At 59.7% G+C, this 115343-nt stretch carries 97 protein-coding genes and 2 pseudogenes (1 of these 99 cut by a window edge); 53 read left to right on the top strand and 46 right to left on the bottom strand.

Annotation, left to right across the window (positions count from 1 at the left end; all coding sequences use genetic code 11):
- Window positions 1–738: 738 nt before the first annotated feature.
- The 4 genes from SBC1_RS27870 to SBC1_RS27855 form a co-directional block, all read right to left on the bottom strand.
- Window positions 739–1476: a metallophosphoesterase gene (locus tag SBC1_RS27870; protein ID WP_165102307.1), complete on the bottom strand. Its 738-nt coding sequence runs from the start codon at window positions 1474–1476 to the stop codon at window positions 739–741.
- 155 nt (window positions 1477–1631) lie between these two features.
- Complete coding sequence (locus SBC1_RS27865; protein WP_165102304.1) at window positions 1632–2999, bottom strand: cytochrome c; 1368 nt, start codon at window positions 2997–2999, stop codon at window positions 1632–1634.
- Between the two features lie 23 nt (window positions 3000–3022).
- Window positions 3023–4624, bottom strand: coding sequence for a GMC family oxidoreductase (locus tag SBC1_RS27860; protein WP_165102301.1), 1602 nt, complete (start codon window positions 4622–4624; stop codon window positions 3023–3025).
- 154 nt (window positions 4625–4778) lie between these two features.
- Window positions 4779–5333 (bottom strand): sugar dehydrogenase complex small subunit, encoded by a 555-nt coding sequence (locus tag SBC1_RS27855; protein ID WP_165102298.1) that lies wholly within the window; start codon window positions 5331–5333, stop codon window positions 4779–4781.
- Window positions 5334–5646: 313 nt separating this feature from the next.
- Here SBC1_RS27855 and SBC1_RS27850 point away from each other — a divergent pair, with 313 nt between their 5' ends.
- The 9 genes from SBC1_RS27850 (at window position 5647) to treY (ending at window position 28556) form a co-directional block, all read left to right on the top strand.
- On the top strand, window positions 5647–6297 hold the full coding sequence (locus SBC1_RS27850) for a DUF1345 domain-containing protein (protein WP_165102295.1): 651 nt from the start codon (window positions 5647–5649) through the stop codon (window positions 6295–6297).
- A 415-nt stretch (window positions 6298–6712) separates the two neighbouring features.
- On the top strand, window positions 6713–8335 hold the full coding sequence (gene glgA, locus SBC1_RS27845) for a glycogen synthase GlgA (protein ID WP_165102292.1): 1623 nt from the start codon (window positions 6713–6715) through the stop codon (window positions 8333–8335).
- Window positions 8336–8752: 417 nt separating this feature from the next.
- Window positions 8753–12133 carry a maltotransferase domain-containing protein gene (locus SBC1_RS27840; protein WP_370469689.1) on the top strand — a complete coding sequence of 1127 codons (3381 nt, stop codon included), beginning with the start codon at window positions 8753–8755 and terminating at the stop codon, window positions 12131–12133.
- A gap of 124 nt (window positions 12134–12257) precedes the next feature.
- Complete coding sequence (treS, locus tag SBC1_RS27835; protein ID WP_206366138.1) at window positions 12258–15647, top strand: maltose alpha-D-glucosyltransferase; 3390 nt, start codon at window positions 12258–12260, stop codon at window positions 15645–15647.
- A complete protein-coding gene (gene glgB / locus SBC1_RS27830; protein ID WP_165102286.1) occupies window positions 15640–17856 on the top strand; it encodes a 1,4-alpha-glucan branching protein GlgB in 2217 nt (738 codons plus the stop codon). The genes treS and glgB overlap by 8 nt, the downstream gene beginning before the upstream one ends.
- Window positions 17857–19171: 1315 nt before the next feature.
- Window positions 19172–21433: a glycogen debranching protein GlgX gene (gene glgX / locus SBC1_RS27825; protein ID WP_165102283.1), complete on the top strand. Its 2262-nt coding sequence runs from the start codon at window positions 19172–19174 to the stop codon at window positions 21431–21433.
- A gap of 94 nt (window positions 21434–21527) precedes the next feature.
- Window positions 21528–23411 carry a malto-oligosyltrehalose trehalohydrolase gene (gene treZ, locus SBC1_RS27820; RefSeq protein ID WP_165102280.1) on the top strand — a complete coding sequence of 628 codons (1884 nt, stop codon included), beginning with the start codon at window positions 21528–21530 and terminating at the stop codon, window positions 23409–23411.
- A 23-nt stretch (window positions 23412–23434) separates the two neighbouring features.
- Window positions 23435–25633: a 4-alpha-glucanotransferase gene (gene malQ / locus SBC1_RS27815; protein WP_165104854.1), complete on the top strand. Its 2199-nt coding sequence runs from the start codon at window positions 23435–23437 to the stop codon at window positions 25631–25633.
- A 4-nt stretch (window positions 25634–25637) separates the two neighbouring features.
- Window positions 25638–28556 carry a malto-oligosyltrehalose synthase gene (gene treY, locus SBC1_RS27810; protein ID WP_165102277.1) on the top strand — a complete coding sequence of 973 codons (2919 nt, stop codon included), beginning with the start codon at window positions 25638–25640 and terminating at the stop codon, window positions 28554–28556.
- 31 nt (window positions 28557–28587) lie between these two features.
- Here the strand turns inward: treY and SBC1_RS27805 are convergent, their stop codons facing one another.
- Both SBC1_RS27805 and SBC1_RS27800 read right to left on the bottom strand, forming a co-directional pair.
- Window positions 28588–30006, bottom strand: a complete 1419-nt coding sequence (locus SBC1_RS27805; RefSeq protein WP_165102273.1) for a hemolysin family protein — start codon at window positions 30004–30006, stop codon at window positions 28588–28590.
- Between the two features lie 61 nt (window positions 30007–30067).
- Window positions 30068–31234, bottom strand: a complete 1167-nt coding sequence (locus tag SBC1_RS27800; RefSeq protein WP_370469688.1) for a sensor histidine kinase — start codon at window positions 31232–31234, stop codon at window positions 30068–30070.
- A gap of 253 nt (window positions 31235–31487) precedes the next feature.
- Here SBC1_RS27800 and SBC1_RS27795 point away from each other — a divergent pair, with 253 nt between their 5' ends.
- On the top strand, window positions 31488–31829 hold the full coding sequence (locus SBC1_RS27795; protein ID WP_165102270.1) for an FKBP-type peptidyl-prolyl cis-trans isomerase: 342 nt from the start codon (window positions 31488–31490) through the stop codon (window positions 31827–31829).
- Window positions 31830–32055: 226 nt separating this feature from the next.
- Here the strand turns inward: SBC1_RS27795 and SBC1_RS27790 are convergent, their stop codons facing one another.
- The 20 genes from SBC1_RS27790 to SBC1_RS27695 form a co-directional block, all read right to left on the bottom strand.
- Window positions 32056–33246, bottom strand: coding sequence for an O-succinylhomoserine sulfhydrylase (locus SBC1_RS27790; protein WP_165102267.1), 1191 nt, complete (start codon window positions 33244–33246; stop codon window positions 32056–32058).
- Between the two features lie 296 nt (window positions 33247–33542).
- Window positions 33543–35090: an amidophosphoribosyltransferase gene (gene purF, locus SBC1_RS27785; protein WP_165102264.1), complete on the bottom strand. Its 1548-nt coding sequence runs from the start codon at window positions 35088–35090 to the stop codon at window positions 33543–33545.
- A gap of 150 nt (window positions 35091–35240) precedes the next feature.
- Window positions 35241–35777, bottom strand: a complete 537-nt coding sequence (locus tag SBC1_RS27780; protein WP_165102261.1) for a CvpA family protein — start codon at window positions 35775–35777, stop codon at window positions 35241–35243.
- 6 nt (window positions 35778–35783) lie between these two features.
- Window positions 35784–36677, bottom strand: a complete 894-nt coding sequence (locus SBC1_RS27775) for an SPOR domain-containing protein (protein ID WP_165102258.1) — start codon at window positions 36675–36677, stop codon at window positions 35784–35786.
- A gap of 35 nt (window positions 36678–36712) precedes the next feature.
- Complete coding sequence (gene folC, locus SBC1_RS27770; RefSeq protein ID WP_165102255.1) at window positions 36713–38047, bottom strand: bifunctional tetrahydrofolate synthase/dihydrofolate synthase; 1335 nt, start codon at window positions 38045–38047, stop codon at window positions 36713–36715.
- Window positions 38048–38234: 187 nt separating this feature from the next.
- Complete coding sequence (gene accD / locus SBC1_RS27765; protein ID WP_062086303.1) at window positions 38235–39107, bottom strand: acetyl-CoA carboxylase, carboxyltransferase subunit beta; 873 nt, start codon at window positions 39105–39107, stop codon at window positions 38235–38237.
- Between the two features lie 79 nt (window positions 39108–39186).
- Complete coding sequence (gene trpA, locus SBC1_RS27760) at window positions 39187–39990, bottom strand: tryptophan synthase subunit alpha (protein ID WP_165102252.1); 804 nt, start codon at window positions 39988–39990, stop codon at window positions 39187–39189.
- Window positions 39991–40054: 64 nt separating this feature from the next.
- The gene (locus tag SBC1_RS27755; protein ID WP_165102249.1) at window positions 40055–40939 is read right to left on the bottom strand and encodes a site-specific DNA-methyltransferase; all 885 of its coding nucleotides are present in this window, start codon (window positions 40937–40939) and stop codon (window positions 40055–40057) included.
- A gap of 11 nt (window positions 40940–40950) precedes the next feature.
- Window positions 40951–42144 (bottom strand): tryptophan synthase subunit beta, encoded by a 1194-nt coding sequence (trpB, locus tag SBC1_RS27750; protein WP_165102246.1) that lies wholly within the window; start codon window positions 42142–42144, stop codon window positions 40951–40953.
- 57 nt (window positions 42145–42201) lie between these two features.
- The gene (locus SBC1_RS27745) at window positions 42202–42903 is read right to left on the bottom strand and encodes a phosphoribosylanthranilate isomerase (protein WP_206366137.1); all 702 of its coding nucleotides are present in this window, start codon (window positions 42901–42903) and stop codon (window positions 42202–42204) included.
- Window positions 42896–43720: a tRNA pseudouridine(38-40) synthase TruA gene (truA, locus tag SBC1_RS27740; protein WP_206366136.1), complete on the bottom strand. Its 825-nt coding sequence runs from the start codon at window positions 43718–43720 to the stop codon at window positions 42896–42898. The genes SBC1_RS27745 and truA overlap by 8 nt, the downstream gene beginning before the upstream one ends.
- Window positions 43721–43727: 7 nt before the next feature.
- Window positions 43728–46262, bottom strand: coding sequence for a FimV/HubP family polar landmark protein (locus SBC1_RS27735; RefSeq protein WP_165989085.1), 2535 nt, complete (start codon window positions 46260–46262; stop codon window positions 43728–43730).
- Window positions 46263–46443: 181 nt separating this feature from the next.
- A complete protein-coding gene (gene asd / locus SBC1_RS27730; RefSeq protein ID WP_165102236.1) occupies window positions 46444–47565 on the bottom strand; it encodes an aspartate-semialdehyde dehydrogenase in 1122 nt (373 codons plus the stop codon).
- A gap of 468 nt (window positions 47566–48033) precedes the next feature.
- A complete protein-coding gene (leuB, locus tag SBC1_RS27725; RefSeq protein ID WP_165102230.1) occupies window positions 48034–49101 on the bottom strand; it encodes a 3-isopropylmalate dehydrogenase in 1068 nt (355 codons plus the stop codon).
- Window positions 49102–49153: 52 nt separating this feature from the next.
- Window positions 49154–49804, bottom strand: coding sequence for a 3-isopropylmalate dehydratase small subunit (gene leuD / locus SBC1_RS27720; RefSeq protein WP_165102227.1), 651 nt, complete (start codon window positions 49802–49804; stop codon window positions 49154–49156).
- Window positions 49805–49848: 44 nt separating this feature from the next.
- Window positions 49849–49980: an entericidin A/B family lipoprotein gene (locus SBC1_RS27715; protein WP_165102224.1), complete on the bottom strand. Its 132-nt coding sequence runs from the start codon at window positions 49978–49980 to the stop codon at window positions 49849–49851.
- Window positions 49977–51386, bottom strand: coding sequence for a 3-isopropylmalate dehydratase large subunit (gene leuC / locus SBC1_RS27710; RefSeq protein WP_047847468.1), 1410 nt, complete (start codon window positions 51384–51386; stop codon window positions 49977–49979). Before leuC ends, SBC1_RS27715 begins: the two co-directional genes overlap by 4 nt.
- Before the next feature lie 222 nt (window positions 51387–51608).
- Complete coding sequence (locus SBC1_RS27705; RefSeq protein ID WP_165102180.1) at window positions 51609–51839, bottom strand: type II toxin-antitoxin system Phd/YefM family antitoxin; 231 nt, start codon at window positions 51837–51839, stop codon at window positions 51609–51611.
- Between the two features lie 130 nt (window positions 51840–51969).
- On the bottom strand, window positions 51970–53070 hold the full coding sequence (gene ppk2, locus SBC1_RS27700; RefSeq protein ID WP_370469687.1) for a polyphosphate kinase 2: 1101 nt from the start codon (window positions 53068–53070) through the stop codon (window positions 51970–51972).
- A gap of 58 nt (window positions 53071–53128) precedes the next feature.
- Window positions 53129–53350: a YdcH family protein gene (locus SBC1_RS27695; protein WP_031362537.1), complete on the bottom strand. Its 222-nt coding sequence runs from the start codon at window positions 53348–53350 to the stop codon at window positions 53129–53131.
- 216 nt (window positions 53351–53566) lie between these two features.
- On the opposite strand from SBC1_RS27695, the gene SBC1_RS27690 reads away from it, so the two are divergent.
- Both SBC1_RS27690 and SBC1_RS27685 read left to right on the top strand, forming a co-directional pair.
- Window positions 53567–53875, top strand: a complete 309-nt coding sequence (locus SBC1_RS27690) for a helix-turn-helix domain-containing protein (protein WP_165102174.1) — start codon at window positions 53567–53569, stop codon at window positions 53873–53875.
- Between the two features lie 105 nt (window positions 53876–53980).
- Window positions 53981–54202 (top strand): SymE family type I addiction module toxin, encoded by a 222-nt coding sequence (locus SBC1_RS27685; protein WP_165102171.1) that lies wholly within the window; start codon window positions 53981–53983, stop codon window positions 54200–54202.
- 353 nt (window positions 54203–54555) lie between these two features.
- On the opposite strand, the gene SBC1_RS27680 is transcribed toward SBC1_RS27685, so the two are convergent.
- From SBC1_RS27680 to SBC1_RS40690, 3 genes and pseudogenes are all read right to left on the bottom strand, one after another.
- Window positions 54556–55008 carry an RHS repeat-associated core domain-containing protein gene (locus SBC1_RS27680; protein ID WP_165102168.1) on the bottom strand — a complete coding sequence of 151 codons (453 nt, stop codon included), beginning with the start codon at window positions 55006–55008 and terminating at the stop codon, window positions 54556–54558.
- Window positions 55009–55297: 289 nt separating this feature from the next.
- Entirely contained in the window at window positions 55298–55819 is a 522-nt protein-coding gene (locus SBC1_RS27675; protein WP_165102165.1) for a hypothetical protein, read from the bottom strand.
- Window positions 55820–56239: 420 nt separating this feature from the next.
- Window positions 56240–56386 (bottom strand): annotated as a pseudogene (locus tag SBC1_RS40690) (RHS repeat-associated core domain-containing protein); the annotation flags it as partial.
- Window positions 56387–57340: 954 nt separating this feature from the next.
- Between SBC1_RS40690 and SBC1_RS27665 the strand changes: the two are divergent.
- Together SBC1_RS27665 and SBC1_RS27660 are read left to right on the top strand one after the other, a co-directional pair.
- On the top strand, window positions 57341–57595 hold the full coding sequence (locus tag SBC1_RS27665) for a type II toxin-antitoxin system HicA family toxin (protein WP_165102153.1): 255 nt from the start codon (window positions 57341–57343) through the stop codon (window positions 57593–57595).
- On the top strand, window positions 57592–57924 hold the full coding sequence (locus SBC1_RS27660; RefSeq protein WP_165102150.1) for a type II toxin-antitoxin system HicB family antitoxin: 333 nt from the start codon (window positions 57592–57594) through the stop codon (window positions 57922–57924). Before SBC1_RS27665 ends, SBC1_RS27660 begins: the two co-directional genes overlap by 4 nt.
- Before the next feature lie 114 nt (window positions 57925–58038).
- Here SBC1_RS27660 and xerC (SBC1_RS27655) read toward each other — a convergent pair whose 3' ends face one another.
- Window positions 58039–59070, bottom strand: coding sequence for a site-specific tyrosine recombinase XerC (gene xerC / locus SBC1_RS27655; protein ID WP_165102147.1), 1032 nt, complete (start codon window positions 59068–59070; stop codon window positions 58039–58041).
- 430 nt (window positions 59071–59500) lie between these two features.
- Between xerC (SBC1_RS27655) and SBC1_RS27650 the strand changes: the two genes are divergently transcribed.
- From SBC1_RS27650 to istB (SBC1_RS27635), 4 genes are read left to right on the top strand one after another with little or no spacing between them, the layout of a single operon-like run.
- The gene (locus SBC1_RS27650) at window positions 59501–60001 is read left to right on the top strand and encodes a hypothetical protein (RefSeq protein WP_165097078.1); all 501 of its coding nucleotides are present in this window, start codon (window positions 59501–59503) and stop codon (window positions 59999–60001) included.
- On the top strand, window positions 59973–60371 hold the full coding sequence (locus SBC1_RS27645) for a hypothetical protein (protein ID WP_147408238.1): 399 nt from the start codon (window positions 59973–59975) through the stop codon (window positions 60369–60371). The genes SBC1_RS27650 and SBC1_RS27645 overlap by 29 nt, the downstream gene beginning before the upstream one ends.
- Window positions 60364–61851 (top strand): IS21 family transposase, encoded by a 1488-nt coding sequence (gene istA / locus SBC1_RS27640; RefSeq protein WP_165097075.1) that lies wholly within the window; start codon window positions 60364–60366, stop codon window positions 61849–61851. The genes SBC1_RS27645 and istA (SBC1_RS27640) overlap by 8 nt, the downstream gene beginning before the upstream one ends.
- A complete protein-coding gene (gene istB, locus SBC1_RS27635) occupies window positions 61829–62629 on the top strand; it encodes an IS21-like element helper ATPase IstB (protein ID WP_165097072.1) in 801 nt (266 codons plus the stop codon). The genes istA (SBC1_RS27640) and istB (SBC1_RS27635) overlap by 23 nt, the downstream gene beginning before the upstream one ends.
- Window positions 62630–62663: 34 nt before the next feature.
- Here the strand turns inward: istB (SBC1_RS27635) and SBC1_RS27630 are convergent, their stop codons facing one another.
- Window positions 62664–65555, bottom strand: a complete 2892-nt coding sequence (locus SBC1_RS27630; RefSeq protein WP_165102138.1) for a CHC2 zinc finger domain-containing protein — start codon at window positions 65553–65555, stop codon at window positions 62664–62666.
- A gap of 103 nt (window positions 65556–65658) precedes the next feature.
- On the opposite strand from SBC1_RS27630, the gene SBC1_RS27625 reads away from it, so the two are divergent.
- The 3 genes from SBC1_RS27625 (at window position 65659) to SBC1_RS40435 (ending at window position 66543) form a co-directional block, all read left to right on the top strand.
- Window positions 65659–66051, top strand: coding sequence for a helix-turn-helix domain-containing protein (locus SBC1_RS27625; protein ID WP_165102134.1), 393 nt, complete (start codon window positions 65659–65661; stop codon window positions 66049–66051).
- A gap of 104 nt (window positions 66052–66155) precedes the next feature.
- The gene (locus tag SBC1_RS27620) at window positions 66156–66377 is read left to right on the top strand and encodes a SymE family type I addiction module toxin (RefSeq protein ID WP_165102130.1); all 222 of its coding nucleotides are present in this window, start codon (window positions 66156–66158) and stop codon (window positions 66375–66377) included.
- A gap of 43 nt (window positions 66378–66420) precedes the next feature.
- A complete protein-coding gene (locus SBC1_RS40435; RefSeq protein ID WP_255541724.1) occupies window positions 66421–66543 on the top strand; it encodes a hypothetical protein in 123 nt (40 codons plus the stop codon).
- Window positions 66544–66817: 274 nt separating this feature from the next.
- Here SBC1_RS40435 and SBC1_RS40125 read toward each other — a convergent pair whose 3' ends face one another.
- The gene (locus SBC1_RS40125; RefSeq protein ID WP_241202348.1) at window positions 66818–67573 is read right to left on the bottom strand and encodes a toxin C-terminal domain-containing protein; all 756 of its coding nucleotides are present in this window, start codon (window positions 67571–67573) and stop codon (window positions 66818–66820) included.
- A gap of 762 nt (window positions 67574–68335) precedes the next feature.
- Between SBC1_RS40125 and SBC1_RS27605 the strand changes: the two genes are divergently transcribed.
- Entirely contained in the window at window positions 68336–68590 is a 255-nt protein-coding gene (locus SBC1_RS27605) for a type II toxin-antitoxin system HicA family toxin (protein ID WP_165102153.1), read from the top strand.
- On the top strand, window positions 68587–68919 hold the full coding sequence (locus tag SBC1_RS27600; RefSeq protein ID WP_165102150.1) for a type II toxin-antitoxin system HicB family antitoxin: 333 nt from the start codon (window positions 68587–68589) through the stop codon (window positions 68917–68919). The genes SBC1_RS27605 and SBC1_RS27600 overlap by 4 nt, the downstream gene beginning before the upstream one ends.
- 114 nt (window positions 68920–69033) lie before the next feature.
- On the opposite strand, the gene xerC (SBC1_RS27595) is transcribed toward SBC1_RS27600, so the two are convergent.
- Complete coding sequence (gene xerC / locus SBC1_RS27595; protein ID WP_165102147.1) at window positions 69034–70065, bottom strand: site-specific tyrosine recombinase XerC; 1032 nt, start codon at window positions 70063–70065, stop codon at window positions 69034–69036.
- A gap of 430 nt (window positions 70066–70495) precedes the next feature.
- Here xerC (SBC1_RS27595) and SBC1_RS27590 point away from each other — a divergent pair, with 430 nt between their 5' ends.
- The 4 genes from SBC1_RS27590 to istB (SBC1_RS27575) are packed head-to-tail and all read left to right on the top strand — an operon-like array spanning window position 70496 to window position 73624.
- Window positions 70496–70996, top strand: coding sequence for a hypothetical protein (locus SBC1_RS27590; RefSeq protein WP_165097078.1), 501 nt, complete (start codon window positions 70496–70498; stop codon window positions 70994–70996).
- A complete protein-coding gene (locus SBC1_RS27585) occupies window positions 70968–71366 on the top strand; it encodes a hypothetical protein (protein WP_147408238.1) in 399 nt (132 codons plus the stop codon). The genes SBC1_RS27590 and SBC1_RS27585 overlap by 29 nt, the downstream gene beginning before the upstream one ends.
- Entirely contained in the window at window positions 71359–72846 is a 1488-nt protein-coding gene (gene istA / locus SBC1_RS27580) for an IS21 family transposase (protein WP_165097075.1), read from the top strand. The genes SBC1_RS27585 and istA (SBC1_RS27580) overlap by 8 nt, the downstream gene beginning before the upstream one ends.
- Window positions 72824–73624: an IS21-like element helper ATPase IstB gene (gene istB, locus SBC1_RS27575; RefSeq protein ID WP_165097072.1), complete on the top strand. Its 801-nt coding sequence runs from the start codon at window positions 72824–72826 to the stop codon at window positions 73622–73624. The genes istA (SBC1_RS27580) and istB (SBC1_RS27575) overlap by 23 nt, the downstream gene beginning before the upstream one ends.
- Window positions 73625–73658: 34 nt before the next feature.
- Here the strand turns inward: istB (SBC1_RS27575) and SBC1_RS27570 are convergent, their stop codons facing one another.
- On the bottom strand, window positions 73659–76550 hold the full coding sequence (locus tag SBC1_RS27570; RefSeq protein WP_165102138.1) for a CHC2 zinc finger domain-containing protein: 2892 nt from the start codon (window positions 76548–76550) through the stop codon (window positions 73659–73661).
- Window positions 76551–76653: 103 nt separating this feature from the next.
- Between SBC1_RS27570 and SBC1_RS27565 the strand changes: the two genes are divergently transcribed.
- The 3 genes from SBC1_RS27565 to SBC1_RS40430 all read left to right on the top strand — a co-directional run bounded on the left by SBC1_RS27565 (window position 76654) and on the right by SBC1_RS40430 (window position 77538).
- Window positions 76654–77046, top strand: coding sequence for a helix-turn-helix domain-containing protein (locus SBC1_RS27565; RefSeq protein WP_165102134.1), 393 nt, complete (start codon window positions 76654–76656; stop codon window positions 77044–77046).
- A 104-nt stretch (window positions 77047–77150) separates the two neighbouring features.
- Window positions 77151–77372 (top strand): SymE family type I addiction module toxin, encoded by a 222-nt coding sequence (locus SBC1_RS27560; RefSeq protein WP_165102130.1) that lies wholly within the window; start codon window positions 77151–77153, stop codon window positions 77370–77372.
- A 43-nt stretch (window positions 77373–77415) separates the two neighbouring features.
- Window positions 77416–77538, top strand: a complete 123-nt coding sequence (locus SBC1_RS40430; protein WP_255541724.1) for a hypothetical protein — start codon at window positions 77416–77418, stop codon at window positions 77536–77538.
- Between the two features lie 274 nt (window positions 77539–77812).
- On the opposite strand, the gene SBC1_RS27555 is transcribed toward SBC1_RS40430, so the two are convergent.
- On the bottom strand, window positions 77813–78121 hold the full coding sequence (locus SBC1_RS27555; protein ID WP_241202346.1) for a toxin C-terminal domain-containing protein: 309 nt from the start codon (window positions 78119–78121) through the stop codon (window positions 77813–77815).
- Window positions 78122–78212: 91 nt separating this feature from the next.
- Here SBC1_RS27555 and SBC1_RS27550 point away from each other — a divergent pair.
- Window positions 78213–79312: pseudogene (locus SBC1_RS27550) on the top strand (IS5 family transposase).
- A gap of 111 nt (window positions 79313–79423) precedes the next feature.
- Here SBC1_RS27550 and SBC1_RS27545 read toward each other — a convergent pair.
- The gene (locus tag SBC1_RS27545; protein ID WP_165989082.1) at window positions 79424–85180 is read right to left on the bottom strand and encodes an RHS repeat-associated core domain-containing protein; all 5757 of its coding nucleotides are present in this window, start codon (window positions 85178–85180) and stop codon (window positions 79424–79426) included.
- 338 nt (window positions 85181–85518) lie between these two features.
- Complete coding sequence (locus tag SBC1_RS27540) at window positions 85519–85740, bottom strand: RHS repeat domain-containing protein (RefSeq protein ID WP_165102119.1); 222 nt, start codon at window positions 85738–85740, stop codon at window positions 85519–85521.
- 605 nt (window positions 85741–86345) lie between these two features.
- On the opposite strand from SBC1_RS27540, the gene gspG reads away from it, so the two are divergent.
- From gspG to SBC1_RS27470, 14 genes are all read left to right on the top strand, one after another.
- Window positions 86346–86771 (top strand): type II secretion system major pseudopilin GspG, encoded by a 426-nt coding sequence (gspG, locus tag SBC1_RS27535; protein ID WP_165102115.1) that lies wholly within the window; start codon window positions 86346–86348, stop codon window positions 86769–86771.
- Between the two features lie 45 nt (window positions 86772–86816).
- Entirely contained in the window at window positions 86817–88073 is a 1257-nt protein-coding gene (locus SBC1_RS27530; RefSeq protein WP_165102111.1) for a type II secretion system F family protein, read from the top strand.
- Window positions 88070–89794, top strand: coding sequence for a GspE/PulE family protein (locus SBC1_RS27525; protein WP_243830322.1), 1725 nt, complete (start codon window positions 88070–88072; stop codon window positions 89792–89794). Before SBC1_RS27530 ends, SBC1_RS27525 begins: the two co-directional genes overlap by 4 nt.
- A gap of 148 nt (window positions 89795–89942) precedes the next feature.
- Window positions 89943–90605 carry a hypothetical protein gene (locus tag SBC1_RS27520; RefSeq protein ID WP_165989080.1) on the top strand — a complete coding sequence of 221 codons (663 nt, stop codon included), beginning with the start codon at window positions 89943–89945 and terminating at the stop codon, window positions 90603–90605.
- Window positions 90606–90805: 200 nt separating this feature from the next.
- On the top strand, window positions 90806–91270 hold the full coding sequence (locus SBC1_RS27515) for a transposase (protein ID WP_165102103.1): 465 nt from the start codon (window positions 90806–90808) through the stop codon (window positions 91268–91270).
- The gene (tnpB, locus tag SBC1_RS27510; RefSeq protein WP_062093253.1) at window positions 91270–91623 is read left to right on the top strand and encodes an IS66 family insertion sequence element accessory protein TnpB; all 354 of its coding nucleotides are present in this window, start codon (window positions 91270–91272) and stop codon (window positions 91621–91623) included. Before SBC1_RS27515 ends, tnpB begins: the two co-directional genes overlap by 1 nt.
- A gap of 86 nt (window positions 91624–91709) precedes the next feature.
- A complete protein-coding gene (locus tag SBC1_RS27505; protein WP_165102099.1) occupies window positions 91710–93287 on the top strand; it encodes an IS66 family transposase in 1578 nt (525 codons plus the stop codon).
- A gap of 162 nt (window positions 93288–93449) precedes the next feature.
- Complete coding sequence (locus SBC1_RS27500) at window positions 93450–93824, top strand: PilN domain-containing protein (protein ID WP_165102094.1); 375 nt, start codon at window positions 93450–93452, stop codon at window positions 93822–93824.
- A complete protein-coding gene (locus tag SBC1_RS27495) occupies window positions 93821–94402 on the top strand; it encodes a hypothetical protein (RefSeq protein ID WP_165102091.1) in 582 nt (193 codons plus the stop codon). The genes SBC1_RS27500 and SBC1_RS27495 overlap by 4 nt, the downstream gene beginning before the upstream one ends.
- Entirely contained in the window at window positions 94399–95013 is a 615-nt protein-coding gene (locus SBC1_RS27490) for a hypothetical protein (RefSeq protein WP_165102088.1), read from the top strand. Before SBC1_RS27495 ends, SBC1_RS27490 begins: the two co-directional genes overlap by 4 nt.
- 11 nt (window positions 95014–95024) lie before the next feature.
- On the top strand, window positions 95025–97385 hold the full coding sequence (locus SBC1_RS27485; RefSeq protein ID WP_165102085.1) for a secretin and TonB N-terminal domain-containing protein: 2361 nt from the start codon (window positions 95025–95027) through the stop codon (window positions 97383–97385).
- Between the two features lie 43 nt (window positions 97386–97428).
- Window positions 97429–97869: a type II secretion system protein gene (locus SBC1_RS27480; RefSeq protein ID WP_241202394.1), complete on the top strand. Its 441-nt coding sequence runs from the start codon at window positions 97429–97431 to the stop codon at window positions 97867–97869.
- 7 nt (window positions 97870–97876) lie between these two features.
- Window positions 97877–98260: a type II secretion system protein gene (locus SBC1_RS27475; protein WP_165102079.1), complete on the top strand. Its 384-nt coding sequence runs from the start codon at window positions 97877–97879 to the stop codon at window positions 98258–98260.
- Window positions 98254–98724: a type II secretion system protein gene (locus SBC1_RS27470; RefSeq protein ID WP_243830321.1), complete on the top strand. Its 471-nt coding sequence runs from the start codon at window positions 98254–98256 to the stop codon at window positions 98722–98724. The genes SBC1_RS27475 and SBC1_RS27470 overlap by 7 nt, the downstream gene beginning before the upstream one ends.
- Window positions 98725–98738: 14 nt before the next feature.
- Here the strand turns inward: SBC1_RS27470 and SBC1_RS27465 are convergent, their stop codons facing one another.
- From SBC1_RS27465 to SBC1_RS27430, 8 genes are all read right to left on the bottom strand, one after another.
- Window positions 98739–98954, bottom strand: coding sequence for a DUF3079 domain-containing protein (locus tag SBC1_RS27465; protein WP_165102073.1), 216 nt, complete (start codon window positions 98952–98954; stop codon window positions 98739–98741).
- Window positions 98955–99222: 268 nt separating this feature from the next.
- Complete coding sequence (gene gltA / locus SBC1_RS27460) at window positions 99223–100524, bottom strand: citrate synthase (RefSeq protein WP_165102070.1); 1302 nt, start codon at window positions 100522–100524, stop codon at window positions 99223–99225.
- Between the two features lie 76 nt (window positions 100525–100600).
- Entirely contained in the window at window positions 100601–100873 is a 273-nt protein-coding gene (locus SBC1_RS27455) for a succinate dehydrogenase assembly factor 2 (protein WP_062086335.1), read from the bottom strand.
- Window positions 100874–100887: 14 nt separating this feature from the next.
- Entirely contained in the window at window positions 100888–101592 is a 705-nt protein-coding gene (locus tag SBC1_RS27450) for a succinate dehydrogenase iron-sulfur subunit (RefSeq protein WP_031362534.1), read from the bottom strand.
- A 15-nt stretch (window positions 101593–101607) separates the two neighbouring features.
- Entirely contained in the window at window positions 101608–103386 is a 1779-nt protein-coding gene (gene sdhA / locus SBC1_RS27445) for a succinate dehydrogenase flavoprotein subunit (RefSeq protein ID WP_165989078.1), read from the bottom strand.
- Window positions 103387–103389: 3 nt separating this feature from the next.
- Entirely contained in the window at window positions 103390–103764 is a 375-nt protein-coding gene (sdhD, locus tag SBC1_RS27440) for a succinate dehydrogenase, hydrophobic membrane anchor protein (protein WP_165102064.1), read from the bottom strand.
- A 2-nt stretch (window positions 103765–103766) separates the two neighbouring features.
- Window positions 103767–104177, bottom strand: a complete 411-nt coding sequence (gene sdhC / locus SBC1_RS27435; RefSeq protein WP_165102060.1) for a succinate dehydrogenase, cytochrome b556 subunit — start codon at window positions 104175–104177, stop codon at window positions 103767–103769.
- A gap of 168 nt (window positions 104178–104345) precedes the next feature.
- Window positions 104346–105134, bottom strand: coding sequence for a GntR family transcriptional regulator (locus tag SBC1_RS27430; protein WP_165102057.1), 789 nt, complete (start codon window positions 105132–105134; stop codon window positions 104346–104348).
- Between the two features lie 599 nt (window positions 105135–105733).
- Between SBC1_RS27430 and SBC1_RS27425 the strand changes: the two genes are divergently transcribed.
- From SBC1_RS27425 to SBC1_RS27390, 8 genes are all read left to right on the top strand, one after another.
- The gene (locus SBC1_RS27425; RefSeq protein ID WP_165102054.1) at window positions 105734–106720 is read left to right on the top strand and encodes a malate dehydrogenase; all 987 of its coding nucleotides are present in this window, start codon (window positions 105734–105736) and stop codon (window positions 106718–106720) included.
- A gap of 167 nt (window positions 106721–106887) precedes the next feature.
- On the top strand, window positions 106888–107883 hold the full coding sequence (locus SBC1_RS27420; RefSeq protein WP_165102051.1) for a CoA ester lyase: 996 nt from the start codon (window positions 106888–106890) through the stop codon (window positions 107881–107883).
- 30 nt (window positions 107884–107913) lie between these two features.
- Window positions 107914–109086 carry a 2-methylcitrate synthase gene (gene prpC / locus SBC1_RS27415; RefSeq protein ID WP_165102047.1) on the top strand — a complete coding sequence of 391 codons (1173 nt, stop codon included), beginning with the start codon at window positions 107914–107916 and terminating at the stop codon, window positions 109084–109086.
- 141 nt (window positions 109087–109227) lie between these two features.
- Window positions 109228–109764, top strand: a complete 537-nt coding sequence (locus SBC1_RS27410; protein ID WP_165102044.1) for a hypothetical protein — start codon at window positions 109228–109230, stop codon at window positions 109762–109764.
- Window positions 109765–109789: 25 nt separating this feature from the next.
- Window positions 109790–111241, top strand: coding sequence for a bifunctional 2-methylcitrate dehydratase/aconitate hydratase (locus SBC1_RS27405; RefSeq protein ID WP_165102041.1), 1452 nt, complete (start codon window positions 109790–109792; stop codon window positions 111239–111241).
- 72 nt (window positions 111242–111313) lie between these two features.
- A complete protein-coding gene (gene acnA / locus SBC1_RS27400) occupies window positions 111314–114031 on the top strand; it encodes an aconitate hydratase AcnA (protein ID WP_165102039.1) in 2718 nt (905 codons plus the stop codon).
- A 188-nt stretch (window positions 114032–114219) separates the two neighbouring features.
- On the top strand, window positions 114220–114456 hold the full coding sequence (locus SBC1_RS27395) for a DNA-binding protein (protein ID WP_165102037.1): 237 nt from the start codon (window positions 114220–114222) through the stop codon (window positions 114454–114456).
- Window positions 114443–114859, top strand: a complete 417-nt coding sequence (locus SBC1_RS27390) for a type II toxin-antitoxin system VapC family toxin (protein ID WP_165102035.1) — start codon at window positions 114443–114445, stop codon at window positions 114857–114859. Before SBC1_RS27395 ends, SBC1_RS27390 begins: the two co-directional genes overlap by 14 nt.
- 46 nt (window positions 114860–114905) lie before the next feature.
- Here SBC1_RS27390 and SBC1_RS27385 read toward each other — a convergent pair whose 3' ends face one another.
- Window positions 114906–115343: the end of an NAD-dependent succinate-semialdehyde dehydrogenase gene (locus tag SBC1_RS27385; RefSeq protein WP_165102033.1), read on the bottom strand. Its footprint extends 1011 nt past the window's final position; only the last 438 of its 1449 coding nucleotides appear in the window; the start codon falls outside the window, past its right edge; the stop codon is at window positions 114906–114908.

Genomic DNA, 115343 nt, shown 5'->3' with positions numbered 1-115343 from the left:
CTAAGTGTCCACAGCGTGCAGTTCCCATTCATGGGTGCCCCAAAAGCACGGTGCTCGCCAGAGCCACGGATGTTTGAACCCCTCCTTCTCGCGAATCCTGACACGAACACGCTTCGCCCCCAACGCTCTCGGGCAAGCACCCTTGCCAAGGAACCCGCACGGCATCACGCGTATTTGCTGCTCCATGTCTTGGCGGGTTAGCGGCATGGCGAGCACGGTTGTTTTTTTGGGGTACGGCCTGACACACCTTACGGCCCTATTTCGAGGCGGGTTGGCGATGTGGTTCGTCATGCGTAAAAATTCGAAAGGAGGTTGTCCGCGGATAGCGCGGGGTGCTCCTTGGGCAGGTTCAGTCACTGGTGGCGAAGCGTGTGGGTATCCGTGTTCGGAGAAAGAGGGGTTCACACATCCGTGGCTCTGGCGAGCACCGTGCTTTTGGGGCACCTATGAATAGAAACTGCACGCTGTGGACACTTAGGGTAGCGCGTTTTGAAAGCGTTTTCTTTGCTTCGTTTCTTTGTCGCTTTGGACAAAGAAATGACGTGCCGCCACGCACAGTGGCTAATAGTGATAAAGAAAATAGCCAACATATAACCCGCGAAGGCCCTGAAAGCAGCAACCCGGCACTGACCCCGACCGCTAACCCAGGAACCCGGCAACCCGGCACTGACCCCGACCGCTAACGCAGAAACCTTGCAACCCACACCCAAACCCCACCCCCGAGTGCCAACGAAAGCCCTACGGTAAGGCCAACTCCCGCGCCCCTTCCGCACTCGCCCAACCCTGCTTGACCGACCAGCGCTGATCGGTGCCGGCCTCGACAATAGTGAGCCGCCCGTCGTCGGTATAAGCGCCTGTGTCGATAAAAATCTGCGACCCGATCTGCTTGATCGCCTTCATGGGCGTGTGCCCGCAATACGTTGGCGATAACCCCCGCTGCCACGCAGCCTTCCCCGTCCCGAGCGCAAGCGACCTGCCCCACAACATCTGCTGGCGGACTTCGTCGGGGAAATACGCGACTTCCAGATCAGCGTCGCTGCCAAAAAACTCCGCATGCAGCACGTTGAAGCGCGTCGGACCATCGCCGACAATTCGCACCAACGGAACACTCGCCAGCTTCGCAGCAATCGCCTTCAGTTGCTCATCCGTCAGGTTTGACGCCCACGACCCGCCAATCGAATACCACATGTGGCGTGGCATCTTGCCCGCCGCAACGGCGCACAACGCGTCTTCGTGATTGCCAAGCACAGGGTAAAACCAGGGTTTATCGAGCAGGTCGATAGCCGCCAGCGAATCGCTCCCGCGATCGACCAGATCGCCCACGGAAAACAGGCGATCACGCGAACCATCGAAAGCAATTTCGCTAAGCAAATAACGCAGTGCGTCGACGCAGCCGTGCAAATCGCCAACCACAAGGTCACGGCCAACTTTGTTCGCTGGATGCCAGCAAACGACAGGGTAGGTAGAAGCAGTCATGGCAACAATCTTAATCTTACAAAACGCACAGTTATGCGCGCCAACTCGCTTTCCAACAAACTAACCACCCACATTCTGGAACGGCCACCATCAATGCGCAATACGACCGGTTTAGCACGGCAATAATTGCCGCGCTAAATCGAAGAACACCGTATTTATTGCGGTGTTGAACGAAGTTTGGCGACCTGGTCGGCGGATGTCGTCGATTGCGGATTGCCAAACGTCTTCGTCACATAATTGCTGATGGCGGCGATCTGTTCATTGCTGAGTTCATTCGCGAATGCGGGCATGAACGCCGTGGCGTCTTTCGTCTGACGGTTCACGCCGTGCAGCATGACCATGGTCAGATTATTAGCTGCCGACGCCCCGACCACACTGTTATGTATCAGCGAAGGATACGCCCCCGCCGCGTTGCCGCCCCGCCCCTCGCCCGTCCAGCTATGGCACGTCGCACAGTTCGCAATAAACAACTGTGCACCGTTCACTCCGCTGATCGCCGTGCCGCGCATCGCGGTGACGTCGGCGTTGGTCGGCTTGCCGAAGGAATCACGCGGATGGATGTCGCCACCGCTCTGCGCCGGCACCGAGCGCAAATACGCCACTATGGAACGGAGATCCTCAGGCGTCATGTACTGCGTGCTGTCCTGCACCACATCCGCCATCGGGCCGGCCGCATTCGCCTGGCCATGCGCCACGCCGGTCGCGAGATATTGCGCCAACTGGTCGTCGGTCCATCCGCCAATGCCAGCGTTCTTGTCAGGCGTGATGTTGAACGCGTGCCAGCCGGACAGCTCGGCGCCGCTGAAGCGCTCACTCGTCTTCAGGCCCTGCGTCACGTTACGAGGCGTATGGCATTCCTCGCAATGCGCGAGACCGCCAACCAGATAAGCGCCGCGATTCCATTCCGCGCTCTGCTGCGGGTCGGGCACGAATCGGCCTTCCTTGAAATTGAACATGTTCCAGAACACCATCAGCCAGCGCTGGTTGAACGGAAACGACAGCTCATTGCGCGGCGGCGTGTAGTGGATCGGCGTAAGCGTATTCAAATACGCGCGGATCGCGAGCACGTCCGAGTCCGTGACCTTCGTGTATTCGGCGTAAGGGAAAGCCGGATACAAACGCTCACCGCTCTTGCCAATCCCTTCATGCATCGCGCGCAGGAAGTCAGCGTCGCTCCAGCGGCCAATGCCGGTATCTGGATCGCTCGTGATATTCGGCGTATAGATGGTCCCGAACGGCGTGGTGATCGGCAGACCGCCAGCGAACGGGCGGCCTTTGTCGGCGGTATGGCATGCCACGCAGTCACCGGCGCGTGCAAGGTACTCACCGCGCTTGATCAGATCCGCGCCGGCCAGCGTGTCACGCTGCACGACCATGGGCGCAGTCGCGGCAGTCTGCGCATGCGCCGACCGAATCAGCGTGTGGAAACTCGTGCCGGTGATGGCGAGCGCAAGAACGGCGAGCGCACCGCCCAGGCGCTTCTTATGGGAGGTCTTCGCGTCGCGAGGTTTGGGGTTCTTCATCGTGGATCTCCGTCGGCGCGCAATCAAAGTTCTTTCTTCAGCTTGTCGGCGAGACGCAGCGACAACGCGGACAACGTCAGCGTGCAATTCACCGATGCCGCCGTCGGCATCACCGCACTGCCGGCAATGAAAAGGTTCGCGTGGTCATGCGTGCGGCATTCGGAATCGACGACGGAATCCTTCGGGTCCGCGCCCATGATGGTCGTTCCCATGATGTGGTTGTTCGGAGCGAATTTATCGTCGAAGGCGATCTCCGTGCCGCCGAACAATTCCGCGATCCGCGCATACTGCGCGCGCGTGTCGACCGCGCTTTTCTTCACGTAGTCGTTGATCGAGTAATAGATCTCGGGCTGCGGGATGCCGAGTGAATCCTTGTGATCCGACGATGGAATCACACGGTTCTGCGGCTCGGCCAGATGCTCGTGGAAACTGTTGATGCTCATCGTGCGCGCAGCACGGTCGCGGATCTGCCGGTCGAGTTCCGCACCGGTCACGCCCTTGGCGATCAGGGCCGCCGTGACCGACATGGTAGGCACGCCATTCGATAAATGCAGCTTCTTCGCCGCGTATTCCGAGCGGAACGCGCCGTCGCGGAAGTTCACGACCGAGGTCATCTCCATCGGCCCGCGTCCCGGCCACACAGGTTCATTCGCGAGGAAGGTCACCCCGGTTCCGGGATGGTCCATCAGGTTGCGGCCGACCTGGTCCGAACTGTTGCCAATGCCGCTCTTGAATCTGTCGGACACCGATTGCAACATCAGCTTCGGCGTTTCGATACCGTTAGCGGCAAGCACGAAGAGCTTGCCCGTGACACGCGTGCTGTTGCCGTTCGGGTCCTTGTAATGGACGGCGGTGATCAGGCCTTTATCATCGCTTTCGATCTTGTAGACGACCGCTTGCGCGATCAGCTTCGCGCCCGCACGCTCGGCTTTCTCCGCATGCGTGATGCCGTTGTACATGGCGGCGATCGGACAGATCGGCATGCAGTTGTTATTGCCGCAGCAGGTTGGACGGGCATCGTAAGGGCGGCTATTGCGCGCGACCGGTTCCGGTACCACGTGAAAAGACTGCGCGTTGAGGACATCGGAGAAACGCTGGTCCATGTAGGACAGCGGCAGCATATCCATTGGATACGGCTTGGAGCGCGGCGAACCCAGATCGACATTATTGCCCGGACCCGACACGCCAAGCTGCACTTCCGCGGCGAAGTACCAGGGCTCGAGGATCTCATACGGGATCGGCCAGTCGCGACCTACGCCATAGAGTGTCTTCAGCTTGAAATCGGCTGGCAGCAAGCGCCACGCAGCAGCGGCCCAGTGCCAGGTGGTCCCCCCAACAAGCCGCAAGTATTGCGACGCGTACGGGTACTCGCCCTTCTGGATCAGATAGTTGTTCTCGGGCGAATACTCGGGATGCGGTGCGTAAGGCGTCGACGGATACGGTGTAGCGAAGTCGTCTTTCGCCGGCGAGTTTCGAAAGTTCTCGACGATCTGCCAGCGCGGAATACGCGGCCCGGCTTCGAGCAGGATCACGGATGCACCCGCGGTCGCGAGCTGATGCGCGACGAGTCCGCCCGCGACCCCCGATCCGACGACCACCACATCGGCCGAATTCGAATTTGCCATTTGTTGTTGTCCTGTGAGGGTAGGTTTTTATTTGCTTCGGTCGCGCTGTCGAGCGTGCTAACAATTGTGCTGTCAGATGCTCTCAGGTGCTATCAGGCAGCGCGCCGGCTTGATGCAGTTCGTGATGCGTTCTTAGTGCGTTCGATGCGTTGATTCAAGCCGCGCCAGGCGGCTTCTGCGTCCAGTAGAACGGCACGTCGCGGCAATACGACGGAATGGTCAGCACGTCGTTGACGGGATCGAACATGAGCGCGCGCTCGTAGGCGACTACGCTCACGCGCGGCGCATCGCCGACAAGACCGAGATACCACGCCCGCATGATCGCGGTGACCGTGCCGGCGAGCTTGGGCGTGTCCGCCTTGAGCGCCTGCGTCACCGTATCTGACGGCACGCCGCCATGCGCCGCGAGCCACACGTTCAGCGCGCTCACGTTGCCGGCAAACTCGCTGTCCGACTTCGACAGCGCTTCATACACACGCTGCGCAAGCGCAGGATCAAAGGCCGTGCGGCCGGTCAGTTTGCGCGAGAGCAGCAGGAAACCATCGAGACCCGCGGGCGGGGTATCGGCGAAAGCCTGGGTGAAGAATGTTGGGAAACCGAAACCCGCAGAGGTGAACGCGAGCGCGACTGCCGACGCACACGCGCCAAGAACAAAACGCCGGCGAGTGGCCGACTGTGCGCGCGCCATGGGGTGGTCGAGTGGTGTCATATGGTGATGTCCCAATTCGCGTTGTTCGGAGAGGCGATGATCGCTTGCACCTGTCGATATCCCTCGAATAGTTTTTAAAGCGCGCCTTGCGTTTGGCCGAAGCATGCACGATGAAGCCGTTAATAACTAGCCCCACTAGCCTCCACTAGCCTCGAAACCAAACCCAATGGATTCGACTTTCGACCGCTGGCAATTGAAAGGCACACGGGCAATAATCGCGGCACTTGAGGTACCTGCAGCACCGGCATCTTCCGATGGCTTGCACGATACCGTGCCGTGCCAGCTTAACGCCATAACCAGACCACTATAAAAAATGAATCTCGTTCCCCAAGTACTTCGCTATCGCCCGCGGGCGGTGATTGCCCTCGTCGTTGGTGTGATCGTGGCGCTTTTGGTTCCACATGGCTTCACGCCGATCGTGCGCGGTCTCATTGGATGGGACAGTACCGTATGGCTGTATCTCGTGCTTATCTGGATTCAGATGGCGCGTGCGCATCAGGACAAAGTGCAGAAGCTCGCCGAGCGCGAGGACGAAAACGCGGGCATGGTGCTGCTGATCATCAGCCTGGCCGCCATTGCGAGTCTTATCGCCATTGTGTTCGAGCTGGCCGCAGCCAAGAACCTCGGCTTGCGCGGCGAGCTGTTCCACTATCTGCTGACCGCCTTCACCATGCTGGGCGCGTGGTTCCTCATCCCGACCATCTTCACGCTGCATTACGCACGCCACTACTATCAGTCAGAGGGCAACGAGACATCGCTAAGATTCCCGGATGCCCATCTCAAACCGGACTATTGGGACTTCCTCTATTTCTCATTCACGATCGCGGTGGCGTCGCAGACTTCGGATGTCGTACTCTGCTCCAACGAAGTCCGGCGAGCAGCGCTCGCGCAATCCGTTCTGTCGTTCTTCTTTAATGCCGCGGTGATCGGATTATGTGTCAACACGGCAGCCAGCTTGCTTTGACCTTGAACAGTCTTGAGAAGCAAATATTGCCGTTACGCCTGGCTTTTTTCGGGCGTAATTTCCGGCTTAAATAATTAGTCTGGATAGCTGACAATTCTTGCAGTTCGGCGGATCAGCGCACTGACAACCCCGACTTTCGTATAACCATTCCCGAACAACCCGTGTAAAAACGCCGCCTGCAACGCGTGCTTTTTTACACGGCTCCTCATATCTGCCTGACGTCGACCTCGGCGCTGATCAAAGCCTATCGCTTTCCCCCGGTTTCAGCAGATTCCTAAGAACATGGCACACGCCTTGCTCTAGCTATCCCGCATCCCCTCTTCCCTCCGATAAAAGCACCGGACGCATGCGCCGCAGATTCTTCTGCCCGAGCGCATTCCATCGCTTTTCATCCATCAAATGCCAGGAGTCAGCTTTGTCCTTGAACGTCTTGCTTGTCGCTTCCGAGGCTGTCCCGCTAGCCAAAACCGGCGGACTGGGTGACATGGTCAGCGCGTACGCCGTTGCGTTGCGTGAGACCGGGGTCGATGCCGTGATCCTCATGCCGGCCTATCCGAAAGCGCTGCAGATGGTTGAAGGATTACAGAAGGTGGCTTCAGTGACGGGGCTTCCCGGCGGAGATGGCGCGCTGTATCGAGGTCGCATGCCGGACACCGGCGTGCCCGTGATCCTGCTGCGCATGGATCATTTGTACGCACGCGAAGGCCTCTATCAGGACGCGAAAGGACGCGACTACGAAGACAATGCGATTCGTTTCGCGTCGCTATCGGCGGCGGCAGTGAAGATTGCCCAAGGGGTTCGAGGATTCAAGAAGCCGGACATCGTGCACGCGCACGACTGGCATTCGGGACTCACGCCGCTTTTGATGAAGCAAGCCGGCGTGCACGCAAAAAGCGTTTTCACGATCCACAATCTGGCGTTCCAGGGCAACTATTCGCTCTCGCTTGGTGCAGCGCTCGGTGTGCCCGCCAAGTGGCTGGTGCCCGCGTTGACCGAACCTGCGAGCATCGAATTTTATGGTGCGTTGAGTCTGATGAAAGCCGGCATTGTCCATGCCGATCACGTTGCCACCGTCAGCGAAACGTATGCTCGCGAAATACTCACGCCGCGCTTCGGCCACCTGATGGAGGGCGTGCTGCAAAGTTGCGCCGGCAAGCTGTCGGGCATCATCAACGGTATCGATCTGGATACCTGGAACCCAAAGACCGATCCGCAGATTGCCCGGCATTATTGTTTCGACGATATGCGCGGCAAGCACGCCTGCAAGCGCGAACTCCAGCAAATATTCGGCCTTCCGGTGGATCCTTTCGCGCCGGTGATGGCGCTCGGCAGCCGGATGACATCGCAGAAAATGGCCGATGTTGCCGTGGACGCCATTCCCGCGCTGCTGGAACGCTATCCGCGTTTGCAGATTGCCGTGCTCGGCAAGGGCGAAGCACATATAGAAGCCGCGTTCCAGCGGCTGGCGCAGACCTGGCCGGATCGGGTGGGTGTCTTTATAGGTTACGACGAGCGCCGCGCGCACGTGCTGCATGCCGGTGCCGACATCCTGCTGCACGGCAGCCGCTTCGAGCCGTGCGGCCTCACGCAAATCTACGCCATGCGTTATGGCACGTTGCCCGTGGCGTCGCGCGTGGGCGGGCTGGCTGACACGATCGTGGATGCAGCCGAAGCGGCCGGGCATCAAACCGGTTTCCAGGCATCGCCCCTCGGCGGCTTCGAGGGCGCAACGTCCTCGCGCCCGGCGACCGGCTTCCTCTTCGACGGCGACGGTGTAGAGGACGTGATTGCCGCCGCCGCGCGCGCCATCGACGCTTTCATGCGTCCGCAACAATGGCGAACGCTTCAACGCAACGCGATGGCACGTGATTACGGATGGAACCATGCGGTAGCGAAATATGTCGAGCTATACGCGGGTCTCACCGACGCACGTCCTGCGAAAGCACCGTTGCGCGCACGCCGCGTGCCGGTCATGGCGGTTGCCGAGGCCGAGCGTCGCCAAGCAGAGCAGGCACAATTCGTCGCACGCAGCGCCTGACGCTCCACGCCACCCTTTTCGATGGTACGGTTACACGGTTGGCCGCTCGCGGCGCACTGGATTGCAGTGCGCCGCGAGCCGATGTCGTCTGACCTGAACCCGCATGCTGGTCGCGAAGCATTGGCTACGCTCAGGCTCCGACATACGCCGGGAAACTTGGAGAGGCGCGGCACGCTATGTGCTGTGTCCTCTGAGCGACCCCTGGCGCCGCACAGAACGGCGTATCGCCTGATGGCTGATGTTGATACGCACCGCACTCGTCACCCCGGAACTGGTGCTTTGAAGAGACTGTCTGAGGCTCGTCTGCCGTAGCCGTTCTTGCGGTTGGTTTTTTGCCTGGTTGAGCGCGATCGCGTTTTCCCGCATCCACGCCATAGCAGGACGAACTGGAAAAGACGACCGATGGAACACCATCACATGCTTCAAGCGTACGCACCAAGAATCTATTTCATCGACCCGCTTCTCGTCGGACCATTGTCTGAGTGGTCCGCACAATTCGAACATGCCGCCGCGCTGGGCTTTGATCACGTCCTGATCGGCGCACCGTTCCAGCCGGGCAGCAACGGTCACCGACAGGCCGTGGCCGATCATCACAAACTGCATGCCATATTCGAATCCGACGCTCCCGCGAGCGAAGGTCTGCGCGCGCTGGCGACCCAGGCGAAGCAGCACGGCTTAAGCGTGCTGGTGGACATCACCCTCGACCAGGTCAGCGCCGAAGGTGGTTTGTTCCGTGACAACCGGCACTGGTTCCATCCGTTCGAAGCGGCTGAAGCCCGGCTCGATCCGCGTCACGCGCCGCACGAAGAAAGCGCGGCGCATGCGAATTTCGGCGACGGCGAAGCGGCCCAGGCGCTCACCGAGTGGTGGGCGCGCGAGCTGATGTTGCTCGCCGATGCCGGCATTGGCGGCTTTCGCTTCGAGGCGCCGCACAAGGTGCCGGCGCATGTATGGCGCAGGCTCGGTGCGGCCGTTCGCGAACGTCATCCGCAAACGAAATGGCTGGCATGGACTGTCGGCATCAGCCGTCACGACCTCGCCGCTCTCGCCGATGCCGGTTTCGACTCGGTGTTTTCATCGTCGCGATGGTGGGACTATCAGGGCAACTGGCTCTTCGACGAGCACGCCGCGCTGTTTCGCATCGCGCCACCCATTGCGTTTCCGGAAGAGCCCTACGGCTCGCGCCTGCTGCACGATCTGCCTGACACCAGCGACTCGTCGCTGGTGGAGCGCGCCTACCGGCGCGCGTTGTACACGGCGGCGGGCATAGGCACGGGCCTGCTTGTTCCCATGGGGTTTGAATACGGCGTCACGCAGCCGCTCACCTACAACCATGGCAGCGCGGAAGAGTTCCGGCGCGCCAAGGAAGGGGCGCGCTTTAACGTATCGGCGGAAGTGGCGCACGCCAACGCGTTGCAACGCAACTCGGCAGCGCTGGCCAGCACGGGCGAACTGCGCGCGCTGACCGGCGCGGGCACGCCTTACGCAGCTATTCTGCGCGGTAGCGGCCCGGACCTGCGGGTCGCGGCCGAGGCGGCGCTGATCGTGTTCAACCCGGATCTCACCACGCCGGTTTATGTCGATACACGCCATTTGCTGGACGGCGCACCAGGCAACTTCACGCGGTTTCGGGCGATAGACGAGGACACGACGGAAACGCCGCTGCCGCTCGAGCCCTTCGTGCTGCAGCCCGGTGAAGTGCGTCTGCTGCGCGGCGCGGCCGAGCCAGCCATTCTGCTGGCGCAACCGCAGGTCAAGCGCGGCTCCAAAGCCGCCGACAAAAAGGCGGTGAACGAGGCGCTGCTTGCGCCGCGGGTGGCGATCGAAAGCGTGATGCCCTCGGTCGATCACGGGCGCTTTCCGGCGAAACGGATTGTTGGCGAAGCGGTCGAAGTCACGGCGGCGATTTTCGCGGAAGGCCACGACAAAATCGCGGCCGCCGTGCAATGGCGCGCCGCCGATGAAACCGACTGGCACGAAGCGCGGATGGTGCCGGTCCTGCCGCTCGGCAACGATCTGTGGACGACGCACATCCCCCTCGATCGCCTTGGGCGTCATGAATTTACGGTGGTCGCGTGGCGCGATGACTTCGCTTCGCTGATTGATCACATGCAGAAGAAGCTGAAGGCCGACCAGACGGTTGAACTCGAACTCGAGGAAGCGCGGCATTTGTTCGCGCTGATCCTGGCCGAAGTAAAAACCACCGAAGGCGCGGAGACGGAACCGCTGGAAGGCATCGTCAAGCGCTTCGCCAAAGCCGATGCACAAACACGGCTCGCGTTGGCGCTCGCGCCGGAAACGGCGCTGGCGATCGAGGCGGCACGGCACCGGCCGTTCCTGTCGCGCGATCCAGTGACGTATCGTATCGACGCTGAGCGCGCCGCCGCGCGCTTTGCGAGCTGGTACGAGATCTTCCCGCGTTCCATGAGCGACGACGAAAATCGCCACGGCACGTTCGTCGATGTGATCGGCAAGATGCCGCGCATCCGCGAGATGGGTTTCGACGTGCTGTATTTCCCGCCGATCAATCCCATTGGCGTGGCGAACCGCAAGGGCAAGAACAACACGCTGACGGCTCAACCCGGCGACGTAGGCAGCCCATACGCCATCGGCGGCAAGGAAGGCGGCCACGACGCCTTGCATCCGGAACTCGGCAATCTGGACGACTTCAAGCGGATGCTGGAAGCGGCGCGTGCCCACGGTCTGGAAATCGCGCTCGATTTCGCCGTGCAGTGTGCGCCGGATCATCCGTGGCTGAACGAGCATCCAACGTGGTTCGCATGGCGCCCGGACGGCACGCTGCGTTATGCGGAAAACCCGCCGAAGAAGTATCAGGACATCGTTAATCCTGACTTCTACGCGCAGGACGCGAAGCCGGAACTGTGGCTCGCCTTGCGCGACGTATTCCTGTTCTGGATCGCGGCGGGCGTGAAGATTTTCCGCGTCGACAATCCGCACACGAAGCCCATGCCGTTTTGGGAATGGGTGATTGGTGACGTGCGCTCGCGTCATCCCGATGTCATGTTCCTCGCCGAAGCGTTCACGCGTCCACGCGTGATGAACCGTCTCGCCAAGCTCGGTTTTTCGCAGTCGTACACGTACTTCACGTGGCGCGAGTCGAAGCGCGATTTCGTGGAATACATGCACGACCTGACGCAGACCGACGCGAAGGATTATTTCCGGCCGAACTTTTTCGTCAATACGCCCGATATCAACCCGCGTTTCCTGCAACGCTCGGGCCGCGCCGGTTTTGTGATCCGCGCCGCGCTCGCCGCGACGTTGTCGGGGCTATGGGGCGTGTATAGCGGCTTCGAACTCTGCGAAGCCGCTGCGCTGCCGAACAGCGAGGAATATCTCGATTCGGAGAAGTATCAGATACGTGCCTGGGACTGGAACCGGCCGGGCAATATCGTGGGAGAAATCACCGCGCTGAACCGGATCAGGAAGGCGAATCCGGCGCTGCATTCGCATCTCGGCGTCAACTTCCTTCCCGCTCAAAACGACAACATCCTGTTCTTCGAGAAAGCGAATGCCGCGCGCGATAACGTCGTGCTGGTCGCGATCAATCTCGATCCGTTCAACGAACAGGGCGCGGACGTGGAACTGCCGTGGCAGACATTGAATAAGTGGGGCGTGCAGGAATGGGACGCGCTGGCCGTGGAGGACCAGATGACAGGCGAACGTTTCGAGTGGCGCGGCAAACGGCAGCATATCCGCCTCGACCCGAACACGCGGCCGTTCGCAATATGGCGAATCGCACCGACGTGGGGTTTGCCGCGGGCGCCGACTGCCCTCTGACGGCGCTTTGACCGTCCAGCAAGCGTCACCTGAAAGTCACCATCACGACGGCACTCGCCGACGTGGCACAGAACAACTCATACAGCCGGGACGAGACACCGTCGCGGCTCAAGGAGCGACACACGTGAAGCGTAACAAGAACTCGACTCTCAGCAACGATCCGCTCTGGTACAAAGACGCGATCATTTATCAGATCCATATCAAGTCCTTTTTCGATGCGAACAACGACGGCATCGGCGATTTCCCCGGCCTGCTCGCGAAGCTCGATTACATCTCCGAACTCGGCGTGGATACGATCTGGCTGCTGCCGTTCTATCCGTCGCCACGGCGCGACGATGGTTATGACATCGCCGATTACCGCAACGTGCATCCCGATTACGGCACGCTCGCCGACGTGAAGCGTTTCATTCAGGAAGCGCACGCGCGCGGCATTCGCGTGATTACCGAACTGGTCATCAACCACACGTCCGACCAGCATCCGTGGTTCCAGCGCGCGCGTCTCGCGAAGCCTGGCTCGAATCATCGCAACTACTACGTCTGGTCAGACACCGACAAGAAGTACGAAGACACGCGGATTATCTTCATCGACTCGGAGCCGTCCAACTGGACCCACGATCCGGTCGCCGGCCAGTATTACTGGCACCGCTTCTTCAACCACCAGCCGGACTTGAACTTCGATAACCCCGCCGTGCTGAAGGAAGTGCTGCAAGTGATGCGCTTCTGGCTCGACATGGGGATCGACGGCCTGCGGCTGGATGCCGTGCCGTATCTGGTCGAACGCGAAGGCACGAACAACGAGAACCTGCCGGAAACGCACGCGATCTTGAAGAAGATCCGCGCGACTATCGACGCGGAATATCCGAACCGCATGCTGCTGGCCGAAGCGAACCAATGGCCGGAAGACGTGAAGGAGTATTTCGGCGACGAAGACGAATGCCACATGGCCTTCCACTTCCCGCTGATGCCACGCATCTATATGTCGATTGCGAGCGAGGACCGCTTCCCGATCACGGACATCATGCGGCAGACGCCGGATCTCGCGCCGACTAACCAGTGGGCCATTTTCCTGCGCAATCACGATGAACTCACGCTGGAAATGGTCACGGATTCCGAGCGCGATTATTTGTGGAACACGTACGCGAGCGATCGGCGCGCGCGTCTGAATCTCGGCATTCGCCGGCGTCTCGCGCCGCTGATGGAACGCGATCGACGCCGGATTGAACTGATCAATTCGCTGCTGCTTTCCATGCCCGGCACGCCCGTGATCTATTACGGCGATGAACTCGGCATGGGCGACAACATCCACCTGGGCGATCGCGACGGCGTGCGCACGCCGATGCAGTGGTCATCGGATAGAAACGGCGGGTTTTCACGCGCCGATCCCGAGCAACTCGTGTTGCCGCCGGTCATGGGCGCGCTCTACGGATATGACGCCGTGAACGTGGAATCGCAAAGCCGCGATCCACACTCGCTGCTCAACTGGACCCGCAAGATGCTCACGGTGCGTCGCGGGAAACAGGCGTTCGGTCGGGGCACCATTCGTTTTCTGCGTCCGAACAACCGCAAGATCCTTGCGTATCTGCGTGAGGTCGAGGGCGAACCGGCGATCCTGTGCGTGGCGAATCTATCGCGGGCGCCGCAGGCAGTCGAACTCGACCTGTCCGAGTACGCCGGTTCGGTGCCGCTGGAAATGACCGCGGATTCCGCGTTCCCGCCGATCGGGCAGCTCACGTACTTGCTGACTTTCCCGCCGTACGGTTTCCTGTGGTTCCAGTTGTGCCCGGGCAATCAGCGTCCGGCGTGGAGCCAGGCACCGTCCGAGCAATTGCCCGAGTTCGTGACAATGGTGATCCGCGCCGGCCAGACCGGCCCGACGCCCGAAAACGTGCGTTTGCTCGAATCGGAAGTGCTGCCTTCTTATTTGAGCAAGCGGCGCTGGTTTGCATCGAAGGACAAGAAGCTGGTCGGCGTGCGCCTCGCGGCCTTGACGACCATTCCGGAAGCAGGGTTTGCGTTCACCGAGATCGAAGCCGATCTCGGCGATCACGTCGAACGCTATGTGCTGCCGCTCACCATTGCATGGGGCACTGAAACGACCTCGCCGCTCTATATGCAGCTCGCGCTCGCACGTGTGCGCCAGGTTCGTAATATCGGTCATATCACCGACGCCTTCGCCGTCCCGAACTTCACCTACGGCGTGTTGAAGAAACTCTTGCAGCGGGCGGTCATTCCCACGGTGCAGAAGAGCGAGATCCGCTTTATTCCGACCGAACGGCTCGCCCAGCTCGCCTCCCAGTTCAAGCCTGGGGAACCACCGCCGGAAATTCGCTGGTTGGCGGCGGAGCAGAGCAACAGCTCTCTCGTGATCGGCGATCAAATCGTGTTGAAACTGGTGCGCCGGCTGGTTGGCGGGATTCATCCGGAAGCCGAAATGAGCCGGCACCTGACGAAGCTCGGGTACCAGAATACGGGGCCGTTGTTCGGTGAAGTGGTGCGCGTGGACCCGGAAGGCGTGCCGCATACGCTGTGCATCTTGCAAGGGTTCATCGACAACCAGGGCGATGCGTGGAACTACGCGCTCGACTACCTGCGCCGCACCGTGGATGAACTCGCGCTGGCGGTGGATACCGACGACCACTCGATGGACCGCGAGAAGGAGATGCTCGGGATCGAGGGGTATCGGAAGGTCACGGGAATCATTGGCCGGCGGCTGGGCGAACTGCACGTCGCGCTCGCCCAACCTTCGGACGATCCTGCTTTTGCGCCGGAGAAAGCATCGAAGAAGGACGTGCGGGGCTGGAACGACGGCACGCACACGCTGCTGGTTGCGGCGCTCGATATCCTGGCGGCGAAGCTGCTGGAGCTCAACGAGCATGATCGCGATATGGCGCAGAGCTTGCTCGATCGCCGTGACCTGCTGCTCGCGGCTGTGCAGAAACTCGTGCCTGAAAACGCCGATGCGTTGCGCATCCGCATTCATGGCGACTTCCATCTGGGCCAGGTGCTGATGGCGCAGGGCGACGCGTTCCTGATCGACTTCGAGGGCGAACCCGCGCGAGCGCTGGAGGAACGCCGCCAGAAATCGAGTCCGCTGCGGGACGTGGCCGGCTTATTGCGTTCCTTGTCGTATGCGAGCGCCGCTGCGCAACCGACGACCGGCAACGCGCCACAGGCGACTGCCGATCGCAAGCGCGCGCTGTTCGAGCGCCTGCGTGGTCATGGCGAGGAAGGTTTCTTGCTCGGATATCACGCGGCGGTGGCGGCTTCTCCGCAACCAGTTGCCGGTGACGAAGCCACCTTCGCCGCCCTGCTCGATCTCTTCCTGATCGAGAAGGCTGCTTACGAAATCCGCTATGAAGCGGCGAACCGTCCGACCTGGATTGGCTTGCCGTTGCGTGGCCTCGCGTCGCTTGCGAGCCGCCTGCTTGGCGATACGGGCGCGCCGGCCGCCCCCGGCTCGCGACCTGTGGACGCCGCACTCAAGGACACATCTGATGGAAACGAACATGAATAAGCGCACCGACGACAGACTGCTGACCGAGGGTCTGCATCCGCTCGATATTGACGCGCTCGTCGAAGCTCGCCATCCCGATCCGTTTTCCAAGCTTGGGCTTCATCAGACCGACGCTGGCCCCGTGATCCGTGTGCTGTTGCCCGGAGCAACCGGCGTGCAGGTGCTCGAGCGCGACAGCAGCAAGCCGCTTGGCACGCTTACGCAGGTTCATCCGGCGGGGTTGTTTATTGGGTTTATCGACGAGATGCAGGCGTATCGGCTGAACATTGATTGGCACGGCACGCCGCAAGAAGTCGCCGATACCTATTCGTTCGGCCCCGTATTAACCGATGAAGCGTTGAACCGCGTTTCCGGCGGCGATCCTTATGCGGTGATGGAGTGCCTGGGCTCGCGGCCGATCGTGCATGGCGGCGTGGCCGGTGTGCGCTTTGCGGTATGGGCACCGAATGCGCGGCGTGTCTCTGTAGTGGGCGATTTCAACTCGTGGGACGGCCGCCGTCATCCCATGCGCCTGCGCCACAACGCCGGCGTCTGGGAACTGTTCGTGCCGGGACTTGGCGCGGGCACGCGCTACAAGTACGAGATCATCTCGCGCGAAGGCCACGCTTTGCCGCTGAAGGCCGATCCATGCGCGATGCAGAGCGAGCTGCCGCCCGCCACGGCTTCGGTGGTGGCGGATGCTGAGGCTATCGATGGATACGCGTGGACCGACAGCGAGTGGATGAACACGCGCGGACCGAGACAGACCGTGAACGCTCCGATTTCCGTGTACGAAGTTCATGCTGAATCGTGGCTGCGAGTGCCGGAGGAAGGCAACCGTGGCATGAACTGGCATGAGCTTGCTGAGCGCTTGATTCCGTATGCGAAGAGCATGGGGTTCACGCATCTGGAGTTCATGCCGATTGCGGAGCATCCGTTTGGCGGCTCATGGGGATATCAGCCGTTGGGGCAATTTGCGCCATCGGCGCGGTTTGGGACGCCTGAGCAATTTGCCGAGTTCGTGAACCGTGCGCATGAATCGGAGCTGGGGATCATTCTGGACTGGGTGCCGGCCCATTTTCCTAACGATGCTCACGGTTTGATCGAGTTCGACGGCACGCCGCTTTACGAGCATTCGGACCCGCGAGAGGGTTTCCACCAGGACTGGAACACGATGATCTACAACCTCGGCCGTAACGAGGTTAGCGCGTTCCTCGTGGCGTCGGGGCTGGCTTGGTTGAAGCGTTATCACGTGGATGGATTGCGTGTGGACGCGGTGGCTTCCATGTTGTATCGGGACTATTCGCGCAAGGCGGATGAATGGGTGCCGAACATATATGGCGGTCGTGAGAATCTGGAATCTATAGCATTCCTGAAGCGGCTTAATCATGAAGTGCGTCAGATTCCTGGGGCGATTACGATTGCTGAGGAATCGACTGCGTGGCCGGGCGTGACGGCATCGCTGGAGCACGGTGGGCTTGGTTTCGATTTCAAGTGGAACATGGGCTGGATGCATGACACGTTGCATTACATGGAAGAGGATCCCGTGTACAGGCAGTATCACCACAACATGTTTACGTTTGGGATGGTGTATGCGTATTCCGAGCGATTTGTGTTGCCGCTTTCACATGATGAGGTGGTTCATGGGAAGGGATCGTTGATTGGGAAGATGCCGGGGGATCATTGGCAGAAGTTTGCGAATCTGCGTGCGTATCTGGGATTTATGTGGACGCATCCGGGCAAGAAGTTGTTGTTCATGGGCGGTGAGTTTGGTCAGTTTGGCGAGTTCAATCACGATACGTCGCCGCACTGGCATTTGCTTGATGATGCGTTTCATGGTGGCTTGCAGAAACTGGTTCGCGATTTGAACCGGGTGTATGGCGAGGAGCCGGCGCTGTACAAGCTTGATAGCGATCCGCGGGGGTTTGACTGGCTGGTCGGCGATGATGCTACCAATAGTGTTTTCGCGTTCTGTCGCACGGATGGTGAGGGTCGTGAGTGCGTGGTGATTTCGAATATGACGCCGGTGCCGCGGTTGGAATATCGGGTGGGGTTGCCGAGGGGCGGGAAGTGGAGTGAGATTGTGAATTCGGATGCGTCGGTGTATGGCGGATCGAACATGGGGAATGGGGGCGTGATTCACGCCGAGAATGTTTCGAGTCATGGGCGGGAGTGGTCGGCGGCGCTGACTTTACCGCCGTTGGCGACCATTGTGCTGAGGGCTGATTAAGCCAAGGGGTTTTCGTTCGCACTCGGTTTTAGGGTTTGGTGAGGTTTTGGCGGTGGGTCAGTAGTTGGGGTTGGTGCGGGGTGGCTGGGTTCTGGGGTAGTGGTCAGAATTGATGGCGGGTGGCGAGGTTCTGGGGTTAGCGGTCGGGGTTGATGCCGGGTTGCTAGGTTCCTGCGTTAGCGGTCGGGGTCAATGCCGGGTTGCTAGATTTCAGGGTTAGCGGTCTGAGTCAATGCCGGGTTGCTGCTTTCAGCCTTAGCGGTCTGCGTGAGTTGGATGTTTTCTTTATCACTGTTAGCCACTGTGCGTGGCGGCACGTCATTTCTTTGTCCAAAGCGACAAAGAAACGAAGCAAAGAAAGCGCTTTCAAACCACGCTACCCTAAGTGTCCACAGCGTGCAGTTCCCATTCATGGGTACCCCAAAAGCACGGTGCTCGCCAGAGCCACCGATGTTTGAACCCCTCCTTCTCGCGAATCCTGACACGAACACGCTTCGCCCCCAACGCTCTCGGGCAAGCACCATTGCCAAGGAACCCGCAAGGCCTCATGCATTTTGCGGCATCGCTTGCGGCTTAGTTTATTGGCGGCTTAGTTGCCTGCTGCAGCTTAGCTTTTGGTGGGCTTTTTGCTTGGTCTGCGCCGAGTGGTTGCGCTCCTATCTTCGTGAGCCACACGGCCGGACGCATATTTAGTGCTTCATTTTGGTGGTTGGCTGCGTGGCCTACACGATTATTTTTATGGGTTGCGGCTTACGCGTCCTGCGGTCTCGTTTCTTGGCGGGTTGGCGACGTGGTTCGTCGTGCGTACTAATTTGGCGGGTGGTTTTACGCGGATAGCGCGGGGTGATCCTTGGGCAGGTTCAGTCACTGGTGGCGAAGCGTGTGGGTATCCGTGTTCGGAGAAAGAGGGGTTCACACATCCGTGGCTCTGGCGAGCACCGTGCTTTTGGGGCACCTATGAATAGAAACTGCACGCTGTGGACACTTAGGGTAGCGCGTTTTGAAAGCGCTTTCTTTGCTTCGTTTCTTTGTCGCTTTGGACAAAGAAATGACGCGCCGCCACGCGCAGTGGCTAATAGCGATAAAGAGAAAATCCGACTCTCGCAGACCACCACGCCCGAAAGCACCCACCCGGCATTGACCCAGAACCGCTACCCCCACAACCTGGCATTGGCCCAACCGCTAAGCCAATCCCTCAAACGACCCTGATCACCCTCCCAAAAACACCCCCCGGGCACCCAAAAACCAATCACCGACCGAGCGCCAGCGACCACCCACCCCAAACCCCAAAAACCCGAGTGCGAACGGAACCCCCATGGCTAATTCATTTCCCGACAAGTTACTCCCGGGCGCGGCTTACCCGCTCGGAGCGAACTGGGACGGTTTAGGCGTCAACTTCGCCGTGTTCTCTGCGAACGCGCAAAAAATCGAAGTCTGTCTCTTCGATACCACCGGCCGCAAGGAGCTCGCCCGCTTCGAACTGCCGGAATGCACCGATGAAATCTGGCACGGCTATCTCCCCGGCGCACACCCCGGCACAGTCTACGGTTTCCGCGCCCACGGCCCCTACCAACCGCAGCACGGCCATCGCTTCAATCCCCATAAACTGCTCCTCGATCCCTACGCGAAAAAGCTCGTCGGCCAATGGCGCTGGTCCGACGCACTATTCGGCTATCGCGTGCATTCGAACCGCCTCGACCTGTCAATGGACCGACGCGATTCAGCCCCCGCCACCCCTAAATGCGTCGTCACCGACGACGCCTTCGACTGGTCCCGCGACACGCGCCCCAACGTCCCCTGGGGCGAAACCGTCATCTACGAAACGCACGTACGCGGCACCTCCATGTTGCGCCAAGACATCCGCCAGCACGAACGCGGATCGTTCGCGGCGCTGTCGTCGCCATGGTTCATCGAACATTTGCAGAAACTGGGCATCACCGCCGTCGAATTCCTGCCCGTGCACGCGTTTCTCAACGATCGCTTCCTCGTTGAACGCGGTCTCAAGAATTACTGGGGCTACAACACCGCAGCGTTCTTCGCGCCCGAACCCTCGTACCTGTCGACCAACCGGCTGAACGAAATGCGCATCGCCGTGCGCCGGCTTCACGCAGCAGGCATTGAAGTGATCCTCGACGTGGTCTACAACCACACGTGCGAAGGCAACGAGCTCGGGCCAACCGTGTCATGGCGCGGCCTCGACAACGCCAGCTATTACCGCCTGATTCCCGGCGACGAACGGCGTTATATCAACGAGACCGGTTGCGGCAATACGGTGAACCTGTCGCACCCGCGCGTCCTGCAAATGGTCATGGACTCGCTGCGCTACTGGGCGACGGCGTTCAACATTGATGGCTTCCGGTTCGATCTCGGCGTCACGCTAGGCCGCGAAGGCCACGGTTTCGATCCCGGCTCCGGTTTCTTCGACGCCATCCGCCAGGACCCGATCCTCAACACGCGCAAGATGATTTCCGAACCCTGGGATATCGGCCCGGACGGTTATCAGGTCGGTAATCACCCGCCAGGATTCGCCGAATGGAACGATAAATTCCGCGACGGCATACGCCGCTTCTGGCGCGGTGACGCCGGCGTGCGGCCAGATCTCGCAGCGCGTCTCACCGGCTCCGCCGAGCTGTTTCACCGGCGCATGCGCAAGCCCTGGGCATCGATTAATTTTGTCGCCTCGCACGACGGCTTCACGGTCGCGGACGTGACGTCCTACGAACAGAAACACAACGAAGCGAATCAGGAAGGCAACAACGACGGCCACAACGAAAACTGCAGCGCAAACTGGGGCGAGGAAGGCCCGACCGATGACCCCGATATCCTCGAAACACGCGGCCGCGTGGCACGCGCGCTGATCGCAACGAACCTGCTGTCACTCGGCACGCCCATGCTGCTGGGAGGCGACGAATTCGGCCGCACGCAACTCGGCAACAACAACGCGTATTGCCAGGACAACGAGATTTCCTGGATCGACTGGGCACAAGCGGAATCGCCCGCGGGCCGCACGATGACAGAGTTCGTCGCCCGCGTCATCGCACTGCGCAAAAACTACCCGCTGCTGCGGGAAATGCGCTTTCTCCACGGTGATCGTGAAGTGTTGCCGGGTCTCTACGACGTCAGCTGGTTCGACGAACGCGGCTTGGCGCTGACTATCGACGCTTGGCAGGACCCGGAAGGACGCGCGCTGACGCTGCGTCGCGCGGGGCCCGGTCTGAACGGGGAAGTCGATGTCATCCTGATCATGATGAACGGATCGTCGGAGGCACTGACTTTCTCAGCTCCGGCACCGCACTTGGAATGGAATGTGCTCATGGATAGCGCTGTGCCCGATGCACTGCAATGCCCATTGATCGGCGGGGAACTGGAGGTGCAGGCGCACAGCGTGGCCGTGCTGCTCGCGCAGCCGACCGGGGACGCCGACTGGCAGGCCGTCTGGATGGCCGGCGCTCACGAGGGACCGCGCCTTTTGACGGCGTTGCCGCCGGACCCGGGCACAATTGGACCGCGACGGACAGCGGAACCCTGGAAGGTACCCGTGCCCGAGCACGCGCCGCCCGCAAAGGAGGAAAATTGAACGGCTCGAAGACAGTTCGCAGATGTCATGCAACAACGCCGGGCAGGCTCCAAGCCAAGTATCTGACCAAGCGCACTGAAGGCACACACACATCATGTCTGAAACCCCCATCGATCCGCACAAGCGTCACCATGCCTATTGCTTGCCCTTCGGCGCGCATCTCACTGATGCCGGACATACGCGCTATCGCTTCTGGGCGCCTTCTCTGAAGACGGTGCAACTGGAGCTTTATTCGTCCGCGGCCGGGAAAGACGCGAGTCCGATGCTCACCGATATGACCCCCACCGGCGACGGCTGGTTCGAAGCGCTGGCCGAAGGCGGTGCGGGCACGCGCTACCGGTATCGGATCAATGCGGATCTGGCGGTGCCCGATCCGGCCTCCCGTTTCCAGCCCGACGACGTCCACGGCCCAAGCCAAGTAATCGACCCGCGTGCCTTTCGATGGGAAAACACCAATTGGCATGGACGGCCGTGGGAAGAAACCGTGCTTTACGAAGTGCACGTGGGTGCGCTTGGCGGTTATGCCGGCGTGACGCGCCGCCTGAAGGAATTCGCGCACCTCGGCGTGACGGCCATCGAACTGATGCCGCTCAACGACTTCAGCGGCAGCCGCAATTGGGGTTACGACGGCGTGCTGCCCTACGCGCCCGATTCGGCCTACGGCACGCCCGATGAACTGAAGACGCTCATCGATACCGCGCATGGCCTTGGACTGATGGTCTTCCTCGACGTGGTCTATAACCACTTCGGACCGGACGGCAACTATCTGAGCGCCTACGCCAAGCCGTTCTTCCGCGAAGGCGTGGATACGCCGTGGGGTCCGGCAATCGATTTCGAGCGTCCGCAAGTGCGTGACTTCTTCTTCGATAACGCGTTGTACTGGCTGAAGGAATATCGCTTCGATGGCCTGCGCCTCGACGCCGTCCACGCCATCAACGACGACGAATGGTTGCGCGAACTGTCGGAACGCGTGCGGTCGTCGGTGGAAGCGCAGCGGCACGTGCATCTGGTGCTGGAGAACGAGCACAACACATCGAACCTGCTCGAATCGCATTTCAACGCGCAATGGAGCGATGACTCGCACAACACGCTGCATGTCTTGCTGACCGGCGAGGACGAAAGTTATTACAGCGCGTACAGCGATCAGCCAATCCAGAAGCTTGCGCGTGTGTTGAGCGAGGGCTTTGTGTACCAAGGCGAGCCCTCGCCCATCCATGACGGCAAGCCGCGTGGCGAACCGAGCGCGCACTTGCCGCCCACGGCGTTCGTGATGTTTTTGCAGAACCACGATCAGGTCGGCAACCGTGCAATGGGCGACCGCTTGCGCTCGTTGTGCAGCGAAGACCAGCTCTACGCCGCAACTGGGCTGATGCTCCTCACGCCGCAAATCCCGATGCTGTTCATGGAAGAGCAATATGGTTCCACGCAGCCATTCCTGTTCTTCACCGACTATCACGACGAACTTGCCGACGCCGTGCGCGAAGGGCGTCGGAAGGAATTTGCGAAGTTCTCCGCCTTCACCGACGAAAAGCGCCGCGCCCAGATTCCCGATCCCAACGCTATCGAGACGTTCCGGATGTCGTCGCCCGATGAAAGCACGCAACCCGCCGATCACAATGACTGGCTGCACTTCTATCGCTCGGCGCTGGCGGTGCGCACGAAGCTGCTGATGCCGCACCTGAAGAATGCGAGGGCGCTTGGGGCGAAGGTTATCGGAGAGAAGGCAGTGCTCGCGAACTGGCGGCTCGGCGACGGCAGCACCTATTCCGTCGCGCTAAACCTGGGTCCGCAAGCTGTCTCGCTCACAGGCCATCCGCCGGGCAAGGTTGTATTCGAAACGCCGGCTCGGGCCCGCGACACGGCGGATCGCGGTGAACTGGGCGCACAGACTTTTATCGCGTGGCTGACGGGCGATTTCGCCGATGCCGCGTTTAATCATGACGCTCGCCGCGTCAAAGCCTCGGGGAAAACCTCGTGAGCACGACCATCAATACCCCGGCTATGCCGGAGAAAAACCCTAGCGCTATCGAGGCGCTCGCCACCAAGGCCGGTTTCGAGGTCGAGTGGCAGGACGCGCACAAGCAGATCCAGCGCGTGCCAGAAGCGACGCTGAAAGTGCTGCTGGAACGCCTCGGCCTGCCCTGCGACAATCCCGTGCAACTCAAGCAGAGCACGGCAACGCTCGACGCGGAATTGTCGGGGCGCAAGTTGCCGCCGTTGATGACCGCAGAGATCGATCGCGCCATTTCCTTGCCGATAGCGGCCGTGAAAACAGGCGCGCGGTATCGGATCGAACTGGAAAGCGGCGCGGTGATCGATGGGCGGTTTACCTCGCCGAAAGGGGCAACCGCGTTGCTCTCGCCAATCTCCGAGCCGGGTTATCACACGCTAGTGATCAATGAGCAGCGCACGACGCTCGCGGTGGCGCCGGCGCGCTGCTACACCGTCGGCGATGCCTGGCGTACGCTCCAGCCCGACACGCAGGCGACCCCGCCAATGTGGGGCGTGGCCGCGCAGGTGTACGGCCTACGGCGCGTGGGCGACGGCGGTGTGGGCGACTTCTCCGCACTCGCGACGCTCGCGTCGGAAAGCGCGCAGCGCGGCAGCCACGCAATCGCGATCAGCCCGATGCACGCCATGTTCAGCGCCGAGCCGCATAAATTCAGCCCGTATTCGCCTTCATCGCGATTGTTCCTGAACATCGCGCATATCGATCCAGCGGCGGTGCTGGGCGCGGAAGCGGCGCAAGCGGCAATACAAACAGCCGGTGTCGCCGATGAATTCGCCGATCTCGAAGCACTGCAACTGATCGACTGGCCGCGCGTGATGACAGCGAAACTGGCCGTGCTGCGCGCCTTGTTCGCGCAGTTCAATGCGCAGCACGGTGCTCACGAAAACGACGTGCTGCACAAGGACTTCGCCCGCTTCGTGAAGCGCGGCGGACGTGCGCTGGAAGACCACGCGCGCTTCGAAGCGCTGCAAGCGGCCCAATTGAAGGAAGCCAACGAAGGCCACTGGCGCAACTGGGCCGGTGAACTACGCGATCCGCGCAGCGCGGCCATCGCGGAATTCGCCGCCGCGCATAAGGACGAGGTCGATTTTTTCCTCTTTGCGCAATGGCTCGCGGCCAAGGGCTTGTCGCACGCACAGCACGTCGCACGCGACTCCGGCATGGCGATCGGCTTGATTGCCGATCTGGCCGTGGGCTGCGACAGCGCGGGCAGCCACGCGTGGTCGTATCGTGATGAAATGCTGCAAGGCGTATCCGTCGGCGCGCCGCCTGACCTGTTCAACCAGAAGGGGCAATCGTGGGGACTCACCACGTTTTCCCCACGCGCCATGCGCACGCAGGGATTTTCAGCATTTATCGATATGCTGCGTGCCGCGTTCACACTCGCGGGCGGCATTCGCATCGATCATATTCTCGGCTTGCGGCGTCTCTGGCTCGTGCCCGACGGCGAGAGCGCGAAGAACGGCGCGTACCTGCGTTATCCGCTCGACGACCTGTTGCGGCTGATCGCGCTCGAGTCGTGGCGGCATAAGGCCATTGTGATCGGCGAGGATCTCGGCACGGTTCCGCCCGGCTTTCGCGAACGCTTGCAGGAACACGGTCTGCTCGGCATCCGCGTGCTCTGGTTCGAACGTGCGGAAAAGGGCCCGGGCTTCAAGGCGCCGGCCGACTGGGATCACGACGTGGCCGCGACCACCACCACGCATGACCTGCCGACGGTCACCGGCTGGTGGATCGGCGAGGACATTGTGTGGCGCTCGAAGATCGGCCAGACGGCGGCTCGTGCCGACGGAAAGGATCCGGTCGAAATAGCGCAAGCGGAACGTGGCGAGGATCGCAAATTGCTGTGGTCTGCCTTTCAGGAAGCCGGTGTCGCCGCGCCCGATGTCTCCGTGCCCGTCGATATCTCCCCGCAAACCGCACCGGTCGACGAAGCGCTTGCGTTCGTGGCGTCCACGCCCGCACCGCTCGCCATATATCCGCTGGAAGATCTGCTCGCGCTCGCCGAGATGCCGAACCTGCCCGGTTCCATCGACGAGCATCCGAACTGGCGCCGGCGGCTGGCTGTACCCGTATCCGAACTCTTCGACGACGATTCGTTCGTCGACCGCTTGCTTGCTGTCGATCAGGCACGACAGAAATCCGCCCAGACGAAGGCGGCCACGCATAACGCATCACCCACCGACTGACACCATGACCGTTCCACGCTCCACGCTCCGGCTGCAGCTACACAAGGATTTCACCTTCGACGACGCCGCGCGCCAGGTCGACTACATGGCGGCGCTCGGGATCAGCCACGCATATTTATCGCCGATCACAACCGCGACCAGCGGCTCGACGCATGGCTACGACACGGTCGACTACACCCGCGTCAATCCGGAACTCGGCGGCGAGGAGGGCCTGAGGCGCTTCGTTGAAAAGCTGCGCGCGCACGAGATGGGTTTGATCGTGGACGTGGTGCCGAATCACATGGGCGTGGGCGGGTCGGAAAACCTCTGGTGGATGGACATCCTCGAATGGGGGCGCCACGCGGCACATGCGCGCTATTTCGATATCGACTGGCATTCGCCCGATCCCGCGCTGCGCGGCAAAGTGCTCGCGCCGTTTTTGGGCGCGGCGTACGGCGAGGAATTGCAGGGCGGCAAGATCAAGCTGGTGTTCGACGCCGACCAGGGCCGCTTCAAGATCGAGTATTACGCGCACACATTTCCGGTGAGTCCGCTCGACTACACGTCGGTGCTGCAGGACTACGCGCCCGAGTTGGCACAGCGCTTCACGGGCCTCTCCACGCAACCCGGCGACCAACCGCGCGCCGACGAAGCGCGGGCGGCTTTAAAAGAGTACGCAGCGACGGCCGAGGGTAAGCGCGTTATCGACACCGCTGTGCAAGCGCATTCCGGCGATAACCCCACTGGCCGCGACCGTCTGCATCGGCTGCTGGAACGCCAGCATTATCGGCTCGCCTGGTGGCGTACTGCCGCGGACGAAGTGAACTGGCGGCGTTTCTTCGACGTCAGCACGCTCGGCGGCATGCGCGTCGAGCGCCCCGAAGTATTCGAGGCATCGCATGCGCTGATTTTCCAGTTGTTTGCCGAAGGGCTGATCGACGGCGTGCGAATTGATCACGTCGATGGCCTCGCCGAACCGCGCGAATATTGTCAGCGCTTGCGTAGCCGGCTTGAAGAGCTCGCGGAACATCGGCCGGAGAATCTGAAGCAGGACCGCACATATTTCGTCGTCGAAAAAATCCTTGCGCGGGGTGAGCCCGTGCGTGGCGACTGGCGTATCGACGGCACCACCGGCTACGACTTCATGAACGACGTCGGCGCGTTGCTGCACGATCCACGCGGCGCCGAACCACTCGCACAAAGCTGGGCAGAATTGTCCGGACGTCCGGCGGAGTTTGCTGTTGAAGCCGAAGCCGCGCGGCGCAAGATCCTCGCCGAGAACCTGTCCGCTGAACTCGACCGCGTCGCGCGTGCGTTGCATCGGATCGCGCGCGATACCCCCGTCACCCGCGACTTCGCCTATTCATCGTTGCGCCGGGTCGTGTCTGAGCTCGTGGTGCACTTTCCCGTGTACCGGATCTATCCCGTCGGTGGTCAGCGCAGCGAAGAAGACGAGCGCTTTTTCTCGCACGCGTATCAAGGCGCAAAGGCCGCACTGTCACCCGCCGACCTCGTCATCCTCGATCAAATCGCCCAGTGGCTCGGCGGTCCGGGCGGCGACGAAGCCGTTGAAGAGAAACCGCGTGAACGATTGCTCGATCGCGGGCGAGATCGGGAGCGGGATCGTCAGTCGGCTGGCGTACCTAATCAGAATCTGCAAGCGAACAGCGCCGGGTCAAACTCTAGCGGTTCACATCGACGCAACGCACAAACTCTGTTCTCCCAACTAACTTCGCCGGTGGCCGCCAAGGCGATTGAAGACACCGCGTGTTATCGATACGGCCGCCTGATCTCGCGCAACGAAGTGGGCGCCGATCCGGGCGAGTTTTCGTTGTCCGTCGACGCGTTCCACACGGGCAATCTGGAACGCGCCAAGCGCTTCCCGAACGCGATGCTGAACACCGCGACGCACGATCACAAACGCGGCGAAGACGTGCGCGCGCGAATCGCGGGTTTGAGCGAGATTCCCGATGAATGGGCCGCAACGTTACGAAGCTGGTCGACGTTGAACGCGCCGCATCGGCGCGCGCTGAACGGCAATGAACACGACTGGGCGCCGGGCGCTGCCGCCGAAGCCATGCTGTATCAGACGCTAGTCGGCTGCTGGCCGCCGACGCTCTCCCCCGACGATCATGACGGCGTGAAAGAACTCGCCGAACGCGTGAGCGCATGGCAGTTGAAGGCGTTGCGTGAAGCCAAGTTACGCACGAGCTGGTTCGCACCCGATGAGGCGTACGAGAATGCGTGCCGCGATTTTCTCTTCGATATCCTCGCGCCGCAACGTCGCGACGGTTTCCTCGGCGAGCTGCCGGCATTCGTGGAGCGTGTCTCGCGAACGGGTGCGATCAATAGTTTCCAGCAGACGTTGTTGCGGCTGACATCGCCAGGCGTGCCGGATCTTTATCAGGGCACCGAACTATGGGATTTCAGTCTCGTCGATCCTGATAATCGACGGCCGGTCGACTTCGAGCAACGGCGCGCGTGGTTGAGTGAAGGCGAGGTTGAGGGTGCGCCATCGGAACAATTGAAGAACTGGCGCGATGGCCGGGTGAAGCTGGGTATTGTGCGGCGCGCGCTGGCGTTGCGTGCGCATGCGCAGTCGCTATTCGAGAAGGGTGCTTATGTTCCGCTGAAGGTGGAAGGCGCGCATGCGGACAGCGTGATCGCGTTTGCGCGGCATGCGGGCAGCGCGTACGCGGTGGTAATCGCGACACGGCTCGCCGACTCGCTGCTGGTGGGGAGCAATAACGGCCTGCCGTTGGTGGATGCTGCGCATTGGGGCGATACAGCAGTCCTTTTGCCGGAAGCGCTGGCGTCGCGCGCGTTGTTCGACTGGCTGAGCCCGAACGCGCCGAAGTCGGACGGGCAGCGTTTGTTCATGCGCGACGCGCTAGCTTCAATGCCTGTGGCATTGCTGATGGAGGAAGGCGTGCCGCGGGTTTAATGCAACACAGGCCCGAAGGCGGAGCGGAAAATCACTCCGCTTCCTGCGCCACCTCTTCATGCGGGTACACGCGCACGAGCACGATGCGCGGCCCGTTCATCTTCTTCACCACGATATCGAAGCGATCAAAGCCGATCCGCTGCCCTTCGCTCGGCAGATCGCCCAGCGCATTGATCACCAGTCCCCCGACCGATTCCGCCTGCCCTTCATCGATATCAATCCCCAACGCCCGTTCAAGCGACACCACCGGCAAGCTGCCCTTGCCCATCAGCGTGCCGTCGTCCATCCGCGACCAGTCCGCGTCGCCTTGCCGGAACTCATCGTGAATCTGGCCGACCAGCGCACCCAGCAAGTTATCGAGCGTCAGAAAGCCTATTGGCTTCTGCCCCTTGCGCCCGACCAGCGCGAAGTGAGGCGCGCCATTACGAAAGCGCCTGAACAGTTCAAGCGCCGATAGATTGCCCGCCACGTATTGCACCGGCCGCACATGCTGGGCCAGCGCATCCTGCTTCGTGTCCTGCCGCGTCAGACCTTGCAGCAGCTCTCGCCCGGCGCCATTGCGTGCGAGCAGCAGGTCTTTCAGGTGAATCATGCCGAGCACGTGTTCGCCGGAGGCATCGGCAAAAAGGGGATAGCGGCTGAAACGGTGGCGCGTGATCACCTGCATGTTGTCGCGCATGGGCACGTCGTTGCGCAGGCCGATCATTTCGTGGTTCGGGCGCATCAGGTCCGAGACCGTCATGCGGCTGAAATCGAGCGAATGAGCGATGGTGTTCCACTCATCGGCGTTATAAGCAGACCCGGCAGAACCCGCAGAACCGCCCGCCCCGGTTGCGTCCGGCAACGGAGCCGTCGATGCCCCGCTCAAGCGCCGCCCGCGCAGAATCAGCTTGAGTTCGTCGGTGGAATAGTGAGCGTCGCCGCCGTGTCCCGTTCCGAGCCCGAACAATCGCAACACGAAATTCGCGCTCGAATTCAGCACCCAGATGAACGGGTACATGGCCCAGTAGAAACCGTAAAGCGGCATAGCGACCCACAGGCCGACTTGTTCCGCGCGCCGGATCGCCCACGACTTCGGCGCGAGCTCACCCACCACAATATGCAGGAAGGAAATGCACGAGAACGCGAAGAACAGCGAAACGGCATCGATCAGTTTGACTGATTCGACACCCGCAAGCGCGAACAACGGGTGCAGCAACGCAGCGAACGCCGGTTCGCCCAGCCAGCCAAGCCCGAGCGACGCCAGCGTGATGCCGAGCTGACACGCGGACAAATAGGCATCGAGCTTGCCGTGGACCTTCGCCAGCAAACGGCCCGGCAAGCCGTTCGACCGTGCGATTGCCTGAACGCGCGTGGCGCGCAGTTTGACGAGTCCGAACTCGGCCGCGACGAAAAAACCGTTCAACGCGACGAGCAACAAGGCACCAATTAGCGCGACAACCTGATTCAAAGCAACCTGCTCCGCAAAATGAAACCGCCAGTATAGAGGTGCAAGCTGACCGAAAGTTAAATCAGACGGCGCTCAACGGCACGCGAAGCCTGAGCGCGACCGCGGCGTTATCGGCGGGATCGTCGTGTTCGAAAGTCCCGCCGTGCGCTTCCGCCACGCGTTTGCATAGGGCAAGCACCCACGCGATACGCGCAGCTTCCCGTGGCAACGTTGCCTGATGGCGGGCGAACGCTTCAAGCACGTGGGGAACGTCAGGATCCAAAAGCGCTTTCTGCGATGCCGTGAACGTGACGTCCGCGCTGAACACACCGCCCTCGACCAGTCCGTTCAACACCACCTCCGATCGCGCCGCGCTCGCCTCGGTGGCGAACGCAAGCATCAGCCAGAGCGCCTGGGTAAGACGTTCGCCGTCGGCGCTGATCTGCTCTTCCACCAGCGCGGATTCGACATGGAGCGTCACCTGCCGCGCGCTCGCCAGACTCGCGCGTGCCTCCAACGCGCTCTGTTCCATCAAGTGCCGTAGTGCGCGCGGCGCGCGGTCGAGCGCCAGCGTCTTCGTCTCGGCGCGGGTGGTATCGATGAATTGCTCGATCAGCTTCACCTGCTGTTCCACGCCGGAGCGAATCCCGGCGAGCGCGCGTTGGGCGGCGGCATCGGCGGTATCGACTTTCCGCTCCAGCACGTAACCCCAGCTATGGATGGCGTTCAGCGGCCCCCGCAAATCATGCGACACGACCCCGAGCACGTGATCGCGCATGAACAACGCCACTTCGGCACGCAGATGCGCGCTGCGCTCGTCGGCTTGTGCCGCCCCGGTTTCTGCCGACAGTCCGTGGCCTCCAGGGCTGCTCGGCGAAACGATCAGCGACACGGTATCGGTCCGGCCGGTGCTGCCGGGCAGCGCGAGGATGGCGAACGAACGCGATCTCGACGGCGTGCCCTCGCTCTCGTCAATGCATACCTTCGCGCGCCGCACGCTGCTGGCAGCAAGCGCGGCGTCGGCAGCTTCGGCGAGCACGGCGATCAGGGGTTTGGGTAAGGCGGTATCGGCGAGAGCACAGCCTTCGAATGCGCTCGCGTCGAGATCGAACAGATGTGCGAAAACGGTATCGGCTGACACACAGCGTTGCGCGGTATCCAGCACAAGCACGCCGTCGGTGCCCGCGACCGGTGCTTCAGGACGGGGAGCGCGTCCCGTGTCGACCGTGCCGGAGAAAGACGTTGTCACGATGGAAGATCCTTGAGCGTTGATGAATGCGAGTATCTTGCCCGGTGTTATCGAGATGACTGGCCATTATAGGAGAGTCCTTCCAGGCCTTCCGCTTGGGGCTGGCCGCCCTTCCTTCCTATTTACGAGATATTGGTCGGGTCGTGCAGCAAACCTCATGCGCGCTTCGCCGGGTGTAACGATGCCACCCGAAAGCCCTACAATACCGGTTTTAGATCCAGCCGGCGTTGCCGGCTTTTACAAGGAGTGTTACATGGCGATCGTGACGACCGACTCAGGGCTCAAGTATGAAGATTTGACGGTGGGCGAAGGCGCTGAAGCCGTTGCCGGCAAGTCGGTGAGCGTGCATTACACGGGCTGGCTCACGGACGGCCAGAAGTTCGATTCCAGTCACGACCGTAATGATCCGTTCGCTTTTGTGCTCGGCGGCGGCATGGTCATCAAGGGATGGGACGAGGGCGTGCAGGGTATGAAGGTCGGCGGTAAACGCAAGTTGACCATTCCGCCGCAACTCGGTTATGGCGTACGCGGCGCCGGCGGGGTGATTCCGCCGAACGCGACGCTGGTTTTTGAAGTGGAATTGCTGGACGTTTAAGGTTCGCTCGCTCGCGCCGACGGAGGGTTTCTCCGTCTTTCGCACCCCGAGTTTAGGGGGTCCGTCGATGCGGCTGGGCGGCAGCGCTGGGTTGGTCATTCGGGGTTGACTCCCTTTGACTCGGATCGCTAACCTAGCGACCCGTATTGCCCCCGCCCGCTACGCCCAAACCCAGCCATGCCTTGGCCCACGCCAAAATCAGAACGCCAATTCAGCGCGACAGAAATTACCCGTTCAGCCCACGCTCCAAATCCCCTCGAATATCCGAGGCATGCTCCAACCCCACCGCTAGCCGGATCAACCCTTCGCGAATCCCTGCCGCTTCCCGCACCTCGGGCGTCAACCGTCCGTGCGTTGTCGTCGACGGATGGGTAATGGTCGTACGCGTATCGCCGAGATTGCCGGTAATCGAACAGATCTTGGTGGCATCAATCACACGCCACGCATTCGCGCGCTGCTCCTCGCGCGTCGCGCCCTTCAACTCGAACGACACAATCGCCCCGCCCGCCTTCTGCTGCTTCTTCGCGATCGCGTATTGCGGATGCGACTCGAGCCCCGGATAAAACACGCGCTCGATTGCCGGATGCGTCTCCAGCCAGCGCGCGATTTCCAGCGCATTCGCCGACTGCTTCTCCACCCGCAACGACAGTGTCTCCATCCCCTTCAACAACACCCACGCATTGAACGCGGACAACGTCGGCCCTGCGCTGCGCACGAACGGAAACACCTTTTCCATGATGAACTGCTTCGACCCGACCAACGCGCCGCCCAGCACGCGTCCCTGACCATCGAGGAACTTGGTCGCCGAGTGCATGACAACATCCGCGCCAAGCTTCAACGGCTGCTGCAGCGCCGGGCTACAGAAACAGTTATCGACGACAAACAACGCGCCCACTTCCTTCGATATCTTCCCGATCGCCTCAATATCTGCGATCTCAGTCAGCGGATTCGACGGCGTTTCGAGGAAAAACATCTTCGTCTCGGGACGCACGGCCGCTCGCCATTCATCCAGATTGGTAGGATCGACGAATGTGGTCGTGATGCCGAACTTCGTGAAGATCTGCGAGAACATGCCCACCGTCGATCCGAACAAGCTCTTCGAACTGACCAGATGGTCGCCCTGCTGCATCGAGCACATCACCACTGACATGATCGCGGCCATGCCTGATGCTGTCGCCATGCACGCCTCGCCGCCTTCCAGCGCCGCCAGGCGGTTCTGGAACATCGCGACCGTCGGGTTGGTGAAGCGCGAGTACGTGTAAGCCTCTTCAGCGTTCTTGAAGCTTTCTGCGGCATGCGCGGCGCTCTCGAACACAAAGCTCGAGGTCAGGAAAATCGCTTCCGAGTGCTCGTTGAAATCACTGCGCAACGTTCCCGCGCGGACGGCGAGCGTATCGAAGTTTAGGTTTTCGTCCATGTTCGTGTTTTCCATTCCAATCTATTCCGTCATTCATTAGCCCGGCCCAAAAAAACCGGGACGCAAAAAAGCCCGCCTCTGCGTCAGCATGAGCGGGCTCGGTGCGGAAAAGCCTGTAGCGTCGCCGGTGCGTGATCCAGATTCGCCACCGGTTCGCTTTAGCTGTTTCGGGTTCTGACTCAAGCTAAAGATCTAGCCGTTCATCAACACCCGCGTCCGCAAGCTGATCTCAAATCGACGCAAACCCAATGCTATCACGCCTGTCACGCGCTTATTGCACGCTGGAGTCAAACTCGTCACTCCACCGACAATTGCAAGTGCAACTGCGAACGCGATACGCCACCTTCCATCGCCTCACTCGCCGCATCGCGATCCGACTGCGCTTGCGGTGCAAGACGCGACGTTTCCAGACGATCCAGATAAGCCGAGTCGATGTCACCGGTGATGTAGTTGCCATCGAAGCACGAGGCATCGAATTCACGCAGCGCCGGATTGATGTCGCGAATGGCCTGCTTCAGATCGGCCACATCCTGATACACCAGATGATCCGCGCCGATCATGCGCGCCACTTCCTCGTCCGAACGGCCATGCGCGACCAGCTCGCCGCGCGTGGGCATGTCGATGCCGTACACGTTCGGGAACTTCACCGGCGGCGCAGCGGACGCGAAGATCACCTTGGCGGCGCCTGCATCGCGCGCCATCTGCACGATTTCATGCGATGTTGTTCCACGAACGATGGAGTCATCCACGATCAGCACGTTCTTGCCCTTGAACTCGATCGCCATCGCGTTGAGTTTCTGGCGCACGGACTTCTTGCGCACAGCCTGGCCAGGCATGATGAAGGTACGACCAACATAGCGATTCTTGAAGAAACCTTCGCGATACTCCACGCCCAGCTTCGCGGCCACTTGCATGGCGGCGGGACGTGATGAATCCGGAATCGGCATGACCACGTCAATAGCCACGTCCGGCAGCACGCGCTTGATCTTCTCGGCGAGGTAATCGCCCATGCGCAAGCGCGCGTTGTAGACCGGCACGCCGTCGAGGCACGAATCCGGACGCGCGAGATACACGAGTTCGAAGATGCAGGGGTTCAGGCTCGGGTGCTCGGCACATTGCTGGCTGTGCAGGTTGCCGTCGTTATCGATGAAAATCGCTTCGCCCGGCTCCACGTCACGCACGAACTCGAAGCCGATACCTTCAACCGCCACCGATTCCGAGGCCACCATCCATTCCACGCCCGTCGCGGTTTCCTGCTTGCCGAGGACCAGCGGACGGATGCCGAACGGATCGCGGAAAGCGACGAGTCCGTAACCGGCGATCAACGAGACGATGGCATACGATCCCTTCACTCGCCGATGCACGCCGCTCACCGCCTTGAACAGGGCGGCCGGATCGAGTTCCAGGCCGGAGCTGGACAACTGCAGTTCGTGGGCGAAGACGTTGAGAAGGACTTCAGTGTCGGACGCGGTGTTGATGTGCCGGCGATCGATCCGGAACATCTCTTCCTTCAACTGCGGCCAGTTCGTCAGGTTGCCGTTGTGGGCGAGGATGATGCCGAATGGCGCGTTCACGTAGAACGGCTGGGCTTCTTCTTCGCTCGATGCATTTCCAGCCGTCGGATACCGCACCTGGCCAATGCCGACATTACCCGGCAGACTGCGCATGTTGCGCGTGCGGAACACGTCGCGCACCATGCCGTTGGCCTTATGCATGTGGAAGTTATTGCCGTTAGCCGTTGCAATGCCAGCCGCGTCCTGCCCGCGATGCTGCAGCAGCAGCAAGCTGTCATAAATCAACTGGTTAACGGGAGTCTGGGAAACTACGCCTACGATGCCGCACATGGCATGGTCCTTCAAAGAGTCGAAACGGGTCCAAAAGCGGGTCCACAAGGCATATCGGTGCAACGAATGCAGGCGGCCCCTCGCGGGGTGATCACACTGCAGGGTGTTGCGCCGAGCCGTCGCGGGATTCTCGGGTAGCGGGCCAGGACGTCATTGCGCAGGCGTGGCGGGCGGATCTTGCGGGCCGTCCGGCGTGGTGCGCAGGTACGCGGCGAGCGTATCGGGAAGCAGCGGTTTCAGTTCTCGCACGCCTTGTTCGGCCGCGGGCCGGAACAACGCGTTACGCCAGAAATCGTGTTGCGGCAGTTCGGTCAAGCCCGCGAGGGCGACCAGGATCACTACCAGAATGGCCCCTCTCACGAGGCCGAATAAAAGTCCAAGCGACCGGTCGATACCGCGCAGCCCGACCACTTCGGTCACACGCGTCAACAACGCGCCAGCCACACTTGATACCACCAGCACACCCGCGACAATCAGCAAAAACGCAATCAGCCACTGCGTCAGCGCCCCGCCCGGCCAGTTCGCCGGAATGTAAGGCACGACCAAACCAACAAAACGCCCTGCGATCAACAGCGCGGCGATCCAGCCAATCAGGCCGAACACTTCGGCCAGCAAGCCGCGCCACATGCCGCGCAGCGCGGAGAGGCCGATCACGGCCATCACCGCGTAGTCGAAACTCGTAAACATCTACAGCTAGTTCGCTGACGCGCTATTGCTGCCGCCGTTGCCGCCGCCCAGTCCGGCCTGCCGAACCTTGACCAGCGCCGCCGATGCAGCCGTCCGGTCGGCGAACGGTCCGGCACGCAACAGCGTGCGAGTGGTGCCGTCAGCCTGTTTCCGATGTTCGATATATGCGGGCACTCCCGCCGCCTTCAACTTGGTCACCCAGCCTTGGGCTGCAGTGTCGTCATCGAAGGTGCCGATCTGGACCACGAAACGACTTCCCGCCGGGGAGGCTGGTGTGTTCGGTTTCGGCGTGGCTGCCGTAACGGGTGCGGGCGCTTGCGCCGCGGGCTTGGAGGCCTGGGCGTTCGTCACCGCGGACGGCGGTGCCGCCGGCTTCGCTTCGGGCTGCGCCTCGGCGGCCTTGGCCTGCGTTTGCGTTTCCACTGGTTTAGAGGCTTGCTTCGAGTCGGGCTTTAAAGCGGGTTTTGAAGCTACCGCCGCCGCATTGTCCGTGGCCGCTGCAGGACCATCCGGCGCTACTCCGGCTTGCGTATCTGCTGACGAATCAACCGCGCCGGCATCCGTCGCGTCGTTGTGACTTGTCTTGGGCAAAGGCGCGGCCGGGCGTGCCGGGATATCGATTGAGATGTCGTCGGTGACGGGCTTCGGATGCGAATCCAGCACCATTGGCAGGATGATCACCGCCGCCGCGACCAGCGCGAGCGCGCCGACCAGACGCCGCCGCGCACGCTGCTTTTCGGGCAGGGTGGGGTCGAGCATCATGGCGTCGGCTTCAGGACGGTCGCTGCGGCGCGTCCGGCGTTCGGTACGCACGGTTTGACGCGAGCCGCGCGGGGAGTCGGAGTATGTGTCGCGACCTGAGGGCGCGTCGTCTTTCTTGCCGAACGAGAAAAAGGACATGGTTGGCTTGTGCGAGAGGCTGGCCGGCCGTCCGTTCAATGACGCTGCGATTTACGATAAGCCATTACGCCGGCCACCGTATGGAAACTGCCGAAAACCAAAATTCTATCATTTTCGGACGCTCGCTTTAACGCATCTTGAAAAGCGTCGGCCGGATTGTTGAATTGTGTAACGCTGCTGTCACTACTGTCGTTGACGCCGGCGTGGCGTAAAACGCTTTCCAGCATGGCCGAAGACGCGGCGCGCGGTGTTGGAAGGGCGGTCACGTTCCAATGATCGATCTCGCCCTTCAAATGCTCCACGACCCCGGCGATGTCCTTGTCGCCCATCGCGCCGAAGACCGCGTACGTGTAGGGGAAAAAGCCCATGTTGCCGAGATTCTGAGCCAAAACGGCCGCGGCGTGCGGGTTGTGAGCGACATCGAGGATCACTTGCGGCTTGCCCGGCACCACTTGGAAGCGCCCCGGCAACTCGACGTTCGCAAGTCCCAGCCGGATATCCTGTGCGGACACGGGAATGCGGTCCCGCAGCGCTTCGAGCGCGGCCAGCGCCGCCGATGTATTGATCAGTTGATTCGCGCCGCGCAAAGCCGGGTAAGCGAGCGCCGAGCGCCGCTGCGTCCGGCCGATATAACTCCACTGCTGGCGTTCGTTGCCGCCCTGCGCTTCGTAGCGGAAATCACGGCCGACCAGCCACAGATCCGCGCCGATAGCCTTCGCATGGTCGATCAATGACTGCGGGGGCGAGGGATCGCCACAAATGGCGGGTGTGTTCGGGCGGAAAATCCCGGCTTTCTCGAAGCCGATTTTCTCGCGGGTATCGCCCAGATACTCCGTGTGGTCGATGTCGATGCTGGTGACGATCGCGCAATCGGTATCGATAATATTGACGGCGTCCAGACGGCCGCCCAACCCCACTTCAAGAATCACGGCGTCCAAATCACGCGATGCGAACAACCGCATGATTGCCAGCGTGGTGAATTCGAAATAGGTCAGCGAGACCGGATCGGCGAGGCTCATGCGCGCCTGTTCGACCGCCTCGAAATGCTCGAGCAGCTCATCGTTCGTGGCATCAGCGCCGTTTAGCCGCGCGCGCTCATTGAAGTCGAGCAGATGCGGCGACGTATGACAGCCCACGCGATACCCCGCGCGAACCAGGATGGTTTCGATGATCGCGCAGGTCGAGCCCTTGCCGTTCGTTCCGCCGACCGTAATCACGGGGCATTTGAACGTTAGTCCCAGAGCGTCGCGCACTTGGCTGATGCGCGTCAAACCCATGTCGATGCCGACAGGATGTGCCGATTCCAGGTGAGTCAGCCACGCGTCGAGGGTGGGGAAGGTGAACGGTGAGGGGGTCGATGAAGTCGCCATGAAGTGATCGTGCTCGCCGGCCAAAGCCCGCAAAATAGTGAAAGAAGCGAAGCGCCCAAACCAAACAAAAACGCCGCGCACGACCCTCGGCGGGTTCGCGCGCGGCGCCTGGGCCGCCATCGTTTAACGCCTGCAGCCCAACTCGCTCCAAGCGGTCGAAGCGCAACAGGCGCTTGAAAACCGTGCCTCAGGCGACCGCATCAGCCGGTTGCAGCGTCAGCAATGCAATCAGACGCGCAATTTCTTCACGCATCTTGCGGCGATCCACAATCATGTCGATCGCGCCCTTCTGGATCAGGAATTCCGAACGCTGGAATCCTTCCGGTAGCTTCTCGCGCACCGTTTGTTCAATCACGCGCGGACCCGCAAAACCAATCAGCGCCTTCGGTTCCGCGATCACCACGTCGCCCAGGAACGCGAAACTGGCGGACACGCCGCCCATGGTCGGATCAGTCAGAACGGAGATGAACGGCAGCTTGGCTTCGGCCAGCTTCGTGAGCATGGCCGTGGTCTTGGCCATTTGCATCAGCGAGAGCAGGCTTTCCTGCATCCGCGCGCCGCCCGATGCCGTGAAACAGATAAACGGCGTGCGCTGCTCGAGCGCGTTACGCGCGCCGCGGGCAAAACGTTCGCCGACCACCGAGCCCATCGAACCGCCCATGAACGAGAACTCAAAGCACGCGGTCACGACCGGAATGGTGTGGATCGCGCCGCCCATGACGACCATGGCGTCGGTTTCGTCCGTATCTTCCATTGCCTCTTTCAGGCGGTCCGGGTACTTCCGGCTGTCCTTGAACTTCAGTGCGTCGACGGGCAGGATTTCCTGGCCGATTTCGTAACGGCCTTCCGGATCGAGTAACCCGTCAAGCCGTTCGCGTGCGCCAATCCGCATGTGATGGCTGCATTTCGGGCAGACATGCAGATTCGCCTCGACGTCGTTGCGGTAGAGCACCGCTTCGCACGAAGGGCACTTGATCCACAGCCCTTCCGGAATCCCCTTGCGGCTTTTCGGATCGGTTTGCTTGATCTTCGGCGGTAACAGTTTGTCGAGCCAGCTCATCGTATGTCCTTCCCTGTTTTCACGTGTTTTGCGGCCCGTTTGAAGCGGGTTTTTAATCCCTTCCGGCCGCAATAACGGGTTATTTTGCAGAATCGAGCGCAGAGCGAATTTCGGCAATAAAGCTCGTCAGCATCTCCGCCGCCTTCTCGGGCGGCGCTTCTTCGAGCAGTTGCACGAGACGGCTGCCAATCACCACGGCATCCGATACATCGGCCACCAGCCTCGCCGACACAGCGTCGCGGATGCCAAAACCCACCCCCACCGGCAACGCAACATGCGCCTTGATCGCCGGGATTTTACTCGCGATGCTGGCCACGTCCAGATTTGCCGAACCAGTCACGCCTTTCAGCGACACGTAATACACATACCCGCTCGCCACTTTGCCGACCGCGGCAATGCGTTCATCGGTCGAGGTGGGTGCAAGCAGGAAGATCGGGTCGATGCCGGCGGCACGCATCGATTCACTGAATTCCACCGACTCTTCAGGTGGGTAATCGACGACCAGAATGCCATCCACACCCGCGTCCTTCGCCGCTTTGGCGAAGGCATCGGTGCCCATCCGTTCGATCGGATTCGCGTAACCCATCAGGACCACCGGCGTGGTGGTGTTGGTCTCGCGGAAGCGTGCAACGTCGGCGAGCACGCGTTTCAGCGATACGCCCTTGGCCAACGCACGTTCTGACGAGCGTTGGATCACGGGACCATCGGCCATCGGATCGGAAAAAGGCACGCCCAGTTCGATGACGTCCGCGCCGCCCTTGGCGAGCGCGTGCATGAATTCGACGGTTTGCTCGGGGTTCGGATCGCCAGCCGTAATGAACGGGATCAGACCTTTCTTGCCCTGCTCGGCCAACGCCGCAAATGTGCTTTTAATACGGGACATGAGTTAATCTCTTTGCGCGAAATCCGCGCCTTTTAGCGTTTTTTAGCAGTGACTTCGCGGAGTGTTAGGCGGCGTTCGCTTGGTCAGTAGCAGTAATCGTGGCCTCGGTCTTCGGCTCAACCCGGACTCCGACGGAACGCGTCTCCGCGACCCGCTTTTCGGCGATTGCGTGATAGTCGGCGTTGATCTCGTAGCCAATGAACTCGCGCCCATGACGTGCACACGCGACCGCAGTCGTGCCGCTGCCCATGAACGGATCGAGCACGCGCCCGCCACGCGGACAACTCGCCAAGACCATCCGCTCAATGATCTCAAGCGGCTTTTGCGTCGGATGGTCGACGCGCTCGGCGTGTTGCCTGTGCAGTCGCGACACCGACCATACGTCCTTCGGGTTGTAACCCAGCTCCAGCCACTTGCTGCCTTCGAACAATTTGCGCGAACGCGCTTTCTTCGTCACTGCGTCGTAGGGGATGCGGATGGGATCGAGATCGAAGAAGTAATCCTTCGATACCGCGAAATAACCGATGTTGTCGTGCACAGACGTATATCTACGCACCGTTCCGCCCATGCTCGGCACGCGCCGGTCCCACACGATCTCGTTGACCATGGTGAGGCGGCGCTTGAGGAACACGAAGATCTCCGGCGCATATTGCCACGTGCAAAAAATGTAAAGCGAACCGCTTGGCTTGAGCTTCGGAATCGCCAGCTCAAGCCAGCCGTAGGTCCAGTCAAGGAAGGCATCGCCCGAACGCATGTCCGAGTCGTTGCCGTAATCCTTGCCCAGCCCGTATGGCGGATCGGCCACGATCAGGTCGATCGAGCCGTCCGGGAGGTTCGCTGCATCGGTCAGGAAATCGCGGTGGTGCAAGTGGATACCGCGCTCAATGCCGCCATGGACTTCACTACCGGCGACGCCGTGCGCACTTGCATGATCGATTTCATCGCGCATCGGTTGCGGGCTCAGAACGTGATGCCGGTGCGCTCGGCGACCGTATGCATGTCCTTGTCGCCACGGCCCGAAAGATTGACGAGCAGCAGCTTGTCTTTCGGCAACGTGGGCGCGAGCTTCGCGGCGTACGCGAGCGCGTGGCTCGACTCCAGCGCGGGAATGATCCCTTCGATCCGGCAGCAATCGTGGAATCCCTTCAGCGCTTCTTCGTCGGTAATGCCCACGTACTCGGCGCGGCCCGCATCCTTCAGCCACGCGTGTTCCGGGCCGACGCCGGGATAATCCAGCCCTGCTGAAATCGAATGCGTTTCGATGATCTGGCCGTTTTCGTCTTGAAGAAGATACGTACGGTTACCGTGCAGAACGCCCGGACTTCCGCCGATCAGCGACGCCGCGTGACGTCCCGTGCTGATGCCATCACCGGCCGCTTCCACGCCGATCAGCTTCACATCTTTATCTTCGATATACGGATAAAAGATGCCCATCGCATTCGATCCACCGCCAACACACGCGATCACCGCGTCCGGCTGGCGGCCTGTCATTTCAGGCATCTGGACCTTACATTCATCGCCTATCACCCGCTGGAAGTCGCGCACCATCATGGGATAAGGATGCGGCCCCGCCACCGTGCCAATGATGTAGAACGTGTTCTCCACGTTCGTTACCCAGTCGCGCATGGCTTCATTGAGCGCGTCTTTCAGCGTCTTTGAGCCGGATTCGACCGGCACGACCGTCGCGCCGAGCAGCTTCATGCGGTACACGTTCGCCGCCTGGCGTCGCACGTCTTCCGAGCCCATGTAGACCACGCATTCCATGCCGAAACGCGCGGCAATAGTCGCCGTGGCAACGCCATGCTGTCCCGCGCCGGTTTCCGCAATCACGCGCGGCTTGCCCATCTTGCGAGCGAGCAGCGCCTGGCCAATCACGTTATTAACTTTATGCGCGCCGGTGTGATTCAGGTCTTCGCGCTTGAGGAAGATTTGCGCGCCACCGAGCATGTCGCTCCAGCGTTTGGCATAATAAATCGGCGACGGACGGCCGACGTAGTGCTTCAGCTCGTATTCGTATTCCGCGATAAACGCCGGATCCTTGCTGCATTCAGCATAGGCATCGCGGAGTTCATCGAGCGCGTGGATCAGCGTTTCGGATACGAATGTGCCGCCATATGGGCCGAAATGACCCCGATCGTCTGGTAAGTTGTACATGTGTCACTCTCTCGGTACGTGGAAGCGTTGCGCTAGCCCACGTCGTTTCCACCTTGATCATCCAGCGTCTGCTTCGCGCACCGCGCGTACAAACGCCGCCATTCGGGCGTGATCTTTCACGCCCTTCGCCCCCGCTACTTCGATGCCGCTAGAGACATCGACTGCGTAAGGGCGTACGCGCCGGATGGCGTCAAGGACGTTTTGCGCGTTCAACCCACCACTCAAAACGGCCCGATGCCCGAGATCTGTTGGGATAAGTGACCAATCGAATACCTTTCCACCGCCACCGTAGCCGTCGACAAGGGTGTCGAGGAGCAAACCGCTGGCTGCTGAATAATTGAGAGATGATTCTACCAAATCGCGTGCAGTGGCATCAGGCCCTACCCGCACAGCCCGCCACCACGGCAAACCGGCCACTTCAGCGAGCGCTGCGCATTGCGCCGGGGTTTCATCGCCGTGGAATTGCAGTAACGACAAGCGCACGTTCGACGTCACCTCGCGAATCCATTCCGGCGTGGCGTTGACGAACAAACCGACCGCCGAGACGAGCGGCGGCACATGCTCCGCCAGCTCCACTGCCTGCCCCACGCTGACCGAACGCGGACTTGGCGGATAGAACACAAAACCCACGGCATCGGCGCCGAGTGCGACAGCAGTATCGACGTCTTCCGTCTTCGACAAACCGCACAGCTTGATTCTCGTCCGACGCAAATCGCTGCTCGCTCCGTTACTCATCCGGTTACTCATCCCGTCACTCATGCTTTGTCTCGTTTTTGTTGTCCTGCCAGACCGCGCTCCAGGGGTAGCTCCCCAGACGCGGCGCGGGCACCACGAAGTTCTCAGGATAGCCGACCTCGGCCAAATACAGGCCATCGGGCATGAAGGTGGGCGCCGCGCGTTTGCGATCGCGCGCTTCCAGCAATTCCGCCATCCATGACGCAGGATGTTTGCCGCGGCCAATGGCGACAAAACACCCCATCAGGTTGCGCACCATGTGGTGCAAGAACGCGTTCGCCCGAAACCGGAAGTGGATGAAATCGCCCTGCTCGACGATATCGATCTGATGCAGGTATTTCACGGGAGTCTTCGCCTGGCACTCGGACGAGCGGAACGCGGTGAAATCGTGCTTGCCGATCAGGCAGGCCGCAGCTTCGCGCATCGCGGCGGCATCGAGCGAAGCGTAGCACCAGCCGGCGCGGCCGGTGATCATCGGCGAACGGACGGGGTGGACGTACAGCGCATAGTAGTAGGTGCGCTCATAGGCGCCGAAACGGGCGTGGAAGTCGTCGGGCATCGGACGCGCCCACTGGACCGAGACGCTCTGCGGCAAGAATGCGTTCGTGCCGCGCACCCAGGCGAAGTCGGTGCGCTCGAGTTCGGTATCGAAATGCACGACCTGGCCGAGCGCGTGCACGCCGGTATCCGTGCGCCCCGCGACGACCGTCTGCACGCGCGTCTGCGTGAATTTCCCCAACGCGCGTTCGAGAACGTCCTGAACGGTCGGCACGTCCGATTGAGTCTGCCAGCCGCTGAACGCCGAACCGTCGTACTGGATGCCTAATGCGATACGTTTCACAGGCATCTCAGGACAGCGGCGCCAGCGTCGATAACAGCGTGGCTGCGGGTTGGCGCGTGGCCGGATCGTTCGATTCGATCACTTCCTGCAGCAACGTGCGCGCCCCGGATAAATCGCCAAGCTCAATGTATTCGACGGCCAGTTCGAGCTTGTTGCGGGCTATCGTCGAGATTTGCTCGGGGGTGAAAGCCGGTAGCGGCTCGGTCTGGCTTGCGGGCGAGTTCAAGTCGAAGTCGAGACTCAGGGGACCGAAACGCGATGCGCCAAGGCCCGCCACCGATGCCGCGCCAGCCGTGCCGGATTCGATTTGCTCGCTCGCGGATGGTGGAGGCGTGGTCGATTCAGGGTGGCGATACTGCTCGTTCTGGCGATCGAAGACGGCCGGGTCGGCGATCGGTTGGGGTGTGGCGGGGGCGGGGGCCAAAGGGGCTTCGTTTTGCGCAGTGTGCTCGGTCGGGGCAGCAGGGATCGGCGGCTGGACATGGACGTCGGACGATGCAGGCGCCTCGCGACGGGGCGGCAAACCGAAATCGAGCGCGCTCAGGGCTTCGATAGCCTCTTGCGGGAATTTCGGCTGCGGGAAGCGGGAAGCCGGCGACGGTTCGTCATCGTAGGCGGATAGATCATCCGCGTCGTTTGGATGGTTCGTTGCTGGTTCGGGTGTAACCGATTGGACCGATGCCGCGTGCTCTCTGCTTTCGTGCTCGTTGGATGCGCGTGTCGCTGCTTCGCGCGCTTGCGCTTCGCGGGCGGCGGCTTCGCGTGCTTCTGCTTCGCGGGCTTCTGCTTCGCGGGCTTCCGTTTCGCGGGCTTCCGTTTCACGGGCCCTAGCTTCACGTGCGGCGACTTCACGGGCTTCCGCTTCGCGAGCCTCCGTTTCACGGGCCCTAGCTTCACGTGCGGCGACCTCACGGGCTTCCGCTTCGCGAGCCTCCATTTCACGGGCCGCAGCTTCCCTCGCGGCAACTTCTCGTGCTTCTGCTTCTCGTGCTTCTGCTTCTCGTGCTTCTGCTTCTCGTGCTTCTGCTTCTCGTGCTTCTGCTTCTCGTGCTTCTGCTTCTCGCGCTTCTGCTTCTCGCGCTGCCGCCTCTCGCGCCTCCAATTCTCGCGCTGCCGCCTCTCGCGCCACGCTCTCTCGCGTCACCTGTTCTAACGCCGCCGCCTCGCGGAGCTCATGTTCCCGGGCCTCCATGTCTGCGCGCAATGCCTCGGACCGATCCGCCGCAGCCCTTTCCGCCGCCAATGCCGCCTCGATCGCACCCGGGCGCGGCGGTGTGAAATCGCGATGAAGCGCTGCGGGCGCATCAGGCATGAATGGCGCGCGTTTGGTATCCGTGTCGCGGGTCGGACTTGCTGCATCCTGCGCACGGCTCTCGCCGAGCGTTACTCGCGCGCCATCACCTATTGCATTGCTTTCAGCCGGAGGAAACGGCTTGTCTTCGGTTGGGGTATCGAAGGACTGCGCGGCATCGTAGTTTTCAATGCTCGCTGCCACGCCATTCAGCTCGCTTTGACTGCGCTGAACCGATACACCATCGAGATCGGCAGCGCCTGTGGGAGCTTGCGCGTGGCTCGTCGATCCGTCGCGAGGAGGCACAACGGATGTCTCAAATTCCGTCGATGCCACCGGCGGTTCTTCCGACGCGCGTTCATCGGCTGCCAACCCAGCGGCGGCGCTTGCAGCACGGCGTCGTTTGCCAGCGCGCAAAACGAGCAGCAGCAAGCCGATCACCACGACAGCCCCAACAAGCCAACCGATCGGCCCGTTCGCCGACGCGGCCGTAGAACCCGTTGTTGACGGCGCGCTTACCGGCGCAACTGTCGCCGCAGGTGCGCTCGACGCGCTCAACGCCGGCGCCGCTTCCGATGCAGGCGCCGCTTCACTCGCGTTCGCAGCCTCGCTGGCATTCGCCGCAGGTTGAGCTTCCGATGTCGGCGACAACGCATTCGCCCCGCTCGATGCACTCGGCGCAACCTTGGCGACAGCGCCGCTAGCTGCCGCGGCTCCGTTTACTGCACCGGCAGCATTCGACGCCCCTTCGGCCGGCGCCGAAGCCGAAGCCGTTCCCGTTGCCGAACCGCTAGCCTCAACTGCCGGCGCCGATGCCGCCCCAGGCGCAGAAGCCCCAGGCGCGGCAGCAGCCACCCCCACATCCTCCATCGCCGGCACGTTCAATACCGATCCGAGTTTCAACCGGCTGGGGTCATGGCCCATGAACGCGTTGGGATTTGCGTCGAAGAGCGCCCGCGACATCTTTTCCCGCGTGGCGCGGTCGGTCGAACCGGTGATCTGGGAGGCGATATCGCTGAGCGACTGCCCGGGTTTCACGCTGTACTGCGTGACGGGCGCTGCAGCCGACGCAGCCGCTGGCGCCGATGCCTCCGAAACGGCAGACGCGCTGCTGGCCTGGGCGGTGGCATCGGAGGAAACGAACGTTCCGAGCAGCACACTCGCGACGCTTGCCGCGATCAGCGCCGCGCGCCGCGAGCGGCTGAGGAAGCAAGGCTGTGAATGAAGCGGCCGACTCGGACGAACGATCATTGATACTCCAGGCGAGTGGACAGCGAACAAAAAACCAACAAAATGGGGCGACATCCAAAACTGGCCGCAGACCGATTGCTCAATTTTGGCAACCCGCCTGCAAACCAGCCGCACAACGAAAAAGCGCCGCGCAAGCGCGACGCTTCATTGAACTACTGCGCGTCGTGGCGCGTAGTTTACTTTACTTGTCCAGCAGGATGCGCAGCATCCGGCGCAGCGGTTCCGCCGCGCCCCACAGCAACTGGTCGCCGACCGTGAACGCCGACAGATACTCGCCGCCCATTGCAAGCTTACGCAAGCGGCCGACCGGCACCGTCAGCGAACCGGTAACCACTGCCGGCGACAAATCGCGCATCGACGCTTCGCGTTCGTTCGGAACAACCTTCACCCAATCATTCGCCGATGCCAAAATGCCGTGCAATTCGTCCAGTGGCACGTCCTTCCTGAGCTTGATGGTCAGAGCCTGCGAGTGGCAACGCATTGCGCCAATCCGCACGCACAGGCCGTCCACAGGAACCGAACCCGGCTCGCCCATGGCAGGCAGCCCCAAAATCTTGTTGGTTTCCGCGCCGCCCTTCCATTCTTCCTTCGACATGCCGTTGCCGAGATCCTTGTCGATCCACGGAATCAGCGAGCCGGCCAGCGGCACGCCGAAATTATCGATCGGCATACGCTCGCTGGACATGACTGCCTGCACGCGTTTGTCGATATCCAGAATAGCCGACGACGGGTCCGCCAGATCTTCCTTGGCCGCGCCATACAGCACGCCCATTTGCTGCAACAGTTCGCGCATGTTCTGCGCGCCCGCGCCGGAAGCCGCCTGATACGTCATGGCGGTCGTCCATTCGACCAGGTTCTGATTAAACAAGCCGCCGAGCGCCATCAGCATCAGGCTGACCGTGCAATTCCCGCCAATGAAATTCCGGCCGCCCTTAACCAGCGAATCCTTGATGACGTTCAGGTTCACCGGGTCGAGAATGATGACCGCGTCGTCCTTCATGCGCAACGACGACGCCGCGTCAATCCAGTAACCCTTCCAGCCGGCCGCGCGCAGCTTCGGGAACACCTCGTTGGTGTAATCACCGCCCTGGCACGTAATGATTGCGTCGCACTTTTTCAGGTCGTCGATGCTTGTCGCATCCTTGAGTTTCGTCTCGTTTTTCGCGAACGACGGCGCATTGCCGCCCGCATTGCTGGTGCTGAAAAACACCGGTTCGATCAGGTCGAAATCGCCTTCCTGCTGCATGCGTTGCATCAGGACGCTGCCGACCATGCCGCGCCAACCAACGAGACCTACATTCATGACTAACCTTATGTGTGGACACTTCCCCGCTTGCCAGACCCTCCGCCGGCGTGACCGCGCGGGGAAGATGGGCGGACACGACGGGCGATCAGCTGAACGTGATCGTTTTGAGGGAAATGGTTTTCGTAATGCGTTTGGACAGCGCAACCGTACCCAGATGCATGTCCGAACGCGTAATGGCGAGACGAGTCGTGCGGGCGCCTGAGCTAATGCCGCCGCTTGATATCGAGTCCAGAGAGATTGAAGAGATCTTCGCCATAACAAAAGAGTCTACACGATAACCCGCATATTCGTCCCTCGACGCGAGCGTTTCACGCCTTTTGACGTGGTTCGTGCGCTAAAAGCGACGAATCGAGATGAAATATCGCGATTGTCAGCATCGTGAAAAGATGTCCGCCGCGAGACGCTTTCTCACCGGAATTTTTCGCTGAACCATCCGATGAAAAAGCGCGTTGCCAGTATTGAAGCTTAGAGCGCCGCGAGCACCGCGTCGCCCATTTCCGTTGTGCCGACCGTGCGGCCGTCCGGCGTCGCGATGTCGCCGGTACGCAGACCCTGCGCAAGCACCTTCTTCACCGCCGCTTCGATCCGGTCAGCCTGCTCGGGCTTACCGAGCGAGTAACGCAGCATCATGGCGGCCGAGAGGATGGTCGCCAGGGGATTCGCCACGCCCTTGCCCGCGATATCCGGCGCGGAACCATGCGACGGCTCGTACAAGCCCTTGTTGTTTTTATCAAGCGAGGCGGACGGCAACATGCCGATGGAACCCGTCAGCATGGCGGCTTCATCCGAGAGAATGTCGCCGAACATGTTGCCGGTCACCACCACGTCGAACGCCTTCGGTGCCTTCACCAACTGCATGGCCGCGTTGTCCACGTACATGTGCGACAGCTCGACGTCCGCGTATTCCTTCGATACATCGATCATCACGTCGCGCCAGAATTGCGACGTTTCGAGCACGTTGGCTTTATCGACGCTCGTCAGCTTCTTCGTGCGCTTTTGCGCGGCCTGAAAAGCCACGTGAGCGATACGACGCACTTCCGGCTCGGAATAACGCATGGTGTCGAAGCCTTCCTTCGCGCCTTCAAACAAGCCGTCCGGCGATGAACGCACGCCGCGCGGCTGGCCGAAATAGATATCGCCATTCAGTTCGCGGATGATCAGGATGTCCAATCCCGCGACAATTTCCGGCTTCAGCGACGAAGCCGCCGTCAATTGCGGATAACAAATAGCCGGACGGAAGTTCGCGAACAATTGCAGGTGCTTGCGCAGACCCAGGATGGCCTGCTCCGGACGCAGCGCGCGTTCGAGCGAATCGTATTTCCAGTCGCCCACGGCGCCGAACAGGATCGCGTCCGATGCTTTTGCCAGCGCGAGCGTCGCTTCCGGCAGTGGATGGCCGCTCGCCTCGTAGCCCGCGCCGCCGACCGGCGCTTCTTCGAGCTCGAACTTTTCGTCGAGCGCGTTCAGGACCTTGACGGCTTCCTTGATGATCTCCGGACCGATTCCATCGCCGGGCAGCACTGCAATCTTCATGGTGTTTCCTTCCTTTTCTTGTGTGTTCGCACGTATTCGTGCTTGCTCGTACTTATCCGACGAGGCGGTTGTTCAGCCACGGCTGCTTCGCGAGACGCTCGTTTTCGAACTGACGGATCTTGTCGGCGTGGCGCAGCGTCAGCGCGATGTCGTCGAAACCGTTCAGCAGGCAGAACTTGCGGAAACCCGGCACTTCGAACGGGTATTCCGTGCCATCGCCGCTCAGCACGACCTGGCGCTCCAGATCGACCGTCAGCTTGAACCCATTGAACGCGTAGGTTTCGTTGAACAGCTTGTCGACCTGGCTTTCAGTCAGGACGATCGGCAGCAGGCCGTTCTTGAAGCAATTGTTGTAGAAGATATCGGCGAAACTCGGTGCGATGATCGCGCGGAAACCGTACTGGTCCAGCGCCCACGGCGCGTGCTCGCGCGAGCTGCCGCAGCCGAAATTCTTGCGCGTCAGCAGGATCGATGCACCTTTGTAGCGCGGCTGGTTCAGCACGAAATCCGGATTCAGCGGCCGGTTCGAGTTGTCCTGGCCCGGCTGGCCGACATCGAGATAACGCCATTCGTCGAATGCGTTCGGACCGAAACCCGTGCGCTTGATCGACTTGAGAAACTGTTTCGGGATGATCGCGTCCGTGTCGACGTTATCGCGATCCAGCGGCGCCACGAGCCCGCTATGTACGATGAATTTTTCCATGATGCGTTACCGGTTTGGTTTGCTTGACCGTTCTGTAAAGCCGCTTACTTGCTGGCCGCATTGCTGATCGAATTGCCGAGGTGACGCATGTCTTCGCCAAAGCCCTGGACCGTATTGCAGCCCGCAGCGGCGGCGACGACCGCGATCAACGCCAGCAGAATGACGATACGTTTCATGCAAGCTCGCGAATATCGACGAAATGACCTTCGATGGCCGCCGCAGCAGCCATCGCCGGGCTCACCAGATGCGTACGGCCGCCTGCGCCCTGACGCCCTTCGAAGTTCCGGTTCGACGTGGATGCGCAACGTTCACCCGGCTCCAGCCGGTCGGCGTTCATGGCGAGGCACATCGAGCAGCCGGGTTCGCGCCACTGGAAGCCTGCGTCGAGGAACACCTTGTCGAGCCCTTCGCGTTCGGCCTGCGCCTTCACGAGACCAGAACCCGGCACGACCATGGCCAGACGGATGTTCGGTGCCACGCGGCGGCCGAGCGTCTTCACGACATACGCCGCGGCGCGCAAGTCTTCGATGCGCGCATTCGTGCACGAGCCGATGAAAATCTTGTCCGGCTTGATCGACTGCATCGGCGTGTTCGGTTCGAGCGCCATGTACTTCAGCGCGCGTTCGATCGCGTCGCGCTTGACCGGATCCTTTTCGCGTTCAGGGTCCGGCACGCGGCCGTCGATGGACGTCACCATTTCCGGCGACGTGCCCCACGTCACTTGCGGCACGATTTCAGCGGCATTCAACTCCACGACGCGATCAAACTTCGCGCCCGGATCGGACGTGAAAGTGCGCCAGTAGGTGGCTGCCTGCTCGAATTCCGCACCGTGCGGCGAGTACGGACGATCTTTCAGGTAGTTGATGGTGGTTTCATCGACGGCAACCATGCCTGCCCGGGCGCCCGCTTCGATCGCCATGTTGCAGACCGTCATGCGGCCTTCCATCGACAACGCCCGGATGGTCGAACCGCCGAACTCAATGGCGTAACCATTGCCGCCCGCCGTACCAATCTTGCCGATGATGGCAAGCACGATGTCTTTTGCGGTACAGCCGCGCGGCAGCGGTCCTTCGACCTTGACGAGCAAGTTCTTGCTCTTCTTTTGCAGCAGCGTTTGCGTGGCCAGCACGTGCTCGACTTCCGACGTACCGATGCCATGCGCCAGCGCGCCGAACGCACCGTGCGTGGAGGTATGCGAGTCACCGCAAACAATGGTCATACCCGGCAGCGTCGCGCCTTGTTCCGGCCCGATGATGTGCACGATGCCTTGGCGCAAGTCGTTCATCTTGAACTGCGTGATGCCGTAGGCGTCGCAGTTGTCGTCAAGCGTGTCCACTTGCAGCTTCGAGATCGGGTCCGCGATGCCGTGCGAGCGGTCGGTTGTCGGTACGTTGTGATCCGACACCGCCAGGTTCGCGCTGATTCGCCACACCGGCCGTTCGGCCAGTTTCAGACCCTCGAACGCTTGCGGGCTGGTTACTTCGTGGAGCAAATGACGGTCGATGTAGAGGATGGACGTACCGTCTTCCTCGGTGTGGATCACATGCGAGTTCCACAACTTGTCGTACAGGGTCTGGGCCATGGTCTTTTCAGGTGTTGTGACTGCGGGGATGTTTTTTGGTTTGATGATTATGCCACGCAGGACAGCGCATTGCGCTATGACCCAAGAAAAAACTGATATAAAACAGTGGGTTAGGGTGGTAGTGGAGCTACCTGTATGGGGAGTACCGGGATGGGAGGATCAACCGGAATGCAGAAAAGACTCAGCCGTTTAGCCGCGCCGCCGACCAGTTAAGGAAGCGAATCAGGAGAAGTCAGCCGCTCGGGATGCGCGGCCTGATGGAGGCGCCTCGAATTCGATATCCGCAGCGTCTGGAGCAGCTAACCGCACGAGAATGCTCGCGCTTGAGGCGTCGGCGCCCCATGGAAACTCTTCGATGGGCAGCCAGACATGGGCTGGATGGCCGCGGCCTGCGATGAAAACCGGATCATCACTTGCCATTCGTTTTGCTTTATTTTCGTCTCGATCTGTCATATCCGGGTCCTCAGTGACGTCGTGTAGAAACGTTGCCCGTGGGACGAACTTCTGGACATAAAAAATGGGTGTAAGCGCTGACTGCACCTACACCCGTCGAAAGAATCAGCAATCCCCCTCAAACGCCTACCTACAAAGCCCGCCCCACGATCAACGGATCGACCATACCAATCGCGCGGACATCCCGATTCGCATATGGCAACTTATGCAGGATATGGCGCATCGCATTGAGCCGCGCTCGCTTCTTGCAATCCGACCGGACCACCGCCCACGGAGAATCGGCCGTATCCGTTTGCGCGAACATTGCTTCCTTGGCGTCCGTGTATTCGTTCCACTTATCCAGCGACGCAAGATCCACGGGACTGAGTTTCCATTGCTTGAGCGGATGAATCTCGCGTTCCTTGAAACGCCGGAGCTGTTCTTCCTGACTCACCGAAAACCAGAACTTGACGACATGCATGCCGCTTCGAACGAGTTGCCGCTCGAACTCGGGAACCTGCTGCATGAAGTCGTTGTATTCATGTTCCGAACAAAACCCCATCACTCGTTCCACGCCTGCCCGGTTGTACCAGGAGCGATCGAACAGCACGATTTCGCCCGATGTCGGCAAGTGTTGAACGTAACGCTGAAAGTACCATTGGCCGCGCTCGGACTCGGTCGGCTTTTCGAGCGCGACAACCCGGGCGCCACGCGGATTCATGTGCTCCATAAAGCGCTTGATGGCACCGCCCTTGCCGGCAGCGTCTCGCCCTTCGAACAGGATCACCAGACGCTGGCCGGTCTCCCGTACCCACGCCTGCAGTTTCAGCAATTCGACCTGCAACGCATACTTCTGCTTCTCGTACGCATGGCGCGACATCAGGTTCCGATACGGATACCCGCCCCCACGCCAGTCACGCGACAGTTCGTCGTCGGGATGCCGTGAAGCGCGAGCATGCCAAAGTGCCGGATCACCCTCCAGCATGACGCTGCGCAGAGCGGTGGTTTCATCGGGGGAGAGGCCGCTCATCAATGTCTTGATGGTGTCCATCAATGTGCCCGGGTCCTGCGCAGCACCGGTCGACAACACATGCTGCAGGGTGCTTGAAATTTGCTCGTTGGCCGCCTGGACAGCGCGGCCGGTTTCGTCGATCTTCGCGGCGCGCGGAGTGCCCGTCTCCAGTACGTCGCCGCGAGCGACGCTTCGCACGGCTGACTGGCGAGCGTCGGATTTGTCGTGCTGTGATGTCAAAGTCTGTTCCTTATAACTAGGCGCCCCGCTTCTCAGGTTTAAACGAGGCGCTGCTCGCTTAAGCCGGCGTCGCGGCCTTCTTCAAGACAACATAGAGCTTGTCCTTCAAAAGCAGCTTTTCCTTCTTGAGCGTTTCGATGGTCCGACCGTCCGCGGGTAGCGGCCCACCCTCCATGTTCTTGATCTCATGATCCAGTTCGTTGTGACGCTGAAACAGTCGGGCGAAGTGGGCATCTTCAGTCTTGAGCGTGGAAATCAGATCGCGAAATTCTGGAAACATCGGTAGCTCCTCATGCAATTTGCGGGCATGCCCGCAGGGTCAGTAAGCCTGGATATCTTGGCATTACTACACAAGTCCCGTGTTGATATTGCGCGTGTTTGCGCGAGTTTTGGCTTGGGCAGGTTGGGTTTGGGACGTGCGCGAAGGAAGAACGGCAGATAGAGAAACAATCGGGCTGATAGAGCTCAAATTCGCCTGTTGCGCTCCGCGAGACAGATGACCCAGGCGCGCCTCGCTGAGCTACTGGAAGTCAACCCTCGTGTCTATAACCGTTGGGAATGCGGCCCGGCACCGCCGCAGTTCGATACTGTCGTGCGGATCGCCGATATCTTGCAGATCACGCCCGATGAACTGGCCGGGCGAACGCCCGCCCCGGCTGAGCCCAAGATTCACAACCACGAGTTATTGAACCTCGACCAACAGGTGGACAGCTTGCCCGATGCCGAGCAGCAAGCACTTATTCTGGTGATGGACAGTTTCGTCAGGAAGACGCAGGTTCAGAAGGTCATGAACCGCTGGCGATAGGCGGATCATGAAGCAGATGTAGAAAGCCGTAAACGAAGCGCGGGCGATGAGAGCTGAAACACTCACCGCCCGCTGACCACCACCAACTCACCAAAGGAATTGACCATGGCTAATGCCAATCATAAAGCAGCCGCTGGATTTCCTGAACGCTCCGTCAAGGTCCAACAGTCTCTTCGCCAAGCCTGGCCTTCACACCTGAACAAGCCGCCGAAGCTTTATCCGTGGATCAAGCTCTCCGGCCGATGGATAGAACACGCCGGATTCCTCCTCGGCCAGCAAGTGCGTATCACCGTCGAGCACGGCAAGCTCATCATTACCGCCGCTTAAAACAACGAAAGGCCACGTCAGCGGCCCTTCGTTTTTCAATACTCCTAAAGCCCTATGGGCGAACTTTCTACAACGATCGCAACGCACCAATTCACAAGTTCGCAATCACATTTAATCCCGATTATTGCGAATGATCTCGTCTAATAGGTCCAAGCCACCTGCCTCTCCTTCTGAGCCAGAGAATATGCAAATTTCTGAGTGGCCATCTCGAAACACGTCTATCTCAATGCGCATCCCGACTACAGTGACTGACACTAGCACCGTGTCCAATCGATTTCGGCTCAATGTATAGTGAATCTTTGCGTCATCGAGCTTCTCAAGCAGATCAAATAGCGAATCCATAATCGACATTCCTATTTCTTGAAACGATTATCGTTGAGAAGCTTCAGCGCTTTTCGAGCGTCCTTGTTACCGCTGTTCGCATCGCTTTGAATATCCTTCAACGTTGAATTTAAATACTGACCAGGGAATTCACGCAGCACCGAACCTTTGCACTCGCTGGAAATAATATCGCAGGCATAGATACCCCCTCTATCGACAGCAGCAGTCTTTATGTCATTGCTGGCAGGCGCTTCCTTCTTCTCCGCCGCCGGCATGGTGAACGCCACACCATCAAGCTTGGGCGCAGTGCCTGAAGCCGCCGCTACATTGGTATTAAAGTTACTTCCCGTTTGGGTTTTCGCAAGCAACCCGGTCGGATCCGTAAAGTTCACCGGATTGTTCTTCACATACGCATACAGGTTCAGATCGTCCTTCGTCCCGATCGGATCCGTCTGCAAGAACCTCCCCAACACCGGCGAGTACATCCGGGCCTTGTAATAGTACAGCCCCAACGGTGCTACAAATTCACTGCTGTGTGGACACCTATCGTAGCCAATCGTAGATGTGGTCGAGACGTCAGCAAATAGGTATTTCCCGCCGAATACGGTAACCCATCATTACCGCCGATTAAAACGATGAAGGGCCGCTTGATGCGGCCCTTCATTTTCACACCATCATTGACGAGATCTGATATCTGCGCCAACGTCTGCTTCAAGCAGCTGCACGCTACGAATCTAGGCAGGGCACTCCAAAACAAGTATCCCTATCGCGCAATCACTTTAATAAACTAAATCGCCGCATAGCCTCCGATGGTTCCCAGAAGTCGTGCGGAAACTCAGGCGATTGAGGCAAACCGACCGTCGTCGCCAACTCCGCGAGCTCAATTGAATATTCGCCGTGAACATGCCACTTCATAGATGCGGGAAAGAGAAGATAAGCATTAGTAGTCGACAGCGCAAACACAGGACCCGCATCTTTACTGGGCGCTTCATGGAGTGCCTTAATATACTCCCTCGCCGTCATGCTGATATCCAATTGAATCAAGGGAAATACACCGAATTTTTTTTCAAATTCGGTACTTTCTCCTTGCTCTATATCATAAAAATAGACGATCTCGTCTTCACTAAGCCGACTGAGTTCAACAATATACGGCCAGAATCCCTTCACCAGAAACTCACTCCATTCGAAATAATGAAGCGATGCTTGTGATTTTTTTCTATCGACCTGCCAATGCTTTAGCGAACTCGCTTGAGTCGATATTCGTTCGTACACGGCGGCGTCATCTATATAAGTCATAGGTAGTCACTTCAAGCGAATTTTGCTAACTAAGTTCCCGCCTACCAAAAAGTCGGCAGAAGGTCCTCCTGTGGACGTGGCTTCATTCCGCACCGTGTACTGCACGTCCCCCTTTGTATATAACGTAACATCCTTTGCACCGCCCTTCGAGCTCGCAGAGAACCCATTGCTTAACAGATTACTTTCAAACTGAGCACGGGTGAGGTCGACTGACGCATTTGGAGTGCTACGCCCGATGGTAACGTCTACCCGGCCAGTCGAAGCACCCGCTGCCTCCGGACCTCCTGCCACGCCGATTGCGTTGTAAATAGCCTGCGCTATTCTCAATGCCGGGACTAACGCAGCCTCTGGATATACAGGCGTTATTGCATCTCGGCCCGCTCCCTGCCCAAACAAATCGGACTGCGAGCATTGCCCAGCTAATCCTAAAGGATCCGTAAAGTTCACCGGATTGTTCTTCACATACGCATACAGATTCAGATCGTCTTTCGTCCCGATCGGATCCGTCTGCAGAAACCGCCCCAACGCAGGCGAGTACATCCGGGCCTTGTAATAGTACAGCCCCAAATCTGTTTGCTTTGACGCACATTCCCCTCGCGCAGGACGCTTTCCCTTATCTGGCAAGCTTTCCCGCGATATCGCCTGCATTACGGAGAGAATTTTTCCAGACGCGAGTTTCCATTGTTTCGCATCTCGAAACAAGTTCGTTTTCGGGGTTCGGCCGTCGCGCACCGACGCGTGAACAACTCCCCCGATCACTCAACGACTCCACCAACGCCGACCCCGTCAAGGCCGCGCAGCGCCCGCAGGGCTTGGCCTTGACGGTCACCCGGTTCTCGACGCTGGGCCATGCGGTGCAAGACGGGTTTTAGGCTTGCACCGCATGTAAAACGCCGTGGCTTTTGCCTGTTCGTATCGGTGGGTTTTCCGTTACGCAGTAACGGCTGGATGGGGAGCCCCTTGGGGGCGGACGGGTGGAGGGCTGCGAGCACGGAGCGAGAGGCCGCACAGCGGCCGAAGCCCGAGCGCAGCAGACGGCCCGGGCGGGCCGGGCTCATTCCATTGGTTGGCCGCGACGCGGCCCCTGTTATGTCCTGCGCGAAGCGCCTTGCATGGCTTGGTCTTGCGTACTCCACGTCGGCCGCCACGCGGCCCTGATCTCTTCAAGCGCGCACGCGCGTGACTCGGCCGGGGGCGCCAGACATAACGCAAATTAGCGATGGGCGACGGGACAGGGCGCAACGCGCACCTACCCGGCGCCCAGCGCTAATTTCCAAGCGTTATGTTCAATTGGCCGCAAGGCCAATTTACCCCCGGCCTCGTTCCCCGGCCGCAAGGCCGCTGGACATTCTTAGCCTTCGGGCCGCAAGGCCCGCACACGATGCCTGTGCGCCTTTATTCGTCTCTCTGGATATGTCGTTGACTCTTCGTTCTTCTGACATCGCCTTTCATCGTCGATCACTTCTTGCGAGCTTCGTATCACGCACTCAACACGGTACCATTTTGTAGTACCATATAGCCATGAAACGAGCCCACACCAAGACCCTTGAACTCATCTTTGCACGCCCCGTCTCGGCCAACGTGCGCTGGGCCGATATCGAGGCGCTTTTTCTCGAACTGGGCGCCACCATCACCGAACGCGAAGGCTCGCGGATCGCGGTCGTACTGTTTGGCCAAGTGCAGGTCTATCACCGCCCGCATCCCCGGCCAACTACCGATAAAGGTGCCATCGCCAGCGTGCGCAAGTGGCTCGAATCGAACGGAGTAAAACCATGAACATCCTGAGCATCGACAACTATCGTGCCGTCGTCACCTACGACCCGGACACTGACATGCTGCGCGGCGAATTCCTTGGCCTCAACGGCGGCGCAGACTTCTACGCGAGCGACATCCCCACGCTCAAGACCGAGGGAGCCAAGTCCTTGGCCGTATTCCTCGACGTCTGCCGCGAGAACGGTATCGATCCGGTGCGCCATTTCTCCGGCCGCTTCAATGCCCGCATCGATCCCGAGCTTCATGCACGTGCTGTCGAAACGGCTGCGGCTGAGGGCATTAGCCTCAACCAACTCATCGAACGCGCTATCGAACACGAAGTGCGCACCTGAGCGCTGTTTTGGGCGCACGCGTCCCGTTACCCGTTACGAACTTTGCGTGGATCTGTTCGCGTCTTTGACTCTTCGTCGCTCACTTCGTCGCCGTCGTCATCGTCCGCCTCCGCCTCAATGGCAGCTACGACCCGGAGGTAGCCCCATGGGGAGAGAAGCAGCATCCAGCCCGGCCGGGTGCGTCGCCGCATGAATCTCCCGAAGCTTGCCAATCGACACGTGCGTGTAAATCTGCGTGCTCGTCAGATCCGCATGCCCCAGCAGCATCTGGATGAACCGCACGTCCGCGCCGTTATCCAGCATGTGCGTCGCGCACGCATGGCGCAGCGCGTGGCACGAGCCTTTATCGATTCCCGCACGGCGCATGTACCGCGTCACGATCGCGCTCAGTTGTCCCAGCGTGAACGCCGTCCCGTAGTCCGTCAGGAACAGCGACCATTGCTCCGTATGCACCACCAGCGCCGTGCGCTCCTCGAGCAGATAACGCTCAACCCACGCGCACGCACGCTCGCCAACCGGCACGAACCGGTCACGCCGGCCTTTACCCTGCCGGATCGCAATCGTGCGCGTATCCAGGTCGATATCGCCCAGCTGCAACTGCGCGATCTCCATCCGGCGCATCCCCGTGCTGTACAGCACCTCCAGCAACGCCCGATCGCGCATGCCCGTCACCGACTCCAGATCCGGCTTCCCCATCAGCGCCTCGACCTGTGCCACCGACAGCACCACCTTGGGCAACGCGTGCGGCTTTCTCGGCAGCACCAGTTCCGAGCCCGCGTTGTACTGCACGTACCGCTGCCGGGCGAGCCACCGGCACAGCCCCTTTACCGCCACCAGCAACGTATGCTGTGTGCGGATCGCCAACGCGTGACCGTCCGTCTTTCGATGCAAATAAAGATGCCGCTGCCACGTCTCCAGCACCGCCCGCGTAATCTCTTCGGGCTGGCTCAAGCCCCGCGTATCGAACCACTTCACGAACTGCTCCAGCCCCCGCTGGCGTGTGCGCTGTGTCGCCGGCGTGCAGCCGGTCATCGCCAGCCAATCCACGTACAGATGCACATACGCCATCAGCGCATTGTCCGGCTTCTCCTGCGTGCGCCAGCCGCCCTCGCGCTGGCGGCGCAACCGCTGTTTCACGCGCGCCATCACATCGGCCCTTGGGTGTACGACGCAGGACTTACGACGCCGATTTTTTTATTCTCTCTGAAGTGCGTTTCGGCACCATTCATCGGCTGACCGGCGCTCGCCCTCGGCCCGTCTGCCTCGGCGACGTTTTTCTCACCCCGCGATGGGGCCGATATAGGCCCGCTTTGAGCCCGCGTTGACCCCGCGAACTCCCCCTCTGTCATCGGCGTTCTGAAAGTCGTCAAAAATTGACGGCGTGAAAGTGTTTTTTCTTCCTGCATTTTCTTGCCCAAATTCATCTCTCTAGAACCTGGCTTTTCTTCGGTTCTTCGTCGCTTCTTCGTCGGTCTTTTCCTTGGCTGTGCTGATGACCCTGCCTGTTCTTCGCGCGCGCTGCGTGGGCTTAGCTCGCGCAGCGGCGCATGATCTGGCCCCAGGGAGGGGCCGGTCCATGACACGCCAAAGACAGCGTAAGTGCCTGGGTTGCGGGACGTTGTTCCGGCCGGATCCGCGCAATGTGCGGCACCAGCGGTATTGCTGCCAAGCCGCGTGCCGTCAGGCGAGCAAGGCGGCCAGTCAACGCCGGTGGCTTTCCCTACCTGAGAACCAGGACTACTTCCGCGGCGCGGAGAACGTCGTGCGAGTACAGCGCTGGCGTGGCGAGCATCCGGGGTACTGGCGGCATCCAGGCTCACCAGCGGCCGGTGCGTTACAAGATGACTGCCGCACGCAAGCCATTGAAATAAAAGAGGAATCCGCATTCTTAGTGGGCGAGGCGTTACAAGAGGCCTTATCGGCGCAACCGGCCGTGCTGATTGGGCTGATCGCCCATTTAACCGACAGTGCGTTACAAGAGGACATCGCGCGCAGCACCCGGCGACTGCTACAACTGGGAAAGGACATCTTGAGCGGGGGGCGCGAGCATGCCGATCAAGCGAGTCATCTGCCCTGAGCGGATGCGGCAGATTCCGGCGCACTTCAGCTGGGTCGATCACCGGCTGGTGCGCGAGCGGTATATCGAGCGCTGTGACGCGTGTGCCGCCGCGCTGTACCTGTTTCTGGTCACTGTCGCCGATGCCCAGGGCCTGAGCTATTACGCGGACACGTCGCTGGTGCATCGCCTGTCGATGGCGCCGGCGCGTCTGGAGATGGCCCGCAACGATCTGATCCGTATTGGCTTGATCGCCTGGCAAAGGCCGCTGTATCAGGTGCTGGCGCTGGATGCGCCGCCTCCTGAGTCGGCAGCGTCCCCGCGTGGCCACCCGGATGTGGCCACGCAGCTCGAGCGGCTGCACGCGGCGCTGGGCAAGCGCCATGCTTGACTATGAGGCGTACTGCAAGATCCGCGATTGCCATGATCGGCAGCACCTGACGATTACGCAAACGGCGCGCGCGCTCGGGCTGCATCCGCAAACCGTGACGAAATGGCTCAAGGCCGGTCAGTACCGGCCCCGCCAATCGCCCCCACGCGCCAGCCGACTTGATCCGTTCAAGGCGCAGGTGGTGCGTTGGCTTGACGGGCATCCGTACAGCGCGCAGCAGATCTTCCAGCGCTTGCGCGAAGTTGGCTTTGACGGTGGCTACACGATCGTGCGCGACTATGTGCACAAGGTTCGTCCGCCGCGGCGCCAGGCGTTCCTCAAGCTCGCCTTCGCCCCCGGCGAGTGCGCGCAAATCGACTGGGGCGAATACGGCTCGATTGGCGTCGGCTCGACTCGGCGGCGACTGTCGTTCTTCGTCATGGTGTTGTGCTACAGCCGCCTGATGTATGTGGAATTCACCGTGTCGCAGACGATGGAGCACTTCCTTGCGTGCCATGAGCACGCGTTCGCAGCCATCCATGGTTGCCCGAGGAAGGTGATGGTGGACAATCTGAAGTCCGCCGTGCTGCAACGCCTGGCGGGCGAGGCGCCAGTGTTCAATCCGCGCTACCTCGATGCGGCGCGGCACTGGGGTTTCGACATCGTTGCCTGCAACGTCGGCAAGGGCAACGAGAAAGGCCGGGTGGAAAACGGTGTTGGTTACGTCAAAAAAAATCTCCTCAACGGGCTCGAGCTATCCGAGTTCAGCGCGATCAACCCTGCGGCCCGACTCTGGCTCGACACCATCGCCAATGTGCGCATACACGGTGAGACGCATCAGCGACCCGCCGATCTGTTCGCCGCCGAACAAGCCCATCTGAAACCGCTCAATCCATTACCCTACGACGTTGCACGCATCGTGACGGTACGTGCGTCCAAGCAGTTTCGCGTGGCGTTGGACACCAACCATTATTCCGTGCCGGCACAGTACGCAAGCGAGCGCGTGACGCTCAAAGCCTATCCCGAGCGGGTCTGCATTTACCACGACAACTTGCTGATCGCCCGACATGCCCGCAGCTACGATCGCCGCCAGGACATCGAGGACCCCGAGCATCCGAAGGCACTCCTCGCACAACGCCGCAATGCTCGCGAACAGCGGTTGATGCTGCGCTTCCTGAGTCTGGGCCCTCACGCTCAGGCCTATTACGAAGGGCTCGAGCAACGGCGTGCCAATGCGCGGCAGCACATGCGCAAGATCGTCGCGCTGAGCGAGATCTACGGCATCGAGGCCCTCGCGCGCGCCTTGCAGGATGGGCTCTCGTTCCACGCCTTCAGTTGCGAGTACATCGCCAACATCCTCGAGATGAAAGCACGCGATTTGCCTGAACCCGGCGCGCTGCACCTGATCCGCCATCAGGATTTGCTGGACATCGAACTCGCGCAACCGGATCTCTCACGCTACGGACCGGAGCAGCCCCATGACGACGAAAGCTCAACGTAACACCACAATCGCGCACCCGAGCGAACTCGCCATCGATCCGTTGCGCACGCAGCTCACGGGACTACATCTGGGCTACGTGCTGCAACATTACGAGGCGTTGGCCACCGAGGCGGCGGCGCAGCACTGGTCGCATGTCGACTATTTAGCGAACCTGATCGAAGGTGAAGCGCATCAACGCGAGGATCGCAGTATTGCTCGGCGGGTCGCGCTCGCCCGTTTCCCGGTGCTCAAGACGCTCGATCAATTCGAATGGAATTGGCCCAGCAAGATCAATCGGCTGCAGATCCAGAATCTGTTTCGCCTGAACTTCATCGAAGAGCGAGCCAACGTGATCTTCCTCGGTGGCGTCGGGCTCGGCAAGAGCCATTTGAGTATCGCGCTCGGACATACCGCCTGTCTGCGCGGCTACTCTGTACTCTTCGCCACCGCGGTCGATATCATCAACTCGGTGAACGCCGCATACGCGCATGGCGGGCTCAAGCGTGAACTGCGCCGCTACGTCAAACCGCGCGTGCTCATCGTCGATGAGCTGGGATATTTACCCATCGATAAACAGGGTGCCGACGCGCTGTTCCAGATCATCAGTCAGCGGTACGAGCATGGCGCAACAATCCTCAGTTCAAATCGAGCGTTTAAGCACTGGGCCGAGATCTTCAACCACGACAGCACGCTGACCTCCGCGTTGCTCGATCGCGTCCTCCATCATGCCGAGACCGTCGTCATCGAAGGCAAAAGCTATCGCATGAAAGACCAGAGTGATCCTGAACCCACCACTTGATCATCTCGCCATGGTGAGTTTCAAACCGTCCGTTTTACTTGAAATTGACGCCGCCGCTGACACCCTCTTGCCCCCGCGAACTCTGATTCGTATCGATATCCAGCAGCCCCGCAAGATGGGTCGCACTGCTCCCGTCGCCGTCATAGACCAGTTCATATTCAAAGCTCTGGCCGCGCTTGCCCCGATGCGTCAGCAAGTATTCGAGATCGACCAAACGTTCAAGGTGGGCGCGCGCCTGCGTGTCGCTCGCGCCCGTCCACTCCCGCACTTCCCGCCGGCTGAACCGCACCGACTCGCGCGGCAACGGCTTGCCCTTCACCGCGCACACAATCTGCTCCAGCACTCGCCGCGTCACCGGCGGCAACTCGTCAAGACTGCGCCCCAAGACCTCATGCACCAGCGCGTTCGCGCTCGCAATATCGGCGACCATCACCTCGATGTACGCGAGCTCCGCTCCGGCGTGCCGCACCGTTTTGACCTCTCGCTGGTGCTGGTGCAGCAGCGCGATCGTGTCGATCAGGGTCAGGTACTTTTCATGATCACGCCGCATGCGCGTCTTGTCCGACAGGAACGTCAACTGGTCCGCAAACGGGTTCACCACCGCCAACGGTTTTAACAATCTTTGAGCGTTACGGTGTAACGCCAGAATTTGTTCCTTCTGCGTTTTCAGCTTCAAGCCGCCGAGCGTTCTCTTCTGCCGTTGCAGCCGATGAATCGCCTCGGTCTGCTCACGCCCTTCGTCCACCGTCAGAATCAGACACCGGTTCAATAACTCTTCATCGATCTCGATGGCGGTCGTCGTCAGCATGATCGACACCGGCCCTTCCACCCGGTATTCCTGCGTGACCAGGTTGCCCGTCTGCGCATCCTTGCCCGTGCTCGCAATCGTCAGTTCGCCATCGGACTGCAAGAGCTTGAGCGCATACGCCGCACGGCTCGCCCCCTCCTCCTCGCAGATCGCCAGCACCTTGTGCTTCAGGTTCGTCTCGCCCATATAGAACAGGCTCTGCCCCGTCATGGCGCTGTACTTGATCCGCTCCTCCTCCGGCACGAACGCCAGCACCGCGTCCATCAATGAACTCTTGCCCGCCGCGCTCGAGCTCTGGATCACCACCGCCAGCGGCGCGTCGAGTTTTCTGGAAACAGCCGCCAGATATCCCACGATCTTGTTCGTCTCCTCACCCACCACGCCACACGCGGCGAAGTCGGCCAGGATCCGCGCAAGCAGCTCCGGCTCGCGCAGCAACCCCAGCGCCGCGCGCTCGTCGGCCGCGCTCATCTGCACCCCGGTCGCGGGCGCAGCAGCCGCCCCCTGCAACATCTCCAGCTTCAGCAACATGCGCCCCAGATCGGCCTTCACCGTCTCTTCCTTTAGCCGCAATTCAGCCGCCGCTCGCGCCACGTAATTCGCCCGCGCTTTCGCGTGATACAGGTCGAACGTGTCGACGTGGAACCATTCGCGGCAGCTGGCCAGCACGTTCACTTTCAAGAGGCCCGCGGCCTTCGCATCAAACCCGCGCACCCGATACCGCACCGCGCCCAACGTGAACACAATCTCCGCGTCGCTCACCACGCATTCGAGAGCAAGTGCCGGCGCGGCAGGCGCAACGCTGGCCGCAACCGTTGCGATCTCCGGCGCTTCGGCTTGTGCCACGTCAGCTTGCGTCACTTCGGCTTGCACTGCCTCGGGTTCCGGCTCTTCTTTAGCCGCTAATTTAGCCACTAAGAGAGGAGCGGGGGCAGGCGCATCATCTCCGTTACCGCGTAACGCCTGGACTTCCTGAACGGCTGATTTCACCGCCATTGACGCCACGCTACGCACCGGCCCTTTCCCATTGCCCAGCCACTCGGCGCTACGGATCAGCACGCCTAAACTTTTCACCGCCGGGCTCACCTTCAGCGCGTATTCGTTCGCATCCAGCCCGTGCGGGAACCGCAACCGGTAACACCCGAACCCTTCTTCCATCAACCGCTCAGCCAGCTTCACCGCTGCCGCATCACCTGCTTCGTCCCGGTCATACGCAATCACCACGCGCTCAAGCCCCAGCTCGTGGATCAACGCCAGGTGATCCGCCGTGAACCCCTCCACGCCCCACGACGCCGTCACGTTCCGATATCCCGCGCACCAGAACGTCAGCGCATCGATCACCGACTCGCACAGGATCACTTCCTTCTGACCACGCAAGCCCTCGGCGTTGAACACGCCCCGGCGCGGCCCGGCCAGGTACAGGTGATAAGCCGTCCCCGCGCGCAGGCCCTCGCCAATCTTGCGCCCGTACAAGCCCGCAACGTGCCCCGCTTCGTCACGCCAGTTGAACACGATGCTGCCGTTCAAATGCTCATGCCCGCTCTCGCGGATCACGCCAATGTGCTGCAAGCGGCTGCGGATCGCATCGCCCGCACCGCGGTTCTTCAGCGGCAAACGCAAGCCCAGCGTCCGGTTCGCAAACCCCAATTTGAAGTGATCCGCCGCCCCCGCAATCCCGCGCTTCTCCAGATACGCAAGCGCCTCGGGCGAGCCCTTCAACGTCTGATGGTAATAGTCCACCACCTGGTCAAGCAGCGCCGCGTCGTCCGCGCTCACCGACACCGGCGACTCCAGCACCCGCACCGTCGAGCGCACCGGCCCGATAGCGGCTAAGGAAGGAATCCCCTCCCGCAGCAACTCCACCGCGTGCCGAAACGAGATCCCGTTCGCCTTCATGACCCAATCCACCGGTCCCCCACCGATCCCGCAGCCAAAGCAGTGCCACAGGTTTTTCAACGGCGTCACCACCAGAGACGGCGTGCCGTCAGCATGAAACGGACAGCGCCCACGCCAGTCCTTCCCCGACTTCGCCAGCTCAATCCCGTGCGCACGCACGAGCTGCTCGACCGACACCTCGGCCTTCATGCGCTCAAGCTCAGTTTCGGGAATACGGGCCATGGATCGTCCTTATGCTAAAAACCTGTCAATACTCTAATTGATAGAGTTAACAATACACTGTATAGTGGATTAATAGCAAGTCGGCTCAGAGGGGGTACTTAGAATGGCTGCATCTCTTTTTTCGCTGGGATGCGTTGATATGTCCGTCTTTGCTGAACGACTTCGCCTGTTGCGCTCCGCGAGACAGATCACCCAGGCGCGCCTCGCTGAGCTACTGGAAGTGAACCCTCGTGTCTATAACCGCTGGGAACGCGGCCTGGCAACGCCCCAGTTCGATACCGTCGTGCGGATCGCCGATATCTTGCAGATCACGCTCGATGAACTGGCCGGGCGAACGCCCGCTCCGGCCGAGCCCAAGATTCACAATCACGAGTTATTGAACCTCTACCAACAGGTGGACAGCTTGCCCGATGCCGAGCAGCAGGCGTTGATTCTGGTGATAGACAGTTTCGTCAGGAAGACGCAGGTTCAGAAGGTCATGAACCGCCGGCGATAGGCGGATCACGAAGCAGAGGTAGAAACCGTAAACGAAGCGCGGGCGATGAGTGCGCTAACACTCACCGCCCGCTGACCACCACCAACTCACTCAAGGAGTTGACCATGGCTAACGCCAATCATAAAGCAGCCGCTGGATTTCCTGAACGCTCCGTCAAGGTTCAGCAGTCTCTTCGCCAAGCCTGGCCTTCACACCTGAACAAGCCGCCCAAGCTTTACCCCTGGATCAAGCTCTCCGGGCTCTGGATTGAGCACGCCGGATTCCTCCCCGGCCAGCAAGTGCGCATCACCGTCGAACACGGCAAACTCATCATTACCGCCGCTTAAAACAACAAAGGGCCGCTGACGCGGCCCGTGCCACCCACTCGGTTTGTTCGGCGACGCCATCCGGCAGCTCGAAACCGGCATTGCTCTTTACGATCCGGCGCAGCAGGCGCTCTACCAGTCGATCACGGTCGACGATCCGCGCGTCGTGATAGTTTTCCAGTCTTGATATTTTTCAACAACCACGGCTGAAATGCCTGTGGCCGCTTCAGCGGCCACAGGTTTTACTTCACGCACACAAGACTTAATCGCCGCAGTACACTAAAAGACACTGTCCGCGACTATTCTGGACCAAACTGATAGGCTTTCTAGTGTCACCGTCATCAATTGAAATTTGCACTTCTATCTCTTGATCCTCGAATCGTTGAAGCTCTTGAATAAGCCCGCGAATCGATTTTCCGCGATATTTCCATTCCGGAAACTTCGGATTGTCCGTTTGCATACTATTTTCCTATATAGGTCAAATCAGCACCAAATGTTCCCAGCCGCGTATCTTTGGACATCAAATTCTGAACAGAATCGGCCATTTTCCATGCTCCTCCATTATGCCCGTCAATATCCCTAGTGATAAAACGATTCCCGTCTCGGTAAACGGCTTGACCATTTACCACTGCCGAGGTTTTGCTAAATCCAAGTGCTTCCGCGGCAGCCGTCGCCTCTTTTGTGGTCGCGTACACCGGACCAGACACTGCCCGAACGGCTGAGTTAACCGCGCCCGCCAAAGCACTGCTAACTTCTTTAACACTTGCCACCCCTAAGCAAACACTTGGCCCACCTGTCGAAATGCAGCCGCTGCTGTCAAGTTTTGGCGGTCCACCCAGCGCCATATCCGTAAGTGCCGACTTTTCAGAGCAGGCCGCTAACCCTGTCGGATCGCTGAAGTTGATCGGGTTATTGCCCGCATACGCATACCAGTTCAGGTCATCCGCGTACCCCACCGGATCCGTCTGCAGGAACCTCCCCAACGTCGGCGAGTACATCCGGGCCTTGTAATAGTACAGCCCCAAATCTGTTTGCTTTGACGCACATTCCCCTCGCGCAGGACGCTTTCCCTTATCTGGCAAGCTTTCCCGCGATATCGCCTGCATTACGGAGAGAATTTTTCCAGACGCGAGTTTCCATTGTTTCGCATCTCGAAACAAGTTCGTTTTCGGGGTTCGGCCGTCGCGCACCGACGCGTGAACAACTCCCCCGATCACTCAACGACTCCACCAACGCCGACCCCGTCAAGGCCGCGCAGCGCCCGCAGGGCTTGGCCTTGACGGTCACCCGGTTCTCGACGCTGGGCCATGCGGTGCAAGACGGGTTTTAGGCTTGCACCGCATGTAAAACGCCGTGGCTTTTGCCTGTTCGTATCGGTGGGTTTTCCGTTACGCAGTAACGGCTGGATGGGGAGCCCCTTGGGGGCGGACGGGTGGAGGGCTGCGAGCACGGAGCGAGAGGCCGCACAGCGGCCGAAGCCCGAGCGCAGCAGACGGCCCGGGCGGGCCGGGCTCATTCCATTGGTTGGCCGCGACGCGGCCCCTGTTATGTCCTGCGCGAAGCGCCTTGCATGGCTTGGTCTTGCGTACTCCACGTCGGCCGCCACGCGGCCCTGATCTCTTCAAGCGCGCACGCGCGTGACTCGGCCGGGGGCGCCAGACATAACGCAAATTAGCGATGGGCGACGGGACAGGGCGCAACGCGCACCTACCCGGCGCCCAGCGCTAATTTCCAAGCGTTATGTTCAATTGGCCGCAAGGCCAATTTACCCCCGGCCTCGTTCCCCGGCCGCAAGGCCGCTGGACATTCTTAGCCTTCGGGCCGCAAGGCCCGCACACGATGCCTGTGCGCCTTTATTCGTCTCTCTGGATATGTCGTTGACTCTTCGTTCTTCTGACATCGCCTTTCATCGTCGATCACTTCTTGCGAGCTTCGTATCACGCACTCAACACGGTACCATTTTGTAGTACCATATAGCCATGAAACGAGCCCACACCAAGACCCTTGAACTCATCTTTGCACGCCCCGTCTCGGCCAACGTGCGCTGGGCCGATATCGAGGCGCTTTTTCTCGAACTGGGCGCCACCATCACCGAACGCGAAGGCTCGCGGATCGCGGTCGTACTGTTTGGCCAAGTGCAGGTCTATCACCGCCCGCATCCCCGGCCAACTACCGATAAAGGTGCCATCGCCAGCGTGCGCAAGTGGCTCGAATCGAACGGAGTAAAACCATGAACATCCTGAGCATCGACAACTATCGTGCCGTCGTCACCTACGACCCGGACACTGACATGCTGCGCGGCGAATTCCTTGGCCTCAACGGCGGCGCAGACTTCTACGCGAGCGACATCCCCACGCTCAAGACCGAGGGAGCCAAGTCCTTGGCCGTATTCCTCGACGTCTGCCGCGAGAACGGTATCGATCCGGTGCGCCATTTCTCCGGCCGCTTCAATGCCCGCATCGATCCCGAGCTTCATGCACGTGCTGTCGAAACGGCTGCGGCTGAGGGCATTAGCCTCAACCAACTCATCGAACGCGCTATCGAACACGAAGTGCGCACCTGAGCGCTGTTTTGGGCGCACGCGTCCCGTTACCCGTTACGAACTTTGCGTGGATCTGTTCGCGTCTTTGACTCTTCGTCGCTCACTTCGTCGCCGTCGTCATCGTCCGCCTCCGCCTCAATGGCAGCTACGACCCGGAGGTAGCCCCATGGGGAGAGAAGCAGCATCCAGCCCGGCCGGGTGCGTCGCCGCATGAATCTCCCGAAGCTTGCCAATCGACACGTGCGTGTAAATCTGCGTGCTCGTCAGATCCGCATGCCCCAGCAGCATCTGGATGAACCGCACGTCCGCGCCGTTATCCAGCATGTGCGTCGCGCACGCATGGCGCAGCGCGTGGCACGAGCCTTTATCGATTCCCGCACGGCGCATGTACCGCGTCACGATCGCGCTCAGTTGTCCCAGCGTGAACGCCGTCCCGTAGTCCGTCAGGAACAGCGACCATTGCTCCGTATGCACCACCAGCGCCGTGCGCTCCTCGAGCAGATAACGCTCAACCCACGCGCACGCACGCTCGCCAACCGGCACGAACCGGTCACGCCGGCCTTTACCCTGCCGGATCGCAATCGTGCGCGTATCCAGGTCGATATCGCCCAGCTGCAACTGCGCGATCTCCATCCGGCGCATCCCCGTGCTGTACAGCACCTCCAGCAACGCCCGATCGCGCATGCCCGTCACCGACTCCAGATCCGGCTTCCCCATCAGCGCCTCGACCTGTGCCACCGACAGCACCACCTTGGGCAACGCGTGCGGCTTTCTCGGCAGCACCAGTTCCGAGCCCGCGTTGTACTGCACGTACCGCTGCCGGGCGAGCCACCGGCACAGCCCCTTTACCGCCACCAGCAACGTATGCTGTGTGCGGATCGCCAACGCGTGACCGTCCGTCTTTCGATGCAAATAAAGATGCCGCTGCCACGTCTCCAGCACCGCCCGCGTAATCTCTTCGGGCTGGCTCAAGCCCCGCGTATCGAACCACTTCACGAACTGCTCCAGCCCCCGCTGGCGTGTGCGCTGTGTCGCCGGCGTGCAGCCGGTCATCGCCAGCCAATCCACGTACAGATGCACATACGCCATCAGCGCATTGTCCGGCTTCTCCTGCGTGCGCCAGCCGCCCTCGCGCTGGCGGCGCAACCGCTGTTTCACGCGCGCCATCACATCGGCCCTTGGGTGTACGACGCAGGACTTACGACGCCGATTTTTTTATTCTCTCTGAAGTGCGTTTCGGCACCATTCATCGGCTGACCGGCGCTCGCCCTCGGCCCGTCTGCCTCGGCGACGTTTTTCTCACCCCGCGATGGGGCCGATATAGGCCCGCTTTGAGCCCGCGTTGACCCCGCGAACTCCCCCTCTGTCATCGGCGTTCTGAAAGTCGTCAAAAATTGACGGCGTGAAAGTGTTTTTTCTTCCTGCATTTTCTTGCCCAAATTCATCTCTCTAGAACCTGGCTTTTCTTCGGTTCTTCGTCGCTTCTTCGTCGGTCTTTTCCTTGGCTGTGCTGATGACCCTGCCTGTTCTTCGCGCGCGCTGCGTGGGCTTAGCTCGCGCAGCGGCGCATGATCTGGCCCCAGGGAGGGGCCGGTCCATGACACGCCAAAGACAGCGTAAGTGCCTGGGTTGCGGGACGTTGTTCCGGCCGGATCCGCGCAATGTGCGGCACCAGCGGTATTGCTGCCAAGCCGCGTGCCGTCAGGCGAGCAAGGCGGCCAGTCAACGCCGGTGGCTTTCCCTACCTGAGAACCAGGACTACTTCCGCGGCGCGGAGAACGTCGTGCGAGTACAGCGCTGGCGTGGCGAGCATCCGGGGTACTGGCGGCATCCAGGCTCACCAGCGGCCGGTGCGTTACAAGATGACTGCCGCACGCAAGCCATTGAAATAAAAGAGGAATCCGCATTCTTAGTGGGCGAGGCGTTACAAGAGGCCTTATCGGCGCAACCGGCCGTGCTGATTGGGCTGATCGCCCATTTAACCGACAGTGCGTTACAAGAGGACATCGCGCGCAGCACCCGGCGACTGCTACAACTGGGAAAGGACATCTTGAGCGGGGGGCGCGAGCATGCCGATCAAGCGAGTCATCTGCCCTGAGCGGATGCGGCAGATTCCGGCGCACTTCAGCTGGGTCGATCACCGGCTGGTGCGCGAGCGGTATATCGAGCGCTGTGACGCGTGTGCCGCCGCGCTGTACCTGTTTCTGGTCACTGTCGCCGATGCCCAGGGCCTGAGCTATTACGCGGACACGTCGCTGGTGCATCGCCTGTCGATGGCGCCGGCGCGTCTGGAGATGGCCCGCAACGATCTGATCCGTATTGGCTTGATCGCCTGGCAAAGGCCGCTGTATCAGGTGCTGGCGCTGGATGCGCCGCCTCCTGAGTCGGCAGCGTCCCCGCGTGGCCACCCGGATGTGGCCACGCAGCTCGAGCGGCTGCACGCGGCGCTGGGCAAGCGCCATGCTTGACTATGAGGCGTACTGCAAGATCCGCGATTGCCATGATCGGCAGCACCTGACGATTACGCAAACGGCGCGCGCGCTCGGGCTGCATCCGCAAACCGTGACGAAATGGCTCAAGGCCGGTCAGTACCGGCCCCGCCAATCGCCCCCACGCGCCAGCCGACTTGATCCGTTCAAGGCGCAGGTGGTGCGTTGGCTTGACGGGCATCCGTACAGCGCGCAGCAGATCTTCCAGCGCTTGCGCGAAGTTGGCTTTGACGGTGGCTACACGATCGTGCGCGACTATGTGCACAAGGTTCGTCCGCCGCGGCGCCAGGCGTTCCTCAAGCTCGCCTTCGCCCCCGGCGAGTGCGCGCAAATCGACTGGGGCGAATACGGCTCGATTGGCGTCGGCTCGACTCGGCGGCGACTGTCGTTCTTCGTCATGGTGTTGTGCTACAGCCGCCTGATGTATGTGGAATTCACCGTGTCGCAGACGATGGAGCACTTCCTTGCGTGCCATGAGCACGCGTTCGCAGCCATCCATGGTTGCCCGAGGAAGGTGATGGTGGACAATCTGAAGTCCGCCGTGCTGCAACGCCTGGCGGGCGAGGCGCCAGTGTTCAATCCGCGCTACCTCGATGCGGCGCGGCACTGGGGTTTCGACATCGTTGCCTGCAACGTCGGCAAGGGCAACGAGAAAGGCCGGGTGGAAAACGGTGTTGGTTACGTCAAAAAAAATCTCCTCAACGGGCTCGAGCTATCCGAGTTCAGCGCGATCAACCCTGCGGCCCGACTCTGGCTCGACACCATCGCCAATGTGCGCATACACGGTGAGACGCATCAGCGACCCGCCGATCTGTTCGCCGCCGAACAAGCCCATCTGAAACCGCTCAATCCATTACCCTACGACGTTGCACGCATCGTGACGGTACGTGCGTCCAAGCAGTTTCGCGTGGCGTTGGACACCAACCATTATTCCGTGCCGGCACAGTACGCAAGCGAGCGCGTGACGCTCAAAGCCTATCCCGAGCGGGTCTGCATTTACCACGACAACTTGCTGATCGCCCGACATGCCCGCAGCTACGATCGCCGCCAGGACATCGAGGACCCCGAGCATCCGAAGGCACTCCTCGCACAACGCCGCAATGCTCGCGAACAGCGGTTGATGCTGCGCTTCCTGAGTCTGGGCCCTCACGCTCAGGCCTATTACGAAGGGCTCGAGCAACGGCGTGCCAATGCGCGGCAGCACATGCGCAAGATCGTCGCGCTGAGCGAGATCTACGGCATCGAGGCCCTCGCGCGCGCCTTGCAGGATGGGCTCTCGTTCCACGCCTTCAGTTGCGAGTACATCGCCAACATCCTCGAGATGAAAGCACGCGATTTGCCTGAACCCGGCGCGCTGCACCTGATCCGCCATCAGGATTTGCTGGACATCGAACTCGCGCAACCGGATCTCTCACGCTACGGACCGGAGCAGCCCCATGACGACGAAAGCTCAACGTAACACCACAATCGCGCACCCGAGCGAACTCGCCATCGATCCGTTGCGCACGCAGCTCACGGGACTACATCTGGGCTACGTGCTGCAACATTACGAGGCGTTGGCCACCGAGGCGGCGGCGCAGCACTGGTCGCATGTCGACTATTTAGCGAACCTGATCGAAGGTGAAGCGCATCAACGCGAGGATCGCAGTATTGCTCGGCGGGTCGCGCTCGCCCGTTTCCCGGTGCTCAAGACGCTCGATCAATTCGAATGGAATTGGCCCAGCAAGATCAATCGGCTGCAGATCCAGAATCTGTTTCGCCTGAACTTCATCGAAGAGCGAGCCAACGTGATCTTCCTCGGTGGCGTCGGGCTCGGCAAGAGCCATTTGAGTATCGCGCTCGGACATACCGCCTGTCTGCGCGGCTACTCTGTACTCTTCGCCACCGCGGTCGATATCATCAACTCGGTGAACGCCGCATACGCGCATGGCGGGCTCAAGCGTGAACTGCGCCGCTACGTCAAACCGCGCGTGCTCATCGTCGATGAGCTGGGATATTTACCCATCGATAAACAGGGTGCCGACGCGCTGTTCCAGATCATCAGTCAGCGGTACGAGCATGGCGCAACAATCCTCAGTTCAAATCGAGCGTTTAAGCACTGGGCCGAGATCTTCAACCACGACAGCACGCTGACCTCCGCGTTGCTCGATCGCGTCCTCCATCATGCCGAGACCGTCGTCATCGAAGGCAAAAGCTATCGCATGAAAGACCAGAGTGATCCTGAACCCACCACTTGATCATCTCGCCATGGTGAGTTTCAAACCGTCCGTTTTACTTGAAATTGACGCCGCCGCTGACACCCTCTTGCCCCCGCGAACTCTGATTCGTATCGATATCCAGCAGCCCCGCAAGATGGGTCGCACTGCTCCCGTCGCCGTCATAGACCAGTTCATATTCAAAGCTCTGGCCGCGCTTGCCCCGATGCGTCAGCAAGTATTCGAGATCGACCAAACGTTCAAGGTGGGCGCGCGCCTGCGTGTCGCTCGCGCCCGTCCACTCCCGCACTTCCCGCCGGCTGAACCGCACCGACTCGCGCGGCAACGGCTTGCCCTTCACCGCGCACACAATCTGCTCCAGCACTCGCCGCGTCACCGGCGGCAACTCGTCAAGACTGCGCCCCAAGACCTCATGCACCAGCGCGTTCGCGCTCGCAATATCGGCGACCATCACCTCGATGTACGCGAGCTCCGCTCCGGCGTGCCGCACCGTTTTGACCTCTCGCTGGTGCTGGTGCAGCAGCGCGATCGTGTCGATCAGGGTCAGGTACTTTTCATGATCACGCCGCATGCGCGTCTTGTCCGACAGGAACGTCAACTGGTCCGCAAACGGGTTCACCACCGCCAACGGTTTTAACAATCTTTGAGCGTTACGGTGTAACGCCAGAATTTGTTCCTTCTGCGTTTTCAGCTTCAAGCCGCCGAGCGTTCTCTTCTGCCGTTGCAGCCGATGAATCGCCTCGGTCTGCTCACGCCCTTCGTCCACCGTCAGAATCAGACACCGGTTCAATAACTCTTCATCGATCTCGATGGCGGTCGTCGTCAGCATGATCGACACCGGCCCTTCCACCCGGTATTCCTGCGTGACCAGGTTGCCCGTCTGCGCATCCTTGCCCGTGCTCGCAATCGTCAGTTCGCCATCGGACTGCAAGAGCTTGAGCGCATACGCCGCACGGCTCGCCCCCTCCTCCTCGCAGATCGCCAGCACCTTGTGCTTCAGGTTCGTCTCGCCCATATAGAACAGGCTCTGCCCCGTCATGGCGCTGTACTTGATCCGCTCCTCCTCCGGCACGAACGCCAGCACCGCGTCCATCAATGAACTCTTGCCCGCCGCGCTCGAGCTCTGGATCACCACCGCCAGCGGCGCGTCGAGTTTTCTGGAAACAGCCGCCAGATATCCCACGATCTTGTTCGTCTCCTCACCCACCACGCCACACGCGGCGAAGTCGGCCAGGATCCGCGCAAGCAGCTCCGGCTCGCGCAGCAACCCCAGCGCCGCGCGCTCGTCGGCCGCGCTCATCTGCACCCCGGTCGCGGGCGCAGCAGCCGCCCCCTGCAACATCTCCAGCTTCAGCAACATGCGCCCCAGATCGGCCTTCACCGTCTCTTCCTTTAGCCGCAATTCAGCCGCCGCTCGCGCCACGTAATTCGCCCGCGCTTTCGCGTGATACAGGTCGAACGTGTCGACGTGGAACCATTCGCGGCAGCTGGCCAGCACGTTCACTTTCAAGAGGCCCGCGGCCTTCGCATCAAACCCGCGCACCCGATACCGCACCGCGCCCAACGTGAACACAATCTCCGCGTCGCTCACCACGCATTCGAGAGCAAGTGCCGGCGCGGCAGGCGCAACGCTGGCCGCAACCGTTGCGATCTCCGGCGCTTCGGCTTGTGCCACGTCAGCTTGCGTCACTTCGGCTTGCACTGCCTCGGGTTCCGGCTCTTCTTTAGCCGCTAATTTAGCCACTAAGAGAGGAGCGGGGGCAGGCGCATCATCTCCGTTACCGCGTAACGCCTGGACTTCCTGAACGGCTGATTTCACCGCCATTGACGCCACGCTACGCACCGGCCCTTTCCCATTGCCCAGCCACTCGGCGCTACGGATCAGCACGCCTAAACTTTTCACCGCCGGGCTCACCTTCAGCGCGTATTCGTTCGCATCCAGCCCGTGCGGGAACCGCAACCGGTAACACCCGAACCCTTCTTCCATCAACCGCTCAGCCAGCTTCACCGCTGCCGCATCACCTGCTTCGTCCCGGTCATACGCAATCACCACGCGCTCAAGCCCCAGCTCGTGGATCAACGCCAGGTGATCCGCCGTGAACCCCTCCACGCCCCACGACGCCGTCACGTTCCGATATCCCGCGCACCAGAACGTCAGCGCATCGATCACCGACTCGCACAGGATCACTTCCTTCTGACCACGCAAGCCCTCGGCGTTGAACACGCCCCGGCGCGGCCCGGCCAGGTACAGGTGATAAGCCGTCCCCGCGCGCAGGCCCTCGCCAATCTTGCGCCCGTACAAGCCCGCAACGTGCCCCGCTTCGTCACGCCAGTTGAACACGATGCTGCCGTTCAAATGCTCATGCCCGCTCTCGCGGATCACGCCAATGTGCTGCAAGCGGCTGCGGATCGCATCGCCCGCACCGCGGTTCTTCAGCGGCAAACGCAAGCCCAGCGTCCGGTTCGCAAACCCCAATTTGAAGTGATCCGCCGCCCCCGCAATCCCGCGCTTCTCCAGATACGCAAGCGCCTCGGGCGAGCCCTTCAACGTCTGATGGTAATAGTCCACCACCTGGTCAAGCAGCGCCGCGTCGTCCGCGCTCACCGACACCGGCGACTCCAGCACCCGCACCGTCGAGCGCACCGGCCCGATAGCGGCTAAGGAAGGAATCCCCTCCCGCAGCAACTCCACCGCGTGCCGAAACGAGATCCCGTTCGCCTTCATGACCCAATCCACCGGTCCCCCACCGATCCCGCAGCCAAAGCAGTGCCACAGGTTTTTCAACGGCGTCACCACCAGAGACGGCGTGCCGTCAGCATGAAACGGACAGCGCCCACGCCAGTCCTTCCCCGACTTCGCCAGCTCAATCCCGTGCGCACGCACGAGCTGCTCGACCGACACCTCGGCCTTCATGCGCTCAAGCTCAGTTTCGGGAATACGGGCCATGGATCGTCCTTATGCTAAAAACCTGTCAATACTCTAATTGATAGAGTTAACAATACACTGTATAGTGGATTAATAGCAAGTCGGCTCAGAGGGGGTACTTAGAATGGCTGCATCTCTTTTTTCGCTGGGATGCGTTGATATGTCCGTCTTTGCTGAACGACTTCGCCTGTTGCGCTCCGCGAGACAGATCACCCAGGCGCGCCTCGCTGAGCTACTGGAAGTGAACCCTCGTGTCTATAACCGCTGGGAACGCGGCCTGGCAACGCCCCAGTTCGATACCGTCGTGCGGATCGCCGATATCTTGCAGATCACGCTCGATGAACTGGCCGGGCGAACGCCCGCTCCGGCCGAGCCCAAGATTCACAATCACGAGTTATTGAACCTCTACCAACAGGTGGACAGCTTGCCCGATGCCGAGCAGCAGGCGTTGATTCTGGTGATAGACAGTTTCGTCAGGAAGACGCAGGTTCAGAAGGTCATGAACCGCCGGCGATAGGCGGATCACGAAGCAGAGGTAGAAACCGTAAACGAAGCGCGGGCGATGAGTGCGCTAACACTCACCGCCCGCTGACCACCACCAACTCACTCAAGGAGTTGACCATGGCTAACGCCAATCATAAAGCAGCCGCTGGATTTCCTGAACGCTCCGTCAAGGTTCAGCAGTCTCTTCGCCAAGCCTGGCCTTCACACCTGAACAAGCCGCCCAAGCTTTACCCCTGGATCAAGCTCTCCGGGCTCTGGATTGAGCACGCCGGATTCCTCCCCGGCCAGCAAGTGCGCATCACCGTCGAACACGGCAAACTCATCATTACCGCCGCTTAAAACAACAAAGGGCCGCTGACGCGGCCCGTGCCACCCACTCGGTTTGTTCGGCGACGCCATCCGGCAGCTCGAAACCGGCATTGCTCTTTACGATCCGGCGCAGCAGGCGCTCTACCAGTCGATCACGGTCGACGATCCGCGCGTCGTGATAGTTTTCCAGTCTTGATATTTTTCAACAACCACGGCTGAAATGCCTGTGGCCGCTTCAGCGGCCACAGGTTTTACTTCACGCACACAAGACTTAATCGCCGCAGTACACTAAAAGACACTGTCCGCGACTATTCTGGACCAAACTGATAGGCTTTCTAGTGTCACCGTCATCAATTGAAATTTGCACTTCTATCTCTTGATCCTCGAATCGTTGAAGCTCTTGAATAAGCCCGCGAATCGATTTTCCGCGATATTTCCATTCCGGAAACTTCGGATTGTCCGTTTGCATACTATTTTCCTATATAGGTCAAATCAGCACCAAATGTTCCCAGCCGCGTATCTTTGGACATCAAATTCTGAACAGAATCGGCCATTTTCCATGCTCCTCCATTATGCCCGTCAATATCCCTAGTGATAAAACGATTCCCGTCTCGGTAAACGGCTTGACCATTTACCACTGCCGAGGTTTTGCTAAATCCAAGTGCTTCCGCGGCAGCCGTCGCCTCTTTTGTGGTCGCGTACACCGGACCAGACACTGCCCGAACGGCTGAGTTAACCGCGCCCGCCAAAGCACTGCTAACTTCTTTAACACTTGCCACCCCTAACAGGCTGCGGAAATACCTCACCCCGGAGTCACCCAAAAGGTCAGTTCAAACGTTGTTAGTGAAGACCCCACAACTGTGAGAAGCGATGCGCGGCGCGGATACCTTTACCGAGAATTTGTTCACGTTGCGTAAGCTGGAGGACTTTGTTCCAGCCGATCATCCGCTGCGCTCGATTCGCAAGATGGCCAACGCAGCATTGGCCAGGATGGATCGCTTGTTTGCCGGCATGTACGAGGCTGATATCAAAGGTGGGCGGCCCAGCATTGCCCCGGAGAAGTTGCTGCGCGCGATGCTATTACAAGTGCTCTATAGCGTTCGCTCGGAGCGCCAGTTGATGGAGCAGGTTCAATATAACCTGCTGTTTCGTTGGTTCATCGGCCTGTCGATGGACGATGCCGTTTGGGTGCCCACTGTCTTCACCAAGAACCGCGAGCGCCTGATCAAGCATGACGCGGTCATCGAGTTCTTCAACGAGGTTGTGGGCATTGCCGAGAAGAAGTGCTGGCTTTGCGGTGAGCACTTCAGCGTCGATGGCACGTTAATTCAAGCATGGGCCGGCCATAAAAGCTTTGTGCGCCGCGATGATGATCAGGACCCCGAAGACGGTGGGAGCTTCAAGGGTGAGACGCGCAGCAATGAGACGCATGAATCGAAGAGCGACCCCGATTCGCGGCTGTATCGTAAGGGCAAAACGGCAAGCGAGCTACGCTACATGGGCCACACGTTAAGCGATAACCGCCATGGGCTGATCGCCAGCGCCGTGGTGACGCTGGCCGATGGCTATGCCGAGCGCGAAGCGGCCAAAGTGATGATCAACGATGCCCGCCAGGCGCTTGGCGATCCGACGCGCGAGATCACGCTGGGGGCGGACAAAGGCTATGACGCGGCAGAGTTCATCGAGGCTGCAAGACCATGAAAGTCACGCCTCACGTGGCGCAAAACAACTCAGGCCGCCAGTCGGCGGTGCCCGAGTCAATCGCCCAGAGTGCGGGCTATGCGGTTTCCCAGCAAAAGCGCAAGCTCATCGAACAAGGTTTCGGCTGGGCTAAGAGCATCGGCGGTATGCGTCAAGTGATGGTGCGCGGCTTGAAGAAGGTCGATCAGATGTTTGTGCTGACCATGGCCGCGTACAACCTCGTGCGCATGCGCACCTTGGGAGAGATCCGGCCGTTGCAGCCGCTGTGAGCCAAAAATGCCCAAGAGAGCGTCATAAACAGGTCCGAAAACCGAAATTAACCGGTCCGCATTTCAAACTATGAGAAATTCCCCGCTGAAAATTCTGATTAAGCTCACGGCTCAGTAAAGTCGGCCTCTATTTCCGCAGCCTGCTAAGCAAACACTTGGCCCACCTGTCGAAATGCAGCCGCTGCTGTCAAGTTTTGGCGGTCCACCCAGCGCCATATCCGTAAGTGCCGACTTTTCAGAGCAGGCCGCTAACCCTGTCGGATCGCTGAAGTTGATCGGGTTATTGCCCGCATACGCATACCAGTTCAGGTCATCCGCGTACCCCACCGGATCCGTCTGCAGGAACCTCCCCAACGTCGGCGAGTACATCCGGGCCTTGTAATAGTACAGCCCCAACGGTGCCAAATACTGCTGCCCCGTATACCCGAAGCGCGATGCCGGCGTCCCAGCAGTCTCCCCGAACGGCCCATACGCCTGGCTGCCCGTCGTCGCGCCGGTCACATTCGCCAACGCCACAATGCTGCCCTGCTGGTTTACGTACAGCCAGCTCCTTGCGGCCGTACCCGTACCCTCGTACTGTACCAGCGGCGCATCCACTCCCGGGCCGAATACAAAGCGTCGCGTCAACTGGCCCGCGCCGTTGTACTCACCTGCCAGGTTCTTCCCGTCGTACATCAGGTTCGTGTCCGTACCATTCACCGTAGTCCGCACCAACCGGCCTTCCGGATCATAGCCAAGCGTCGCGCTCGTGCCCGAGCGGCTCGCCGTCTTCATCCGGTTATCCAGATCGTAGACATATGTCCACGCCCCGTCGCCGGTCAGGTTGCCATTACCGTCGTACGTCACCGCCGTTCCCGCTGCACTCGTGTACTGGTTCAACGCGTTCGACGCATACGCAGTACTCGCCGCCGAAGGCGTCCACCCATACCGGTTATTCGTCACGCTCGCCTGCTTGATTTCCCCAAGCTGGTTACGTGTGAAACTCGCGAGCCAATCCTCAGCGCTGCTCGTGAAACGGTGGTTCAGGTTCGCAAGCCACCCCAGCCCGTCATACACCACCTCCGTGCGTGTGCCATTGCCCAACTCCACCAAGGTCCGACGGTTTAGCGTGTCATAAGTGTATTTCGCCAGGCTCTGTGTGCCGTTCTCCAGCATCTGCATCGGACGACGATAGCCGTCGTACGTAGTTGCCACGTGAAAGCCGTCCGGCCAAATAATGTCCGTCAGGTTTCCCGCCGCATCATGGCTATAGCGCAACGTTCTCCCTGCCGCACTCGTCTGCGTCAGCTGGCCCAGTCCGTCGTAGCTGTTCGTTACAGTGTGGCTACCGTCACTGAACTGGGACCCAGCCTTCAGCCCGCGCAAGTCGTAGCTGTACTGCACGTTGCCCACCGCGCCCGGAAACGTGCGCGTCACCAACCGGTCCAGTGAATCGAAGCTCTGCGCGATCGTCTGGCCATCGCGCTTTCTTAGCGCGACTAAGTTGCTGTTTGCGTCCCACGTGTACTGCTCATAGTTATTGCCGTCGCCCATCCCCGGCTGGCCGTTTAGCGGATAGTGCGTTCGGTACAACCGGTCGTGGCCATCGTAGAGGTTAACCGTGGTGTTGCCTTTTGCGTCAGTGGTCAGTCCAACCGTCCCGTTTGGGTTATAGACGTAGCTCACGTAGCTCTGCTCAAGCCCCGTCCCCACCGCCTTCCGGATGCTCTTCACGCTGTCGTCCGCGTTGTACGCCATCTCGGTCAGCCGGTTGCCGCCATCGGCCGCACTCATGGAACGCGTGACCCGGAAGGCGCGATGATGATCGTCGTACGTCGTGTCCGTGATAGGCGTCGGCGCGACCTCGACCGGGCACGTGCTCACACTCGCGGTTTTGGCCGGACCCCAGACGCGCACAACATCGCCCATTGCGTTGTAACGCTTGCACGTCACCATGGCGCCACCGGCTACTGTGACGCCACGGCTGATTTCGCGGCTGTCGGCGTCGTAACCAATAACCTCGTCGCCGCCGAGCAGGTTTGCGTTAGTGCGGGTCACGTTGCCACGCTTGTCGTAGGTATTCGTGACAGTCGCGACGCCGTCACGCTTACTGGTGATCAATCGCCCCTCATTGTCGAAAGTCGTGACGGTCTTGACCGCCAGACCGTCTGCGTCCTGAGTCGTGGTCGCTGGTGTGAAGTCAGCCGCGTAGCTTATAGTGGTTGCGGTGCTTCGCGTAGCGTCAATATTTTCGGTGACACGGGCCGGCCGGTAGAGGTAAGTGGGCAGCGTACCCGGGAGTGTGACGGACTCGTAGGTGATGCTTGTCGTGGGCGCCACGCCGCCTACCGCTGGCCGGATGACCTTTTGCAACGAATAACCCGAATATACATTCGTAGTGACCTGGCCTTTCGCGTCCGTTGCTGTCGACAGAGTCTCCCAGCTCGGGTCATAGGTGAAGCGCTGTGTCAGTACTTGATCGCCAGTGCCGACACGGGGAAACCGCGATATTGTCGCGATCTGATGCGTACAGCCTTTGGCCGGCTTGTTCGCTCTCAAGCAGCTAGCGTCGTCGTACGTATATTCCGTTCGGTTGCCTTCAGGACGGGTCTCACGGACCAAGCGGTTCTGGCCGTCATAGTCCTTGATTGTCCAGTTGCCCATAGGGTCTGCCAGCTGCAGCAGATTTCCCTCGGCATCAATGTAATCCGTGCGACTCGATCCGCCCGGGCCCACTTCTTCGCTACGCGAGCCGGCGAAGTAGTAGTTAAACAGGTTACCTGCGGCGCTGGTTTGCGTCTGCACCCGGTCGAGCGTGTCATAGGTGTTACTGACGACGGGAGTGCTCGGAAAGCCAGCCTGATAAAATTTCGTCATCCGTCCAGGTTGATCGTATTCGAAACGCGTGGCGAAGCCATCCGGATCAGTCTCGCTGATGAGATTGTCGTTGCCGTCGTAGGCATAGCGGACTGTCTGCTGCGGGCTGCTGACGCTTTGCAAACGGTTATTCGCATAGGTCAGGGTCAAGCTGCGACCTGCATGGTTTTTCACGCCGGTGAGTTGATTTCCACTCCAGACGAAAGTCGTTATCTTGCCATCCGGCTGCAAGTAGAAACTGACCTTGTCGATGTTGAAGGAATAGTACGCTCCACTGACGGCCCTATACATCATCCGATTGGCGCCATAACTACTGTCCAGATATGCACCATTGCCGGGCGGTGCACTGAAGCTGCCATCGGGCAGTCGTGCGAACACCTCGCTGTTAAGACCAAACGTCACGATTCGGGTGTTGTCTACCAGTTGATCCCCGAACCAGCGTTGAGCCACCACGGCACTGAGGAATTTTTCCGCCGGAGCAGCCGGATCGCTCAGCAAGTCGAGAGACGCCTTATGCTCAACGATAGTTCCCACCGCATCAAGTGCGAGCCGGTCGCCCATCCCAATAAAGCCGTCTGACGCAGTACGCAGCCGAATGTCGTAGTTGTGCGTCCACCCCTTTCCGAGTACGCCACTCTGATTCTTCATCCCGCTGCTATAAAGACGCTGGAAGCTCAAGCTGTCCGGCCAATCGCCATAGCCGGTTTTGACGTCCTGATGTTCATAGAGGAAATTGCCATGCACCATGTCGATTGGGTCGCCAGCTTGCGAATCCGGCCCATGGACATTAGTCTGTTTTTGCTCGGACTGTGAATTCGCAATTGTCTGAATGTTGTTCGCGGCCGGGGTACTAGGTATTGTGGGTTTGCCACCCGAAAGCCCGCCACTGATAGTCGAGCCGAGCAGCCGCACATTGCCGGTACCGAGGACAAAGTAGCCGACACCCTTCCAACGGTTTTCTATCAACTGGCAGTTACCCGGAATTAGTAGCCGATATCCCTGGTTCAGATAGTTCTGGAAGTTTCCAATATGCGCCTGACAGTTGACGAGCGCGGGCTGGATCAGACTCGCGTAGCGACCGCCGCCAGTGTTGTAGATTGTTTGCCCTTGACTCTGAGCCATGTCGAGCAGCTTGACCGTCGACACCGCTGACACACCCGAGGTCTGATTGACTGCAGTCGACTCAAGGATCGACAAATGCATTCCGTTGCTGTCGAACACCGCCTTTTCCAGGTTCGCGTCTCCAGCCATCTGGACGGTCGAGCTCATGTTGCTTGGCAGGTCGACGTACGCGCCATCGTCGAAGCCCGCGATGCCGACCTGGTGCTGCTGGACCGAGTACGCATTTGCCAGACGATCGGTGATCGAAGCGCTAGCCGTCGTCTGCGACACCCATTGCGCACCCATTACACCAAGGCTCGCACCGAGCACTGGTTCGCTGTTATCTGCATTGCCGGCCGCGCGGACGTTCTCCAGATACTTGAGATAGTTTTGTGACAGCCCGCGACCGGTCGGTCCCCAGCCGTTGACGATCAGGTAGGTACCACCGCCCTTGATACGCTGATCGAACGCATGGTCGGAGTCGTCGCTAGTATACGCGTTGTGCCACACGACAAAGCTCACTACACTGTCCGCCCCAGGCGCGACCGGGCTTCCCGGCGCGCCGATCGCCTGCCCCTCAAGTTTGAGCACGGGCTGGTTCGACGAGTTGTACGTGATCGTCAGGCGTTTGCCGTAAATCGCGTCGGACGTGAAGGTCTGGTCAATGCCCTGATAAACCACGCGCACCGTTGGCTTGAAACCCACCGGTATATCAACCCACTCCTCGGTATTCCAGCGGGTGTCCAGCAGCGGATTTTGAGTTTGACGGACGGCCCCGCCGAAGAACGGAGTGATCGCTTTGCCGCCGATGATATCGCTGAGGGTCGCGGTCGGCTTATTTTTGCGGATCCAGGTCGCGAGGCTGGTGGCAGCGCTCTGAAGGTCCGAACGTATGCCGGTGCGATTCAGACCGCGCACGAGATCGGGAGTGATCGTTGCGCCGGCAGTCGCATTCTTTAGAAACGCCGCCGCGTTATAACCGGCCGCAACATTTAAGTCTACGCCGGACTTGACTGTGTGTGGCTTATAGCTGGGATCGAACGTGTACCAGGTACCGCCGATATTGGCCTTGACCCACAGATGCTCGATCGAGATGTCTGTCATCGCGGCCTTCAGTCCCGGACAGTTGCCTGCCTGGGTCGCGTTAATACTGTAGACCGGGATCTGGGTCTGCCCCATCAGGTTAAGCACCGCGCACGTGTTGTCCGACGACACGCCGTACCAGTCCGTGAACTGCTGCGCGCTGAGCTTGATCACACCACGCACAAACCGCGCGTCGTATCCCGACGTGCGCAACAGCGACACCATCAACTGCGCCTGGTCGAAGGCACTGCCCTGGTTATCAAGCACCGCACCGAGAGCACCTTTATGAATGCCCCGCACAGGATCGATTTCAATGTTGTTTCGAACGAATTGATAGATCAGGTCCGGATGGTAGCGCAGTGCACGTGCAAGCTCGTCGATCGACGCGGGTCCCGGAGGTGCGTCATTGCTGACAACACCGTTAGCGCCGGAACTGCGGAGCAATCCTTTCTTCGATTGCTCGAAGTTCTGCAGATGCACGTCTTCAGATGCAGCGCGCGTACGTTTGAGGTCGAGCTTCGCGAGCGTTTCAATAGCGCCATTACCGTTGATGCCTGCCGGCATATCACGGGCCACTTGGTCGTCGTGCGCCGCGGCGTCAGCTTCGGAAACCGGCGCCATGAGTGCTCTGAGGCTATTCGGCTGCGGCGCAAATTCCTCACCTGACTGCGTCTGGCCAGCCCGCAATAGCCTCGGCTTGGACGGTTCGCGGCCGCGACGGATTGATGGCTGCTGCTGAGTTTGCGGAGTATTCGCGGCAGCGGCGCTGTCGACGACGGCAGGCGTGGTGTTGGAGAACTGAACGTTGCCCGCTTCAGCTGTGCTCACAAACAGAGTGAGAAGGCTCAGGAGAGTATTGATCAGAGCGGGACGGACTGATTTACGTATGCGATTAGTACTGCGACTGGTCGCAAAATTACCTACTGATGCGGCATCGGGCATCGAAATCTCCTCGAAAATTGTTTTTTTGGCACGCTGTTCGCTGCTGCGCGAATTTGCGCGCGCAGTGCACCCTTCCCGGGTAAAAAGGAAAGGTTTACTATTTAGGTAAACGAATCAATAGGAACCGAAATCAGACTGCAAAAAGCCGAATGCGTGTACAAGGCTCCGGGCAGCGCTACTGATCCATCAAGCTTATTTTCCGGCCGGTGCAGTCATGACGTCGACTAGGACGGCGCACTACTGACAACACTGGTTCGGTTACCGGCGGTGTCATAGCTATATGTGACGGTAGTAGTCTTGACACCGTCGCTGTATGCGACCTTGGTTAGCCGTCCCAGTGCGTCATAGGTGTAGTTAGCGTTGCTCGCGGCAAACGTCACTGTTGAAAGCGTCAGCAATGCGACGCTCGCCACGAGACCGGCCGCGTGCAAAACTCTCTTGTGCATCAAGTGACTGTGAACCGCATCAGGCCGCCCGCCCGATTTTCGTTCTGATACGCCTATTCTCATGCACATTTCGAAATCCCCTTTTTTAATTTCTGTTGGTCGTAACGTTCACCGGATCTGAAAGCGCGAGCCACACTCTTATTAATGCACCGATGCCTTACCTATTTTGGGTAGCGTTACTTGCCTGAGAGCGTCTCGACATATTCTCTCTGTATCGCTAAATGCCGGCCGATCTTACATACTACCTACCAGCCAATCAACGCCTATTTCGACGACCCACTGGAAATCCAAACTGCGTCAACAACAACGGAGATAAAGTGTCGCAAACGCTAAAAAATATTGCCAACCGGACCAATACCGTTCAATGCTTTAAATCGTTTTGTAGAGCGATGCATAAAACATATGTAGTGCATATTATCTATCTCAATAAATTTGTCAGATCGTTTTACTGAATAGCACATCGATTAGATGGCCCCGCTGTCACGGCGCGAGGGCTGGTATTTAACGGCCGCAACCGTCTATGAAAAGATAGATCGCAGATCATCTTGAAATACCCTGTGGAGTGAGGGGCGAACAACAGAAAATGACCAAATACATAGCAAACTATGAAAATATCAAAGGCAGGAAAGCAACGAGGCTTCACCCTGCTCGAACTGCTGGTGGTTCTGGTGATCATCGGATTGCTCGCGGGAATCGTCGGTCCACGACTGTTTGCCAATGTGGACAAGTCGAAGGTGACCACGGCAAAGGCGCAAATCAGCGTTTTGAGCAAAGCAGTTGAGCAGCTGCGGCTGGACATCGGCCGTTACCCGTCCGCACAGGAAGGATTGGCCTTGCTTTCTTCCCCGCCTGCCGACGGCACTCCGGGCTGGAGTGGACCTTATTTAACCAAGGCTGTGCCACTGGATCCTTGGGGCATGCCGTACCACTACGTCTATCCCGGGAAGCGCAATCCGGATTACGACATTGAGTCATACGGTGCGGACAAGAGGCCGACAGGTGCGAATGAGAATGCGAATATCCATAACTGAGCTTGGCCCCTTTCCCCCGGCGTCTTCGAGTGAGCAATTCACGCTGTGACAAAATTCGTGTTGCTCGGACTGAACTCAAGCGGTGAACTGCAGCAGTTCGACCTACTCGCTTTGAATAAAGATGAGGCTCAGCGAGAGGCCGCCCAGCGCGCAAGGCAAGCCGACGTGCAGGTAGTAGAAGTCTGTGCCGCCCGCGCCGGCAAGGCAGGGTTCTCCCGTCAACATATGTCACTTGCTCGTATGTTTCGGCGGAGCCGCTTCGATCTATCGCTGTTTGTCTATGAACTGCTGGCGTTGCTGCGCGCAGGGCTAGCTCTGACCGAGGCACTCGAAACGCTAGACGAACGCCGACGGCAAAACCAATCTGGAGCAACGGAAGAGAAAGGGCACTATGTGCTGTCTGAATTGATTCGCCTAATGCAGCAAGGAAAATCATTCTCAGTTTCATTAGCCGCACATCCGGACTGCTTTTCCGCGTTATTTGTGGCCATGGTGGCGGCAAGCGAGCAGACGGGCGGCATGACACAGGCGCTCGAGCGATATCTGCAATACGACGGTCAAGTAAGCCTTGTACGACAGAAAATCATTGCGGCCTCGCTGTATCCGGTGATGTTGCTGATCACGGGAATGGCCGTCGCCTTCTTCCTGCTTTGGTTTCTGGCGCCGCGCTTTGGACATGTATATGAGGGCATGACACATGCGGAGCTACCGTTGATGTCGCAGTGGCTGATCAACTTCGGGCTGTTTGTCAGTGACCACACACTAGCGTCGCTCGTCTGCCTGACCACCATGCTCGCAGGCATCGCCGTGCTAGCGATGCGTCCGACAGCCCAGCAGCGATGCCTCGTGCTGCTTGGGCGCATCGCATGGATAGGCGCAATGTTGAAGCTGATGCAACTGGCCCGCTTCTATCGCTCGCTAGGAATGTTGCTGCAAGGCGGCGTTGCGTTGCTCCCCTCTCTTGCAATGACGCGTGAGTTGTTACCTCTCACGCTTCAGGCCGGCCTTACGCGGTCAATGTTGAGCATTGCGCAAGGTAAGAAGATGAGCCAGAGCCTGGAACAGGAAAGCCTGATGACTTCGATTGCCCTGCGCCTGTTGCGTGCCGGCGAGCGAAATGGCCAGATCGCTGGAATGCTGGAGCAAGCGGCAATGTTTCACGAGCGTGAAATCACCCAATGGGTGGATCGGTTCGCCCGTCTTATTGAGCCCGTTCTGATGCTGATAATGGGGCTGGGAATTGGCTCGATCGTCGTTCTACTCTACTTGCCTATTTTTGATCTGGCAGGGAGCTTGCAGTGATCGATCAAGATACGATTCCACTTGCAGACTTCACGCGGCATGCCTCACTCATAGCGCAGGCGAAACAACTCGCGCTAGCCGATGGCGCGCCGATTCTGACCGTGCTGGAGAAACTTGGGAAGTTTTCTCCCGACGAGATGTTGCTGTTCGCCAAAAGTGAAAGCGGCATGCCGGTTCAACACCTTGCGGAGATGGAATTGTCAACGCCGGACTTCTCGGTGTTCAGTTACTCCGACTGCCTCAGGCAAAACTGTGTTGTTCTATCCGGTGCAGCGGAATTCGGAGATAACATTGGCGGTGACGAACCCAGACGGATCTTCGTCTGCGACGATCCATGGAACAGCGCGCTGATCTCACTCGCGAGTTATCGACTGCCGGGTTACTTCGATCTGGCTTTCGCTCATCCGCTCGAACTCAAGGCACTGCTCGCTCGTTTTGGCAATGATCAGGAGGCGCTGTCTCAATTGATCCGGCTGGACAGGGCGAAGACAGAAACACTAAATTTCGAAGAGATTTCTCTCACGTCGATCGCCGGCGACGAAAGCCAAGTAGTGCGGCTGGTGAATTCGACGCTATACGACGCACACAGCAACCGTGTCTCCGACATCCATTTCGAAAACTCCCTGCGCGGGCTAACGATCAAATATCGGATCGACGGTGTAATTTCCACCGCACGCACGCTGCCGGATTCTGGTCTGGCTGAGCAAGTAGTTTCACGTTTGAAGGTGATGGCGGAATTGGATATCGGCGAAAAGCGGGTTCCACAGGACGGACGGTTTTCGGTGTCACTGCAAGCTCGCGAAGTTGATTTTCGCGTATCGATAATGCCTGGCCTCTTCGGTGAAGATGCCGTATTGCGCATTCTGGACCGACAGTCTCTGACAACCGATATGGCGCAACTGAATCTGGACATGTTGGGTATTGATGAGAAGACCAGCCAAGTCATGCGGCGACTGGCGAATCAGCCGTACGGCATGCTACTTGTTACGGGGCCGACCGGCTCCGGCAAAACAACCACCCTATACGCAACGCTTTCGGAGATCAAACGCGGCGACGACAAGATCATTACCATCGAGGACCCGGTTGAGTATCAACTCGAAGACATCTTGCAAATTCCGGTGAACGAGAAAAAAGGGCTAACGTTCGCACGCGGGCTACGCTCGATTTTGCGACATGATCCCGATCGGATCCTGGTGGGCGAAATTCGGGATCGAGAGACGGCCGAGATTGCGATCCAGGCCGCACTGACCGGTCATCTGGTTTACACCACGGTTCATGCAAACAATGTGTTCGATGTGCTGAGCCGTTTCCGGCATATGCAGATTGATCCATATAGCTTCGTGAGCGCGCTCAACGGCGTGGTCGCGCAACGGCTCGTACGGCTTGTCTGTACTCACTGTGCAGCGCCGTTCACGCCAGACGACGTGCTTCTGCAGGATTCCCGCGTAACGCGCGAATTGTTATCGGACGGCCATCTAATGAAAGGTGCTGGTTGTGCCCATTGCCGCGGCAGCGGTTATCGCGGCCGGCGCGCCTTGGCGGAAGTCCTCGTGCTGGACGACGACCTGCGTGATGCCATCCTTCAACAGGTCCCGGCAACTCAATTAAAAGAAATGGCGCGTCAACGCGGCATGCGCTTTATGCGCGAACAAGCCGTGGATGCAGTGCGGCTGGGTCAGACCACGCTGGAGGAGATTAATCGTGTCACGTTTACGGGCTAGCCTGCTGACTCATCTCGCTCGAAGCATTCGCACACTCCGTGCAAAACTCAGCCGTCCGGAGCGTTTGCTGATTTACCTCAGCCGGGGCGGATTGGCAGTCTGTGTAGCGAAAGGCCGATTCCGGCCCGTGGTACGAATTAAAGCCATCTTGCCCATCGCCACGCGGGACTGCGATGACACCGACGGCGCCACGGCGGCCCTGGATGCCTTGACCGAATGGCTGAAAGTGCATCCGGTCCAGGGAGTGATCGAATGGGTCATTGGCATCGACTATGTCCGTTATCTCTTGTTGCCGTGGGATGAGCGTCTCTCCAGCAGCCCATTTTGCCTCGCGCTGGCAGCGGCGCTATTCGCGCAACAGTTCTCCGGAAGCGACGTTTCGTTTTCTGCATACCAGCTGCGATTCGCTCGCCTCGCGTTTGGTCGCCCGCGACTGACGGTACTGATTTCGAGCGAATTACTTTCCGAACTCAACGAATTTGCGTCGCGCCACCGCTACCGCTCCAGGCGGATAACCCCGGCGTTGAGTGTGGTCTGGGACAGCCTCTTTGCCCGAGTGAAAAACGGTGCCGGTGTGCTTGCGCTTGTCGAGGGACAGCGTCTGCTACGCGTGAGCTATGACCGCGGACAATTTACATCTGTATCGGTCCAGCCCTTCTGCGAAGAGCAGACGCCAGTCATCCCAAGCGACATTACGTACCTTTTCCCGCCGCGGAACATAGCTGTGCCGGGGGGAGAAAATTTGCCTCTGCAAGACCCAATTTCCGGCGATGACGCGCGCTTCGCATACGCACTCTGCGGGGTGCTCTGAACGGCTCGTTTGAACTGGGATTTCGCCCAGCGTCGTTGGTGGACTCAACCGTGGGCGGCAATCTGGGTAGTTGCGCTATTGGGTTGCGTTCATGCCCTCTGGTGGCGGCATGATCGTAAGCGCGCAATTTCGCACACCTAGCTTGCGTTGTTAAGAAGGCTCACGATTGCGTCCGCAACCCAACTTTGCGGACGCAATCCATGACAGAAGATGACCTCAGTTTTTTGCCCTTACGCGTGACGCGTGTTGGTGTCGGCGGCAAACGAAGCTTCGATCCGGCGGACAAACGACGGCTGGTCGAAGCCTGTATGCGGCCCGGTGCCTCGTTATCGGGCCTTGCCCTGAAGGCTGGGGTGAACGCCAACCAGTTGCATAAATGGGTTCGCGCGCGTGAACAGCCCCAGTCCCTAACCTCCCACGACGGACCGGTTGCAGCGTCAGCTTTTATTCCTGTGGTCGCAATCGACGAGCCGACAGCAGTCATGGCATCCGCGCCCGCGTCGCACCGTGCCACCCGAGCGGAATCATCCTGCGTTTCTCCACGCTCAACCCGACTGGCACGGCTGTCTGCCCACCTGCCCAACGGCGTGAAGCTCGAGCTCGAATGTTCAGCAGAGGACGTGGCAATCGTCAATGCGATGGTTACCGCATTGGGAGCGCGTTGATGTTTCGCTTCGAAGCAGACCTGACGGTCTTCCTGCATCGCGAACCGATCGACTTCCGGGCCGGCATCAATAGTCTCGTGACGCTTGTCGAGCAGTCCATGCAACTCGATCCGTTTGCACGCGCCGTGTTCGCCTTCCACAACCGCAAACGCAACCGGGTCAAACTGTTGTTCTACGATCGCAACGGTTTCTGGATGATGTTGAGGCGCCTCGAAGAAGACCACTTCGTCTGGCCACGACGGCAGCAGACCGTAGTCAAGCTGACAAGCGAGCAGTTGCACTGGCTCCTGGATGGCATCGACATTGATGCTGTGCGCCGCCACCCGGTACGGTCGTACCATCACGCCAGTTGAGCATTGCGCGTCACCTGTGAGCATCGGCTGGCCTGTTACAAATTCCCGTAAACCCATCGCGCGCGCGACTTCGTTATCGTGGAGGCATGAACGAGGACGACTTCTCCCGATTGCCGCCGGCCGCCCAGGCCTATATCCGTGAACTCGAGACACGCAACCGGCAATTGGGCGAACGGATCACTCAGCTCGAAGAGCAGTTTCGCCTCGCGCAAAGCAAGCGATTCGCCCCAAGCAGCGAGAAGCTCAAGGATCGCGTCTTCGACGAGGCCGAACAGATCGCCGGCTGCGAGTCCGACGACATGGACGCCGGCGTTACTGACGACGCGTTTGTGCTCCCCGACACGGGCCTGCCGGATCCGCCGGCACCCACGAGAAGCAAACCGGGACGTAAGCCTTTACCGGCGCACCTGCCACGCCAACGCATCGAATATGACCTGCCCGAGAGCGCGAAGGTATGTCCGTGCTGCGCGCACGCACTGCACCGCATGGGTGAAGAGCTTAGCGAACAGTTGCACATCGAAGTAAAGGCGTCGGTGCTCCAGCACGTGCGCTTCAAATATGCGTGTCGCCACTGCGAACGCCACGCCGAGCGCACGCCGGTCATCACGGCACCGATGCCGGCCCAGCCATTGCCGGGCAGCAACGCCAGTGCGGCGATGATCGCCACGGTCACCGCGGGCAAATACGTTGACGGAACACCGTTATACCGGATGGCCCATGCGCTGGCGCGCGCGGACATCGAAGTCGGACGCGCTACGCTGGCGAACTGGATCATCCGGCCTGCTGAGTTGCATTACAGCCGTGTGTACGAGGCGCTGCGCAAGACATTGCTGTCGCAACAGCTGATTCACGGCGACGAAACAACGGTACAGGTGCTCAAGGAACCGGGCAAAACCGCCCAGAGCACCTCGTATATGTGGGTGTACCGTAGCGCTGAAGACTGCTCCGAACCCGTCGTGCTGTTCGACTACCAGCCGGGGCGCGCACAGCAATATCCCCAAGCGTTCCTCGCGGGCTACAAGGGCCTGCTTATGACCGATGGATACGCCGCTTGGCGCACGCTCGAAGGTCCGACCCACTTCGGCTGCCTCGCCCACGCGCGCCGCACATTTGTTGATGCCTTCAAGAGCATGAAGAAACCAGGCGGGCGTGCAGCAGATGCACTGGAATACTTCAAGGCGCTCTACCAGGTCGAAACACTCGCAAAGGGGGATCTGCCCGAAAGCGAGACGCGCGTCGATTACACCTTCCGGCTGCGCCAGCAACACAGCGTGCCGCTGCTCGAATCCTTCAGGAAATGGCTTGACGAACTGGCACCCCAGATCCTTCCTGAGAGCCTGCTGGGCAAGGCGATCTCCTATACACGCAATCAGTGGACGTACCTGAGCCGCTACGTGAACGATGGGCGTGCCCCAATCGATAACAACGTGATCGAGCGCGACATCAGGCCATTCTGTACCGGCAGATCCTCATGGATGTTCAGTGACACGGTTGCTGGTGCGAAGGCCAGTGCCATGATCTACAGCTTGATGCTCACGTGCCGAGCGTGCAACGTCGAACCTTATGCATACCTCGTACGGGTACTCAGCGAATTGCCGCAACGGGCATTAGACGCCGATGTTAGCGACCTGCTGCCGTTTAACTTCTCGAAGCCTACGACTTGACCGCGTAACAACGCTTGGCCCAACCACCGTATTGACGCGACCGTTGCCACGCGGTCACGTTGGTCCCGTGTGCCAGATCGAGCGCTTACGCATGATCTTCTACAGCAGCGTGAACAAATAATAGAGAAAGCTGAGGAAGCGTCTCACCGTGCGGCATTCCGTGTGCGTCCCGTTTCTGTTCCTCCACCTGCCGCACTCAACCTGGTATTTGCGGAAATGCGCTATCCGTGGATCGATGTACTAAACAGCCTGCAACATGTAACCAAAGCGGGAGTTGAATTAATCACGCTGGAGCCAGACGCTGGCGCGGTCCGTCGTGTGAATATCACTGGGGTAGCAGATCAGCCGAAAGATGTGTTCGACTTGATGGCGGCGCTGCAGAGCGACCCCTCGTGGTCTTCGGTTGAACTCGTCAGCCAGACCAGAAACGACGACGCGGGGTTACCACAGGTCAACAGTTCGATACTGCCAGGGCTGCCCACAACCTCGCGGCGTAGTGTTTCCTTCTCGCTCATAGCTGAATGGGGACGACCATGAACTGGAAAAAGCTCCGGAGAATAGTCTCCTGGCACATCGCATGCGTCTTGGACTGGTTCAAGTGGCAATACACCATCGCAGCAGGGCTTGTGCTCTCGTGGGCGACGTTGATCTGCGCAATCGACTCTCCGCTGCACGCAGATACTCAGCTGATGACATCGCGGCTGGCTCCGCACGTCGCCTTTGAACGGGCAAAGCCCCGCTCGGCCAAACTGGACTCATCGGCGCCGCGCGATTTGGCACGTGATTTCGCGGCCTCGCTGCCTGAATTTAAGGAGCACATAGCACAGCTTCGTGCGTTGAATTCGCTGGCGGAAAAAAATGGCGTCGTCATTACGCGCATCGATTACCGGTACGAACAGTTGCCCGCGCTGCCGATCAGGAAGCTCGCCTTACGCATGGATGTGAGGGGAGACGAAGCGCAGCAACAGTCGTTCTTGCGAACGACGCTAAACACGTTTCCAAACTTGTCGGTCGCGCGTCTCGCGTATGCGAAGAATGCAGATGGAGCCGCCAAACTGGATCAAAAACTGGACCTCAATCTGTACTACCGGCTGCTCCCTAAGGCAGCTTCATGAAGCTGACTGTTTCAAAACCGGTGCAGTTGGTATTGATGGCGACAGTGGTCGGCTCGATCTTCTTGCTACTTCGAGCTGAACCTGTCGAACTGCCACTGCCCCCCCTTGCGCGGACGTCGTCCATTAGGGAAAGGGACACCGCTGCCTCGAAAACCTCTGACCGAGACGACCTGCCGTGGACTCGGCCGGTGCTGCCCGATCCCGTGCCACCCGAGCCGACCGCTCAGCAAGCGTCAGGAATGCCCCCTCTTCCGGGTGCGGGTGTTACCGCAGTCGCGGGCTCTACGCCACCGCTGCCCCCGCTTCCGGACGCAATGAGGCAACCGGACGTGGTTTATCTCGGCCGGATGATCAAGGACGGCAAGGTCCAGGTCTTTTTTGCATCGAACGGCGATCCAGTCGTCTTGAGCGCCGGAGAAGTGCTAAACGGCATCTGGCGCATTCAGGAGATCACGCCAACCGATGTCACGCTTCACCACTTGCAAACCGGGGAAACGCGGCTTATTGCGACAGGCGGCAGCGCCGACACGCATCCGACGAGCGCCGCGCCGACTCAGGTCGGCCACCGCTTCCTCGCGAGCCAACCTACACAACGGCAACAGCCCGACTAACAGGCAGACGGATGAGTAATGAGCAGCTTTGGCAGCAGCGTTTCTGCGCGCACGCAGTCGGTCATGTGCAACGGCCAGTGCTGGCGTTGTGCGTTGGTGCGATTGTATTCAGCATCGGCGGGTGTGCCGGCTACAGTGATTGGCGGGACGGAGACAAGCTGATTAAGGAAGGTAAGGTTAGCGAAGGCTTGGGGAAAATGCAGCAGGCATCAGCAGAGAATCCGGAGCAGTACCGGATGAAGTTCATCGCCCAGCGTGACCGCCAAATGCAGTCGATCATGCAAAAGGCCGCAGCAGCACGCTACGACGAGCATGCCGACGAAGCGCTGGCCGCATATCAGGATGTGCTGCATTACGACCCACAGAATACCGAGGCATTGCGTGGCATTGGGTTGATCGCACGCGAGCAGCGCGAAAAGACTGAAATGGACGAGGCAAGATCCGCGATCGGCAAGAGCGATGCCGCCACTGCCAGGCAATTGCTCAATGCCATCCTGTCTGAAAACCCCAGCCATATGCAAGCGCGCCAGATGTTGCAGCAGATCGACGCGCAGTCCACACGCGCCGCGATGGTACTGCCGGCACTAAACCAGTCGCTGCAGACACCTGTCACGCTGGAATTGAAGGATGTCGACATCCGCTCCGTCCTTGCGATCCTGACGCAGACATCTGGCATCAGCTTCGTGTTGGACAAAGACGTCAGTCCCGATCTCCGAACTACAATCTACGCACGAAACACCACGGTTGCTGACGCTCTGAACCTAATCCTTCAGACCTCACAACTCGACAAGAAGATACTGAATGACACCACCTTTCTTGTTTATCCGGCGAACGACGAGAAAAGGAAGCGCTATGACGACCTGGTCGTAAGGTCTTATTTCCTGAACAGTGCAGACCCCAAAAAAGTGCAGGAAATGCTGCGCGCAGTGGTGACGCCGAAGTCGATTTACGTCGATGAGCGATTGAAGATGTTGGTGGTGCGCGACACCGAATCAGTACAGGACACCATTCTTCGCCTGATCGACCTATACGATATAGCGAGCCCGGAGGTGATCCTCGAGGTGGAAGTGCTGGAGGTAAATTCCAACGATCTGCTCAACTTGGGCGTCCAATTTCCGACCAGTGTTAGCGCAAGCCTGGTGGGACCGGCCGGCATCCCTGCGAGCCTGACCATCGATCAACTGAAAGGCGTGAATCGGAATAGTTTTCCGTTGACCTTTCCCGATCCGTTTGCTGTCTTGAACCTGCGTCAGACCAGCGGCAGTACACACACCTTGGCAAACCCGCGCATTCGCGTGCTCAATCGAGAGAAGGCCAGCGTGATGATCGGCGATAAGGTGCCCGTAATCACATCAACTGTGAATCAAAATTCAAACGCGATCACCGAATCGATCAGCTATCTTGATGTCGGCCTGAAGCTGGAAGTGGAACCTGAAATTCATATCGACAACGATGTGACAATGCACGTCTCGCTGGAAGTCAGCAACATCATCAAGGAAGTCCGCTCATCGGCTACTGGTCTGCTTGCCTATCAGATTGGTACACGGAACGCGAATACCGTACTGCGCCTGCGTGACGGTGAGACTCAGGTACTGGCCGGTTTGATCAAGACCGACAGCCAGGAATCTGGTACCCATATTCCGGGCATAGGGAAGATTCCGGTACTTGGGCGGCTCTTTTCCAACACCAACGATACCAACGCGCGCTCTGAAATCGTTTTGCTGATTACGCCGCATGTGACACGTTCGTTGGCAGTACCGGGTTCCTATGCGCAGGCATTCCCAAGCGGAACCGCCGAGCAAGTGTCAGCTCGCCCACTGCGTCTGACGCCCGCCGCACAATACAGTGATTCCGATAGCTTGCCTGCCACGGCCGCATCACCCACGGACACCACAGTCGCTCCACCACCCACATCGGGACCGGGCGCCGCCGCTAGTGCGTCCTCCTCAGTCGTGCACGTCGCGACCGACCCAACAAACTCGCAGGGCAAAACAAACTCTGTACGTTTTGACTTGGCCGTACCGCCTCAGGCTGCGTCGAAGACGAGCTTTACCGTCAATCTGCTCGCCAATGGCCCCAGCTTTGAAAAAGCCGAACTCGATCTCATGTTGGACCAGCCCGAGATTCAACTGCTCAAAGTTGAAGCTCGCACGGGTGTAACGGTAGATGCGAAGCAGGATGGCAATAGGCTTCATATCTCGATCGGAAAAGCAGCGGCCAATGGCTCTCTCGCAATGATCACATTCCAGGCGGATCACCCGTCGAACGGACCGCTCAATCTGTCCTTGCAGAACCTGAAGGTGGAGAACGAAAACCATGAAGAGTTGGCCGTCACGGTGGCACTTCCAAAACAGATTATGGTGTCGCCGTGAAATGAAGAAGAGGTGCCTCCATTCCGGTTTTACGTTGATCGAAATGATCGTCACTGTTGCCTTGGTTGCGATCATCGCTTCGGTCGCGACACCGTTTGTCAAGATGCATGAGCAGCGTGAGAAAGAACGCGAGCTAAAACAAGCTCTACGAGAGATTCGGACTGCGATTGATGTCTACAAACAAGCAGGCGACGAAGGCCGGATTGCTCGCTCCGCTGATTCGACCGGTTATCCACGTTCCTTGGACGAGCTGACAAAAGGTCTTGTGGATAAGCGTGACCCAAAAGGCAAAAAGATTTTTTTCCTTCGTCGCGTGCCGCGGGATCCTATGAATCCGACGCAATCCGAATCCGCGCAGGACAGCTGGGGGATACGCAGCTATTCCAGCGAAGCCGACGATCCGCAAGAGGACGGCGACGTGTACGACGTGTATTCGCTAAACGACAGGAAGGGAACTAACGGCATCCCTTATCGGAAATGGTGAAAAAAAGATGAACCCACAGAGCCAGAATCGTGGCTTTACACTGATCGAATTGCTGGTGGTGCTCGCGATAGTCGCGACGTTGCTGTCAATTGTCGCACCACGCTACGTTCATCAGGCCGATCGAGCAAAGGAAGCGGCCTTAAAAGAGAATCTGTCAGTCCTGCGCCGGGCGCTAGACCAGTATTACGGCGATACCGGCAGTTATCCAGAAAAACTATCCGTTCTAACCGAGCGGCACTATCTTCGCGCGCTGCCGCTTGATCCGGTCACCAACCGCTCCGATAGTTGGGCGCCAGTGGCGGGAGTTGACGAAGATGACAAAACTATCGTCGATGTGAAGAGTGGTGCGTCAGGCAAAGCGCTCGACGGCACGGAATACAACTCGTGGTGAAGAACCGGTCGAGTTTCGCGCGACAGCGGGGCGTCACGTATTTTTGGGCGCTGTTGATGGTGCTGTTCATCACGCTGGGTCTCGGCAAGCTGCTTGAAAATGTCGCGATGACTGATAAGCGCAACCGTGAGACGGAACTGCTCTACACCGGCAATCTGTATCGGGAGGCAATTCGGCAGTACTCTCAGAGCACGCCAGTCGGCGCAAAACCGTATCCAGAGAAACTCAATGATTTGCTACGCGACCCACGCTATCCGGTGATACGCCGCTATCTGCGCAGGCTCTATCCAGATCCGATCACGGGAGAAGCGTTTATCCCGATTCCCGCTCCGGACGGCGGTGTAATGGGTGTGCACAGCGTGTCGCTTCGCAAACCAGTCAGGGTAGCCGGATTTCGGACTGATCAGACGAGTTTTGCAGCGGTGAAAAGCTACCAACAGTGGGAGTTTAGTTATGCGCCGTGAGCCAGCTTATGGTTCTATGCAGCGTCGTCCTGCCGAACGCCGTGCACCGTCGCCATATCCTCAGCAACGCTTTGTTCCCATTCGAGCCAATCGTCGCCAAGCACTTCTATTGGATGTTGCGTGCGAACGTTGCCGTTTCCGCAATTCATCGAATCGGCGGCGCAGTATTTATCGCATCCCCAACAATTTCGTTCGGGATGCTTCGGGTGTACAGGGAATTTCTTTGCCATTTGATTGGCCCTCCTCGCGGATGGAAGACGCGAAGAGCGGTCGCTGGCTTCGCACCATCTGTCATTCTCCCTCTGTTTGGGTCTGTCGAACGAGGGCCGCGGCAATTGGCATCAGGATTTGCCCGGCTCGCGCTTATTTGCCACACGCGAGTTTCGCGCCGCCAAAAAAAACGCCCCAACAGTCAACCTGTCGGGGCGCTCCCAATCCATCCCGCCTCACGCATTTCACGACCTTACGGGTCATGCAAAGCGTGAGCCAGACTACCGCTTACCGCTTCTCAATCGCCTTCGCTTCGCGCGGCGTTTCGCCGATAAACAATTGACGCGGACGGCCAATCTTCTGTTCCGGATCAGCGATCATTTCGTTCCACTGTGCAATCCAGCCCACCGTCCGAGCCATTGCAAACACACACGTGAACATAGCCGTCGGAATACCCAGCGCGCGCTGAACAATGCCCGAATAGAAATCAACATTCGGATACAGCTTACGCGACACAAAGTACTCGTCTTCCAGCGCAATCTTTTCCAGCGCCATTGCCAGCTTGAACAATGGGTCGTCATGCAGACCAAGCTCTTCAAGCACTTCATGGCAAGTCTCACGCATCAATTTCGCGCGCGGATCGTAGTTCTTATAAACGCGATGCCCGAAGCCCATCAGCTTCACGCCCGAATTCTTGTCCTTCACCTGCTTGATAAACTCAGGAATGTTGTCGACAGAGCCAATCTCTTCCAGCATGTTCAACGCAGCTTCATTTGCACCGCCATGCGCCGGGCCCCAAAGACAAGCAATGCCAGCAGCAATACAAGCAAACGGATTCGCACCCGACGACCCAGCCAGACGCACGGTCGACGTCGAAGCGTTCTGCTCATGGTCCGCATGCAAGATCAAAATCCGATCCAGCGCGCGCACGAGCACGTCGTTGACCTTGTACTCTTCGCACGGGTTCGAGAACATCATGTGCATGAAGTTCGCGCTGTACGACAAATCGTTCTTCGGATAAACGAACGGCTGGCCGATCGTGAACTTATACGCCATGGCCACCAGCGTAGGCAGCTTCGCGATCATGCGAATGGCCGACACTTCACGATGACGCGGGTCGTTGATATTCAGCGAGTCGTGATAGAACGCCGACAACGCGCCAACCGCGGCCACGAGCACCGCCATCGGGTGCGCGTCGCGACGGAAACCGCGGTAGAAGAAATGCATCTGCTCGTGAACCATCGTGTGTTTCGTGACGGTTTCAACGAAGTCGGCCTTCTGCTGGACCGTCGGCAGATCGCCGTGCAACAGCGCGTAGCAGGTCTCCATGAAGTCGGCCTGGACCGCGAGTTCCTCGATCGGATACCCGCGATACAGCAACTCACCCTTGTCGCCGTCGATGTACGTAATTGCGGAATTGCACGCCGCCGTCGACATGAAGCCCGGATCGTACGTGAACTTGCCGGTCTGGCCGTACAGCTTGCGGATGTCAATTACGTCCGGGCCCAGGGTGCCCTTGTAGATCGGCATTTCAACGCTCGGCGAGTTGTCGCTGAACGATAGCGTGGCTTTAACATCTGACGGGGTCATAGCACATCCTCAATCGAAGTATGGAAACAGGTTTTCGATAATTCGCACGACTCTTGCATACGCCACGTGGACTAGCTCAGGCAGAGCGCAGCATCTCCAGCACGCGGGTCATATCCGGCGAGGCCAGTTCGCCATCCGGTTCCTTGCGTGCCAGCAGCAAGTCCATCAGGTCGTTGTCGCTCAGTTCCAGCAGTTGCGTCAGAACACCAACGTCCGCGTCACTGAGGTCATGCTCATATCGGCTGAAAAAACGCTCGAAGATCAGATCGTTTTCCAGCAGACCGCGCCGCGCGCGCCACCGAAGGCGTGCGCGGCGTAGAGGGTCGGACTGATGCCCGGAGTCATTCATGACACAAGTCCTTCTCAGACAGCGCGGCGCACCATCAATTCTTTGATCTTGCCAATAGCCTTCGTGGGATTCAGTCCCTTCGGGCACACATCGACGCAATTCATGATCGTATGGCAACGGAACAGACGGTACGGATCTTCCAGGTTGTCGAGACGTTCACCCGTCGCTTCGTCACGGCTGTCCGCAATGAACCGATAGGCTTGCAACAAGCCCGCCGGACCCACGAACTTGTCCGGGTTCCACCAAAAGCTCGGGCATGAAGTCGAGCAGCTCGCACACAGAATGCACTCATACAGGCCGTCGAGCTCGTCGCGCTCTTCAGGCGTTTGCAGACGCTCTTTTTCCGGCGGCGGCGTGTCGTTGATCAGGTACGGCTTGATCGAGTGATACTGGTTGAAGAACTGCGTGAAATCGCAAATCAGGTCGCGCACAACAGGCAAGCCCGGCAGCGGACGCAACACGATCTTCTGCGGCAGGTCGTTCATGTTCTGCAAGCAAGCCAGACCGTTCTTGCCGTTGATGTTCATGGCGTCCGAACCGCACACGCCTTCACGGCACGAACGGCGGAACGACAGCGTTTCATCGACGGACTTCAGCTTCAGCAGCGCGTCCAGCAACATGCGCTCGTGCGAGTCGATCTCGATCTCGTACGTCTGCATGCGGGGCGCTGCGTCCTTGTCCGGATCGTAGCGGTAAATTTCAAAAGTACGCTTTGCCATTTCGATTCCTTTGCCTTAGAAGGTACGCGCTTTCGGCGGCACCGATTCGACCGTCAGCGGCGTCATATGCACCGGCTTGTAATCGAGCCTGTCGCCTTCGCTGAACCACAGCGTGTGCTTCATCCAGTTCTCGTCGTCGCGAATTTCGAAGTCGCTTTGCGCGTGCGCGCCGCGGCTTTCCTTGCGCGCTTCGGCCGAGACCATGGTGGCTCGCGCCACTTCGATCAGGTTCGCGAGTTCCAGCGCTTCGACCTTCGCCGTGTTGAATACCTTCGACTTGTCCTTCAGATGCACATGCTTCACGCGCTCGGACAATTCCTTGACCTTGTCCACACCTTCCGACAGCAACTTCGACGTACGGAACACGCCCGCATGCGCCTGCATGGTCGAGCGGATGTCGCCCGCGATCGATTGCGTGTATTCGCCCGACGACGACCTCTCCAGCACGGCGAGGCGTTCAAGCGCGGCGTCGGCGGCGTCGGCCGGCAGCGGCTTGTGTTCCTTCATGTCCAGCGCATGCTTGATGATGTGGTTGCCGGCCGCGCGGCCGAACACAACCAGATCCAGCAACGAGTTCGTGCCCAGGCGGTTCGCGCCGTGCACCGAGACGCACGAACATTCGCCGACCGCGTAGAAGCCATTCACCGGCTCTTCGTAACCGCCCTTCAACGTACCCACGACCTGGCCGTGAATGTTCGTAGGAATGCCGCCCATCTGGTAATGGATGGTCGGCACAACCGGGATCGGTTCCTTGATGCAATCCACGTTCGCGAATTTCATCGCGATCTCGCGGATCGACGGGAGACGCTTCATGATGGTCTCGGCGCCGATATGCGACAGGTCCAGCAAGACGTGGTCCTTGTTCGGACCTACACCGCGACCTTCCTTGATTTCCTGGTCCATTGAACGCGAAACGAAGTCGCGCGGCGCCAGATCCTTCAGCGTCGGCGCGTAACGTTCCATGAAGCGTTCGCCGTCCGAATTGCGCAAAATGCCGCCTTCACCGCGCACACCTTCGGTAATCAGCACGCCCGCACCGGCCACGCCAGTCGGGTGAAATTGCCAGAATTCCATGTCCTGCAAAGCGATGCCCGAGCGGGCCGCCATGCCAAGTCCGTCGCCGGTATTGATGAACGCGTTGGTCGATGCCGCGAAGATCCGGCCCGCGCCGCCCGTGGCGAACAGCGTGGTCTTGCCTTCGAGAATATGGACGTCGCCGGTTTCCATTTCCATGGCGGTCACGCCGAGCACGTCGCCGTCGGCGTCGCGGATCAGGTCCAGCGCCATCCATTCAACGAAGAAGTGCGTCTTGGCCGCGACGTTCTGCTGGTACAGCGTGTGCAGCAACGCGTGGCCGGTACGGTCGGCGGCGGCGCAAGCGCGTTGCACCGGCTTTTCACCGTAGTTCGCCGTATGGCCACCGAACGGGCGCTGATAGATCGTGCCGTCCGCGTTGCGGTCGAACGGCATGCCCATGTGTTCGAGTTCGTAGACTGCGTTCGGCGCTTCACGGCACATGAATTCGATCGCATCCTGGTCGCCGAGCCAGTCGGAGCCCTTGATGGTGTCGTAGAAGTGGTAGTGCCAGTTGTCTTCGCTCATGTTGCCGAGCGACGCGCCAATACCGCCTTGAGCCGCGACAGTGTGCGAACGCGTCGGGAATACCTTCGACAGCACCGCGACGGACAAACCCGCGCGAGCGAGTTGCAGCGACGCGCGCATGCCGGAACCACCTGCACCCACGATAACTACGTCGAAACGGCGACGCGGCAGGGACGTTTTAATTGCAGCCATTCTTTACACTCTCCAGAGAATCTGTGCCGCGTAGCCGATACAGCCGACCAGCCAGAGGATCGTCGCCACTTGAAGGAACAGGCGCAAGCCGACGGGCTTGATGTAGTCCATCCAGATGTCGCGAATGCCGACCCACGCGTGATAAAAGAGCGAGAGCAAGGCTACGAACGTGGCAAGCTTCATCCATTGCATGGCGAAAATGGATGCCCAGCCGTCGTACGAAAAATCACGCGCGCCAAAAAACCAGAACAGCAGGACCAGCGTGTACAGGGCCATTACCACGGCGGTAATGCGTTGCGCCAGCCAGTCGCGCAGACCGTAGTGCGCGCCTACAACCAGGCGCTTGGGACCAATTCGATTGTTGTTGTTCGCTGCCATTCTCAGAAGGCTCCAAAGAGTTTAAGCGCAACGACGATTGTCAGCAGAGATGACACCACGAGCACAACGATGGACGTCTGCTTGCCGCCTTCCTTGCTCACTGCGCGATGGGTATCGAGCAGCAGGAAGCGGATGCCGGCGCAAAAGTGGAACAGGAAGGACCACGAAAGCACGAGGACGACGATCTTGATGAGGGGATTGGCGAGAAAGCCCTTGAAGCTGTCGAAACTGATCTCCGACGTGAGGCTTTGGTCCAGCAGATAGAGCAGAAACGGCAGCGATACGAATAGAAGCAGACCACTGATGCGGTGAAGAATTGAAACCTTTCCCGCTAGTGGCAAGCGGTAGGTTGCTAGCTGAGCAATTCCGATATTCCGGTACTCAGGTCTTGGTTTTTTTACGGCTTCAGCCATGCTAGACCCCAACTTTGTTATCACACTAGTCCGCGATTTTAGCGCCTTTTTATATCGCGCTGCAGCGAAATGCCGCGCAAGAGGCTATTGCTAATCGCGTGAGAAAGGCTTTTAAGGCGCCCCTTGGGTCCGCCGCCAAGCCATCCACGTCCCGTTTTAACTCCCGCTTCAACTCAAATCGTTTTGATAGTAATAGCCGTTCGTGACATACCACCCGCGCCGCACTTCCACCGGCCGGTCGCCATACGTGTACGACACCCGCTCGACCGACAGCAGCGGCGACCCGGCGGCCACGCCAAGCAGTTCAGCGACTGCGTCGTCCGCCCCCACCGCCCTGATTTTCTCCGATGCCCGGATCATGCGCGTGCCGAATTCCGTTTCGAACATTGCGTAAAGCGGGCCTTTGTAATCTGCCAGGCGCTCAGCCGTCAGTCCGCGGAAAACCGCGCCGGGCAACCAGATTTCGTCGAAGACGGTGGTTTCGCCGTCGAATTGCAGCAATCGTTTGATACAGACAACCGGGTCTGCCGGCTTCAAGTCCAGTTGGCGAGCGATCTCGGCGGGTGCGCGCAAACGGCGGCACTCCAGCAACCGGCTCACGTGGGGATGAAGGTCGCCGTCTTCCGGCAGCAACCGGAGAAAGCGGAACTGTACGCGATCTTCGTTGTGCGTTGCAACAAACGTGCCCTTGCCCTGACGGCGCACGAGCAGGTTGTCCGCGGCGAGTTCGTCGATGGCTTTGCGCACGGTCCCCTGACTCACCTTGTAACGGGCGGCCAGTTCGACTTCGCTGGGGATCATTTCGCCGGGCTTCCAATCACCCGATTCCAGCCCTTGCGTAATCAGGGTCTTGATCTGCTGGTATAGCGGGCTGAACGTTGGCGACGAAGCGGACACGACTTCCGTCGCGCCGGCTGCGCCGGGAAGGTTCGTGGTGCTCGCTGGGTTCGAATTCATGCGCGCATTTCATCATAAAGCGCCAAGCCGCGTCTAGCGTTTTCCCGGGTATTCCTATGTCTTATATAAGACATAGGATACGGTTGACTTTGACCTGATCGAATCCTACACTCCTTGGCGAGCAAGGGTTTGCGGGATGCTGCGCGTTTCATGCCGCGCACCCGGCGCGTCGGCCAGCCAAGCGCTGGCCACAAGGACGCACCAGATCGCCCTACCGCTCACCGCTTCAAGCCGAACGGCTTTCGTGTTCGCTGCCGCTGCCAGTGCCCCGCTCTCGCAACGCCCGCGCCCTCGAAAACGCGACGCACGAAGCATGAGGCGTGTACGAGGCATATAAGCGGCGCTGAACCAGCAGGATCCAGCGCAAATCCCATGCTCGCCCAAGCCAGATTCCCAGCACGAGGATCGGGCTGCGATTGCCGGCATGCTACCGGAAAGACCATGACAATCTCGCTTCAGGCGCGACGCCATTGGGTTTTCGGGGCAACCCGCGGGGCGACCCGCGCAGTTCGATTCACATGCTTCATCAACGCTTCGCGTAACGCGCCTAAAATGGCGTTTTCCCCTAGCGTTTCACGCACCGTTCAGGAGTGTTCTCAATGGCTAAGTCCGCAAAGCGCGTTGCCGTCACAGGCGCCGCAGGTCAAATCGGTTACTCGTTGCTGTTCCGCATCGCCAACGGCGACCTGCTGGGCAAAGACCAGCCGGTCATCCTTCAGTTGCTAGACCTGCCGCAGGCGCAAGGCGCCGTCAAGGGCGTAGTCATGGAACTGGAAGACTGCGCGTTCCCGTTGCTGGCCGGCGTGGTTGTCACCGACGACCCGAAGGTTGCATTCAAGGACGCCGACGTCGCGTTGCTGGTCGGCGCCCGTCCCCGTTCGAAGGGCATGGAGCGTAAGGACCTGCTGTCCGCCAACGCCGAGATCTTCACGGTGCAAGGCAAGGCGCTCAATGAAGTGGCAAGCCGCGACGTGAAGGTGCTCGTGGTAGGCAACCCGGCCAACACGAACGCGTACATCGCAATGAAGTCGGCGCCGGATCTGCCGAAGAAGAACTTCACGGCCATGCTGCGCCTGGACCACAACCGCGCGCTGTCGCAACTGGCAGGCAAGTCGGGCAAGCCGGTCGCATCGATCGAAAAGCTGGCCGTGTGGGGCAATCACTCGCCGACCATGTACCCGGATTTCCGTTTCGCCACGGTCGAAGGCGAGTCGCTGACCAAGCTGATCAACGACGACGAATGGAACCGCAACACGTTCATCCCGACCGTCGGCAAGCGCGGCGCGGCGATCATCGAAGCGCGTGGCTTGTCGTCGGCGGCGTCGGCAGCTAACGCGGCTATCGACCATGTGCGCGACTGGGTGCTGGGCACGAACGGCAAGTGGGTCACCATGGGCATTCCGTCCGATGGTTCGTACGAAATCCCGGAAGACATCATCTACGGCGTTCCCGTGACGTGCGAAAACGGCGAATACAAGCGCGTTGAAGGCCTGGAAATCGACGCGTTCTCGCGCGAGAAGATGACCGGCACGCTGAACGAATTGCTCGAAGAGCGTGAAGGCGTGGCGCACCTGCTGGGCAAGTAAGCGGGTCTGGCAGTCTTTGTGTTTCACGCGAGCGCCTGGCCGGAAGGCTGGCGCTCGCCGCTGATTCGAGTGTGTTTGGTGTTTGACGTTGACGCGTGACATAACGTCCGAACTCACCCGAATCCGCCGTTTCCACCACCCTCTTTACAAGCAAGCCGACGCCGACGATGCGCGCTCTCACCCCCGCCGAAGTCCTGTTTGAAGGCGACGTTCCACCCGCTGTGATGCCCCCTTGCGATCACTATGCAGGCAGCGAAAAGCTGATCAGGAAATCGCTCGCCCTGCAGGCGCAACTCGGCCCGGTGTTCGACGTCACGCTCGACTGCGAGGACGGCGCGCAAGTCGGTCAGGAAGCCACGCACGCGGAACTGGTGGCATCGTTTCTGGGCAGCGAGGAAGACCGCTTTGGCCGCGTGGGCGTGCGTATCCACGACTTCCAGAACCGCGCCTGGCGCGACGACGTGCGCATCATCCTGCGCGCCGCCAGGAAAGCACCCGCGTACATCACGCTGCCCAAAATTCGCAGCGTCTTCGATGCCGCCGAAATGATCGCGTTCGTCGAAGCGTCGCGGTGCGAGTTTGGGATCAAGCAAGCTATCCCGTGTCAGTTGCTGATCGAAACACATGGCGCGCTGGCCGAGGTCTTCGAACTCGCCGCGCTGCCGGGCGTCGAGGCGCTGAGCTTCGGGCTGATGGATTTTGTATCGGCGCATAACGGCGCGATCCCTGACACCTCGATGCGCTCGCCCGGGCAGTTCGATCATCCGCTCGTGCGGCGCGCGAAGCTCGAGATCGCGGCGGCTTGCCACGCGCATGGCAAGGTGGCGTCGCATAACGTTTCTACGGAAGTGCGCGACATGAGCGTGGTCGCGAGCGATGCCCAGCGTGCCCGCAACGAGTTTGGCTACACGCGCATGTGGAGCATTCACCCGGATCAGATCCAGCCAATCGTCGATGCCTTCCTGCCGCGGCAAGATGAGATTGCAACCGCGACGGCGATTTTGCTCGCCGCGCAAAACGCGCACTGGGGACCGACGCGACATCAGGACACGTTGCACGATCGCGCAAGCTATCGGTATTACTGGTCGGTGCTGCGCCGCGCGAAAGCGTCGGCCCAGGCGCTGCCCGAAGGCGCAGAGACGCTTTTTTCAGAAGACAAGTAACGCGTTCTACATATCAGGAGACTGGGTCGAATGAGCGATACGTTAGAGAAAGAAGCACCCGCCACCGGCGGCTTCAAACCGAAGAAATCGGTCGCGCTGTCGGGCGTGACGGCCGGTAATACCGCGCTGTGCACCGTCGGCAAGACGGGCAATGACTTGCACTATCGTGGCTACGATATTCTTGATATTGCCGGGTCGTCCGAGTTCGAGGAGATCGCGTATCTGCTCGTCCATGGCAAGCTGCCCACCGTCGCGGAGCTCAAGACCTACAAGGCCAAGCTCAAGGGTCTGCGCGGGCTTCCCGCGAACCTGAAAGCCGCGCTGGAATGGATTCCCGCATCCGCCCACCCGATGGATGTGATGCGCACGGGCGTCTCCGTGCTCGGCACCGTACTGCCCGAGAAAGAAGACCACAACATCGCGGGAGCCAAGGATATTGCCGATCGCCTGATGGCCTCTCTCGGTTCAATTCTTCTGTACTGGTATCACTATTCGCATAACGGCCGGCGCATTGAAACCGAGACCGATGACGATTCCATCGGCGGGCACTTCCTGCATTTGCTGCATGGTGTTCCGCCGTCGAAGTCGTGGGTCGATGCAATGCACGCATCGCTGATTCTCTACGCTGAGCACGAATTCAACGCATCAACGTTCACCTGCCGCGTGATCGCAGGCACGGGCTCGGACATGTACTCGGCCATCACGGGCGGCATTGGCGCGTTGCGCGGCCCGAAGCATGGCGGCGCGAACGAAGCCGCGTTCGATATTCAATCGCGCTATCAAACGCCCGACGAAGCGGAAGCGGATATCCGCCGACGCGTGGAAGCGAAGGAAGTGGTCATCGGCTTCGGTCATCCGGTGTACACGATCTCCGATCCGCGCAACAAGGTGATCAAGGAAATCGCGAAAAAATTGGCGAAGGAAGCAGGCGACACGAAGCTCTACGACATCGCCGAGCGCCTTGAAACAACCATGTTGGACGCGAAGAAGATGTTCCCGAATTTGGACTGGTTCAGCGCGGTGTCGTATCACGCGATGGGCGTGCCCACGGCCATGTTCACGCCGCTGTTCGTGATATCGCGGACCTCGGGCTGGAGCGCTCACATCATTGAACAACGTATCGATAACAAGATCATCCGGCCGAGCGCAAATTACACAGGTCCCGAAAATCTGAAGTTCCAGTCTATAAATAAGCGAAAATAGCGCGCTGCGTGCGCCGGATAGCCAAATCGGCGCGCGTGCTTTCGCAAAACGGGCCAATGCAGCCGGTCATTTCTACCCACGAACTGCCGCTGCAAACGCCCCGATTGAACATTTAAACGAAATTTAGAAAGGCTGTCATTGATGAATAAACTCCTGATCGCTAGCGTTGTCGGCGCCCTGTCCTTCTCGGGCATGCTCGCCAGCACGAGCGCGCTGGCCGCAGATGCCACGACGACCACCACTCCGGCCAAATCGACGACGGCCAAGAAGGCCGTGGCTAAACGCCCCGCACCGGCACGCCGCCTGATCAAGCGTAAACCCGCTACAGAAGCTAAAAATGCAGCAAAAGTAGACCCGATTCCGGAAGGCGCAACGAAATGGTCGTGCAACGAAGGTCTGGCTTTCTACCTGAAAGGCGACATGAAGCGTGACCAGGTCGTCACCGTCAACTGGGCGAAGAAGGACTATCAACTGCCGCGCGAAACAACCACCACCGGCGCGGATCGTTTCCACGACGCAGCATCGGGCATGGACCTGGTCGTGATCCCGAGCAAGGCCATGTTGTTCTCAGACAAGGACTCGTCGCGTCTCGCCGACGAATGCAAGACGGATGAAATGGCTTCAGCAGGCGTGCCGGCACCCACGCAGTCCAACGCACTGATCAAGAACGTCAAGTAAGTTAGTTTTTACAAGAGGTTTTTCGATGTCCGCACCGATTTCCAATGTCCGGCCCGAGCCGGACCGAGTACTAGTCGATATTGTCGACTACGTTCTCGACTACAAGATCGACAGCACGCTCGCGCTCGACACGGCGCGCAACTGCCTGATCGATACGCTCGGCTGCGGACTCGAAGCACTGACCTATCCTGCATGCACCAAGCTGATGGGACCCATTGTGCCCGGCACGATAGTCCCCAACGGCGCCAAGGTGCCTGGCACCTCTTTCCAGCTCGACCCGGTTCAGGCTGCGTTCAACATTGGCGCGATGATCCGCTGGCTCGACTTCAACGACACATGGCTGGCTGCCGAATGGGGCCATCCGTCGGACAATCTCGGCGGTATTCTGGCAACGGCCGACTGGCTCTCGCGTAGCGCGGTGGCCACCGGTAAGAAGCCGCTGTCGATGAAAGACGTCTTGATCGCGATGATCAAGGCGCACGAAATTCAAGGCTGTATCGCGCTGGAAAACTCGTTCAACAAGGTCGGTCTCGATCACGTTTTATTGGTCAAACTGGCATCCACGGCCGTCGTCGGTCAGATGATCGGGTTGACGCGCGATGAGTTGATCAATGCCGTATCTTTGGCCTTCGTCGATGGTCATTCGCTGCGCACGTATCGGCACGCGCCGAATACGGGCTCGCGCAAGTCGTGGGCAGCGGGTGACGCAACTTCGCGCGCCGTACGTCTCGCGTTGATCGCGAAGACGGGCGAGATGGGCTATCCGTCGGTTCTGACCGCTAAAACATGGGGTTTTTACGACGTGCTCTTCAAGGGCAACGAGTTCAAGTTCCAGCGTCCGTACGGTTCGTACGTGATGGAAAACGTGCTGTTCAAGATCTCGTTTCCGGCTGAGTTCCACTCGCAAACGGCCGTGGAAGCGGCAATGACCTTGCACGCCAAGCTCACGGAAACCGGCAAGAAGGTTGAAGACATCAAGAAGATCACGATCCGCACGCACGAAGCGGCGATTCGGATTATCGATAAAAAGGGTCCGCTCGATAACCCCGCCGACCGCGATCACTGCATTCAATACATGATCGCCGTGCCGTTGATCCATGGTCGCCTGACCGCTCTGGATTATGAAGATTCAGTAGCGAAGGATCAGCGCATCGACACCTTGCGCGCCAAGATGGAATGCGTGGAGGACCCGCAATTCACGAAGGATTATCACGATCCGGAGAAGCGTTCTATCGCTAATGCGCTGACCGTCGAGTTCAACGACGGCAGCCAGTTCGACGAAGTGGTCGTCGAATATCCGATTGGACACAAACGCCGTCGCGAAGACGGCATCCCCCTTCTGGTCGAGAAGTTCAGGACCAACCTTGCACGGCGTTTCCCAGCCAAGCAGCAAGAGGCGATCCTCGCGGTATCGCTGGATCAGGCAACGCTCGAAGCAATGCCGGTCAATGAATACGTTGATTTGTACGTGATTTAGTCAGGATTCGTCACTCGTTTTAGATCAAACGTTTCGAAGGTATTTCCTCGTTTAAACCAAGGGAAAAAAAACATGGCCCACAATCTCCACAAAACGCTCAAGGAATTCGACAGCGGTTCCGGCAAAGGCAAGTACTACTCGTTGCCCGCACTCGGAAAGGCGCTGAACATCAAGATCGAACGCTTGCCGGTGTCGATCCGCATCGTGCTGGAATCGGTGCTGCGCAACTACGACGGCAAGAAGATCGGCGAAGAACACATCAAGCAGTTGGCGACCTGGAAGCCGGTCGCAGATCGTACCGATGAAATCCCGTTCGTCGTCTCGCGCGTCGTGCTGCAGGATTTCACCGGCGTGCCGCTGCTCGCCGACATCGCTGCAATGCGTGGCGTTGCACAGCGCGCAGGCAAGGATCCGAAGGCGATCGAGCCGCTCGTGCCGGTCGATTTGGTGGTCGATCACTCGGTGCAAATCGATTACTTCCGCCAGAAAGACGCGCTCGACCTGAACATGAAGCTGGAATTCCAACGCAATAACGAGCGCTACCAGTTCATGAAGTGGGGCATGCAAGCCTTCGATACGTTCAAGGTCGTGCCGCCGGGCGTGGGTATCGTTCACCAGGTGAACCTGGAATATCTGGCGCGTGGCGTGCACAAGAAGACGGTCGACGGCGATACGGTGTATTACCCGGACACGCTCGTCGGCACGGATAGCCACACGACGATGATCAACGGTATTGGCGTGGTGGGCTGGGGCGTGGGCGGTATTGAAGCTGAAGCCGGCATGCTCGGCCAGCCGGTGTATTTCCTGACGCCGGACGTGGTGGGCGTTGAGCTGAAGGGCAAGATTCGCGAAGGCGTGACGGCAACCGACCTGGTGCTGACCGTTACCGAAATGCTGCGTAAAGAGAAGGTCGTTGGCAAGTTCGTCGAGTTCTTCGGCGAAGGCACGAAGTCGCTGTCGCTGCCGGACCGCGCGACCATCGGCAACATGGCGCCGGAATACGGTGCAACCATGGGCTTCTTCCCGGTCGATGAAAAGACCATCGACTACTTCAAGGGCACGGGCCGTACCGAAGCAGAAATCAAAGCGTTCGAAGCCTATTTCAAGGCGCAAAACCTGTTCGGCGTGCCGAAGGCCGGCGAGATCGACTACACGAAGACGCTCACGCTCGACTTGGGCACGGTTGCTCCGTCGCTGGCAGGTCCGAAGCGTCCGCAAGACCGTATCGAGATCGGCAATGTGAAGTCGAACTTCACCGAGCTGTTCTCGAAGGCTGTCAGCGACAACGGCTTCGGCAAGAAGGCTGCCGATCTGGACAAGCAATACGTGACCACGAACAACGTCGATGTGAAGAACGGCGACATCCTGATCGCCGCCATCACGTCGTGCACGAACACGTCGAACCCAAGCGTATTGCTTGCCGCCGGCCTGCTTGCAAAGAAGGCCGTGGAAGCCGGTTTGACGGTTGCACCGCACATCAAGACGTCGCTGGCGCCGGGATCGCGGATTGTCACCGAGTACCTGACGAAGACCAACCTGCTGACGTACCTCGACCAGCTTGGTTTCACGCTGGCCGCTTACGGCTGCACGACGTGTATTGGTAACGCGGGCGACCTGACGCCTGAACTGAACGACGCGATCACGAAGAACGATATTGTGGCGGCTGCCGTGCTGTCGGGTAACCGTAACTTCGAAGCGCGTATTCATCCGAACATCCGCGCCAACTTCCTGGCTTCGCCGCCGCTGGTCGTGGCTTACGCCATTGCCGGGAACATGACCGTCGACCTGATGACGGAACCGGTTGGCAAGGGCAAGAACGGCAAGGACATCTTCCTCGGCGACATCTGGCCGACGAGCGAAGAAGTCAACTCACTGTTGAAGTACGCGCTGGACGCCGATGCGTTCCGCAAGAACTACGCCGAACTCACGAAGACCGGTGATTTGTGGAGCAAGATCGAAGGCGAAGCGGGTCAGGTTTATGACTGGCCGAAGTCGACGTACATCGCTGAGCCGCCGTTCTTCGGCAAGGACTTTTCGATGACGCCGGCCGACAGCATCCCTGAAGTCAAGGGCGCGCGTCCGCTGGGCATTTTCGGTGACTCGGTCACGACCGATCACATCAGCCCGGCTGGTTCGATCAAGGAAAGCTCGCCCGCAGGCGTGTGGCTGAAGGCGAATGGCGTGCAGAAGGCCGACTTCAACAGCTACGGCTCGCGTCGCGGCAACCATGACGTCATGATGCGCGGCACGTTCGCCAACGTGCGGATCAAGAACCTGATGATCCCGCTGAAGGAAGACGGTTCGCGCGTGGAAGGCGGCGTGACGATATTCCAGCCGAGCGGCGAAGAAATGTCGATTTATGACGCAGCCATGAAGTACATCGACGAAGGCACGCCGACTATTGTGTTTGCCGGCGAAGAGTACGGCACGGGTTCGTCGCGCGACTGGGCCGCCAAGGGCACGCAATTGCTCGGCGTGAAACTGGTGGTGGCACGTAGTTTCGAGCGGATTCACCGTTCGAACCTGGTCGGCATGGGCGTGTTGCCGCTGCAGTTCAAGGGCACGGACAGTGTGCAGTCGTTGAACATCACGGGCGAAGAAACGTTCGATCTGGAGGGCCTGACTTCCGATATCAAGCCGCAGCAGGAAGTGACGCTCGTGATCCATCGCAAGGATGGCAGCGAGCAGCGCGTGACGGTGTTGCTGCGTATTGATACGCCGATTGAAGTGGATTACTACAAGCACGGCGGGATCCTGCCGTTCGTGCTGCGCTCGCTGCTGGCAGCGTAAGTTTTTCCACTTTTCTGCGGTAGCTTTTTGCAGGTGACCGCGCCCTTTTGAGATCAGGGCGCGGGAACGTTGAACCCGGCTTCGGCCGGGTTTTTTTTCGGGGTTTATAGAGCGCAATGCTTGATAGCAACGATCGCATTTTCCCGTTTGAGTGCTATCATTGATAACATTCAATGGGAGGAGCAGCGATGGCCAATTTACTGGTTCGCGGAATTGATGAAGCACTGGTCCAAAGCCTGCGCGAACGCGCTGCCGCTCACGGTCGGAGCGCCGAAGCCGAGCATCGGGAAATTCTTGCTCAGGCGCTTAGCCGTCCCAAAAAACGCAGCCTGGCGGAAGTGTTAGCAAGCATGCCGAACGTCGGAGAGGACGCTGATTTCGAGCGGATTCAAGATACTGGTGGGGCGCCCCGTGTATTTGATTGATACAAATGTTATTAGCGAAATTCGGAAAGGCGCGAACGCGAATAAAGGCGTGCGCAAGTTATTTAAGCGAATCGGTAAAGACGAGATTCGGCTGCATTTGTCAGCCGTGACAATGGGCGAACTACGTCGTGGAACTGAAGCGGTAAGGCATCGAGGCGATGCTCCGCAGGCTGCGATGCTCGAAGCCTGGCTAGGAACAATATTGGACGATTACGCGATGGACGTCATCTCGATCGATGACGACGTTGCTCAACTCTGGGGCCGCTTGCGGGTGCCGAACCCCGAAAACCCAATAGACAAACTGATTGCCGCCACCGCTCTGATGCACGATCTCACGGTCGTGACGCGGAACACCAAAGACTTTGAAAAAACAGGCGTCAAACTACTTAATCCGTTTGAGTAATCCGTTGAATGGCGCGGCTTCGCCGCGCCATCTACCCGAATCAGTCTTACCGCGCCTCGCTCACAAACTTCGTCACGAGATACGCTTCCATCGCTTCGCTGCCGCCTTCCGAGCCATAACCCGAATCCTTCACGCCGCCGAACGGCGTTTCCGGAATACCCAACCCGTGGTGGTTGATCGACACCATCCCGCTTTCGATGTCCTCGCCCACCGCCGCCGACGTCGCGCTCGAACGCGTGTACGCATACGCGGCCAAGCCATACGGCAGACGGTTCGCTTCAACAATCGCTTCGTCGTAGTTCTTGAAAGTCGAAATAGGTGCGATCGGGCCAAACGGTTCTTCCGTCATGATGCGAGCTGACATCGGTACATTGGCGAGCACCGTCGGCGCGAAGAAATAGCCTTCGCGGCCAATGCGTTCGCCGCCCGTCAGCACCTTCGCACCCTGCTCCACCGCATCGGCAACCAGACGTTCCATTGCCTG

The organism is Caballeronia sp. SBC1 (assembly GCF_011493005.1).
Taxonomy (GTDB): Bacteria; Pseudomonadota; Gammaproteobacteria; order Burkholderiales; family Burkholderiaceae; genus Caballeronia.
Note: the sequence above shows the minus strand (reverse complement) of the source record. Positions and strands in the feature narration are given on the sequence as shown.

Coding starts and splice junctions, on each gene's coding strand:
- SBC1_RS27870 (WP_165102307.1), bottom strand. CDS start 1,476: ATGACTGCTTCTACCTACCCTGTCGTTTGCTGGCATCCAGCGAACAAA.
- SBC1_RS27865 (WP_165102304.1), bottom strand. CDS start 2,999: ATGAAGAACCCCAAACCTCGCGACGCGAAGACCTCCCATAAGAAGCGC.
- SBC1_RS27860 (WP_165102301.1), bottom strand. CDS start 4,624: ATGGCAAATTCGAATTCGGCCGATGTGGTGGTCGTCGGATCGGGGGTC.
- SBC1_RS27855 (WP_165102298.1), bottom strand. CDS start 5,333: ATGACACCACTCGACCACCCCATGGCGCGCGCACAGTCGGCCACTCGC.
- SBC1_RS27850 (WP_165102295.1), top strand. CDS start 5,647: ATGAATCTCGTTCCCCAAGTACTTCGCTATCGCCCGCGGGCGGTGATT.
- SBC1_RS27840 (WP_370469689.1), top strand. CDS start 8,753: ATGCTTCAAGCGTACGCACCAAGAATCTATTTCATCGACCCGCTTCTC.
- glgB (WP_165102286.1), top strand. CDS start 15,640: ATGAATAAGCGCACCGACGACAGACTGCTGACCGAGGGTCTGCATCCG.
- glgX (WP_165102283.1), top strand. CDS start 19,172: ATGGCTAATTCATTTCCCGACAAGTTACTCCCGGGCGCGGCTTACCCG.
- treZ (WP_165102280.1), top strand. CDS start 21,528: ATGTCTGAAACCCCCATCGATCCGCACAAGCGTCACCATGCCTATTGC.
- malQ (WP_165104854.1), top strand. CDS start 23,435: ATGCCGGAGAAAAACCCTAGCGCTATCGAGGCGCTCGCCACCAAGGCC.
- treY (WP_165102277.1), top strand. CDS start 25,638: ATGACCGTTCCACGCTCCACGCTCCGGCTGCAGCTACACAAGGATTTC.
- SBC1_RS27795 (WP_165102270.1), top strand. CDS start 31,488: ATGGCGATCGTGACGACCGACTCAGGGCTCAAGTATGAAGATTTGACG.
- SBC1_RS27790 (WP_165102267.1), bottom strand. CDS start 33,246: ATGGACGAAAACCTAAACTTCGATACGCTCGCCGTCCGCGCGGGAACG.
- purF (WP_165102264.1), bottom strand. CDS start 35,090: ATGTGCGGCATCGTAGGCGTAGTTTCCCAGACTCCCGTTAACCAGTTG.
- SBC1_RS27780 (WP_165102261.1), bottom strand. CDS start 35,777: ATGTTTACGAGTTTCGACTACGCGGTGATGGCCGTGATCGGCCTCTCC.
- SBC1_RS27775 (WP_165102258.1), bottom strand. CDS start 36,677: ATGTCCTTTTTCTCGTTCGGCAAGAAAGACGACGCGCCCTCAGGTCGC.
- folC (WP_165102255.1), bottom strand. CDS start 38,047: ATGGCGACTTCATCGACCCCCTCACCGTTCACCTTCCCCACCCTCGAC.
- accD (WP_062086303.1), bottom strand. CDS start 39,107: ATGAGCTGGCTCGACAAACTGTTACCGCCGAAGATCAAGCAAACCGAT.
- trpA (WP_165102252.1), bottom strand. CDS start 39,990: ATGTCCCGTATTAAAAGCACATTTGCGGCGTTGGCCGAGCAGGGCAAG.
- SBC1_RS27755 (WP_165102249.1), bottom strand. CDS start 40,939: ATGCGCGATGAAATCGATCATGCAAGTGCGCACGGCGTCGCCGGTAGT.
- trpB (WP_165102246.1), bottom strand. CDS start 42,144: ATGTACAACTTACCAGACGATCGGGGTCATTTCGGCCCATATGGCGGC.
- SBC1_RS27745 (WP_206366137.1), bottom strand. CDS start 42,903: ATGAGTGACGGGATGAGTAACCGGATGAGTAACGGAGCGAGCAGCGAT.
- SBC1_RS27735 (WP_165989085.1), bottom strand. CDS start 46,262: ATGATCGTTCGTCCGAGTCGGCCGCTTCATTCACAGCCTTGCTTCCTC.
- asd (WP_165102236.1), bottom strand. CDS start 47,565: ATGAATGTAGGTCTCGTTGGTTGGCGCGGCATGGTCGGCAGCGTCCTG.
- leuB (WP_165102230.1), bottom strand. CDS start 49,101: ATGAAGATTGCAGTGCTGCCCGGCGATGGAATCGGTCCGGAGATCATC.
- leuD (WP_165102227.1), bottom strand. CDS start 49,804: ATGGAAAAATTCATCGTACATAGCGGGCTCGTGGCGCCGCTGGATCGC.
- SBC1_RS27715 (WP_165102224.1), bottom strand. CDS start 49,980: ATGAAACGTATCGTCATTCTGCTGGCGTTGATCGCGGTCGTCGCCGCC.
- leuC (WP_047847468.1), bottom strand. CDS start 51,386: ATGGCCCAGACCCTGTACGACAAGTTGTGGAACTCGCATGTGATCCAC.
- SBC1_RS27705 (WP_165102180.1), bottom strand. CDS start 51,839: ATGACAGATCGAGACGAAAATAAAGCAAAACGAATGGCAAGTGATGAT.
- SBC1_RS27695 (WP_031362537.1), bottom strand. CDS start 53,350: ATGTTTCCAGAATTTCGCGATCTGATTTCCACGCTCAAGACTGAAGAT.
- SBC1_RS27690 (WP_165102174.1), top strand. CDS start 53,567: ATGACCCAGGCGCGCCTCGCTGAGCTACTGGAAGTCAACCCTCGTGTC.
- SBC1_RS27685 (WP_165102171.1), top strand. CDS start 53,981: ATGGCTAATGCCAATCATAAAGCAGCCGCTGGATTTCCTGAACGCTCC.
- SBC1_RS27680 (WP_165102168.1), bottom strand. CDS start 55,008: ATGTACTCGCCGGTGTTGGGGAGGTTCTTGCAGACGGATCCGATCGGG.
- SBC1_RS27675 (WP_165102165.1), bottom strand. CDS start 55,819: ATGACTTATATAGATGACGCCGCCGTGTACGAACGAATATCGACTCAA.
- SBC1_RS27665 (WP_165102153.1), top strand. CDS start 57,341: ATGAAACGAGCCCACACCAAGACCCTTGAACTCATCTTTGCACGCCCC.
- SBC1_RS27660 (WP_165102150.1), top strand. CDS start 57,592: ATGAACATCCTGAGCATCGACAACTATCGTGCCGTCGTCACCTACGAC.
- xerC (WP_165102147.1), bottom strand. CDS start 59,070: ATGGCGCGCGTGAAACAGCGGTTGCGCCGCCAGCGCGAGGGCGGCTGG.
- SBC1_RS27650 (WP_165097078.1), top strand. CDS start 59,501: ATGACACGCCAAAGACAGCGTAAGTGCCTGGGTTGCGGGACGTTGTTC.
- SBC1_RS27645 (WP_147408238.1), top strand. CDS start 59,973: ATGCCGATCAAGCGAGTCATCTGCCCTGAGCGGATGCGGCAGATTCCG.
- istA (WP_165097075.1), top strand. CDS start 60,364: ATGCTTGACTATGAGGCGTACTGCAAGATCCGCGATTGCCATGATCGG.
- istB (WP_165097072.1), top strand. CDS start 61,829: ATGACGACGAAAGCTCAACGTAACACCACAATCGCGCACCCGAGCGAA.
- SBC1_RS27630 (WP_165102138.1), bottom strand. CDS start 65,555: ATGGCCCGTATTCCCGAAACTGAGCTTGAGCGCATGAAGGCCGAGGTG.
- SBC1_RS27625 (WP_165102134.1), top strand. CDS start 65,659: ATGGCTGCATCTCTTTTTTCGCTGGGATGCGTTGATATGTCCGTCTTT.
- SBC1_RS27620 (WP_165102130.1), top strand. CDS start 66,156: ATGGCTAACGCCAATCATAAAGCAGCCGCTGGATTTCCTGAACGCTCC.
- SBC1_RS27605 (WP_165102153.1), top strand. CDS start 68,336: ATGAAACGAGCCCACACCAAGACCCTTGAACTCATCTTTGCACGCCCC.
- SBC1_RS27600 (WP_165102150.1), top strand. CDS start 68,587: ATGAACATCCTGAGCATCGACAACTATCGTGCCGTCGTCACCTACGAC.
- xerC (WP_165102147.1), bottom strand. CDS start 70,065: ATGGCGCGCGTGAAACAGCGGTTGCGCCGCCAGCGCGAGGGCGGCTGG.
- SBC1_RS27590 (WP_165097078.1), top strand. CDS start 70,496: ATGACACGCCAAAGACAGCGTAAGTGCCTGGGTTGCGGGACGTTGTTC.
- SBC1_RS27585 (WP_147408238.1), top strand. CDS start 70,968: ATGCCGATCAAGCGAGTCATCTGCCCTGAGCGGATGCGGCAGATTCCG.
- istA (WP_165097075.1), top strand. CDS start 71,359: ATGCTTGACTATGAGGCGTACTGCAAGATCCGCGATTGCCATGATCGG.
- istB (WP_165097072.1), top strand. CDS start 72,824: ATGACGACGAAAGCTCAACGTAACACCACAATCGCGCACCCGAGCGAA.
- SBC1_RS27570 (WP_165102138.1), bottom strand. CDS start 76,550: ATGGCCCGTATTCCCGAAACTGAGCTTGAGCGCATGAAGGCCGAGGTG.
- SBC1_RS27565 (WP_165102134.1), top strand. CDS start 76,654: ATGGCTGCATCTCTTTTTTCGCTGGGATGCGTTGATATGTCCGTCTTT.
- SBC1_RS27560 (WP_165102130.1), top strand. CDS start 77,151: ATGGCTAACGCCAATCATAAAGCAGCCGCTGGATTTCCTGAACGCTCC.
- SBC1_RS27540 (WP_165102119.1), bottom strand. CDS start 85,740: ATGCACAAGAGAGTTTTGCACGCGGCCGGTCTCGTGGCGAGCGTCGCA.
- gspG (WP_165102115.1), top strand. CDS start 86,346: ATGAAAATATCAAAGGCAGGAAAGCAACGAGGCTTCACCCTGCTCGAA.
- SBC1_RS27515 (WP_165102103.1), top strand. CDS start 90,806: ATGACAGAAGATGACCTCAGTTTTTTGCCCTTACGCGTGACGCGTGTT.
- tnpB (WP_062093253.1), top strand. CDS start 91,270: ATGTTTCGCTTCGAAGCAGACCTGACGGTCTTCCTGCATCGCGAACCG.
- SBC1_RS27505 (WP_165102099.1), top strand. CDS start 91,710: ATGAACGAGGACGACTTCTCCCGATTGCCGCCGGCCGCCCAGGCCTAT.
- SBC1_RS27495 (WP_165102091.1), top strand. CDS start 93,821: ATGAACTGGAAAAAGCTCCGGAGAATAGTCTCCTGGCACATCGCATGC.
- SBC1_RS27490 (WP_165102088.1), top strand. CDS start 94,399: ATGAAGCTGACTGTTTCAAAACCGGTGCAGTTGGTATTGATGGCGACA.
- SBC1_RS27485 (WP_165102085.1), top strand. CDS start 95,025: ATGAGTAATGAGCAGCTTTGGCAGCAGCGTTTCTGCGCGCACGCAGTC.
- SBC1_RS27480 (WP_241202394.1), top strand. CDS start 97,429: ATGATCGTCACTGTTGCCTTGGTTGCGATCATCGCTTCGGTCGCGACA.
- SBC1_RS27475 (WP_165102079.1), top strand. CDS start 97,877: ATGAACCCACAGAGCCAGAATCGTGGCTTTACACTGATCGAATTGCTG.
- SBC1_RS27465 (WP_165102073.1), bottom strand. CDS start 98,954: ATGGCAAAGAAATTCCCTGTACACCCGAAGCATCCCGAACGAAATTGT.
- gltA (WP_165102070.1), bottom strand. CDS start 100,524: ATGACCCCGTCAGATGTTAAAGCCACGCTATCGTTCAGCGACAACTCG.
- SBC1_RS27455 (WP_062086335.1), bottom strand. CDS start 100,873: ATGAATGACTCCGGGCATCAGTCCGACCCTCTACGCCGCGCACGCCTT.
- SBC1_RS27450 (WP_031362534.1), bottom strand. CDS start 101,592: ATGGCAAAGCGTACTTTTGAAATTTACCGCTACGATCCGGACAAGGAC.
- sdhA (WP_165989078.1), bottom strand. CDS start 103,386: ATGGCTGCAATTAAAACGTCCCTGCCGCGTCGCCGTTTCGACGTAGTT.
- sdhD (WP_165102064.1), bottom strand. CDS start 103,764: ATGGCAGCGAACAACAACAATCGAATTGGTCCCAAGCGCCTGGTTGTA.
- sdhC (WP_165102060.1), bottom strand. CDS start 104,177: ATGGCTGAAGCCGTAAAAAAACCAAGACCTGAGTACCGGAATATCGGA.
- SBC1_RS27430 (WP_165102057.1), bottom strand. CDS start 105,134: ATGAATTCGAACCCAGCGAGCACCACGAACCTTCCCGGCGCAGCCGGC.
- SBC1_RS27425 (WP_165102054.1), top strand. CDS start 105,734: ATGGCTAAGTCCGCAAAGCGCGTTGCCGTCACAGGCGCCGCAGGTCAA.
- SBC1_RS27420 (WP_165102051.1), top strand. CDS start 106,888: ATGCGCGCTCTCACCCCCGCCGAAGTCCTGTTTGAAGGCGACGTTCCA.
- prpC (WP_165102047.1), top strand. CDS start 107,914: ATGAGCGATACGTTAGAGAAAGAAGCACCCGCCACCGGCGGCTTCAAA.
- SBC1_RS27410 (WP_165102044.1), top strand. CDS start 109,228: ATGAATAAACTCCTGATCGCTAGCGTTGTCGGCGCCCTGTCCTTCTCG.
- SBC1_RS27405 (WP_165102041.1), top strand. CDS start 109,790: ATGTCCGCACCGATTTCCAATGTCCGGCCCGAGCCGGACCGAGTACTA.
- acnA (WP_165102039.1), top strand. CDS start 111,314: ATGGCCCACAATCTCCACAAAACGCTCAAGGAATTCGACAGCGGTTCC.
- SBC1_RS27395 (WP_165102037.1), top strand. CDS start 114,220: ATGGCCAATTTACTGGTTCGCGGAATTGATGAAGCACTGGTCCAAAGC.